Raw genomic sequence first — 112,929 nt, forward strand, 5'->3', positions numbered from 1 at the left:
GCGCCGAATTTCACGCTGTAGGCGCTGGTCTGGTTCAGGGGCACGGTGATCACATCGCGCCAGACCGCGCTGTCGAGCTCGCGATAGCCGACCACGATGCCGAACTGGCGCGTGGCGTCATCGAGCTTGCGCTCCTGCATCTGCTTGTCACCGGGCTTGACCAGCAGCTCGTCCTGGGCCACCAGGTCGGTGGACAGGGTGGCCTGGGTCTGTTCGACCAGGGAGAAGTAGTCGGCACGGTTGAAGGCGGTGGCGCTCTTGAGTTCGAAGACCCGCACGCGCACCGGTGCGCCCTGCCCGCCCGGGCCCGGGTTGACGTCGCTGGAGGCTTCGATGTGCAGCTGCACCACGGTGGGCGGCGGTGGTGGCGGTGGCTCGGAAGCACATGCGCCCAGAAGCGCTACTACGGCTACCAGTAGAATCCTTGGCATTTCGATTCGTCCTCAATGACTGCTGTTGTTCCGCGGGGCCGGTTGCCGGGCACCCAGGGGGGTTGCCGGGTCAGTGCCCGCGAAGTCTGGCGCTGTGCTCCTCGTAGGCGCGGCTGAACTCGCGCCCGAAAAGGTCCTGGAAGTCGTCTTCGGCCTCCCGCGAGATGCTCGCGTAGAGGTCGGTGAACAGCTCCCAGTACTGCGACTGGCGGGAGCCCGGCAGCAAGGCCGAGAGCCCCGAGGGCTTGCTCAGCCGCGCTTCCAGCACCGAAGGCTCGAAGCGTTTGAGAATGTGCTTGATGGCCGCCTGCACGCCGGCCATCACCGCCAGCTGGTGGGCCTTGAGGTCGTCGAAGCTTTCGCCCACGGCCTGGTCCGGCGGCATGAAGGCGGCGTTGCCGTGGCGCAAGAGAAGCAGCAGCGCCTCGTCGACGTTGGGGGCGAACTTCAGCGGGTTGTTCTCCACCGGCCGGATCATGGTCTGCGCCATGCGGAACTCGCCCTTGAGGCTGGAGCGGGCGCGCAGCACGTCCACCAGCCCCTCCACCATCAGGCGGTAGCTACGGCCGATGGACTCCATCTGCGCCACCGCCTCGGCACGATCGATGCGCAGCTGGCCAAGGCCTGCGCCCCGCAGGAAGGCATCGAGCAGCGCACCGTCTTCACCGGCCGGGGCCGGGGCCGTCGCGGCAGCCGGCGTCGAGACCGCTGCGGCATGGGTGGCCTGCGCGGTGGGCGTCAGCGCTGGCGGCGCGGGAATCGGATTCGGCGCGACCGCGGCCACAGGAGGCGGGGTCGGCACGATGGCCGGTTGGGCGAGCGGCTGGGGAATGGCGACGGGCGCGGGGATGGAGGTCGCGGCGGCGTCATGGCCGATGGGCGGATTGCTGAAGAAATCCGCCGGCAGTTCGACCGCCACCGGCGCGGGCTCCAGCGGCGCGGCGGCAGTGGGCATCGGCACCGGAACGGCCGGCGCGTGCTGTGGCGCGGGGCTGCTCAGGCCGAGGTCGGCGAAGGGGTCCCAGTCAGCGGGGATGGCCGGTGCGACCCAGGCGGGTTCGGCGAATGCGGCCGGCGCAACCGCCGGAATGGCAGCGGGCGGCGGCGTCGGCTCGAAGCTGGGGATCGGCGTGGGCGGCCGGAAGTCGTGGCGCTCGGCGGGCACGTGATCCGGGATGGACGGCGCAGCGGCCGGCGGCGGATTGAGGAAGTCGAACAGGTCGGGCTTGGTGTCCAGGGGCGAACCGCCGCCCTGGATGTGGGCCATGGGGACCGGCGGTGGCGCCAGCGGCTCGGGAATGGAAGCGGCGCCCGACTGGCGGCTCATCAGCGCGTCGAAGCTGCTGAACGGGTCGCCGCCGGTGCTGATCGGCGCGGCACCTACCGGCTGCATGCTCATGCCCTGCACCTGGACGAGAATCTCGTACTCGCCGAGCTTGAGGATCTCGCCATCCATCAGCGGTTCGCTATTGCCACGACGAAGGCGCACGCCCGACTGCGCGAGCATCACGCCGTTGGTGCTGGTGTCGGTCAGGTAATAGGTGCCGTCGCGGAACTGGATGGTGCAGTGCTGGCTGGAGACGAGGCGCTCGGGATCGGGGAGGACCCAATCGTTTTCGGCACTGCGGCCAATCCTCAGCTCACCACGATCCAGCTCCACCTCGGGACGTTGTCCGGGGGTCAGCTTGTGATAACTGGTGATGGTCAAACGCAGTGGCATTGCGACTCCTTGCACTTCTCACTGTGGACGCGAGCACCGAGTCCCTTCGATGCCGTGCAACTTCGATCCGGTCCCTGTTCTGCACGTGGCCCTTTGCCATACAAATGATCCTATAGACGAACGGAAAACTTGCGTGGCTTTAGCCGAAATATCTTAGATCGAAAAAAGACAAAAATGACAGCCGAAAGAGGCTAGCGTGGACTGGTGCACATCTGTCGTTTGTGCTCTGGGATTGTCTTGACAAGGGTGAAATACGACCCCAAGAATGGAAAAGAGTTGCAGCGGATGAAGCCATGAAATTGGCGTCATCGGAACGTTGATCCAAAGGACTGTGATCAGGCCGTACGTTCACTCTGAATACAGCTTGCCTTCCCTCTGAGGCCTGACAAGGAGAACACCCACCGTGGTGGATGTGTCGCGTTTGCTATCCCCTGTTTCCGCTGAATCGCCCTGTGGTGATGACCTCGAATACGACGCTGCGTATCTCGAGCTCGAGCGTATTGCCCAAGGCCAGCCCGAGCGCCAGATGGGCGACTCCGTACTACCTGCCGAACCCCCTGTGTGGCGCGATGTCCGCGAGCTCTCCAGCGAGCTGCTGCAGCGCAGCAAGGACCTGCGCATCGCCAACTATTTCCTGCAGAGCAACCTGGCCCTCGAAGGGATTCCGGGACTCGCCCAGGGCCTGATCCTGGTGCGCGAGCTGCTGACCCAGTTCTGGGACGGCCTCTACCCGCAGCTCGATGCCGACGATGACAACGACCCCACCTTCCGCATCAACGCCCTCACCGGGCTGGCGGCGGAACCGGTGATACAACTGCTGCGCGAAAGCAGCCTGACCAGCTCGCGGGCCTTCGGCTCGGTGAGCGTGCGTGCCGCCCTCAACGCCCTCGACCTGCAGCGCTTCCCCAGCGAGACGCTGACGGCCGAGCAGCTGCAAGGTGCCTTCCGCGACAGCGATGACGCGCTTCTCGCAAGTACCCGCAACGCCCTGACCGATGCCCAGGCCGCCCTGGCCACCATCGAGTCGACCCTTTCCGATCGCGTGGGCTCGGCCCAGAGCGCCGACCTCGGCGCGCTCAAGCAGTTGCTGCGCCACGCCCTGCAGATCCACAAGGACCAGGCTCCCGGCGATGCCGCCGGCGCCGACGAGCCCGCTGCAGGTGACGACACCGCCACGGACGCCGACGCCCCGGGCTCCGCGCCGGCCGCCCGCGCCACGCCGCGCATTTCGGGCGAGGTGGCCAACCGCGACGACGTGCTCAAGACCCTGGATCGCATCCTCGAGTACTACGCGCGCCAGGAGCCATCGAGCCCGGTGCCGATCCTGCTCAAGCGTGCCAAGACCCTGGTGACGGCCGATTTCGCGGCGATCGTGCGCAACCTGATCCCGGATGGAATGTCCCAGTTCGAGAATTTGCGGGGCCCCGAGTCCGAATAAGTGCACGGCACATTCGAAGCGGGTTCACGCATCCGTTACCGGCTAGCGGCCGATGACGCCAACACAGCCGCACAGGCAGCGAAGGAGGAGCACCATGGGTAGCACCAGCAGTCAGAAATTCATCGCACGCAACCGCGCGCCCCGCGTCCAGATCGAGTACGACGTGGAACTCTACGGCGCCGAGAAGAAGGTGCAGTTGCCCTTCGTCATGGGCGTCATGGCCGACCTCGCCGGCAAGCCGGCCGAGCCCCAGGCCGCCGTGGCCGACCGCAAGTTCCTGGAGATCGACGTCGACAACTTCGACTCGCGCCTCAAGGCCATGAAGCCGCGCGTCGCGTTCAACGTGCCCAACGCCCTGACCGGCGACGGCAACCTGTCCCTGGACATCACCTTCGAGAGCATGGACGACTTCAGCCCCGCCGCCGTGGCGCGCAAGGTCGACTCGCTGAACCAGCTGCTCGAAGCCCGCACCCAGCTCGCCAACCTGCTGACCTACATGGACGGCAAGACCGGCGCCGAAGAGCTGATCATGAAAGCGATCAAGGACCCGGCCCTGCTGCAGGCGCTGGCCAGCGCGCCGAAGCCGCAAGACAACGAGCCGCAAGCTTAAGAGGACACCCAGATGGCCGAGTTGATGACCGACGCCGCGCCCCAGGCCGGCGAAGCGACCGAGCAGACCAGCGAGTTCGCCTCCCTGCTGCTGCAGGAGTTCAAACCCAAGACCGATCGCGCCCGTGAAGCGGTGGAAACCGCCGTGCGCACCCTCGCCGAGCATGCGCTGCAGCAGACCAGCCTGATCTCCAACGATGCGATCAAGTCGATCGAATCGATCATCGCTGCGATCGACGCCAAGCTCACCGAGCAGGTCAACCTGATCATGCACCACCCGGACTTCCAGCAACTGGAAAGCGCCTGGCGTGGCCTGCACTACCTCGTAAACAACACCGAGACCGACGAGCAACTGAAGATCCGCGTGCTGAACATCTCCAAGGGCGAGCTGCACAAGACCCTGAAGAAGTTCAAGGGCACCGCCTGGGACCAGAGCCCGATCTTCAAGAAGCTCTACGAAGAGGAATACGGCCAGTTCGGTGGCGAGCCCTACGGCTGCCTGGTGGGCGACTACTACTTCGACCAGTCGCCGCCGGACGTGGAGCTCCTGGGCGAGATCGCCAAGGTCTCCGCCGCCATGCACGCGCCCTTCATCTCCGCCGCCTCCCCCACCGTGATGGGCATGGGTTCCTGGCAGGAGCTGTCCAACCCGCGTGACCTGACCAAGATCTTCACCACCCCGGAATACGCCGGCTGGCGTTCGCTGCGCGAGTCCGACGACGCGCGCTACATCGGCCTGACCATGCCGCGCTTCCTGGCCCGCCAGCCCTACGGCGCCAAGACCGACCCGGTGGAAGAGTTCGCCTTCGAGGAAGACACCGCCGGCGCCGACAGCAGCAAGTACACCTGGGCGAACTCGGCCTACGCCATGGCGGTCAACATCAACCGCTCGTTCAAGCTCTACGGCTGGTGCTCGCGCATCCGCGGCGTGGAGTCCGGCGGCGAGGTGCCGAACCTGCCGGCGCACACCTTCCCCACCGACGACGGTGGCGTGGACATGAAGTGCCCGACCGAGATCGCCATCTCCGACCGCCGCGAGGCCGAGCTTGCGAAGAACGGCTTCATGCCGCTGCTGCACAAGAAGAACACCGACCTGGCGGCCTTCATCGGCGCCCAGTCGCTGCAGAAGCCGGCCGAGTACGACGACCCGGACGCCACGGCCAACGCCAACCTGGCCGCGCGCCTGCCGTACCTGTTCGCCACCTGCCGCTTCGCGCATTACCTCAAGTGCATCGTTCGCGACAAGATCGGCTCGTTCAAGGAGAAGGACGACATGCAGCGCTGGCTGCAGGACTGGATCCTCAACTACGTCGACGGCGACCCCGCTCACTCCACCGAGACCACCAAGGCGCAGCACCCGCTGGCAGCCGCCGAAGTGGTGGTCGAGGAGATCGAGGGCAACCCGGGCTATTACAGCTCGAAGTTCTACCTGCGCCCGCACTACCAGCTCGAAGGGCTGACCGTGTCGCTGCGCCTGGTATCCAAGCTGCCTTCGGCCAAGGGGGCCTGAGGCGCGTCACTTTAAGCGCCTGCCAGGTGGCGGGCGCGTCTGACAAGGTGGCGAAAGCCACGAAGGAGGAAACATGGCTGTAGATATGTTCATCAAGATCGGCGACGTCGAAGGTGAGTCCGCCGACAAGACCCACGGCAAGGAAATCGACGTGCTGGCCTGGAGCTGGGGCATGTCCCAGTCCGGCAACATGCACCAGGGCGGTGGCGGCGGCGCCGGCAAGGTGAGCGTGCAGGACCTGTCGCTGACCAAGTACATCGACAAGTCGTCCCCGAACCTGATGATGGCCTGCTCCAGCGGCAAGCACTACCCGGAAGCCAAGCTGACCATCCGCAAGGCTGGCGGTGAGTCGCCGGTCGAGTACCTGATCATCACCATGAAAGAAGTGCTGATCTCCTCCGTGAGCACCGGTGGCAGCGGTGGCGAGGATCGCCTGACCGAGAACGTCAGCCTGAACTTCGCCCAGGTCCAGGTCGACTACCAGCCGCAGAAAGCCGACGGCGCCAAAGACGGCGGCCCGGTCAAGTACGGCTGGAACATCCGCGAGAACGTCAAGATCTGATGCTCTCCCATCCGGGCCTGCGCAAGCGGGCCCGGATGCGTTCCACCCCCACCCTCCTGCGGACCGACCATGGCCAGACCCACCCCCGATAAACACGCAGCGGCCGTCACCCCGTCGGTTGCCCGTGACGCTGCCCAGTGGAGCCCCGGGCGGGCCCCAGCGGAGAGCGCCACACCGAGCCCCTCCCTCCCCTCCCTTCGCGCAGCCCGGCTGCAGGCAGGACGACCATGACCGCCGAAGAACTACTGCGCGCAGGACGCGCCGACGAAGCCCTGAAATCCTTGCAGGACCAGGTGCGTGCCCAACCTTCCAACGCCGAGCTGCGGGTCTTCCTGTTCCAGCTGCTGGCGGTGCTCGGCCAGTGGAGCCGCGCGCAGAACCAGTTGAAGGTCGCCGGCGAGCTGGATGCCAGCACCCTGGCGATGGTGCAGACCTACCGCACCGCCCTGGAGTGCGAGGCCCTACGCGCCGAGGTGTTCGCGGGCCGCCTGACGCCCGTGGTGCTGGGCGAGCCCGCCGAGTGGGTGGCGCCGCTGATCCAGGCGCTCAAGCATGATGCCGACGGCCAGCACGAGGCCGCGCAGGCCCTGCGCGATGCCGCCTTCGAAGCCGCGCCCGCCGTGGCCGGCACCCTCAACGAGCAGCCCTTCGAATGGTTCGCCGACGCCGACCCACGGCTGGGCCCGGTGCTCGAGCTCATCGTCAATGGCCGCTACGTGTGGCTGCCGATGCACAACATCCAGAGCCTGGTCACCGAGGCACCCACCGACCTGCGCGACCTGGTCTGGCTGCCGGTGGAAGTCACCCTGGTCAACGGCGGTGCCACCGTGGGCCTGATCCCCAGCCGCTACCCGGGCAGCCAGGACGACGCCGACGGCGCCATCCGCCTGGGCCGCAAGACCGATTTCCTGGAAGACGGCCGCCCCCTCGGCCAGCGCCTGTTCGTCACCGACCAGGGCGACACCGCGCTGTTCGAGTTGCGCAGCCTCGCCTTCGGGCATCCGGAGGCCTGAGCATGGCCGAGCTGACGCTGCAGGAACGTCTGCAACCCTCCCTCCTGGACCGGTTGACCGACGAGGACCCGAGCAACGCCAAGGAGAGCGTCGACAAGCGCGTGCTCTCCCTGTCCCAGCTCAAGGCGTCCGTCCTGCGCGACCTGGCCTGGCTGTTCAACACCATCGCGCCGCTCGACAGCGAGACCTCCGGCGAGATCCAGGCCGGCAACTCGGTGGTCAACTACGGCCTGCCGCCGCTGGCCGGGCACACCGCCTCCAGCGTCGACGTGCAGGCCATCGAGGCCCTGCTCACCGAGACCATCGCCGACTACGAGCCGCGCATCATCCGATCCACCTTGCGCGTCCGCGCCCAGCTGGCAGCCGACCAGATGAACCACAACGCCCTGTCCTTCGAGATCGAAGGCGACCTCTGGGCCGAGCCCGTGCCCCTGCGCATGCTCCTCACCACCGACCTGGACCTGGAGACCGGACACGTGCAGATCGTCCCCGCCGACCACCTGCGGAAGCGCAACAAATGAACCCGCGGATGCTCGAGTACTACAACCAGGAGTTGCAGCACATTCGCGAGAGCGCGGCGGAATTCGCCGGCGAATACCCCAAGATCGCCAGCCGCCTGACCCTCTCCGGCATCGACTGCGCCGACCCCTACGTCGAGCGCCTGCTGGAAGGCTTCGCCTACCTCACTGCGCGGGTGCAGCTGAAACTCGACGCCGAGTACCCGACCTTCACCCACAACCTGCTGGAGATCGCCTACCCGCAGTACCTGGCGCCGACGCCGTCGATGACCGTGGTGCAGCTTCAGTCCGACCCCAACGAGGGCTCGCTGGCCAGTGGCTTCACCGTGGAGCGCAACGCCTCCCTGCGCGGATTGCTGGGCACCGACGAGCAGACCGCCTGCGAGTACCGCACCTCCCAGCCGGTGACGCTGTGGCCGCTGGAAGTGACCAAGGTCGAATACTTCGGCAACCCCGCTTCGGTGCTCGGTCGCCTCGCCGCCTCCGAACCCACGGCCAAGGCCGCGCTGCGCCTGCGCCTGCGCACCGGCGCCGGACTGCCCTTCAGCGCCCTGCCCCTGGAGAGCCTTTCGTTCTACCTGCACGGCGCCGACGAGCAACCCTTCCGCCTCTACGAACAGTTGCTGGGCAACGCCTGCGCCGTGTTCGTCCAAGCCCCTGGTGGCGACTGGGTCGAGCGCCTGCCGCCGGAGAGCCTGCGCCCGCGCGGCTTCGATGACGAGGACGCGGTCCTGCCGGTGGTGCCCCGCGCCTTCCAGGGCTACCGCCTGCTGCAGGAATACTTCGCCCTGCCCAACCGCTTCCTCTTCATCGACATCGCCAACCTGCGCCGCCCCGTGCAGCGCTGCGCCGGGCAGGAACTCGACGTCATCGTGCTGTTCAACCGCCTCGATCAGAGCCTGGAAGGCAGCATCGGCAACGATCAGTTCAAGCTGTTCTGCACACCGGCGGTGAACCTGTTTCCGCGACGCGCCGACCGCATCCACCTGAGCGACCGCGTGCACGAGCACCAGGTGATCGTCGACCGCACCCGCCCGCTGGACTTCGAAGTGCATTCGCTCACCGAGGTCAGCGGCCACGGCGCCGGCCCCGAGCAGCCGTTCCAGCCCTTCTATGCCGTGCGCGACCCCTCGCGCTACGGCCGCGAGCAGGCCTGGTACACGGTGCGCCGCGAGCCCCGCGTGCTCTCCAGCAAGCAGCGCCGCAAGGGCCCGCGTTCCACCTACATCGGCAGCGAGACCTTCGTGTCCCTGGTGGATGCCAACCAGGCGCCCTACCGCCATGACCTTCGCCAGCTGGGCATCGGCGCGCTGTGCACCAACCGCGACCTGCCGCTGTTCATGCCGGTGGGCAACGGCCGCAGCGACTTCACGCTGGAAGACAGTGCCCCGGTGCTGTCCGTGCGCTGCCTGGCCGGCCCGAGCCGCCCACGCGCCAGCCGCGCCCACGACGCCAGCGCCTGGCGGCTGATCAGCCAGCTGTCGCTCAACTACCTGTCGCTGAGCCAGGAAGGCCAGGGTGCCGCCGCGCTGCGCGAACTGCTGCGCCTGTACGGCGACCCCACCGACCCGGCGCTGCAGATGCAGATCGAAGGCCTGCGCCAGGTCACCAGCAAACCCTGCACGCGGCGCCTGCCGATGCCCGGCCCCATCGTCTTCGGTCGTGGCCTGGAAATCGGCCTGGAGTTCGACGAGAACGCCTTCCGCGGCACCGGTGTGTTTCTCCTGGGCGCGGTGCTGGAGCGCTTCCTGACACGCTATGTGTCGATCAACAGCTTCACCGAGACGGTGATGCGGACCACTGAACGGGGCGAGGTGATGCGATGGCGGGCGAAGCCCGGACGCCGTCCGAATCTGTGAGCACCCTCGCGGCCATGGAGACCGCGCCCTGGAACTACGACTTCTTCCAGGCGCTGCGCCGCATCGAGTGCGAATTCCCCGAGCGCCCGCGCCTGGGGCATTCCGTGCGCCTGGCCGATGACCCGCTGCGCCTGGGGCAGAAGCCCGACTGCGGTTTCGCCCCCTCGACCCTGGCCAGCGTCGAGCACAACCCCGACGGCACCCCGCGCATCGAGCAGTACTTCTTCGGCCTCACCGGCCCCAACGGCCCGCTGCCGCTGCACCTGACCGAATACGCCCGCGAGCGCCAGCGCAACAACGCCGACGCCACCTTCAAGCGCTTCCTCGACGTCTTCAACCATCGCCTGCTGACCCTGTTCTACCGCGCCTGGGCCGAAGCGCGCCCGACCGTGAGCCAGGACCGCCCCGCCGACGACTACTGGTCGCCGCGCCTGGGCGCCCTCTCCGGCCGTGGCATGCAGAGCCTGATGGGCCAGGGCCCGATCGACGACGCCGCGCGCTACTACTTCACCGGCCACCTGGCCGCGCAGACCCGCTACCCGGATGGCCTGCGCAGCATCCTCGCGGAGTTCTTCGGCGTCCCCGTGGCCATCGAGGAATACGTCGGCCAATGGCTGGAGCTGCCCGAGTTCAGCCGCCTCGGCGCCCAGGCCAGCACCCTGGGCACGGACCTGTGCCTGGGCACCCACGTGTGGGATCGCCAGCACAAGTTCCGCATCCGCATCGGCCCGCTGGACCTTTCGCAGTACCAGCGTTTCCTGCCCGGCGGCGAGCTGTTCCACGAGCTGGCCGCGTGGGTCGCCGAGTACCTGGGCGAGGAGCTGGACTGGGACAGCAACCTGGTGCTCAAGCGCGAGGAAGTCCCCTCCATGACCCTGGGCGGCAACGACCGCCTGGGCCTCAACACCTGGCTGGGCAAGCCCGCCGAGGACGCCGACGACCTGCTGCTGGCGGTGAGCCACCTGAACCACGGTACGGAGGCGCGCGCCTGAGCGCACGCCACCGCTACCCACAGATAGAAAACAACACGAAGCGCATGGAGCGCTTCAGACAGGACCAACCACACGGCCATCACTGCAAGCGTGCCGTCAGGAAAAGGAGAGCAAGATGAGCGAAATCAGTCGTGCCAAGCTGTTCGGGAAGCTGAACAGCCTCGCCTACAAGGCGATCGAAGCGGCCACGGTGTTCTGCAAGCTGCGTGGCAACCCCTACGTCGAGCTGGTGCACTGGTTCCACCAGATCCTGCAACTGCAGGACTCCGACCTGCACCAGATCATCCGCCAGTTCAACATCGAGCCGGCTCGCCTGGCCAAGGACATCACCGAGGCGCTGGATCGCCTGCCCCGTGGCTCGACCTCGATCACCGACCTGTCCTCCCATGTCGAGGAATCGGTGGAGCGCGGCTGGGTCTACGGCAGCCTGATGTTCGGCGAAAGCCAGGTGCGCACCGCCTACCTGGTGGTCGGCATCCTCAAGACACCGAGCCTGCGCCACGCGCTGAGCGCCATCTCCCGCGAGTTCGACAAGATCAAGGTGGAAACCCTGATCGAGCGCTTCGACGAGATCGTCGGCAACTCCCCGGAGAACGCCCTGACCGCCACCGACGGCTTCAACGCCGGTGCCGCCCCGGGCGATGCCAGCGGCGCCATGGCCCCGGCGGCCATGGGCAAGCAGGAAGCCCTCAAGCGCTTCACCGTCGACCTCACCGAGCAGGCCCGCAGCGGCAAGCTGGACCCGATCGTCGGCCGTGACGACGAGATCCGCCAGCTGGTGGACATCCTCATGCGTCGCCGCCAGAACAACCCGATCCTCACCGGCGAGGCCGGCGTGGGCAAGACCGCGGTGGTGGAAGGCTTCGCCCTGCGCATCGTCGCCGGCGACGTGCCGCCCTCGCTGAAAGACGTCGAGCTGCGCGCCCTGGACGTGGGCCTGCTGCAGGCCGGCGCCAGCATGAAGGGCGAGTTCGAGCAACGCCTGCGCCAGGTGATCGAAGACGTACAGAGCTCGCCCAAGCCGATCATCCTGTTCATCGACGAAGCCCACACCCTGGTCGGTGCCGGTGGCGCCGCCGGCACGGGCGATGCCGCCAACCTGCTCAAGCCGGCCCTGGCGCGCGGCACCCTGCGCACCGTCGCGGCCACCACCTGGGCCGAGTACAAGAAGCACATCGAGAAGGACCCCGCCCTCACCCGCCGCTTCCAGGTGGTGCAGGTGGACGAGCCCTCCGAGCACCGCGCCATCCTGATGATGCGCGGCGTCGCCTCGACCATGGAGAAACACCACCAGGTGCAGATCCTCGACGAAGCGCTGGAGGCGGCGGTGAAGCTGTCCCACCGCTACATCCCCGCGCGCCAGTTGCCGGACAAGTCGGTGAGCCTGCTGGACACCGCCTGCGCCCGCGTCGCCATCAGCCTGCACGCCGTGCCGGCCGAGGTGGACGACAGCCGCCGCCGCATCGAGGCATTGGAGACCGAACTGGCCATCATCGGCCGCGAGCACGCCATCGGCGTCGCCATCGGCAGCCGTCGCACCGACGTCGACAGCGCGCTGGCCGAGGAGCGCGCCCGCCTGGCCGAGCTGGAGTCCCGCTGGAACGAAGAGAAAGCCCTGGTCGACGAGCTGCTGGCCACCCGTGCCAGCCTGCGCGCCGCCGCCGAGCCGGTGGACGGCACCAGCCGCGAGGCCGGCGCCGACGCCCCGGGCCTGAGCGAGGACGAACTGAACGGCCTGCGCACCAGGCTGGCCGACCTGCAGCAGCGCCTCACCGCGCTGCAGGGCGAGACGCCGCTGATCCTGCCGACCGTGGACTACCAGGCCGTGGCCTCGGTGGTCGCCGACTGGACCGGCATCCCCGTGGGCCGCATGGCGCGCAACGAGATCGAGACCGTGCTCAACCTGGGCACCCACCTGAAGAAGCGCATCATCGGCCAGGACCATGCCCTGGAAATGATCGCCAAGCGCATCCAGACCTCCCGCGCGGGGCTCGACAACCCGAGCAAGCCGATCGGCGTGTTCATGCTCGCGGGCACCTCGGGCGTCGGCAAGACCGAAACCGCGCTGGCCCTGGCCGAGGCCATGTACGGCGGTGAGCAGAACGTCATCACCATCAACATGAGCGAGTTCCAGGAAGCGCACACCGTCTCCACCCTCAAGGGTGCCCCGCCCGGCTACATCGGCTACGGCGAGGGCGGCGTACTGACCGAGGCGGTACGGCGCAAGCCCTACAGCGTGGTGCTGCTGGACGAGGTGGAGAAGGCCCACCCGGACGTGCACGAGATCTTCTTCCAGGTGTTCGACAAGGGCGTGATGGAAGACGGCGAAGGCCGGGTGATCGACTTCAAGAACACCCTGATCCTGCTCACCACCAACGCCGGCACCGACCTGATCGCCAGCCTGTGCAACGACCCCGAGCTGATGCCCGAACCCGAGGGCATCGCCAAGTCGCTGCGCGAGCCGCTGCTGAAGATCTTCCCGCCGGCGTTGCTCGGCCGCCTGGTGACCATCCCCTATTACCCGCTGACCGACGAGATGCTGAAAAGCATCACCCGTCTGCAGCTGGGCCGCATCAAGAAGCGCGTTGAGGCCTCGCACAAGGTGCCCTTCGACTTCGACGACAAGGTGGTGGACCTGGTGGTCTCGCGCTGCACCGAGACCGAGAGCGGTGGCCGCCAGATCGACGCCATCCTCACCAACAGCATGCTGCCGGACCTCTCCCGCGAGTTCCTCGGCCGCATGCTGGAAGGCCGCAAGGTCGAGAAGGTGACGGTGGGCGCCGAGAACGGCGAGTTCACCTACAGCTTCGATTGAAGCGATGCGGCGCGTCCCACGACGGGGCGCGCCGCCTGAATGTGGAAGGTTCCGGCGCGTCGGAACCCGGCAGTGACGCGTACAGCGCTAAGGACGTGTGGGATGGCGATTTCGCAACGGGCACGCATGGCCAAGGTCAGCAGCCCGCTGGGCGGCGATGCATTGCTGCTGGACAGGCTGGATGGCCATGAGGAGCTGGGACGGCTCTTCGACTACGAGCTGAACCTGATATCGGAAGATCACTCGATCCAGCTCGATGCCCTGCTGGGCAAGCCCATGGGCGTTTCGCTGGAGCTGCCCGACGGCAGCCAGCGCTACTTCCATGGCATCGCCAGCCGCTGCAGCCAGACTGCCGGCAGCGGCCAGTTCGCCGGCTACCACGTGAGCCTCAAGCCCTGGCTCTGGTTGCTGTCGCGCACCTCCGACTGCCGCATATTCCAGAACAAGACGGTGCCCGACATCATCAAGCAGGTGTTCCGCGACCTCGGCTTCTCCGACTTCGAGGACGCCCTCACCCGCACGTACACCGAGTGGGAATACTGCGTCCAGTACCGCGAGACCAGCTTCGAGTTCGTCAGCCGCCTGATGGAACAGGAAGGCATCTATTACTACTTCCGCCACGAGCAATCGCGCCATGTGCTGGTGCTCTCCGATGCCTATGGCGCCCACTCGCCGGTGGCGGGCTACGGCACGGTTCCCTTCTACCCGCTCGCGGACCAGATGCGCGAGCGCGACCACATCTACGACTGGTACCTGGCCCGCGAGGTGCAGCCCGGCTCCCTGGCGCTCAACGACTACGACTTCCAGCGCCCCAGCGCCCACCTCCAGGTGCGCTCCACCGTCAGCCGCGCCCACAGCAACGCCGAGCTCCCGTTGTACGACTACCCCGGCGAATACACCCAGAGCCAGGATGGCGAGCAGTACGCACGCAACCGCATCGAGGCGATCCAGACCCAGTACGAGCGCGTGCACCTGCGCACCAACGCGCGCGGCCTGGGCTCGGGGCACCTGTTCAAGATGAGTGGCTACCCGCGCGCCGACCAGAACCGCGAGTACCTGATCGTCGGCGCCCGCTACCAGGTCAGCCAGGAGAGCTACGAGAGCGGCTCCGCCGGCGGCCCGTTGCAGTTCGAAAGCGCGCTGGACTGCATCGAGGCGCGCCAGCCCTTCCGCCCGATGCCGACCACCATCAAGCCCATCGTCCAGGGCCCGCAGACGGCCATGGTCGTCGGCCCCAAGGGCGAGGAGATCTGGACCGACCAGTACGGCCGGGTGAAGGTGCACTTCTACTGGGACCGGCATGACCAGTCCAACGAGAACAGCTCCTGCTGGATCCGCGTATCACAGGCCTGGGCCGGCAAGAACTGGGGCTCGGTGCAGATCCCGCGCATCGGCCAGGAAGTGATCGTCAGCTTCCTCGAGGGCGACCCCGACCGCCCGATCATCACCGGCCGCGTGTACAACGCCGAGCAGACCGTGCCCTACGAACTGCCCGCCAACGCCACCCAGAGCGGCACCAAGAGCCGTTCCAGCAAGGGCGGCACGCCGGCGAACTTCAACGAGATCCGCATGGAGGACAAGAAGGGCGCCGAGCAGCTGTACATCCATGCCGAACGCAACCAGGACATCGCCGTCGAGCACGACGAATCCCACTGGGTCGGCCACAACCGCACCAAGAGCGTGGACAACGACGAGCTGGCACGCATCGGCCAGGACCGCACCCGCGCGGTGAAGCGCAACGACACCCTGATGGTGGGCGGCGCCAAGGCCGACAGCGTGAGCACCCAGTACCTGATCGAGGCCGGCGCGCAGATCCGCCTGGTGTGCGGCAAGAGCGTGCTGGAGTTCAACGCCAGCGGCGAGATCAACATTTCCGGCACCGCGTTCAACCTCTACGCCAGCGGCAACGGCGCCATCGACACCGGCGGTCGCCTCGACCTCAACTCCGGCGTCGCCAGCGAGGTTCCGAGCAAGGGCAAGGGCATCAAGGGCACCATCGACGCCATGGTCAAGGCACTGTTCCCGCCGCCCAAGGCCTGACCGCCCTGCCAGGCTGAAAAGGGCGCTTCTGGCTGCCCCACCCGCCTTGGCTCATAGGGTTTCGGGGTGCGCGTGACGTTCTCGGTGCGCGCAGCACACCCTACGGGCGGAGTTCGGTTCACGGGGTGGGCCGCGATATCCCAAGGCCGCCCCTGCAGGATCGAACTCACTTGCGATGCGGTGCCGCTGGCCGCTCAACGATGCCCTCGCCGCGTAGGGTGGACCCCGCTCCATCGGTCCACCTTGCGTGCTCGCCGGCCACTCCGCTGGTGGATGGAAAAAGCGCCATCCACCCTACCAAGGTGCCACGGCACGGCGCCTGGGTTGGCGATGGTGCAGGGGCGAATTCATTCGCCCAAGGGCAACGGCGGTGCCCTCAGGCATTGGCCGGCACGAAGTCCGGGCCACCGAGCTTGTCGCGCACGGTGACGGCGGTGCGCAGCAGCGGGGTCCACATGCCGTCGGGGCTGTTCCAGGCGGCGCCGGCCCAGCGGGTATCGGCTTGCAGGGCGGCCTTGCTGGCTTCCAGCTGGCGTTGCAGGGCCACCGCCACCCCGCTCATGTCCACCTCGAACAGATCGCCATAGGGGCCTTCCGGCTGGGCGCGTTTCTTCGCCAGGCAGAAGCGGTAGTACCAGACCCAGTCATGGGCCAGGTAGATGGCGCGGTTGCGGTCCGGGTAGGTGGCGAGGATCTTGAGCAACGCCGCGACGAAGCGCTGGGGGAAGGCCGGGTCGCGGGTCTCGCGCCAATAGGGCACCACCCGTTGGTCGAAGGCGGCGACCACGTTCTGCGGCTCGTCGTTGTCGCTGCGCGCTTCGAGGAAATAGAACGGCTCGCCCACCAGGAAGCGGTCCAGTTCGTCGTTGGCCAGGGCGAGACGAAGCGAACCCTGAACCATCTAGATCGCGGTACCGCGAAGCTTGCCCGGCTTGACTATCAGGAGGTCGTCCATTTCGCGGTTCTTGCACCGGCGGGCGAATTCGATTGCAGCTTCGACATCGTTCTCGAGCAGGTCGAAGGTCGCCTTGTTGACCTCGTAATACTCTTCGTAGTCGACCAGACCATTGCTCACGGGGATGGACAGGAACAGGCGCCCCGACTCTTCTTCGATACCCAGGGAAAACCGGTACTCCCGGCTGACGAACAAATCGGTGAATTTCATCGTTACCTCTATAGATCCAAGGGTATCCAGTTGAACTCGCTGGGGCTGATGCTGCCAGCGTCGATTACGGCTTCGGTGTTGCCATTGGGCAGCTTGCCGCCCGGTATCCAGAATTCGTTGGCCCCCGCCTCGTTGCCCGACGGTATGCGCAGGTTGAGCTTGCCCGGCTCCGGAATGTCGACCCGGACCAGGCTGTTGCTTTCGAGGAAGTCCTTCGGCAGGCCCAGGGCCTCTTCCATGGCGCGCTTGTTGCCCTTGGTGGAGGCCAGCAATTGGTCGGCTTCGTGCTTGGGCATTATGAACGAGGTGCCATCGCGCTGGGCGATCCCGTATTTGTCGAGGTTCGCCTTGGTCATGAAGCGCGAGGCGCCCTTGTCGAACTGCCCCAGGTGCTGGGACACGTATTCCGGCGTCAGGTAATCCGTGGCGGGAGGGCGCGAATTCTTGGGAATGGCGAGGATGTCCGCCTCGCTGAAACCCGGCTTGAACTTGGGTACTTCGGCTGCCGGGCGGCCCAGGCGCGCCATCTTCGGCCCCAGGCCGAGCATCGCCATGCCGGCCACGCCCTGCAGCAGGTCGCGGTAGCCGGGGCCCAGGCGGTCGCCCAGGTCACCCAGCAGCTCCATGCCGCCGAAGATGGCGCCGCCGACGAGCACAGTAGTGGCCAGCGCGGCCAGGCCGGCCATGGCCGCGACCACAAGGCCGACGCCCAGTGCGGCCAGGCCCAGGGCCTCGAGCCCCGTGTGCATCCAGCCCTCGATGTCCAGCACGAAGGCGACCCGCTCGGTGGGGCCGCCGATGAAGGTGTTCTCGCTGCCGCTCTTGATATGCGCGCCACAGACCATCTTGCTGGTGATGCGCGCCGCCGGCTTGCCGTTGATGTAGACGGTGGCACTGCCCTCGGCGATGGTCACCTCGAAGGGCCAGATGGGGTGGTTGCACGGCAGGCCGCTGCAGGAGGACGAGGCATCCTCCCCCGCACGCATGGAGGCACGGAGGTTGATGAAGACGTTCGGGCTGCCCCGTATCAACGCCCCCGTCGTCGGCTCCGGCAGGTTGAAAATGGTGTTCAGGCCCTTGAGGATCTGGAACATCGAGAGGCCGCCGCCGGCGATGGAACCGGCCATCACCGCCAGGGCCACGCCGCCGGTGGCCGCCGTGGCGGCGATCACCGCCGCGCCGATCAGCGCCCCCGCCACCGCGCCGGCCACCATGGCCGCCACGCCGAATCCGTGGGCTATCTCGTCGCCTAGGCGTGCCGCTGCCTGTGCATCCATGAGGTACGTCTACGTCCTTGCTGCGGGGCGCCTCGCGGCGCTCGGATCAGGCTGCCGGGGGCAGCGGTTTGAAGGTCTGCATCGCCTGTTTCCAGGCCGGCTCGTGGTAAGGCAGGTCCTGGGGCGTGGTGGTCAGGGTGGCGATCAGCACCAGGGCGCGGTGTTCGATGAACACCTGGCGCAGCATCAGCTGGCGCCCTTCGCGCTGCCAGGTGTAGTCCAGCAGCACCGCGGGCGAGCCCTGGATGTTGATGTCCCACTGCTTGATCAGGGCGAAGCCCGGCAACTGCTGGCGGGCGTTGGCTACCTGCTGGGCGATGTAGTCGGCGAAGGGCGCATCGCCCTTGCTGGGGTCGCGACTGATGACGAAGCTGGCTTCCTTGGCGGGCCCGGTGGCGGGCAGCTTGAAGATGTTGATGCTCTGGTCCTGCCAGGAGTCCGGAATATCCAGATCCGCCTCGTGGAGTCGGTAGAGAGTCACTGCTGAAGGCCTTCCCTAGTCTGTATCGCGCATGAGCGGGTCGTCGAATACCTCGCCGCGCCCCGGGGGTGCGTGTTCGACAACCGGTGAGGCGAAAAATTTTCGGGGAACGCGAAACAAACATCAAGGAGCAAGGCCGCTGGATATGCCCCAGGTCTCGATTTATGTGCGTGTCGTTCAGTGGGTCCCCGCGTTCGCGGGGATGACGAGGCGCGGCAAGCGCCCCGCCGTACCGTCACCCTGCGTCCGCGATGGGAAGCGATAGGTGCTGGAGGTCTTTTCGCGAATGAATTCGCTCCTACAACTCGTCCCGGAATCGCGAGATCAGCCCTGAGCCTCCAGCACCTGCAACGCCCGGTGGTACTTGGCCACCCGTGCCAGGTCCTTGTCGTCCAGCTGCGGCAGGCGCGAGACGTCGAGGTTGTCGCGGATGTCGGCGAGCTTGACCCGGCGGGCCAGCGGGTTGGGGCGGATGCGCTCGATGAAGGCCTCGTAGCCTTCGCCCTCGCGCTTGCTCAGGCAGTCGATGGCGGCCAGCACCGGTTCGGGGATGCCGAGGGCGCGCAGGTCATCGAGGGTTACGCCTCCGTCTTCCACCACGTCGTGGAGCACCGCGACCATCTGCGACTCGGCGTCGTCGAAGCGCAGCATCAGGCGCAGGGGGTGGAGGATATAGACCTTGCCGGCCTTGTCCCGCTGGCCGGCGTGCACACGGCAGGCCAGCGCGATGGCACGTTCGAGGGTGTCGTTCATGGGGGCTCCAGGGCTCGGGCAGGCGGCGAGCATAGCACCGGCCTCATCCACCCGGCCGTTGCGAATGTGAACCCCGTCCAGAAGTGGCGACGCCGGCGCTCGCTCGCTCATCCGCTCTCTGGACAGCGGAGCCGCTCTGCACTACAACAATCGCCGGCGAGAATCCTGCCGCCCGATCGGCAAGGTTGTTTCCCGTCACCCCGAATGGATTCGCGGATATCGGAAAAAGCGCCCGGGACGAGCGTCGTCTGCTAATACTTCGACCCAGGTTTCCCCGGAAATCCCGGCCTGCCCGCCCCGCGTCGATCCCCTGGCGCCGGCCCGTTGGCGGTTCGCTCCGATCCCAGTGGTACACGAGGCAAGGACAGCATGGCAATCACACAACAGGCCCGCATGGCCAAGGTCAGCAGCCCGCTCGGGCCCAACGTCCTGGTCCTTGACCGGCTCGATGGCCATGAGGAACTGGGGCGGCTCTTCGACTACGAGCTGAGCCTGGTTTCGGAAAACTACGCCATCAAGCTCGACGCCCTGCTGGGCAAGCCCATGGGCGTTTCCCTGGAGCTGCCCGACGGCAGCCAGCGCTACTTCCACGGCATCGCCTGCCGCTGCAGCCAGACCGCCGGCACCGGCCAGTTCGCCGGCTACCAGATCAGCCTGCGCCCCTGGTTCTGGCTGCTGTCACGCACCTCCGACTGCCGCATATTCCAGAACAAGACGGTGCCGGACATCATCAAGCAGGTGTTCCGCGACCTCGGCTTCTCCGACTTCGAGGATTCGCTGTCACGCTCCTACCGCGAGTGGGAGTACTGCGTGCAGTACCGCGAGACGAGCTTCGAATTCGTCAGCCGCCTGATGGAACAGGAAGGCATCTACTACTACTTCCGCCACGAAAAGGAGCGCCACGTGCTGGTGCTCTCCGATGCGTATGGCGCGCACAAGTCGGTGGCCGACTACGCCTCCGTGCCCTACTACCCGCTCGAAGACCAGATGCGTGAGCGCGACCACATCTATGACTGGCACCTGGCCCGCGAGGTGCAGCCCGGCTCCCTGGCGCTCAACGACTACGACTTCCAGCGCCCCAGCGCGCGCCTGGAGGTGCGCTCCACCGTCTCCCGCCCCCACAGCAACGCCGAGCACCCGCTGTACGACTACCCGGGCGAGTACGTGCAGAGCAAGGACGGCGAGCAGTACGCACGCAACCGCATCGAGGCGATCCAGACCCAGTACGAGCGCGTGCACCTGCGCACCAACGCGCGCGGCCTGGGCTCGGGGCACCTGTTCAAGATGACCGGCTACCCGCGCGACGACCAGAACCGCGAATACCTGATCGTCGGCGCCCGCTATTCCATCAGCCAGGAAAGCTACGAGAGCGGCGCCACCGGCGGCGTGCTGCAGTACGAAAGCGCCCTGGACTGCATCGAGGCCTCCCAGGCCTTCCGCCCGATGCCGACCACCATCAAGCCCATCGTCCAGGGCCCGCAGACCGCCATGGTCGTCGGCCCCAAGGGCGAGGAGATCTGGACCGACCAGTACGGCCGGGTGAAGGTGCACTTCTATTGGGACCGCCACGACCAGTCCAACGAGAACAGCTCGTGCTGGATGCGTGTGTCCCAGGCCTGGGCCGGCAAGAACTGGGGCCATATCCAGATCCCGCGCATCGGCCAGGAAGTCATCGTCAGCTTCCTCGAGGGCGACCCCGACCGCCCGATCATCACCGGCCGCGTCTACAACGCGGAGCAGACCGTGCCCTACGAGCTGCCCGCCAACGCCACCCAGAGCGGCACCAAGAGCCGCTCCAGCAAGGGCGGCACGCCGGCGAACTTCAACGAGATCCGCATGGAGGACAAGAAGGGCGAGGAACAGCTCTTCATCCACGCGGAGAAGAACCAGGACATCGAGGTCGAGAACGACGAGACCCACTGGGTCGGCCACGACCGCACCAAGACCATCGACCACGACGAGACGGTGCACGTGAAGCACGACCGCACCGAGACCGTGGACAACAACGAGACCATCACCATCGGCGTCGACCGCACCGAGAAGGTCGGCAACAACGAGAAGATCACCATCGGCGTCAACCGCACCGAGGACGTCGGCAGCAACGAGACCATCACCATCGGCGCCAACCGCACCGAGAAGGTCGGCAGCAACGAGAACATCACCATCGGCAGCAACCGCACCGAGAGCGTGGGCAGCAACGAGAACATCACCATCGGCAGCAACCGCACCGAAAGCGTGGGCAGCAACGAGAACATCACCATCGGCGCCGACCGCACCGAGAGCGTGGGGGCCAACGAGCAGGTGGACATCGGCAGCAACCAGACCACCAGCATCGGCAAGAACGAGTCGCGCAGCATCGGCCAGAACCGCAGCACCGACGTCGGCCAGAACGACAGCGTCGACATCGGCAAGAGCTTCTCGCTCAACGCCGGCGACTCCATCAGCCTGGTCACCGGCTCCGCCAGCATCACCATGAAGAAGGACGGCACCATCGTCATCCGTGGCAAGAACATCACCATCGACGGCTCCGGCGCGATCAACATCAAGGCCAGCAGCAACGTCGTGGTCAAGGGTCAGAAGATCCTGCAGAACTGAGCCCGCGCTCGGTCAGGGAGTACAGAGCATGACAGTCCAGATCCACACCCCCGCCGCCACCCGCCTCGACGGCGTGGTGATCGGCATCCTCCTCGACGTGCCCGAGGCCTCCAGCCCGGTGGTGGCCTTCCCCGGCTGCCCGTCGGAGACCGGCATCGCCGCGACCACCACCACGGTGCTCGCCCGCGAGGACATCGGCACCCAGGTGGCGCTGATGTTCGTCGGCGGCGACCCCGCCCTGCCCCTGGTGATCGGCCGCATCCAGCGCCTGCCGGAGACCCGCAGGGAGCCGGCGGTGGCGCACATCGACGGCGAGCGCCTGGAGTTCTCGGCCGAGCGCGAGATCGTCCTGCGCTGCGGCAAGGCCAGCATCACCCTGACCCGCGAAGGCAAGGTGCTGATCAAGGGCGCCTACCTGTCCAGCCGCTCCTCCGGGGTCCACCGCATAAAGGGCGGTTCGGTGCAGATCAACTGACAGAGCCGCATACATGGAATTGCTCAACGCCACCCGCCTGACGGCCGCCTACACCCAGGGCCTGGCCCCCGACGGGCGCGAGTCCCTGGTGGTGGTCGCCAAGGGCACCTTCGACCTGCCGCTCGATGGCAGCGAGGCGCGCCTGGCCGAGGTCCAGCGCCCGCTGCTGATGGCCGACGAATACGTCGGCGAACCCGGCCTCTCGGCACCGCGCCAGGAAATGGACTTCGCCCCGGTCAAGCCCTTCTGCGACGTGCTGGTGATGGGCAAGGCCCACGCTCCCAACGGCCGCCCCGCCACCCAGATCACCGCCGGCATCCGCGTCGGCCGGGTCAGCAAGGCCTTCAGCGTGCTCGGCCCGCGCCAGTGGCAGCCGGGCATGCTCGGCGCCAGCCCCGGCGTCCCGCAGCCCTTCCTCGAGCAGGACATCGGCTACGCCCACGCCTTCGGTGGCCGCCACGCCATGGCCGACCGCCCGGACTTCGCCGAGACCTACCTGCCCAACCCGGCCGGCATCGGCTGGTACCCCAGGAGCGCCGGCACCGCCGGGATCGTCGGCATGCCCATGCCCAGCACCGAAGCCCTGGGCCAGCCCATCGACAGCCCGCACGGCGACTTCACCCCCATGGCCCTCGGCCCCATCGGCCGACACTGGCCGCCGCGCATCGGCTACGCCGGCACCTATGACGAGGCCTGGCTGGCCGACCACTTCCCCTTCCTGCCGCCGGACTTCGACACCCGCTACTACCAGGCCGCCCCGCCGGACCAGCAGACCGAGCACCTGCAAGGCGGCGAGGACGTGCTGCTGCTCAACCTGACCCGGCAGGAGCGCGCCGGCTTCAAGGTGCCGAGGATGCAGGTGCCGGTGACCTTCTTCCTGAAGAAGGGTGGCCACGAGACGGTGCAGGCGGTGATCGACACGCTGGTAGTGGACACCGACGCCGGCAAGGTCGAGATCACCTGGCGCGCGAGCCGGGCATTGAGGCGGAACATGTTCGAGGTGGAGCAGTTGCTGGTCGGTTCACGTTCCCGTGCATGGTGGCGGGCGCGGGAGCTTGGAAAGACCTACTACCCGTCCCTGGCCATGCTGCGACACAAGGAAGTCAACCCGTGATGCAGGCACTCAGTATCAAGGGCGTCGGGATGGTCACGGCCGTCGGTCATGACGCCCTGTCCACCTGTGCAGCGATACGCTGCGCCATCGACAACTTCCAGGACACCCGCTTCCTCGACAAGGGCGGCGAGTGGCTGGTCGGCTCCAGCGTGCAGCTCGAAGAGGCCTGGCGCGGCCAGACCAAGCTGGTGAAGATGGCGGCCAGGGCCGTGGCCGAAGCGATCGCCTCCACGCCTGGCCTGGATCCCGCCAAGACCCCGTTGCTGCTCTGCATTGCAGAAGAAGACCGGCCCGCCCGACTCGCCGATCTCGGCCCGCGCCTGATTCGCGGCATCCAGGAAGAGCTGGGGGTGGAATTCCATGCCGATTCGAGCTTCATCGCCCGCGGCCGTGTCGGTGCGGCGGTGGGGCTGCTCAATGCGCGCAAGCTGATCCATGAACTCGGCCACCGCCATGTGCTCATCGCGGGCGTCGACTCGTTTCTCAACGCCCCGGTCATGGAGGCCTATGAACGACGTGATCGCCTGCTCACCAGCCTCAACTCCAACGGCTTCATCCCGGGCGAAGGCGCCGCTGCGGTGAGCCTCTGCGCCCCGGTCGCCGAAGACCAGCCCCAACTGGTCTGCACGGGCCTGGGGTTCGGCATGGAGCCGGCCACCGTCGAATCGCTCGACATCCCCCTGCGCGCGGATGGCCTCACCCAGGCCTTGCGCGCCGCACTGCAGGAATCAGGTTCCAGCATGGAGTCCTACGACTACCGCCTCACCGATCTATCGGGGGAGCAGTACTACTTCAAGGAAGCCTCCCTCGCGCTCAGCCGCAACCTTCGGGTACGCAAGGAGTTCTTCGACCTCTGGCATCCCGCCGACTGCATCGGCGAATGCGGCGCGGCGATAGGCCCGGCGATGCTGGCGCTGGCGCACTCCGCCAGTCGCAAGGGCTACGGCCCCGGCAACAACATCCTCTGCCACCTGGGCAACGATGCCGGCCAGCGCGCGGTCGCCCTGCTCAGCTATCAACGCGTGAGGGCCGCCTGATGGCCAACCAGGTCTACGCGAACAACATGGAGGTCTCGTGCAAGGCGGCCGACGGCAAGTCCGTGGCCTGCTTCCCCGACGTCTGCTTCACGCCTCCGCAGGCGCCTCCCACCCCCACCGGCGTGCCCATCCCCTACCCCAACACCGGGATGGCCAAGGACACCACCAACGGCACCCGGACGATCAAGATCTCCGGCCAGGAAGTGATGCTCAAGAACAAGAGCTACTTCAAGACCAGCTACGGCGACGAGGCGGGTTGCGCCCCCAAGAAAGGCGTGGTCACCAGCAAGATCAAGGGCAAGGTCTACTTCACCGCCTGGTCGATGAACGTGAAGTTCGAAAGCCTCAACGTCGTGAGGATGATGGACCTGACTACCCACAACCATGCCTCCTTCCCCGGCAACACGCCCACCTGGCCCTACATCGACGAGGTGGCCACGGGCGCGCCGGGCAAGGGGTGCGAGGACGAGCGCAAGAACGTCAAGGACAAGTGCTCCGGGGACCACGACAAGGACTGCAAGGACGACGCCTGCCAGAACGCCAAGAAGTGCATGCTGGTGCCCTACACCGCACGGTCGACGGAAAACCAGACCGGCTGCTGCGAAGGCGAGACCCCGCACCACCTCGTGGAAGTCCACTGCTTCACCGAGGCCGGCGGAAGGAAGGAAAAGACCCGCCTGAGCGGCTTCAGCGCATACGACGATACACGGGCGCCCTGCGTGTGCGTCACGGGGTCACGCTATACCGATACCCACGGCAACATGCACGCCATCCAGAACACGGCCGAGAAAGGCTACATGGTGCCGGAGAGCGCCGGCGGGGCCAGGTCGCAGATGGGCGGCAAGGACAACGCCTGGAACTACGGCGCCGCGAAGAAGACCGGGATCTTCGCCCACCAGAAGACCTTCCCCACCTCCGGCAAGGACGGCAAGCCCTGCAGCGAAGCCTGCCTGGAGGCCCAGCTCGACAACTACCACAAGCAGGTCGGCGTGAAGAACAACGATACGCCGCTGCGCGCGGACCGTTCGCCGCTCAAGGACGAGCAGAAGGAATGGGGCGCCAAGCAGCTCGAATCGATGGATGACGATTGAAGAGTGATGTGAACAGCATGAACAACGGAAACGTAACCTTTGCCAAATGCTCGATAGTCCGGCGCGACCTGGTGTTCATCAGCGCCCAGGTCACCGAGCTGAACGAACGCAACGTCGATCACACCAAGGTGCTCCGCTGGAAGGACGGTGCCTTCGTGCACTTCATGATCGACTGGGCCACCACCGCGATCAGCGCGACGACGCCCCCCTGACCCTGCTTTCGATGGGGCTCGATGGCGACATCCACGTCTTCCAGGGCTCCAACAGGACCACCGAGCGCATCGTGGGCCCCGGCGATTTCGGCCCACTGCGCGACATGCGCCTGATCGCCGGCGCGCACTATGCCGCGGGCATGCAGCGCCAGGTGTATCGACGCAACGACGACGGCAGCTGGCAATCCATCGCCGACGCCATCCTCAACCGCGAGGGCATCAAGGGTTTCAACGCCATCGACGGCTTCGCGGCCACCGAGCTGTACACAGTGGGCATGGACGGCGAGATCTGGCTATTCGACGGCCAGCGCTGGCAGGCCCTGGAAAGCCCGACCTCCGTGGCACTGCAAGGCGTGCACTGCAGCGACGATGGAACGGCTTATATCGTCGGCCAGGCGGGCGTCGTGCTTTTCGGTCGAGGGGACCAATGGGACTTCATCGACCTCGGTGACTTCAGCGAAGACCTGTGGGGGGTGCAGACCTTCGACGGGACCCTGTTCGTCGCGTCCTCCAAGGGCGTCTACCGGATCGTCGACGGCGAGCTGAAGAAAGCCGATATCGGCTCGGTCGGCACGGGCTCGGCGTCCTACCTCACCAAGGGGGACGGCGTGCTCTGGTCCGTTGGCAACCGGCACCTCGCCTATACCGCCGACGGCGAGAACTGGACGGTCGTGGATTATGACGATGCCAGCTACTGATACTCACATCGCCTTTTTCCCGGTACTCCCGAGCGCGGTGCGCGCATGAACCAGCCCGTCTTGCGCGTCCTCGAGCAGCACGCCGAAGAGGCCGGCTTCCTCGCCGGCCTGCGCGACTATGCCGTGCGCGCGCCACACTACGACCTCAAGCACCTGCAGACCCTGGATGGCCGCATCGAGGCGCACCTGGACGGGCTGCTGATCGCCGGGCTCAAGGGCCTGGACCTGTTGCTCAAGGAGCTGCATCCGCTGGCCACCGGCGAGGTCTTCGCCGCCACCGCGCTGGCCTTCCTGGCCGGCAACGGCCCGGCGCTGTCCACCCTCGCCGAGCACCTGCGCAAGGCGCCCGACGGCGAGCGGGCCTTCACCGCCGCCCTCGGCTGGCTGGAGTGGGAAAAGGTCGAGCCCTGGATCGAACGCCTGCTCTCATCCCAGGAACCGCTGTTCCGCCGCCTGGGCCTGGCCGCCTGCGGCATGCACCGCCGCGACCCGGGCCCCGCGCTAATCGCCGGGCTCTCCCATGCCGACCCGGGCGTGCTGGCCCGTGCCGCGCGCACCGCCGGCGAGCTGCGCCGGCGCGACCTGATGCAGACCATCCGCGCCCACCGCCTGCATGCCGACGAGGCGGTGCGCTTCTGGGCCAACTGGGCGACGGTGCAGATGGGTGACGAAGAGGCCCTGGGCCCGTTGCGCCTGCTGGCCGAACAGCAGGGCGTGTTCCGCCTGCGGGCACTCGATACCCTGCTCTGCTGGCAACCTCGCGAAGCCAGCATCGCCTGGCTGCGCGGGCTGATGCAGAGCCCCGAGCACCGGCGCCTGGTGATCCAGGCCACCGGCCTGTTCGGCGACCCGGTGACGGTGCCCTGGCTGATCCAGCAGATGCGCGAGCTGCCCTATGCCCGCGTGGCCGGCGAAGCCTTCACCCTGATCACCGGGGCGGACCTGGCCGAGCTGGACCTGGAGCTGAAGGTGCACCCCGACTACGACGCCGGGCCCACGGATGACCCCGAGGACCCGAACGTGGAGATGGACCCGGACACCGACCTCGCCTGGCCGGACCCGGCGCGGGTGGAAGGCTGGTGGCAAGCCAACCAGGAGCGCTTCACCAGGGGCAGCGGCTACCTGCTGGGCCAACCCCTGAGCGAAGCACGCTGCCTAGAAGTGCTGCGTACCGGCTACCAGCGCCAGCGCATCGCCGCCGCCTGCGCCCTGGCCCGCTACATCCCGACCCGACCGCTGTTCCCCACCAGCGCCCCGGCCTTGCGCCAGCGCCAGCTGCTGGGCGCCTGACCCCACACGGGGTCAGGCCTTCAGGAAGCGCAGGATCGATTCGACGATCATTTCCTTGTGACGCGCCTTCACATCGGCCTCGTTGAGGTCGATGGCGAAGATCGCGCCCAGGGTGTGGCGGTTGGAAACGCGGTAGAAGCAGAACGACGACATCAGCAGGTGCACGTCCATGGCCTGCACACCGGCCCGGAAGGCACCCGCCTCGACGCCACGCCGGAGGATGTCGTCGAGGCTGGTGAGGATGGTGACGTTCAGCGAACCGATGGCATCGGACTCGCGGATGTACTGCCCGTGCTGGATGTTCTCGATGCTGACGATGCGCACGAAGTCGACGTTGCGGTCGTGGTGGTCGAAGGTGAACTCGACCAGGCGGCGGATCGCCTCGCGCGGTTCCAGCTCCGCCAGGTGCAACTGCGCCTCGGTGTGGCGGATGTCGCCGTAGAGCTTCTCCAGCACCCGCAGGTAGAGCTGCTCCTTGCTCTCGAAGTAGTAGTAGATCATCCGCTTGGACGTCTGGGTGCGCTCGGCGATGGCATCGACGCGGGCACCGGAGAGGCCCTGCTGGACGAATTCGACGACGGCCGCCTGGAGGATGTTCTCGCGGGTCTTCTCCGGGTTGTTCTTGCGGCTCTTGCGGGGTGTCTCGACGGGCAGATCAGCGGTGATGGTCATACGGGACTCAAGCCAATGCATACCGGCCGGATTATGGGCCGGTCGCCTTCCCGAAGGAAGCGCGGCCGGCCCATCGGCAGGAGCCGCCTGCGGGCCCCGGCCGGAACGCCATGGCCGGGCTATCAGGCCGATCTCAACGCCCCATCACCGGCTCAGAGCTTCGCCTGGCGCACGGCACCGCTGCGCGCCTTGGCCATGGCCGCCAGGCGCACCGCGACGTTGGCCGCGCCGTAGCCGACATAGCCGCCCTTGCGCTGCAGCAGCTCGAAGAAGAAGCGCCCCTCGAACGGCTCGGTGTAGACGTGGAACAGCTCGCCCCCCTGGGCGTCGCGGTCGTAGAGCACGTTGTAGTAGGCCAGCTCGCTGAGGAACTCGTCGTCGAAGTCGAAGCGCGCGGCCAGGTCGTCGTAATAGTTCAGGGGGATGTCCAGCAGCGGCACGCCGGCGTCCTTGGCCCGGGCGATCTCGGCGAACAAGTCGTCGCAGGCGAAGGCGATGTGGTGCACGCCCGAGCCCCGGTAGCTGGACAGCGCGTGGGAGATGGCGGTGTTGCGGTTCTCCGAGATGTTCAAGGGCAGGCGCACGGTGCCGCAGCGGCTGCGCAGCGCACGGCTCTTCACCAGGCCGTAGGGGTCGGGCAGCACCACCTCGTCGTCGGCCTCGAAATCCAGCAGGCCCTTGTAGAACAGCACCCAGCTGTCGAGCCCGTCGGCCGGCAGCGCCATGGCCATGTGGTCGATGCGGGTGAGGCTGCCGCCGGGCCGTGCGGTGGCGTCCAGGCGGAAATCGCTGTCGTAGATGGTCTGGCCCGGGACGGAGGGCTCCACCAGGTAGATCAGGCTGCCGTCGGGGGCGCGCACGGCGGGGATCTCCCGCTCGTTGGGGCCGACCAGGCCGCGATAGGGCTGGCCACGGTAGGCCCGCGCCCGCTCCAGGGCCGAGGCGCTGTCCGCCACGCGCAAGGCCGTGGCGCAGAGCGACGGGCCGTGGGCCTCGAAGAAGCCGTGGGCGAAGGAATAGGGTTCGGCGTTGAGCACGATGTTGATATCGCCCTGGCGCAGCAGGCTGACGTCCTTGGACCGGTGCTGGCCGGCACGGGCGAAGCCCAGGCGCTCCAGCCAGTTGGCCAGCCGTGCGCCCTGCTCGCCGTCGACGGCGAACTCGAGGAACTCCACACCGTCGTAGCGGCCGGCCGGCGGCGGGGCGAACAGCAGGTCGAGGTCGGCCGGCGGCGTCGGGTCCTGGCGCAGCAGGTCGCGGGTCTTCTCCTCCAGGTACAGCAGAGAGCGCAGGCCGTCGGCGGCGTTGGCCCGGGGCGGCGCGGCGCGGAAGCCGTCGTTGAAGATCTCCAGGGACAGCGGGCCGCGATAGCCGCTGCGCAGGATGGGCGCGAGGAAGCCCGGCAGGTCGAACTCGCCCTGCCCCGGGAAGCAGCGGAAGTGGCGGCTCCACTCCAGCACGTCCATGGCCAGGATCGGCGCGTCGGCCATCTGCACGAAGAAGATCTTCTCGCCGGGTATCTCGGCGATGGCACGGGGATCGCCCTTGAGCGACAGGGTATGGAAGCTGTCGAGGATCACCCCGACGGCCGGGTGGTCGGCCTGGCGCACCAGGTTCCAGACCTGCTGCCAGGTATTGACGTGGCGGCCCCAGGCCAGGGCCTCGTAGCCGATGCGCAGGCCACGTGCGCCGGCGTGCTCGCCAAGCAGGCGCAGGTCATCCACCAGGATGCGTTCCTCGCCCAGGGAGTCGGTGGCGACGTTGCTGCACACCAGCACCAGATCGGTGCCCAGTTCCTGCATCAGGTCGAACTTGCGCTCGGCGCGGTCGAGGTTCCTCTGCAGCCGGTCACGGCGGCAGCCCTCGAAATCGCGGAACGGCTGGAACAGGGTGATGGCCAGCCCCAGGTCGGCGCACAGCTGGCGCACCTCACGGGGGCTGCCGGCGTAGTAGAGAAGATCGTTCTCGAAGATCTCCACGCCGTCGAAACCGGCGGCGGCGATGGCTTCGAGCTTTTCCGGCAGGGTTCCGCTCAACGAGACGGTGGCAATCGAACGCTGCATGCTTGAGCTCCTGGCAAGGGCGCCGGTTCTGCGTCCGGCGGCATGGATGGCCGACACGCCTCCCGATGCGAGGCCGGGATTTTGCGTGGAGGCCGTAGCGCAATCGATTATTCGTAGCTAAAGTCCGCCCAGCAATTGAAATGTACGAACTGGTTAGTTTTGTGTTCGATTACCGAACAGAAGGCCGGTTATCGAATTGACGGTATTTCGCTCGCTGCGCAACCATCTTCACCGCATTGCAACCCGCCGCCGGTGCAGCCTGCTGAAAACGCCACGGCAAAACGCAATCGAAACCCAGCGTCACCACATAACAATTTCAAGAATCGGGTAAATCCTCATGCTCACTCCAAGCCGCCTCACCGCACTCCTCCCCCCGCCAGCCCCGGCGCGACTCGAACCCCGGGCGCGAACAGCCTAGCCATCCCCGGCAGCACTCCCCGAACCAGACCGGTCAACCCGGCACGTGCCCCCGAGGGCACCGCCAGTCCGGCCAAGCCTGCGTGCACGTCAGTCGACCCGGCACAATACCGGTCGAGCCCGCTTGCCCGACGTACAGACAAGAACAACGGAGACAACGATGGCTACTCCCTCAAGCTCCCAAGCCAAGAAAGCAACTGCCAGCGGGTGGATAGGCTCCGCCCTCGAGTACTACGACTTCTTCATCTACGCCCAGGCGGCGGCGCTGATCTTCCCGCAGATCTTCTTCCCCTCCACCGACCCGAAGATCGCCATCGTCGCCTCGCTGGCCACCTACGGCGTCGGCTACCTGGCGCGCCCGGTCGGCGCCTTCGTGCTCGGCCACTGGGGCGATACCCGGGGCCGCAAGAACGTGCTGCTGCTGTGCATGTTCCTCATGGGCATCTCGACCATGGCCGTGGGCCTGCTGCCGACCTACCACGACATCGGCATCCTCGCGCCGGTGCTGCTGGTGATCCTGCGCCTGGTCCAGGGCTTCGCCGTGGCCGGGGAGATCTCCGGGGCCAGCTCGATGATCATGGAACATGCCCCCTTCGGCCGGCGCGGCTACTACGCCAGCTTCACCCTGCAGGGCGTGCAGGCGGGCCAGGTGATGGCCGCCGCGGTGTTCCTGCCGCTGGCCTACTTCATGCCCAGCGACGCCTTCAACGAATGGGGCTGGCGGATTCCCTTCCTGCTCAGCGCCCTGGTGCTGGTGGCCGGCTACATCATCCGCCGTGAAGTCCACGAGACCCCGGCCTTCGTCAACGAGGAGTCGCAGCAGAAGGTCGCCAGGTCGCCGGTCGCCGAAGCCTTCCGCCACAGCTGGAAGAACATGATCCTGGTCACCTTCATGGCGCTGATGAACGTGGTCCCGGTGGTCGCCACCATCTTCGGCGCGGCCTACGCGGTGCAGCCCGCCTACGGCATCGGCTTCGACAAGAGCGTCTACCTGTGGATACCGGTGGTGGGCAACATCGTCGCCGTGCTGGTCATCCCCTTCGTCGGCAACCTCTCCGACCGCATCGGCCGCCGCCCGACCATGATCGCCGGCGCGCTGGGCTCGGGCCTGCTGGCCTTCGCCTACCTCTACGCCATCAGCATCCACAACGTGCCGCTGGCCTTCGGCATGTCGATCCTCATGTGGGGCATGGTCTACCAGGGCTACAACGCGGTGTTCCCGAGCTTCTACCCGGAGCTGTTCCAGACCCGCTACCGCGTCTCCGCCATGGCCATCTCGCAGAACATCGGCACCATGCTCACCGCCATGCTGCCGGCGCTGTTCGCCGCCGTCGCCCCGCCCGGCTCGGACAACGTGCCGGTGATCGTCGGCAGCCTCGCCTTCGCCATCACCTGCCTCTGCGCCCTCGCCGCCTACCTGGCGCCCGAGACCTACCGCCTGCAGATGGAGGACCTCGGCAAGCCGAACGCCAAGCCGATGGACAAGACCCAGTACGACAGCAGCCGCCAGGACAGCCTGCGCGTCGCCAGCCACTGATCCGCCGGGGCTCTCGCGAGCCCCACCCACCCCCGGACCGCACCCGCCCTTTCGCGCCCCTCGGCGCGGAACGGGCATCCCATGCCTGACAACAACAAGCAAAGAGGCACGCCACCATGCAACAGCTTCACACCGACCGCCTTTCCCGCGCCCGCCTGCCGCTCGCCGTCGCCCTGGCCATCGCGGCCGGCGCCGTATCCGCCGCCGAAGCCGGCTTGGTCGAGGACGCCACCGCCACCCTGACGGCGCGCAACTTCTACATGAATCGCAACTTCGTCGGCTCCAGCACCCAGGACCAGGCGGAGGAATGGACCCAGAGCTTCATCCTCGACGCCCGCTCCGGCTTCACCCAGGGGACGGTGGGCCTGGGCGTCGACGTGCTCGGCCTGTATGCCCTCAAGCTCGACGGCGGCAAGGGCACCCGTGGCACCCAGCTGCTGCCGGTGCATGACGACGGGCGCCCCGCCGACGACTTCGGCCGCCTCGGCGTGGCCGGCAAGATGCGCCTGTCGAAGACCGAACTGAAGGTCGGCGAATGGATGCCGGTGCTGCCCATCCTGCGTTCCGACGACGGCCGCTCCCTGCCGCAGACCTTCGAGGGCGCCCAGTTGACCTCCAGGGAACTCGACGGCCTGACCCTCTACGCCGGCCGCTTCCATGGCAACAGCCCGCGCAACGACGCCAGCATGGAAGACATGTCGCTCAACGGTCGCGCGGCCTTCACTTCGGACCGCTTCGATTTCGCCGGCGGCGAATACACCTTCAACGAAGGCCGCACCCTGGTCGGCGCCTGGCATGCGCAACTGGAAGACATCTACCGGCAGAACTACCTGCAACTGACCCACAGCCAGCCCCTGGGCGACTGGACCCTGGGCGCCAATATCGGCTGGTTCGACGGCAAGGAAGACGGCAGCGCCCTGGCCGGCGACCTGGACAACCGCACCTGGTCGGGCCTGTTCTCGGCGAAGATCGGCGGCAACACCTTCTACCTGGGCCTGCAGAAGGTCAGCGGCGACGATGCCTGGATGCGCGTCAACGGCACCAGCGGCGGCACCCTGGCCAACGACAGCTACAACTCCAGCTACGAGAACGCCAGGGAGAAATCCTGGCAGTTGCGCCACGACTACAACTTCGTCGCCCTCGGCATCCCCGGCCTGACCCTGATGAACCGCTACATCCACGGCTCGAACGTGCACACCGGCAGCGTCACCGACGGCAAGGAATGGGGCCGCGAAAGCGAACTCGCCTACGTGGTGCAGTCCGGCACCTTCAAGAGCCTGGCGGTGAAGTGGCGCAACTCCAGCCAGCGCCGCGACTGGGGCAACACCAACAGCTTCGACGAGAACCGGCTGATCGTCAGCTACCCCTTCTCGTTGCTCTGAAGCCCCGCTTCATCCTCGTTGCTGCAAATCCCTCGCCCGTCCTCGTGACGGGCTTTTTTATGGGGTGGGTAGAACCCGCGAAACCCGGCGCAGGAATCGTCGGGCCGCCCGGACCGCCCATCTCGTGGGAGCGAATTCATTCGCGATGGAGTGCCCGGCCATCCACAGCCACGTGCCGGCGGAAGGTCTTTCGCGGCTGAAGCCGCTCCCACAGGGGGCTGCGCCACCGTGCCCGATCAAAAACACCACCGGTGCGTAGGGTGGATGGCGCTTTTTCATCCACCGGGCGGTGCCGCCGGGGAGCACGGTGCCGGGGCAGCCCTGAGGCCTGCCTGGCGAATGAATTCGCCCCTACAGGTGCCACGGGGCAAGATAGGCCGCACACACAAAAAACGCCGCCCGGGTGCGTGGCCCGGGCGGCGTTTGCATGGCTCGCGGGTCAGCCTTGCAACGACTCCACGCCCAGCTCATCCCACACCGATTCGGCCAGGTGGAAGGTGGCGTTGGCGGCAGGGATGCCGCAGTAGATGGCGCTCTGCATGATCACTTCCTTGATCTCGTCGCGAGTCACGCCGTTGTTCTTCGCGGCGCGCAGGTGCAGGCGCAGCTCGCCCTCGCGGTTCATGCCGATGAGCATGGCGATGGTCACCAGGCTGCGGGTGTGGCGCGGCAGGCCCGGACGCGTCCAGATATCGCCCCAGGCATGGCGGGTGATCATCTCCTGGAACTCTTCGTTGAAGGGCGTCAGGTTCTGCAGGCTGCGGTCGACATGGGCATCGCCCAGCACCGCGCGGCGCACCTGCATGCCGGCTTCGTAGCGTTCTTTCTCGTCCATCGGTGGTTCCTCGCTAGCCCTTGGCGTTCAGGAAATCCAGCACCCGGTGGGTGAAGGCTTCGCCGGCCTGGACGTTGGACAGGTGCGCAGCCTGGAACTCGACCAGTTCCGCACCGACGACATGCGCCTGCAGGAAGCGGCCATGCTCGGGCGTGGTCACCGCATCGCCGCTGCCGCAGACGATCAGGGTCGGCGCGCGGATGGCGCCCAGTCGCTCGCGGAAATCGGCGTCGCGCACCGCCGCGCAGTTGGCCGCGTAACCCTGGGGCGAGGTCTGCGCCAGCATGGCGACGATGGGCTCGACCTTGCCCGGCTGCGCCTCGGCGAAGTCCGCGGTGAACCAGCGGGCGATGGAAGCGTCACGCAGGGCCGCCATGGCCGCCGGGCCGTCGCGCAGCACCGTCTCGATACGCGGGTTCCATACATCCGGGGTACCGATCTTGGCGGCGGTGTTGCACAGCACCAGGCGCTGGATGCGCTGCGGCGCCTCGATCGCCAGCCACTGGCCGATCAGCCCGCCCATGGACAGGCCGCAGAACGAGGCCTGGGCAATATCCAGCGCATCCAGCAGGGCCAGTACGTCGCGGCCGTTCTGCTCGATGCTGTAGGGGCCTTCGGTGACCAGGGACGCGCCATGGCCACGGGTGTCGTAGCGCAGCACGCGGAAGTGCCGGCTGAAGGCCGGGACCTGTGCGTCCCACATGTGCAGGTCGGTGCCCAGCGAGTTGCTGAGCACCAGCACCGGCGCGTCGGCCGGGCCTTCGAGCAGGTAGTTCAGGTCGCCATCGGCGAGTCGTACGGCAGGCATGCAAAGGCTCCTAGCACAAAAGGTTCTGATGCTCGGCCACGGCGCGATCGACCCAGCGACGCGCCTGCCCGAGGTAATGGGCCGGGTCGAGCAGGCGGTCCAGCTCGTCGGCGGAAAGGTGCGCGGCGACCTCGGGATCGGCGCCGAGCGTGGCCCGCAGGTGGGCGCCCTCCTTCACCGCCTGGCGGCAGCACTGCTCCACCCGGTGGTGGGCGGCGTCACGGCCGATGCGCTGGGCCAGGGCGATGCTCACCGCTTCGGCCAGCACCAGCCCCTGGGTCAGGTCGAGGTTGTGGCGCATGCGCGCGGCATCCACCTCCAGGCCCGGCACCACCAGCAGCGCCTGCCGCAGGGCACCGGATACCAGGCAGCAGAGCTCCGGCAGGGTCTCCCATTCGGCGTGCCACAGGCCGAGGCTGCGCTCGTGTTCCTGGGGCATGGCGGCCAGCAGGGTCGCCACCAGCCCCGGGGCCCGGGTGGCGGCGCCGATCAGCACGGCGGCGCTCACCGGGTTGCGCTTGTGCGGCATGGTCGAGGAACCGCCCTTGCCCGGCGCGGCGGGCTCGAAGACTTCGCCGGCTTCGGTCTGCATCAGCAGGCTGAGGTCGCGCCCCAGCTTGCCCAGGCTGCCGGCGATCAGCCCCAGCAGCCCGGCGAACTCCACCAGGCGGTCACGCTGGGTGTGCCAGGGCTGGTCGGGCAGGTTCAGCGACAGCTCGGCGGCCAGCGCTTCGGCCACCGGCCAGGCGTGTTCGCCAAGGGCGGCGAGGCTGCCGGAAGCACCACCGAACTGCAGGCACAGCAGGCGCGGCTTGAGTTCCGCCAGGCGCTGGCGATGGCGGGTAACGGCGCCCAGCAGGCCGGCGAGCTTCATTCCAAGGGTCACCGGGGTGGCCTGCTGCAGCCAGGTGCGGCCGGCCAGCGGGGTGCCAGCGTGGCGCTCGGCCTGCTCGGCGAGGGCGTTGCCCAGGTTTTTGAGGTCGGCCTCGATGAGGCCGACGGCGGCACGCAGTTGCAGCACCAGGCCGCTGTCCATGGCGTCCTGGCTGGTGGCGCCCAGGTGCACATGGCGCTCGGCCTCGGGGCTGCTCGCCGCGATGCGCTTGCCCAGGGCCTTGACCAGCGGGATCGCCGAATTGCCGGCGCTGCCGATGGCCACGGCCAGGGCGGAAAAATCGTAGAGCTCGGCCTTGCAGGCCGCCTCGATGACTGCCACCGCCTCGGCAGGGATCACCCCGACACGGGCCTCGGCGCGGGCCAGGGCGGCCTCGAAATCCAGCATGCCCTGCACCCGGCCCTGGTCGCAGAAGATCGCGCGCATGGCCGGCGCGGTGAAGTAGGCATCGAAGAGTTGGTTGCTCGGGCTGTTCAAGCCAGTGCTCCGGAAATCAGGAAGGTGAATCGTTTTATAGCAGCCGGCCGGTCACGACCAGCCTTCGCGCACCGTGCCGCCACCAACAGGCCGTAGGATGGGTAGAGCGAAGCGAAACCCATCACGTGCCTCGCAGCACCACGGAACGTCCCTACGGCTGCGCCGCGCGCAGCAGGCGTAGCGAGCGCAGGCAGGTCGGGGGCGGCCAGCGCGCAGCAACCGGAATGTACGGCTGTACATGAGGATTGCGAGCACTGCCCAACCCCGAGATGCCAAGCGCAGTAGCCTGTCACACCCGTTCGATGGCCAGGGCGAGCCCTTGCCCTACCCCCACGCACATGGTGGCCAGGCCGCGCTTGCCGCCGGATTTCTCCAGCTGGTGCAACGCGGTCTGCACCAGGCGCGCGCCGCTGGCGCCCAGGGGGTGGCCGAGGGCGATGGCGCCGCCGTTGGGGTTGACCCGGGCGTCATCGTCGGCGAGGCCGAGATCACGGGTGACCGCCAGGCCCTGTGCGGCGAAGGCTTCGTTGAGTTCGATCACGTCGAACTGGTCGATGCCCAGGTTCAGGCGCTCCAGCAGCTTGCGCACCGCCGGCACCGGGCCGATGCCCATGACCCGCGGCGCCACGCCGGCGCTGGCCATGCCCAGCACTTTCGCGCGCGGGGTCAGGCCGTGTTTCTTCACCGCCTCGGCGGAAGCCAGGATCAGCGCGACCGCGCCGTCGTTGACACCCGAGGCGTTGCCGGCGGTGACGGTCTTGCCTTCGCCGTTGACCGGTTTCAGCCTGGCGAGGGCCTCGAGGGTGGTCTCCGGGCGCAGGTGCTCGTCGGCATCGACCACGGTGTCGCCCTTCTTGCCCTTGATCACCACCGGGACGATCTCCTCCGCGAAGAAGCCCTCGGCCTGGGCACGACCGGCACGCTGCTGGCTGCGCAAGGCGAAGGCGTCCTGGTCCTCACGGCTCACCCGGTAGTCGTCGGCAACGTTGTCGGCGGTCTGGGGCATGGCATCGACACCGTACTGGGCCTTCATCAGCGGGTTGATGAAGCGCCAGCCGATGGTGGTGTCCTCGATCTTCTGGTTGCGGCCAAAGGCGCTGTCCGCCTTGCCCATCACATAGGGCGCGCGGGACATGGACTCGACGCCGCCGGCCAGGGCCAGCTCCATCTCGCCGGCGGCGATGGCGCGGAAGGCGGTGCCCACCGCGTCCATCCCCGAGGCGCAGAGGCGGTTGAGGGTGACGCCGGGAACGCTTTCCGGCAGCCCGGCCAGCAGCAGCGCCATGCGCGCGACGTTGCGGTTGTCCTCGCCGGCCTGGTTGGCGCAGCCGAGGAACACCTCATCGACTTCGCTCCAGCGCACCTGTGGGTTGCGCTCGATCAGGGCCTTGAGCGGGATGGCCGCCAGGTCGTCGGCACGTACCGGCGCCAGCCCACCGCCGAAGCGACCGATGGGCGTGCGCACGGCATCGCAGATGAATACGTCGCGGCTCATTCCTCACCTCCCTGCTGGCCGTGGGCGGCGGCGGTGCGGGCCTCCAGGGCACGCAGCGCGGCCAGCTCCTCGTCGTTCGGGGCGAGGGTCTCGCTGACGCTGTCGGCGAAGCGGATCGGCCAGCCGGTGGCCTCGACCACCTGCTCGCGGGTCACCCCGGGGTGCAGCGAGGTGACGATGAATTCGTGGGTGCCGGCTTCCGGCTCCATGATGCACAGGTCGGTGATGATGCCCACCGGGCCCTTGCCGGGCAGGCCCAGGCGCTGGCGCGAGTCGCCGCCTTCGCCATGGCCGACCGAGGTGACGAAGGCCAGCTTGTCGACGAAGGTGCGGTGGGACTGCTTGAGGATGATCAGCACTTCCTTGGCGGAACCGGCGATCTCCGGCGCGCCGCCGGCACCCGGCAGGCGCACCTTCGGGTTGTGGTAGTCACCGATCACCGTGGTGTTGATGTTGCCGAAGCGGTCGACCTGGGCGGCGCCGAGGAAGCCGACGTCGATGCGCCCGCCCTGCAGCCAGTAGCGGAAGATCTCGCCGGTGGGCACCACGGTGTCGGCGGTCTCGGCCAGCTCGCCGTCGCCGATGGACAGCGGCAGCACCGTGGGCTTGGCACCGATGGGGCCGGATTCGTAGATCAACACCACGTCCGGGGACGAGGTCAGGCGCGCCAGGTTGGCGGCCTTGGAGGGCAGGCCGATGCCGACGAAGCACACCGCGCCGTTCTTCAGGCGGCGGGCGGCGGCGACGGTCATCATTTCATTGGTGCTGTAGCCGGGGGTGGAATGGGCGCTCATTGCTTGGCCTCCGCAATTTTCTGCTGGAACTGGGCGAAGTCCTCGGTGCCACGGATGTAGTCGTCGATCCAGGCGCTGAAGGCCTCGCGGTCGCGGGCGATCGGATCCCAGGCCTGGTAGAAGCGGTTGTCGCGCTCGTAGTAGCCGTGGGCATAGGACGGGTGCGCGCCGCCGGGCACGTGGCAGACGGCGGTCAGCGCCCAGGTGGGCAGCACGCAGGCGTTCATCGGCGCATCCAGGTCGTCGACGATCTCTTCCACCGTGACGATGCAGCGCTTGGCGGCCAGGGCGGCTTCCTTCTGCACGCCGAGGATGCCCCAGAGCAGCACGTTGCCCTTGCGGTCGGCCTTCTGCGCATGGATCACGGTCACGTCCGGGCGCACCGAAGGCACCGCGGCCAGCACTTCACCGGTGAAGGGGCAGGTCACGCTCCTGATCAGCGGGTTGACCTTGGGCAGGTCGGAGCCGGCGTAGGCGCGCAGCACCGCGAACGGCAGGCCCGAAGCACCGGCCACATAGGAGTTGGCCAGGTCGGCGTGGCTGTGTTCCTCGATCTCCAGCGCATGGGGCCAGCCCTTCTCCACCGCGTCACGCAGGCGGTGCAGGGAACCGACACCCGGGTTGCCGCCCCAGGAGAACACCAGTTTCTTCGCACAGCCGGCGCCGATCAGCAGGTCGTAGACCAGGTCGGGCGTCATGCGCACCAGGGTCAGGTCGCGCTTGTTCTGGCGGATCAGCTCATGGGAAGCGGCGGTGGGAATCAGGTGGGTGAAGCCTTCGAGGGCGACGGTGTCGCCGTCGTTGACGAAGCGCTCGACCGCTTCGCGCAGGGAGATGATTTCAGCCATGTCGATCTCGTTCTGTTATCCAGGGCGGAAGGTTCGCCGGGTGATGGAAAGCTACCGCTGGCCCGACCGGCGAACAATCCGATAATCGACTATCCGTTCGATAATCGAACAACTATGTACCTTGCTAAGCATTTCCCCCGATCCCGGCGGCCAGGCGGCGGCTCGGGCTTCAGCCCTGGTCACCCCCGCCCACCGGCAGGGTCACACCGGTGATGTAGGAGGCCTCGTCGGAGGCCAGGAAGAGGATCGCGCCCACCTGCTCGTCGAGGGTCCCGTAACGCTTCATCAGGGTGCTGCCGAGGGTCTGGTCGACGATCTGCTGGTACCAGACCTTCTCCTGGGCGCTCTGCTCCGACGTGTTGCGCGGGATGCGCCGGGGTGGGGCCTCGGTGCCGCCCGGGGCGGTGGCGTTGACGCGGATACCGCGCTCGGCGTTCTCGAACGCGAGGCAGGCGGTCAGTGCGTTGACGCCGCCCTTGGCCGCGCCGTAGGGCACGCGGTTGAGGCTGCGGGTGGCGATGGAGGAAACATTGACGATGGCCCCCGCGCCCCGCTCCAGCATGTAGGGCAGCGCGGCGTGGCAGCACCACAGGGTGGGGAACAGCGAGCGGCGCACTTCCGCCTCGATCTCGTGCGCCTGGTAGTGCTCGTAGGGCTTGGCCCAGATGGTGCCCCCGACGTTGTTGACCAGCACGTCGAGGCGGCCGAAGCGTGCCACCGCCGCCTCCATCACCCGGCTGCATTCGGTGTAACGCTCAAGGTCAGCGGTCAGCGTCAGCACCCGGCCCTCCCCCAGCTGCTCGCGCAGTTCGAAGACCAGCTCGGAGCGGTCCACCGCCACCAGGCTCGCACCCTCCTCCACCAGGCGCTCGGCGACGCGGCGGCCGATGCCCTGCGCCGCGCCGGTGACCAGCGCGACCCTGTCCTGGAATCTCTTGTTCATGGCAATACACCTCGAAGTGGGCAATGGCGATTCGTAGGTTGGGCCGAGCTGCGCGAGGCCCGACGATCCAGGCGTTGGGCTTCGCTGCGTTCTGCGCCAAGCTGCGTCTGCAGTTCCGTCAGGCAGCACTGGCGGCGAACTTCTCGTAGTAGAAGTTCGCCGGCTGCACGCCCTGCTCGCGAATGAACCGGCTCACCGCCTCGACCATCGGCGGCGGGCCGCAGAGGTAGATGTCCACGTCGCCCTCGTTGAGGTGCCCGGGCGCGATGTGCTCGGTGACGTAGCCCTTCTGCGGGTAGCTGCTGTCGGGGCTGGCCACGCAGGCGCTGAAGGTGAAGTTGGGGATGCGCGCGGCGAAGGCTTCCAGCTTGTCCAGTTCCACCAGGTCGAAGTCGTGGGTCACGCCGTAGATCAGGTGCAGGGGATGCTCGCTGCCCTGCTCGGCGATCTTCTCCAGCATCGCGGTGAAGGGGGCGAGCCCGGTGCCACCGGCCAGCAGCAGCAAGGGCCGGCGGATGTCGCGCAGGTAGAAGCTGCCCAGGGGGCCGGCCAGGGTCAGCTGGTCGCCGGCCTTGGCCAGGCCCGTGAGGAAGCTGCTCATCAGGCCGCCCGGCACGTTGCGGATCAGGAAGCTGACCTCGCCGCCCTTCTGCAGCGAGCTGAAGGAATAGGCGCGGGACTGCTCGCTGCCCGGCACCTTGAGGTTGACGTACTGCCCCGGCAGGAAGGCCAGCCTGGCCAGTGACTCGCCCTTGATGGACAGGGCGATGGTGCTGTCGGAGAGCTGGCGCACCTCGCTGATGGCCGCCTCGAAGCTGGCCTGCTGGGTCTTGCAGAGGTCGGAGGACGCCGGCACCCGCACGACGCAGTCGCTTGCCGCGCGCATCTGGCAGGTGAGCACATACCCCCGGGCGGCTTCCTCCTCGCTGAGGGCGTCCTCGATGTAGTCCTGGCCCAGGTCGTAGCGGCCGGCCTCGGCAAGGCACTTGCAGGTGCCGCAGGCGCCGTCACGGCAGTCCAGGGGGATGTTGATGCCCTGGCGATAGGCCGCGTCGGCCACGGTTTCGCCGGGGCTGGCGTCGATGAAGCGGGTTACGCCGTCTTCGAAGGTAAGCGCGATCTGGTGAGTCATGTCCGTCTCCGCGAAGCACGGTCCCGGTGGTCGTCCCGCACAGGCACGACCGCCCCGGAGCGCGCCATCAAATGTGGTAGATGTCGATGAGCTGGCGGACGTAGTCGTTCTTCAGAACGACCTTCTTCGCCTTGATCACCGGCTGCTCGGCGCGCACGTCCAACGTGTAGAAGCTGGTGCCGAAATAGCTGTCCACGGTCTTGTAGCGGAAGCTCAGGGTGTGCCAGTTGAAGCGCACCTGGCAGAGGCCATCGGCGACCTCGAGGATCTCGAGGTTGCTGATGTTGTGGGAGGTGCGGGTGTCCGGCATGGTCGCGCTGGAACGCTCGGTCTTGATGCGGAACACGCGGTCCTCCAGGCCGCCACGGTTGCCATACCAGATCAGCGAGATTTCGCTTTGCGGGTCCGTGGTCAGCTCGTCGTCATCGTCCCAGGACGGCATCCAGAAACTGGCATCGGCGGCATAGAGTTCCAGCCAGTTGTCCCAGTCCTTGTCGTCGAGGTAGCGGGCTTCACGGTAGAGGAAGTCGCGCACGGTTTCGTAGGAAGCGTTCATTGCACGGCCTCCACGGGGATCAGCCGCTGCTCGGCCTCGGCGGCCTGGCGCAGGGCCTGCTGCCAGTACAGGTGCTGCAGGACGAACAGGCCTTCGTCTTCGGTGCGCACACCGGAGAGCCGCGGGTGCAGGTCGATCTCGCGGGCGGCTTGGTCGGCACCTTCCACCCAATGGGCGGCGCCCCGGGACATGTCGTTCCAGCCACGGCCGCCGCCGTAGCCCAGCTGGCAGGAGCGGAACTCCTCGAGGTCGTCCGGAGTGGCCATGCCGCTGACGTTGAAGAAGTCCTCGTACTGGCGGATGCGCCTGGCGCGGGCCTCGGCGCTCTCGCCCCTGGGGGCGATGCAGTAGATGGTGATTTCGGTCTGGTTGACGGAGATCGGCCGGGCGATGCGGATCTGCGAGCTGAACTGGTCCATCAGGTAGACGTTGGGGTACAGGCAGAGGTTGCGCGAGTTGTGGATCATCCAGTCGGCGCGGGCCTGGCCGAAGTCGCGGGCCAGCTCGTCGCGGCGCTCGTAGAGCGGGCGGTCCTCGGGGTTGGCCCAGCGGGTCCAGAGCAGCAGGTGGCCATTCTCGAAGGAGTAGAAGCCGCCGCCGTTCTTCGCCCAGTTGCCGGCGCTCATGGTCCTGATCTCCTCGCCGGCCTCGCGCTGCTTGCGCTGGTTCTGGGTGGCGGCGTAGTTCCAGTGCACGGAGCTCACGTGGTAGCCATCGGCACCGTTCTCGGCGGTCAGCTTCCAGTTGCCTTCGTAGATGTAGCTGCTGGAGCCGCGCAGCACCTCCAGGCCCTCGGGGGATTGGTCGACGATCATGTCGATGATCTTCGCCGACTCGCCCAGGTGCTCGGCCAGCGGCACCACGTCCGGGTTGAGGCTGCCGAAGAGGAAGCCGCGGTAGGACTCGAAGCGGGCGACAGGTGTCAGGTCATGGGAGCCTTCGCAGTTGAAGCTCGCCGGGTAGCCCGCCTCGGCGGGGTCCTTGACCTTGAGCAGCTTGCCGCTGTTGTTGAAGGTCCAGCCGTGGAAGGGGCAGGTGTAGCTGGAGCGGTTGCCGCGCTTGTGCCGGCAGAGCTGGGCACCGCGATGGCTGCAGGCGTTGAGGAACGCGTTGAGCCGACCCTCCTTGTTGCGCGCGATGAAGATCGGCTGGCGCCCCATGGTCAGGGTCAGGTAGTCGTTGACGTTGGGGAGCTGGCTCTCATGGGCCAGGTAGATCCAGTTGCCCTCGAAGATGTGTTTCATCTCCAGTTCGAACAGGCGGGGGTCGGTGAACATCTCGCGCTTGCAGCGGTAGATGCCCTTCTCCTTGTCTTCCTCGAGCAGCGAGTGCAGGTAATCGAATCCCAGGGACATGGCCAGGGCCTCCATTGTTATTGTTCAGGCAGGCTCAGGTTAGGGATGCGGGAGCGGCGGCAATATCCGCTGTGTGCAGATCGCTATCCGTTTTGTGCAGAGGGGTTACGGGGTGTTGCACATACCGCGCGCGACGCCCGCTCCAGGGCACGGACGCGCTTTTTGCAGGGGTGGATTCATTCGCCAGGCAGGCCGCAGGACTGCCCTACCCCGGAGCCACATGAAACACCGTCAGGGTGGAGGTAAACAGCGACCTCCACCCTACGCTCGCGGACGGAGGGGGTGCCCCGAGTCGGGGGTTCGGGCTACAAGCCGCGCCGCCTCATGGTGTCCGACGGCAATTCGCCGAACTTCGCCTTGTAGCTCTCGGAAAAGCGCCCCAGGTGCAGGAAGCCATAGTCCAGCGCCAGCTCGGTGATGCTGCGCGCGCAGCAGTCCGGGTCGCCGAGGCAGGCATGGATGCGCTCGAGTTTCTTCTGGCGGATGTAGTTCCTGGGCGTGGTACCGGCGTGGCGCTCGAACAGGGCGTAGAGCGAGCGCAGGCTCATCTGCGCCTGGGCGGCCAGTTCCTCGCTGGAGATGTCCTGCTTGAGGTTGCGCTCGATGTGTTCGGCGATGCGTTCGAAGGACGCGGCCTGGGTGCCGAGCTGCTCGCGGCTGACGTTGGTGCGCATCAGCGTGAGCATCTTGCTGGCGACTATCTGCGTGTAGTGTTCCTGCACCCGCAGCAAGGGGTCGCTGCTTTCCGCCTCCCGGCAGACCATGGCCAGCAGGTTGATGAAGCCATCCAGCTCCAGCAGCCGGTAGCGGTTCTGCAGGAACCGCACGCCGTCGCCAGGATGCAGCCAGCGCTGCTCGTCGCATACGGCGTCGATGAGCGCGACCGGGATCTTGAGGATGAATTTCTCGCAGTCGTCGGAATAGGTCAGGTCGACCGGATCGTCCGGGTTGATCAGCAGCAGATCGCCCGGAGCGAGGTAATGCTCCTGGCGATGCCCCCGCCACAGGCAGTTGCCGCGCAGCAGCACCTGCAGGTGGTAGATGGTTTCCAGCGCCGGTGAGGTGACCCGCACGCTGCCGCCATAGCTGATGCGGCACAGGTCCAGGCTGGCGAACTTGCGGTGATTGAGGCTGGCCTCGGGCCGCCCCAGGGTGGGCAGGCGGATATCGTGGGAGCCGACATGCTGGTTGACGTAACCCGACACCGCATAAGGGTCGGCACGCTCAAACACCATGCTGCGCTCGCTCAGCAGGCAATTTTCCATGTCCAACGCACTCTTGTTGTTATTACGGAGCCACGGTGACCGGCAAGGTATCCCCGCGCTCGCGAACCAAGCAATTCGCCGGAGGAATATCTGTTCGATTATCGGACACCCGCGCTGAGCCACGAGGTGCCCGGGCTGCAGAGCTCCAGGGCGGCTGGACAACCGGAGGCGGACCGCAACGACCCGCCTCCTCGTCACGCAGGCTCAGGTCGCATCCGCATGGCTCACCAGCCCCTTGATCACCACCGCCGCGGTGGCGATCGCGGCGGGGACCACCAGCGCGGTCAGTACCTGTTCGAAGTTCCAGCCCAGGCCCAGCAGCGTGGCGCCGATCCAGGCACCGAGGATGGCGCCGAAGCGGCCGATGCCGAGCATCCAGGACACGCCCGTGGCGCGGCCCTGGGTGGGGTAGAAGCGTGCGGCCAGGGACGGCATCGCCGATTGCGCGCCGTTGATGCACATGCCGGCGAGCAGCACCAGGGTCGCCAGCAGGGTGACCTGCCCCAGGCTCTGGCCGACGAAATAGGCGAAGACGCCCGCCAGCAGGTAGAAGATGCCGATGACCTTGTGCGGGTTGAATTTGTCCATCGCCCAGCCCACGCCGACGGCGCTGAGCACGCCGCCGAACTGGAACAGCGCGCCGATGAAGGCGGCCTGCTCCATGCTCGCGCCGCTGTCGCGCATCAGGGTCGGCAGCCAGCTGGTGAGCAGGTAGACGATCACCAGGCCCATGAAATAGGTCAGCCACAGCAGCAGGGTGCCAGCGCTGTAGGTGCCGGCGAAGACCACCTTGAGCACGTTGCGGCTTTGCACCGTCTTCTGCTCCGGCACGCTGAAGTCGGTGGCCACGGCGACTTCAGCCGGGGCGATGGGCGCAAGCACCTGGCGCACCTTGTCGGCACCACGATTGCGCACCACCAGGTAGCGGGCGGATTCCGGCAGCCAGAGCATCAGCACCACGGCCAGCAGCAGCGGCAGCACGCCGCCGAGCAGCAGCAGGCTGTGCCAGCCGAAGGCCGGGATCATCTTCGCGGAGACGAAGCCACCGGAGGCCATGCCCAGGTTGAAGCCGCAGAACATGCTGGTCACCAGCAGCGACTTGAGGCGCTCCGGGGTGTACTCGGAAAGCAGCGTGGTGGCGTTGGGCATCGCCGCGCCCAGGCCGAGGCCGGTGAGCAGGCGCAGCACCAGCAACTGGTCGATGTCGCTGCTGAAGGCCGACAGCAGGCTGAACAGGCCGAAGAGGAACACCGCCACCACCAGCACGATCTTGCGGCCGAAGCGGTCGGCCAGCGGGCCGGAACCGAGGGCACCGAAAACCATGCCGATCAGCGCGGCGCTCATCACCGGGCCGAGGCTGGCGCGGTCGATGCCCCAGTCCTGGGTCAGTGCCGGGGCGATGAAGCCCATGGCGGCGGTGTCGAGGCCGTCGAGGAAGACGATGAGGAAGCACAGCAGCACGATCCGCCATTGGTAGCGGGAAAGCGGCTGGGCGTTGATGAAGGATTGGACGTCGAGGGTACCGGCGGCCGGTAGCGATGCAGGGCGGGTCATGTCGGAAGTTCCTGTGAAGGCCTCTTCGCGCGGCACGGGCCGATGATCTCGGCCACCGTGGGGTATCGCACGGATGAGACAGGAATGAGCGTGCCCGGCAAGCGGAACCCTGCGGCGTGCAACGGCTGGGCGCGGGAGCGCCGCGGTTGGCTGCTGGCCATGGCTGACTCTCATTGTTTTTATGGGACCGCAGCGTCTCGTGCGGCCCGGCAAACACTACGGAGAGGCCTGGGGCAGTTCAATTCGATAATCGACTCTGCGTGCGCTTATCGAACGCTTTGCAAGCGGTAGGCGGATGCCGGCCCCACGCGGGGCCGGCGCCTACTGGAACAGCCGTGCGCTGAGTTCCTTGCTCGCTTCCAGCAGCACCGGCAGGAAGCGCGTCTCCAGTTCCTGCCGGGTGACGCGCCCGGCGTGGGTGCCGACGTTGAGGGCGGCGAGCACCTGGCCGGCGGAATCCTTCAGCGGCACCGCCACCGAGCGCAGGCCGACCTCCAGCTCCTGGTCGATGATCACCCAGCCCTGGGTGCGGATCTGCGCGATGCTCGCGCGCAACCCTTGCGCCGTGTGCACGGTGCGGCTGGTCTTGATCTGCAGGTCGGCGTGCTCGATGTACTCCTCCAGCGCCGCGTCATCCAGCGCGGCGAGGAGGATGCGGCCCATGGAGGTGCAGTAGGCCGGCAGCCGGCTGCCGACGCTGAGGTCCACCGAGATCAGCCGCTGCGGCGTGGCCGAGCGCGCGATGTAGAGGATCTCGTCGCCCTCCAGGGTGGCCATGGAACAGGCCTCGTGCAGCTGCTCGCTGAGGCGGTCGAGGATCGGCTGCGCGGTGACCGCCAGCGGCGTCGAGGACAGGTAGGCGTGGCCGAGGGTGAGCACCTTGGGCAGCAGCGAATAGGTGCGCCCGTCGGTGGTCACGTAGCCGAGGCTCATCAGCGTGTGCAGGCAGCGGCGCACGGCGGCGCGGGGAATCTCGGTGCGGTGGCTGATCTGGGCGATGGTCAGGTGGCGCTTGCGCTCCTGGAAGGCGTGGATCACCGCCAGGCCACGGGCCAGGGAGGTCATGAAGTTGGGGTCGCCGGTGAAGGCTTCGATGCGCTTGGCCGGCGAGGCGATGATGGGCGGCGCCAGGGGCGGCAGGGGGACTCGTTGTTCGTCGCTCATTGTTGTTGTCCTTGGCTATCGCACCGGGCTGATGGGCGATTATCGAAGCGGTGGGCGGTTATCGCAATTGGCGGCCGTCCGGTGGGTCCCCGCGTTCGCGGGGATGGACGGTGCTCCCGGCGGATTCTCTAGTGGGCGGTATCGAGCTTCACGCTGCGCAGCTGCTTCATGCGGCTCAGGGTGCGGGCGAAATCCACGGCATTGCCGCCCTCGGCCAGTTGCTCCAGCGCCACGGCGGAGAACAGCCGCAGGTGCAGCCCCCGGTCGTAGGCGATGTCGATGAAATTCAGGAAGCGCTGGCTGACGTCCTGCGGGTGATCGCCCAGGCGGTCCAGGCCACTCACCGCCATGTGCGGGAAGTGCTCGATCAGCCACAGGTAGTCACTGGCCGAGCGCGGCGTGGCGAACAGCTCGTGGAAGTCCAGCCAGGCACGGTCGCCTTCCAGTGCATGCACCCGCAGCGGGTGGTGATTCACCTCCAGCACCGGGTGCAGCGCCGCGCCCTCCCCCAGCCCCAGCGTGCGACGGATCAGCGCGCCGCCATCGTCCGGTTCGGGCCAGCAGTAATCACCCCAGGCCTCCAGCTCGGTGCTGTGCTGGCGGTAGTCCTGGCCGGCGTCGAGGGAGAACACGTCGAAGCGCTTCTCGATCAGCTGGATGGCCGGGCGGAAGCGTTCGCGGTACAGCGGGTTCGGGCACAGCCTGTCGGGGCTGTAGTTGGAGGTGCAGACCAGACCCACGCCCTCCTCCACCAGCACCTTGAGCAGGCGCCCGAGCAGCATGGCGTCGCCGATGTCGTGCACGTGGAACTCGTCGAAGCACAGCAAGTGCGTCTGCTGGGCGATCTCCCGGGCGACACGGGCCAATGGGTCGGTCTGGCCGCTGAAGGCGAGCATGCGCACCTGCAACTCCTGCAGGAAGGCGTGGAAGTGCACGCGGCGCTTGGCCTGCACCGGCGCGGCGGCGAAGAAGGCATCCATCACGAAGCTCTTGCCCCGGCCGACGCCGCCCCACAGGTAGACACCCGCCACCGGCCGGCGGAACCAGCCCCGGCGCGCGGCCAGGTGCTTGCCCAGCCAGCCGCCGAGGTGCTCGATGGCCGCTTGCTGCGCGCTGTCGGCGCGGTAGCCCCGCGCCTCCAGCACAGCGTTGAAGTGCCGCCGGATACGGTCGAGGACCGTTTCGGCGGGCTGATCGGACTGCAGCGTTCTAGAAGTCAAAGAAGACCGTTTCCCCTTCCCCCTGGATGCGGATATCAAAGCGGTAAGCGAGCGTGCCGTCCACCTCGCAGCGCTGGGCGACGAGGGTTTCCCGGCGCTGCGGCTGCTCGATCAGGGCGAGCACCGGGCAGCGGGCGTTGGCCTCGGCCTCGTCGTCGAAGTACAGGCGCGTCTGCAGGTGGATGTTGATGCCCCGGGCGAACAGCGAGACGTTGATGTGCGGCGCCATGGGCACCCCGGCGGCGTTGTGCACCACACCGGGCTTGATGGTCTTCAGCGTCCATTCGCCGGCGTCGAAGGTGGTGGCGGTACGGCCGAAGCCGTTGAACGGCTTCTCCGGGTCGAAGGCGCAGTCATAGCGACCCTCGTGGTCGGCCTGCCAGAACTCCAGGAAGGAATCGCGCACCAGGTGGCCGTTGCCGTCGTAGACATGGCCGATGAGCAGGATGTGCTCGCCGGGCGCATCGGCCCTGGCCATCTCGTTCCAGATTTCCGGGTCGCGGACCGGGTTGCCGGCAGCGGCGAGCGCCAGGCCGATGTGCACATAGGGGCCGGCGGTTTGCGACGGGGTTTCCGGCAGCAATTGAATGGGCATGCGCGCAGCTCCTCAGCGGTTCTCGAAGTGGGTGCGGCGCTGGCCGCGCAGGACGATGTCGAAGCGGTAGGCCAGGCAATCCATGGGATTGGCCGCGCTCATGTCGAGCCTGGCGATCAGGCTCTGCACCGCCTCGGGGTTGGCGATGGATTTGACGATGGGGCACATCGGGATCAGCGGATCGCCTTCGAAGTACAGCTGGGTGATGAGCCGCGTGGCGATAGACGGCCCGCTGATGGAGAAATGGATGTGCGCCGGACGCCAGTCGTTGGGGCCGTTGCGCCAGGGATAGGGGCCGGGCTTGATGGTGCGGAAGCTGTAGTAGCCCTCGCTGTCGGTCAGCGCACGGCCAACGCCGCCGAAGTTCGGGTCCAGCGGCGCCAGGTAGCGGTCGTTCTTGTGGCGATAGCGGCCGCCGGCGTTGGCCTGCCACATCTCCACCAGGGTGTGCGGGATCGGCTTGCCGTATTGGTCGCAGACGCGCCCGGCGACGATGATGCGCTCGCCGATGGGCAGGCCGCCGTGGTCGAAGTTGAGCAGCAGGTCGTTGTCGAAGCGCCCCAGCTTCAGGTGCGAGAAGTCCGGGCCGCTGGTCTCGGAGACCGATTGCGGGATGCTCACCAGCGCCTGGCGCGGGGAACGCGGGATGGAGGTCTTGTAGTCGGGCGTCAGGGCTTTGGGGTGCCAGTTGCGATCACGAATGACGAAGCGGCTCTGTTGCGCATCGGGCATGTCGATCTCCTCGTTATTGGATTTGTGGAGGCTGCGGGGCAGCAGGCTGTGGCGAAGTGTCACGCCTCGCGGGAGCCCGGAAAACTGAAATAACGCGCCCAATCCATAACCAATGGGTTAAGGATACTGCCCTTCCCGATAGGCCTGGCCCAGCTCGCGCAGCACCTCGACGCACCAGTGCGCCGCCAAAGGCAGCGGCAGCGCCGCATTGCTGCAGATGCCCACCGAGCCGCCCGGCTCGCGGATGCCCAGCTGCAGCTCCACCAGCTCGCCGCGGTGCAGATCCAGTCGCACGGCGTCGGTGGGCGCGATCCAGATCGCCTCGCTGGTCTGCACGTAGCGACGGCTCAGGGCCACGGAGAGGGTCTCCAGGCGCTGGCGCGGCTGGCTGATGCCGCATTGCACGAAGAAGGCGTCGGCGTACTTGCGGATGGTGGTGCCCGCCAGCGGCAGCACCAGGGGGTGGTCCTGCAACCGCTCGCGTTGCAGCAGTCCTTCCAGCAGCGGGTGGCCGGGGCGCACCACCAGGGTCATCGACTCGCTGTACAGGTGCTCGAACAGCAGGCCCTGGATCTGCGGGCTGTCGGTCATGCGCCCCACCACCAGGTCCAGCTCGCCCAGGTGCAGTTGCGACAGCAGGAAGGCGCTGGGGCCGGTCACCACGCTGGCCACCAGGGTCGGGTGGCGCGCGTGCAGGCGGCGCACCACCTCGGGTACCAGCAGGCTCTCCACCGTGGACAGCACGCCAAGGCGCAGGCTGGCGGATTCGTGCTCGCCACTGCGCAGGCTGTCCACGCCATCGCGCAGCGCCTGCACGCAGGGGCCCGCGTAGCGCATGAAGGCCACGCCGGCCTCGCTGAGGGTGACGCCGCTCTTGCTGCGCGCGAAGAGGCTGGTGCCGAGCAGTTCCTCCAGCTCCTTGAGGGTCTTGGAGATGGCCGGCTGGCTCACCGCCAGCCTGTCCGCCGCTCGCGCCAGGGTGCCCTGGCGCGCCACTTCGAGGAAGCACACCAGGTGGCGGAACTTGATGCGGGTATCGATATTCACGGCAGCTGCCCGATGAGGGAAATGGCCGAAGCCTAGCCTCGAATGCCGATCAGGCCAACAGGTTTGGTTATGACCCGGCGACATGGCCTCGAGTGGATCCCCGCGTTCGCGGGGATGACGGAGTGGCACACACCATCCCCACACACCGTCACCCCCGCGCACGCGGGGGGCCACTGAACAGCCTCCCGCTCCCTCTCGTGGGAGCGAATTCATTCGCGATTCGGAGCCCCAGGCAACGCCGTGCTCGCCGGTTGAGTGGATCCCCGCGTTCGCGAGGATGACGAGGTGGTTGAAGGGTTCGCGCTAACCCGTCCCCCCCTGGGAGCGAATTCATTCGCGATACGGCGACCCAGGCAACGCCGTGCCCGCCGGCTTGAGTGGATCCCCGCGTTCGCGAGGATGACGAGGTGGCTGAAGGGTTCGCGCTGCCCCGTCCCCCCGTGGGAGCGAATTCATTAGCGATGCGGAGCCCCAGGCAACGCCGTGCCCGCCGGCTTGAGTGGATCCCCGCGTTCGCGAGGATGACGAGGTGGCACAAACCACCCCTCTATACCGTCACCCCCGCGCACGCGGGGGCCCACTGAAAGCCGCCCATAAAAAAACAGGCCCGAAGGCCTGTGAATTAGGAGGGTGTCGCACTTGCTCAGTGGGCGATGCACACCGATTTCAGCTCGGTGTAGGCCTCGATGACGGTGCGGCCGAACTCGCGGCCCATGCCCGATTGCTTGACGCCGCCGAACGGCATGTTGGGGTCCAGCAGCACATGGGCGTTGACCCACACGGTGCCGGCCTCGATACGCGGGACCAGGTTCATCGCCTTGGTCAGGTCGTTGGTCCAGAGGCTGGCGGCCAGGCCGTACTCGCTGTCGTTGGCCATCGCGATGGCGCTGTCCTCGTCGTCGAAGGGGATCACCGACAGCACCGGGCCGAACACTTCCTCGCGGGCCACGGTCATGCCGTGCTCGACGTCCGCCAGCACCGTGGGGCGCACGTAGAAGCCCTCGCCCTCGACCGGCGTGCCTCCGGTGACGACGCGGGCGCCCTCGCTGCGGGCCAGTTCGATGTGGCGCAGCACGCCCTGCTGCTGCTTGCGCGAGACCAGCGGGTTGATCGCCGCATCGCAGTCCATGCCCGCACCGATGGTCAGGCCGGAAACGGCGCCGGCCAGCTTCTCGACGAACTCGTCGTAGCGCGAACGCTGCACGTAGAAGCGCGAGGCCGCGGCGCAGACCTGGCCCTGGTTGAGCAGGCCGCCGAGCAGCGCGCCACCGATGGCTTTGTCGATGTCCGCGTCGGCGAGGATGATCATCGGGTTCTTGCCGCCCAGTTCCAGGGCGAAACGGGTCATGTTGCGCACCGCCACCGCGCCGACGCTCTTGCCCACGGCGGTGGAACCGGTGAAGGACACCTTGTTGATCAGCGGGTGCGAGGCCAGGGCGTTGCCCACGGTGGCACCACCGCCAGTGACCAGGTTGAACACGCCCGGCGGGATGCCCGCCTCCAGCGCCAGCTCGGCCAGGCGCAGCGCGGTCAGCGGCGTCTCGGTGGCCGGCTTGATCACCACCGTGCAGCCGCAGGCCAGCGCCGGCATCAGCTTCCAGGTGGTGATCATCAGCGGGAAGTTCCAGGGCACGATGCCGGCCACCACGCCCACCGGCTCGCGGCGGGCAAAGGCGGTGAAGCGCGCGCCTTCGGGCAGCGGGATGGAGACGTCCAGGGTCTGGCCCTCGATCTTGGTCGCCCAGCCGGCCATGTAGCGCATGAACTCCACCGTGGCGCCGACGTCGAGCATCCGCGCCATGTTGATGGACTTGCCCTGGCTCAGGGTCTCCAGCTGCGCCAGCTCCTCACCGTGCTCCTCGACCAGCGCGGTGAAGCGCAGCAGGATGCGTTCGCGATCGGCCGGGCGCAGGCCCGACCAGACGCCGGCCTTGAAGGCGTTGTGGGCCGACTGCACGGCGCGGTCCAGCAGCGCGTCATCGGCTTCCGCCACCTCGGCGATGGCCTCGCCCGTGGCCGGGTTCAGCACGGGGGTGGATGCGCCTTCGGGCACCACCCACCGGCCATCGATGAAGCAGCCGTGGCGGCGTTTCAGGAAGGCCGCGACCTGCGGCAGTACTTCGACCTTGTTCATGTGCTTGTCCTCGTTCGTGGAAGGGTTCGGGCGGCTCAGCGCTGCTGCGCGAGGAAGCAGGCGATGGCCTGGCGCTGGTCGGCGTCGGCCATGCCCGCGTAGGGCATGTAGGTGCCGGGCACCTCGGCCTGGGGCTGGGCGATGAAGGCCTGCAGGCCGTCCTGTTCCCAGGCCCGGCCGCGGGCCTTCATCGCCTGCGAGTAGGCGAAGCCGGGCTGGCTGCCGGCGTTGCGGCCGATCACCCCGGCCAGGTTCGGGCCCATGCCCGGGGCCGCGTCCTTGCGCGCGGCATGGCACACCGAGCACTCGGCGGCGAAGGCACTGGCGCCCTGCTCCACCTTGGCCTGGCCGCAATCGGCGAGGGCCGGCAGGACCGGCAGCAGGAACAGCAGCGGGAGTACGGCGAGGATCGAAGGTTTCTTGTTGTTGTGCGGCATGCAGCGGACCTTGATGGCGAATGCCGCCCCGGGGCTCGCCCGTGAGGGGCGTAGCCTGCTGGGCGACGGTCAGCCGATTCTTACCGCTCGGAGCACGGCAGGTTTTTCCCTGCATGCCAGATGTGTTGGCGACTCTGCCAGGGCCGCGCGCCCGGGAAAGCGCGGCGCCGTGGCGGGAAGGAACGCGCCCCGGAATGGCTCCGGGGCGGCGGGGGTCAGGGCTTGGCGTCGACGACGCCAGTGGTGTTGCCCAGCAGGCTCTTGGTGGCCACCTGGATGAAGGCTTCGAGGCGCCGGCTCATGGCCTGCACCGCTTGCGGGTCCTCGACGCGGGTCGCGCCCTGGCCGCTGTTGAGGCGGTACTCGTAGAGCAGCGGATCGGCGCCGCGCGGCTGCACCAGGATGCGCCCGTCGGCCACCATGGCCACCGTCTGGTCGCTGCCGGAGGGCTTGATCACGCCGAAGCCCTTGTCTTCCGGCGCCAGGCTCAGCAGGTCGCGGCCCCAGCACTGGTGGCGGGTCTCGCCGCCGAGGCGGCCCATGATGGTGGGCACCACGTCGACCTGGGTGCCGACGACGTCGGTGCGCGCACCGAATTTCTCCTGGATGCCGGGGGCGATCAGCAGCAACGGCACGTTGAAGCGGTACAGGTCGATATCGGTGAGCTGCTCGGGCGTGCCGAAGCCGTGGTCGCCGACGATCACGAACAGCGTGTCCTTGTAGTACGGCGACTGCTTGGCCTTCTCGAAGAACTGCCCCAGGGCCCAGTCGGAATAGCGCATGGCGGTGAGGTGCTGGTCCAGCGAGCCGAAGCCCGTGACCGGCTCCACCGGCAGCTGCGCCGGCAGGGCGTAGGGCGTGTGGTTGGAGAGGGTCTGCAGCAGCGCATAGAAAGGCTTGCTGCCGTAGTTGCCCTTCAGCTCCTGGGCGGCGCGGTCGAACATGTCCTGGTCGGAGACGCCCCAGGTCGGGTCGGAAACCACCGGGTTGACGAAGTCATTGCGCCCCACGAAGTTGCGCATGCCCTGGTTGCCGAAGAAGCCCAGCTGGTTGTCCCAGCCGAAATCGCCGTTGTAGACGTACAGGTCGTCGTACTGGCGGGCGCTGAGCAGTTGCGGCAGGCCGGAGAACTTGTGGGTGCCCTCCTGCTGCTCCATCAGGTACTCGAAGCCCGGCAGATTGGGGAAGCACGCCATGGTGGCGAACATGCCCTGGTGGGTGTGGGTGCCATTGGAGAAGAAGCGAGTGAACAGCAGCCCCTCCTTGCTCAGCCGATCGAAGTTGGGGGTGATGTCGCCCTTGCCGCCAAGCGCACCGACGTAGTGCCCGGCCAGGCTCTCCATGAGAATCACCACCACGTTGCGCACCGGCAGGCTGCCCTCGGCACTGGGAGTCAGCAGGCGGCGCACGGCGGCGCTGCCTTCGTCCACCAGTTGGTCCTGCGGGGTCAGCAGCATGTCACGGACCACGTCCTGGGCCTCGCCTTCGGGCAGGCTGGCCTTCCACTGGTTGTCACGGGTCTCGGAGAAGCGCGCCTGGGCGGCGTTCATCAACATCAGCGTGCCGTTGAGGCCGAGCTGGTTGGCGAAGGCGGAGTCGGTGGTATTGGCATCCCCCCAGCGCAGCGGCGGCCCCTGGCGCAAGGTCCCCCGGGCGGCGACCACGGCGAGTACCAGGACCAGGGCGAAGACCCCGGCGCGCAGGTACCAGGGGGCGATGGCGGCACGGTCGCCTCCGCCTGCAGCGGGCTCGCTGCGAGGACGGCTGCGCCGGTCGAGCCATTGGAACAGCTTGAACAGCAGCCAGGTGGCGACGGCCCAGGCCAGCAGGTAGCGCACCACCGGGAAGCCGTACCAGAGCATGCTCAGAACGGTCTTCGGGTCCTGGCTCATGTACTGGAACACCAGGCTGTTCAGGCGTTGGTGGAACTCGCGGTAGAAATCCAGCTCCAGCAGGCCGAAGAACAGGGTGATGCTGGCGAAACCGGTGAGCCACACGCGGTGCAGGCGCCGTGCGGCCATGGCTGCGGCGAAGGGGATCGACAGCAGCAGCGGCGCCAGCGCGTAGATGGTCAGGCGCAGGTCGAAGCGCAAGCCATTGAAGAACGCCTCGACGAAGGTGGCGGCGGGCGTGGCGCCGATCAGTTCGCGGTTGTAGACCAGCAGCGCGCCGCGCAAGAGGGTGTACATCGCCAGGAAAACCAGGCCGCAGGACAGGGTGAAGGCCAGGTGACTACCCAGGGTCGGGCGGTAGGCACCTGACGGGCTGCGGGTTCTGCTCATGTCTCGGAGTCCATCCAATGGGAAGAGGAAATGCGAACTGCCGGGCGTCCGAAGCGGGATGCCGGGGAGCCGCGATGATAGTGCTTAGGTAAGCCAAATGGGAAAGGTTCAGCGGTAACCGTTTTTTCCATCAGCCGTCCTTGCGCAGGACGTAGGTGCGGACCATCGCCCAGCCGGGCAGGAAGTCCTGGTGCGAGAGCACCTGCAGGCCGAGCTGGCGGAATTCGTCCTCCAGCACGTCGCGGCGCAGGGGCGGCACGGCGTCGCCTCCCTCCCCCGGTGCCGCCGCCAGTGCCAGGCCTCCAGGTTGCCGTCCACCGGCAGCGAGAGAATCAGCGTGTCGCGGGTCACCCGGCGCAGCTCGCGCAGGGCCATCAGCCGCTGCTCGGGGCTCAGGCGGCTCAGCGATTGCAGGCAGAGGATGCTGTCCACCGCGTTTTCCGGCAGCTGGATGGCCAGCACCGAGGTCTGGAAGCCACGCACCCTCTCCACCAGCGGACCGCTGCGGGTGGCGAGCGCGCGGTCGAGCACTTCCCGCGAAGGGTCCGCCGCCAGGATGAAGCGGTTCGGGTGCTCGGCCAGCAGCGCCCAGGAACGCCCCAGGCCGCACGGCAGGTCGAGCACCAGGTTGGGCTCGCCGGCGGCCTTGAGGGCGCGTCGGGCGATCTGCCGCTGGCGCCAGCGCCCGAACCAGGGGGATAGAGGCATCAGGACGCCGACCTCCGGCACGGTGCGAAGAGGTCCAGGTCACGCTGGTACTCGCCGGTCTCGATCTGCAACAGCCCGAGCAGGGAGTGGAACAGGTTGTCCTGGCTCACCGGCTCGTCGCGGCGGGTCGCGAGGCAGGCGTTGTCCAGGCCGAAATCCTTCTGGTAGCCCTCGGAGAACCAGGTCAGCAGGCCGACGTGCTTCTGCTCGTCCGGCGCCATCGCATAGGGCGTGCCGTGCAGGTAGAGGTTGTACTCGCCAAGGGACTCGCCGTGGTCGGAGAGGTAGATCATCGCCGTGTCGACGCGGTCCTGATTCTTGCGCAGCAGGTCGATCAGGCTGGACAGCACGTAGTCGGTGTAGACCAGGGTGTTGTCGTAGGCGTTGACGATGCTCTCCCGCGAGCAATCGCTCAGGGTGGCGCTGCGGCACACCGGGGTGAAGCGCTCGAAGGCCGCGGGGTAGCGCTTGTAGTAGGCCGGGCCATGGCTGCCCATCTGGTGCAGCACCAGCACGCTGTCGTCCTTGAGGTTGTCGATGTAGCCCTGCAGGCCCTGCAGGAGGATGGCGTCCTGGCATTCGCCGCCGGCGCAGAGGACCGGGTCCCTGGCGTTGCCAACGTCTTCGAAGGCCACGCGGTCACAGGTGCCCTTGCAGCCGGACTGGTTGTCGCGCCAGCGCACGGCGAGGCCGGCGTGCTTGAGCACATCCAGCAGGCCTTCCTGGGATGCGGCGCGGTCATGGCTGTAACCGCCCCGGGTGAGGTTGGAGAACATGCAGGGCACCGACACGGCGGTCTCGGTGCCGCAGGAGCGCATCTGGGTGAAGGCGGTCAGGCCCGCCTGCCGGGCCAGAAGCGGGGTGGTGTCGCGGCCGTAGCCGAGCACGCCGAGGTTGGCGGCACGGGCGCTCTCCCCCACCACCAGCACCGTCAGCGACTTGCGTGCGTGGCCTTGCCAGGCCGCGGCGCGATGGGCGTCGGTGCCGATGGCGCGGATCGGTTCGGCCGGCTGGGCGAACTGGCCCCGCAGGTAGCTGAACGAGGCGCCCAGGTAGTTGCTCGGCACCACCATCAGGCGCAGCTCGTGGTGGTTGCGAAACAGCGACGCCAGGGCCTGGTAGTTGCTCATCGCGATCGCGCCGAGGGCCACCAGGCACGCCGCCATCACCAGCAGCTTGCTCAACAGCTCGCGCAGCAGCGGGCGATGGCCGATCTGCAGGCGCCACAGCAGCCAGGCCGGCAGCACGCCGAATGCCAGCAGGAAGCCGGCGAACCTCGGGGTCAGCAGGTCGCCCACCTCGCTGGCGTTGGTCTCGGCGACGTTGCGCAGCATCTCGATGTCCACCACCACGCCGTACTGGGTCATGAAATACAGCACCCCGGCACTGCCCAGCAGCACCAGCGTCAGCAATGGCTTGAACACCCAGCGGAAGGAAAACAGCGTCAACACCAGGTTGAAGATCAGCACCACCAGCAGGCCGAAGACCACACGCAGCCAGGGGTCGGGAACGATCTCTGCGACGTGCCGCCAAAGCGGCAGGTTGTAGAACAGCAGCAGCACGACGCTGACCAGCAGGGTCAGGGCTTCGGGACGCAACCGGAGGTTTTTCAGCATGGACGACGCTCGGCGGCCCTGCAGGAGTTGCAGGAGACGGCTCGCAGCCTAGGCAGCGGTCGGTCAAGAATTCGTGAAAAAAACCTCTCGGAAACGTCGACGCCAGGCACATCGCTCCCCCAGGGGCTGACGGCCGGCCCGCCACGGCGATTGCCAGCTTTCCGGGCGCGAATATAGAATGAGATCAATTCTTATCTACATCCAGGCGCGGGCCGCCCGGACGGACGCAGTAGCCCATGCCGGCAGCCGAACAGACCCTCCACCGCCAGATCCACACCCTCTACAGCGACCATCACGGCTGGCTCCACGCCTGGCTCAGCCGGCGCCTTGGCAACGCCTGGGATGCCGCCGACCTGGCCCATGACACCTTCCTGCGCCTGCTCGGCCGCCAGGCGGGCCGGGACTTCGGCAGCGAACCACGTGCCCTGCTCACCCACATCGCCAAGGGCCTGGTGATCGACCGCTGGCGCCGCCAGGACATCGAGCAGGCCTACCTGGAAAGCATCGCCCACCTGCCCGAGCCCGAGGTGCCCTCCCCGGAGACCCGGTTGCTGATCCTGGAAAGCCTGTGCCGCATCGAGGCGCTGCTGGCCGGTATGCCCGCGAAGACCCGCCAGGCCTTCCTCCTGTCCCAGCTCGAAGGCCTGGGCTATGCCGAGATCGCCACGCGACTGGGCGTGTCGCTGGCCAGCGTCAAGCGCTACATGCGCGATGCCTTCCTCGCCTGCCTGAGCGTGGCCTGATGAACCGCATCGACCCGCAGATCCTCGGCGAGGCCGCCGACTGGCTGGTGCAGCTGCATTCCGGCAGCGCCACCGAGGACGATCACCGCGCCATCCAGCAATGGCGCAACCGCAGCCCCCAGCACGCGCTGGCCTGGGCCCGTGCCGAGAGCATCCTCGGCGACTTCCGCAACCTGCCCGGCAACCTGGCGCTGCAGACCCTGGACCGCGCCGCGCGCAAGGGGCTCGGCCGCCGCCGGGCCATTGCCCGCCTGGGCCTGCTGCTGCTCGCCGCCCCCGTCGCCTGGACGGCCTGGCGCCAGCTGCCCTGGCAGGACTGGAGCGCCGACCTGCGCACCGCCACCGGCGAACAGAAGGACCTGCACCTGCCCGATGGCAGCCGCCTGCTGCTCAACACCGCCAGCGCCATCGATGTGGCCTTCGACAGGACCAGCCGCCGCCTGCGCCTGTTCAGCGGCGAAGTGCTGATCACCACCGCCAGGGACCCCTCGCCCAGCCCCCGCCCCTTCCTGGTGGAAACGCCGCAGGGCATCGCCCAGGCGCTGGGCACCCGCTTCGCCCTGCGCCTGGATGGCGTGCGCTGCCGCGTGGCGGTGATAGCAGGCGCGGTGCGGGTCAGCAACGCCGGGCGTGGCGACTCGCAGGTGATCGAGGCCGGCCGGCAATCGGCCTTCGAGCGCGACCGCCTGCTGCCCAGCGCGCCCCTCGACCCGGCGGCCAGCGCCTGGGAAACCGGCATGCTGCTGGCCCAGGACATGCGCCTGGCCGAGCTGGTGGGTGAACTGGGGCGCTACCGCCCCGGCGTGCTGCGCTGCCACCCGGGTATCGCCGACCTGCGGGTCTCCGGCGCCTTCCCGCTGCGCGACACCGACGCCAGCCTGCGCCTGCTGCAGGACACCCTGCCCATCACCCTCACCCGCCTGACCCGCTACTGGGTGACCCTGGAGCCGGCAGCCAGCGCCTGACCCCAAGGCGCCCCCACAGTGGGCCGCGGCTTCACGGATCGCTCCCCTTGGAAACGGGGCCGCACGCCCCCCCGGGACAGTATTTTCGCGCTCCCCTGACACCTTTTTCGATCTCGTCCGGTGTGTTGGATGAACCCCTTCTCATCCAAGCGTCGACAGGAAAGCAGCATGACTTCGTGGTCGCCCCAGCAGCGTCGCCCCGCCACCCCACCGGCTACGGCCCGTCTTCCGTTGCACGCGCTGAGCCTGGCCATCGGCCTCGCTCTTTGCGCGGCACCGTTCGCCCAGCCGGCCCAGGCCGAGGCACTCGCGCAGCAGGCCGCCACGCGCCAGTACGCCATCGGCCCCGGGCCGCTGGGCCATGTGCTCGCCCAGTTCGCCGCCCAGGCCGGCGTGCCGCTGTCCTTCCAGCAGGGCCTGCTGGATGGCCGGACAAGCCCCGGCCTGCAAGGCAGCTACGGCGTACAGGACGGCTTCGCGGCGCTGCTCGCCGGCAGCGGCCACCAGCTCGCCAGCAGCGGTGGCGGCTACACCCTGTTACCGGTCGCCAATGATGGAAGCCTGGAGCTGGGGGCGACCACCATCAGCGACAGCGCGCTGCGCGGCGACGGCCTGCCGGAAAGCTACGCCGGCGGCCAGGTGGCACGGGGCGCGCGCATCGGCATGCTGGGCAACCAGGACATGCAGGACGTGCCCTTCAGCTTTTCCAGCTACACCCGCGAACTGATCGAGAGCCGCCAGTCGCAGAACATCGGCGACGTGCTGCGCAGCGACCCGGCGGTGCGCCAGTCCTACGGCTTCGGCAACTTCTCCCAGGTGTTCGTGATCCGCGGCTTCGCCCTGTTCAGCGACGACATCGCCTTCAATGGCCTTTATGGCGTACTGCCCCGGCAGATCATCGCCACCGAGGCGGTGGAGCGTGTGGAGGTGTTCAAGGGCTCCAGCGCCTTCCTCAATGGCGTATCGCCGGGCGGCAGCGGCATCGGCGGCAACATCAACGTCGTGCCCAAGCGCGCCGAGGACGAGCCGACCCGCAGCCTGACCCTGGATTACGCCAGCGACGACCGCGTCGGCGGCCACGTCGACCTCGGCCAGCGGTTCGGCGAGGACAACCGCTTCGGCGTGCGGGTCAACATGGCCAAGCGCGACGGCGAGACGGCGGTGGACGACGAGCACCAGCACTTCGGCCTGTTCAGCGTCGGCCTCGACTACCGGGGCGAGCGCCTGCGCCTGTCCGGCGATTTCGGCTACCAGAAGCAGCGCATCAACGACGGCCGCTCGGTGGTCTACCTGACCACCGGCCCCAGTCTGTCCAAGACCCCAAAAGTGCCGGATGCCAACCACAGCTACTCGCAGCCCTGGGCCTGGTCGCAGCTGGAAGACACCTACGGCATGCTCAACGCCGAGTACGACTTCGACGACAGCTGGAGCGGCTACCTGTCCGTCGGCAGCAAGTACACCCGGGAGAACGGCGTGTATTCCTCCCTCTATGTCAGCGCGGCGGACGGCACCGGGCGCGTCGGCCGGCTCTATGCCCCGCGTGACGAGGAAAGCGACAGCCTGAGCAGTGGGCTGCGGGGCCACTTCGAGACCGGCGCGGTGACTCATCAATTCAACGCCGGGCTGACGGGCAACTGGCGGGAATACCGCAGCGCCAACCAGTCCACCAGCGCCGGCAATCGCCTGCCGGGCAACCTCTACGATCCCTTCCCCAGCCCCGAACCGACGCCGACGCGCAACGGCGACCTTCACCACCCGGGCAAGACCGGCTCCAGCAAGGCGCGCAGCGTGGCGGTTTCCGACACCCTCGGCTTCTTCGACGAGCGCGCCCTGCTGACCCTGGGCGTTCGCCGCCAGTCCATCGCCACCGATGGCTGGTCCACCGCGGGCGTTCGCACGTCCGACTACGACGCCTCGATCACCACGCCCGTGTACGGCCTGGTGCTCAAGGCCACCGACTCGATCTCCCTCTATGCCAACCGCATCGAAGGCCTGGCCCCCGGCCCGATCGCCCCCAGCACCGCGAGCAACTCGGGGCAGATGTTCGCGCCCTACCGCACCCGCCAGATCGAGGCCGGCATCAAGTTCGACCAGGGCACCTTCGGCGCCCAGCTCGGCGTGTACCGCATCGAACAGCCCCAGGGCGTGACCAGTGGTGGCGTCTACAGCGTGGATGCCGAGCAGCGCAACAAAGGCATCGAGTTCAGCGTGTTCGGCGAGCCGACCCAGGGCCTGCGGCTGCTGGCCGGCGGCACCTTGATGGACACCGAGCTCACGGGGACGGCCAACGGCGCCAACGACGGCAACCGCGCCGTCGGCGTGCCGGAATTCCAGTACAACCTCAGCGCCGACTGGGACGTGCCCGGGGTGAGCGGGCTGGCGGTCAATGCCCTGCTGCAACGCACCGGCGGCCAGTACTACGACTCGGGCAACACCCTGAGCATCCCCGCCTGGACCCGCATCGACCTGGGGGCGCGCTACGCCTTCACGCTGGATGAGCACGACATCACCCTGCGCGCCGGGCTGGAGAACCTGGCCAACGAGGACTACTGGGAATCCGCCTACGGCGGCTACCTGACCCAGGGCGCACCGCGCACCCTCAAGGTCTCGGCGACCCTCGACTTCTAGGTGGAGGCGACAGGCGGCTGAACCGGGCCACCCGCGCCTTGTCAGAAAGTCTGCACGATCACTGACAAGGAGTTCCCGACGTGGCCCTCATCGACTGCCCCGAATGCAAGCGTTCCATCTCCGACCAGGCCCCGAGCTGCCCGCAATGCGGCTATCCGATCAAGGGCGGCGCCAACCCGCGCCTGCTTTCGGAGAATAACATCGGCCAGGTGGCCGGCGTGGCGGGTGTCTGGCTCGCCGCCCCCTGGGTGGCCCGTACCCTGGTCGCCGTGGTGCTGGTCATCGCCGGCACGCTCGCCTTCATCTACCGCTGACCGGAAGCGGCGGCACCTTGCAGGGTGTGCCGCGTGCACCGAGAGCGTGATGCGCACTCAGCGGCCAACCTGAACCACTTGTGCGGCTTCATAGGCCAGCTCCGTAGGGTGGGCCGGGCGGCGCTCCGCTTCAGCCCACCCTTCTTGCCTGGGATCGCCGCTCCACATTTCTTCGCTCGGTTCTGGATGCACGTGGCCTTCCGCCGCATGGGTTTCGCTTCGCTCTACCCATCCTACGAACTCGCTCGGGGACCGTCCCGGGCTGAAGCCCGGGCTACAGGCCGGTGGCAATCCCGGCGGCGTCCAGCATCCGCCGGTAATACCCGGCAAGCTGCCCGCTGGCATCCCACGCATCCGCGCGGCACTCCTCCAGGGCGATGTGGCTGCCGGCACGGCAGCGTGTGCCCAGGCCACACTCGCGATAGAAGGTGTTGACCACCTCCACCATGGCTTCACGCTGGTTGCCCATGAGGATCGCGCCGTGGGCCAGCACCACGTGGCGACCATCGCTTTGCCGCCGACGCCAGCGCTGGGCGGTGCCCACCAGCTTGCGGCCCTGCAGGTTGACGTTGAAGCGGCCATCGCAGAAGGCACCCTCCACCTCGCCCAGCCCCGGCTCCAGGCCCAGGTCGGCCAGCCAGTCGCACAAGGGCTGGCACAGCCGCAGGTAGGCGGTCTCGATGCGCGTCAGCTCGTTCTCCTCACGCGGCACCGCATAGGCCAGGGCGACGTTGAGAACCGCCGATGATTGCGGCACCGGCTCGCCCCCGGTGTCACGCAGGGCGATGGGCCAACCCTGTTCGAGGCAGGCGCGCTGGGCCGTCTCGAAGGCCGGCAGGCGGCTCATGCGCCGGGGCATGACCAGCGCCGCGTGCAGCGGTCGCCAGAGCAGCAGGCCGCTGTCGTGCTGCCCATCGTAGATCCTGTCCAGCAGTTGCCGCTCCGCGTCCAGCCCTGCGCCCACCGTATGTCGCTGCATAACCGCCATCGCCTCGAATGCCTGGAGGGAGCCGATGCTACGCCGGCCCCGGGCCCTTGCCCAGGCGAAGGCAGGCGCCTTTGATTCAAATAAATTGCACCGAACGAGCAATATTATTCATTGGCGACATGGCTGATGCCGCCCGTAGCATGCGCACCGTCTCGCCGCCCGGCCACGCCGGCTGCGGCAACGATTGCACCACCCTTGCTCCTGTTCCATGTCCAGGGATGGCGACCTTCCCGCGCACGCAGTGGGACTCCTCCGGGCCCCAAAGGGCCCTTTTTTATCACCCCGAACGGCTCAGGCAACGAAGAGATCACCATGCACGACACCCCGGACGCCCTCTGGCGGCGCTGGCGCAAGCGCCTGGCTCCCGCACCGCGCACCGCGAACCCCGGGGAGTGGCTGCGCGCGGCGCTGGGCGCCTGCATGGGCCTGGCGCTGTGCTGCATCGCCTGTGGCCATGTCTTCGGCAACGAGGTCGCCCTGCGCCTCGCCGGCCCCCTCGGCGCCAGCTCGCTGCTGGTGTTCGCCGTCGCCTCCAGCCCACTGGCGCAACCCTGGTCGGTGGTGATGGGCAACCTGGTGGCAGCCCTGGTGGGCACGGCCGCCGGGCTGTGGATCGACCACTCCGTGCTGGCCGCGACCCTGGGCCTGGCCGTGACCGTGCTGGCCATGTACGGCCTGCGCTGCCTGCACCCACCGGGCACGGCGCTGGCCGTGTCGGTGGCCCTGGGTGGCCCCGCGTTCGAAGCCCAGGGCTTCACCGTCGCCTGGCCGGTGCTGCTCGGTTCCACCTTGCTGGTGGCCGTGGCCCTGGCCTATAACCGCCTCACCCGCAGCGCCCTGAGCACCGCAACGAGCCAGGCCCGCGTCGGCCAGCACCTGACCGCCGACCCACTGCCCAGCGAGCGCGGCGTGTTTTCCGATGAAGACCTGGACCAGGCGCTGGAGGAGTTCGGCGAGTTCGTCGACATCACCCGCGACGACCTGGAGCGCCTGCTGCGCCAGACCGAGCGCAACACCCTGCGCCGCAGCGTGGGCCAGGTCACGGCGGAGCAGATCATGTCCCGCGACCTGCTCACCGCCACCGCGCAAACCACCCGCGAGCAGGCCTGGAAACTGTTCGAGAAGCACCACATCAAGGCGCTGCCGGTGCTCGACGAGCAGAAGCAGCTGGTGGGCATCGTCACCCCCGGCGACCTGTTCCGCCACGCCCGGGACGAGACGCCCGGCTCGCTGTTCGGCCGCCTGCGCCACCGCCCCGCCCCACGCCTGGGTGAACTCATGACCCGCTCGGTGCGCTGCGTGAAGCGCGATACCGATATCGGCGTGCTGGTGTCGATGCTCTCCGACCAGGGCCTGCACTGCCTGCCGGTGCTGGGTGACGACGAGAACCTGGTGGGCCTGGTGACCCAGAGCGATCTGATTGGCGGCCTCTACCGCCATTGGCTCAAGGACCTCACCGCCCAGGCTCCGGCAGCCGCGCTGAAGGTGGCGAGCTGAGGCTCACGCGGCCTCGCAGGGACGCTCCCCGCCACCTCGTCATCCTCGCGAACGCGGGGATCCACTGGAACCAGCCCTGCGCAGCCCTCAGAGCGTCGCTTCCCAGCGCTGTGACCAGTCGATGTCCTCGCTCACCACCTCGCGCAGCACGGCGATGGCCTGCTGCAGCAACGGTGAATCCTTGTCGCGGGAATAGACCAGGTAGGTCGGGTAGGTGAATTCGGGGGCGCGTTCCACGCGTTCGAGCTGGCCGCCGTCCAGGTAGCTCTGCACCACGCGGGTACGGAAATATCCCGAACCGCCGTGCTGGAGGATGAACTGCAGCGCCAGCGGCCCCAGGTTCACCGTCACTGCGGCGCGGGCCCTGTCCGGCAGCGCCGCGTCGTGCTGCTGGCGGAAGGTCGGGCCCCAGTCCACCTGCACGTAGGGTTCGGGGTTGGTGGTGGAGCGGATCAGGATCAACTTCTCCTCGAGCAATTGCTCCACCTGCATGCCCGGCCAGTACTCGGGCTGGTAGACCAGCGCGGCATCCAGCAGGCCCAGCTCCAGTTGTTTCTGCAATTGCTGGCCGGGCGCGACCTCGACGCGGACCGCGTGGGAGGGAATGCGCTCGCGCAGGCGGCTCATCCAGCCCAGCAGCAAGGGGTTGCTCAGGCTCTGTTCCCCGCCGATGGCGAGCAGGTCGCGGTAGCCCCTGGGCAGCGGCAGGTCGCGCCGTGCGGCCTCCCACGTCTGCACCAGTTGCGTGGCATGGCCGACGAACACCTCGCCTTCGGCCGTGAGCCGCGCACCGGCACGGTTGCGCACGAAGAGCTTGCAGCCCAGCTGGTTCTCCAGGTTCTGCACCCGCGCGGTGATCGCCGTCTGGGTCACGTGCAGGCGCTCTGCAGCGGCGACGAAGCTGCCGCTGCGGACGATTTCGAGGAAGGTGCGCGCCAGGTCGATGTCCACGGTGCCGACTCGTTCGTGAAAGCCGGCATGTTAGCAAGGGCCACTCACCGACGCGCACCTCAGAAACATGCCCCTATGACATGCAGGCCAATTCCTCGGAACAAACTTGCAGACCAGGCGACTATTCCTACGACCCGCATCGCTGCCGGACTCCATTCCGCCTAGAAAGCCCTCGTTATCATTGCGCTCGCTCCGCTGAAGTGCGATCCAGCTCTCATTTTCGAGGCTGCACCGCCTTTCAGCTCTGGTTCCGACTCTTGAGGTCAACCTTTAAACAGGCGCGTGGAGCCAGGCGCCAACTAGGAGAGCTACATGAAGAAGTTTCTCACCGCCAGCACGGCACTGATCGGCTTTGGCCTGAGCAGCCTGGCGCTTGCAGTCGACGGCACCATCACCATCAAGGGAGAGGTTTCCAGCAAGACTTGCAACATCCAGACGCCAACGCTCAACCAGACCGTGCAACTGCCAGTCGTTTCGCAGAGTTCCCTCGCCTCCGGTCAGATCGCTGGCTTCACGCCTTTCGCGATTGCGCTCTCCAGTTGCACCGCTGGCTCCAAAGTGAAGGCGAACTTCGAGATAGGCCCGAACGTCGATCCGGCCAACGGCACACTGAAAAACGAGCTCAGCGGTGCTGATGCTTCCAACGTCGCGGTGCAACTCTTCAACAAGGACCAGCAGGCGATAGACCTGTCCACTGGCAGCAACAACCTGGAGGAGGTCAGCGGTGCCGGCGGGAACGCCGTGCTCGGCTTCTTCGCAGCCTATCTGGCTCCTACCGATGCAAGCGTCAAGCCGGGCCAGGTCAGCACCAGCGTCACCTACACCATGAGCTACGAGTAACACCCTCGACTCGCCCGGGACTCCCGGGCGAGTCATTCATGCAACACCCCACCGCGCTATTCCTCCGCCCCCCCTCCTTGCGACCGAGCGGCGAAAGAGCCGTCACACCTCCTCTGGCACTTCGAAACGCACCGCCTTGGCGCCGTAGCGCCAGATCGCCTCGCCCAGCAGGCGCGCACTGCAGGAGTCGCCCTCCAGCGCGGCCTGTGCCGCATCGGCAGAGACCCAGCGGCTGCGCTGGATCAACCAGCGGCCATCGGTGCTGGTCTCCAGGCTGGTGGAAAGCAGCCCCACCTGGGACTCGAGGCAGGCCGCCAAGCGCACGCCAAGGTCTTCCACCAATGCTGGCAGGCAGGCCGGATCGGCCGAGAAATGAATGGATGAAACGACGCCCTGCAACTGCTCGTTGGTCATGCCGAGACTCCTTATACCGTTGTGCAATGCTGGCGGCGAGGGTAAAACCTCAACTTAACTTTAGGTCAAGAGAGCACGAGCATGCCAAAGGTGACAGCGAGCAACATCGGCAAGGCGCTGACGGTGGGCCAGGTGGCCGAACGCAGCGGGGTGGCCGTGTCCACCCTGCACTTCTACGAAACCAAGGGGCTGATCACCAGTACTCGCAACGCCGGCAACCAGCGCCGCTATCCGCGCGAGGTGCTGCGCCGGGTGGCGGTGATCAAGGTGGCCCAACGCCTGGGCATCCCGCTGGCGTCCATCCACGCCGCGCTGATGACGCTGCCGGAAGGCCGCACCCCCACCGCCGCCGACTGGCACGCGCTTTCGGCACGCTGGCAGAGTGAGCTGGACGAACGCATCCGCCGCCTCACCCGACTGCGCGACCAGCTCGACGGCTGCATCGGTTGCGGCTGCCTGACCATGGAGGTCTGCCCCCTGCGCAACCCGGGTGACGAGCTCTCGGATCTCGGCAGCGGCCCGCTGCTGCTGGAGACCGATGACGCATCCGAGTGACCGATTATCGAACGGAATAACCGACACCCGTTTGCCCGCCCGACACCCTCCGATTGATTAAAGTAACCAGTTAGTACATTTTTCCATTCCAGCCCCGCCCGCGTTCCCGGCAGGGGCTCATGACAATGGAGAAATGCCCCTGATGTCCCCCACCCTGCTGGTCCTCAACGGCCCCAACCTGAACCTGCTCGGCACTCGCGAGCCGGCGACCTATGGCCTCGAAACCCTCGCCGATATCGATCGGCTGTGCCGGGAAACCGGTGCCGCGCTGGGCCTGGAAGCCGAGTGCCGCCAGACCAACCATGAAGGCCAGCTGATCGACTGGATCCACCAGGCACGTAGCCGTTGTGCCGGCATCCTGATCAACCCCGGCGCCTGGACCCACACCTCCGTGGCCATCCGCGACGCCCTGGTCGCCAGCGAGCTGCCGGTGATCGAAGTGCACCTCTCCAACGTCCACAAGCGCGAAGCATTCCGCCAGCACTCCTTCGTCTCCGGCATCGCCGTCGGGGTGATCTGCGGCCTGGGCAGCGACGGCTACCGGGCCGGCGTGCAGCATTTCGGCAAGCTGTTGAAGGGGTGACGCCATGACCGCACACGCAAGCGTACTCGCCGGCCTGATCGGCTCCGGCATCCAGGCCTCGCGCACCCCCGCCCTGCACGAGCGCGAAGGCGACGCCCAGGGCCTGCGCTACCTCTACCGACTGATCGACCTCGACCCGCTCCAGCTCGACGTCAGCGCCCTGCCCCAGTTGCTGGAGGCCGCCGAGCGCACCGGCTTCACCGGGCTCAACATCACCTTTCCCTGCAAGCAGGCGATCATTCCGCTGCTCGACGAACTGTCCCCCGAGGCCGAGGGCATCGGGGCGGTGAACACCGTGGTGCTGCGCGACGGCCGTCGTGTCGGCCACAACACCGACTGCCTGGGCTTCGCCGAAGGCTTCCGCCGTGGGCTGGGCGATGTCGAACGCCGCCGGGTGGTGCAGATGGGTGCCGGGGGTGCCGGGGCTGCGGTGGCCCATGCCCTGCTCGCCGAGGGCGTCGGCCAGCTGCTGATCTTCGACGTCGACGCCGAGCGCGCCCACGCCCTGGCGAGCAGCCTGGAGCGCCGCTTCGGCGCTGGCCGTGCCCACGCTGGTGACGACCTGCCCGACGCACTCGCGGATGCCGACGGCCTGGTCAACACCACGCCCATGGGCATGGCCAAGCTGCCCGGCACGCCGGTGCCCGCCGCACTGCTGCGCCCCGCGCTGTGGGTCGCCGAAATCGTCTACTTCCCGCTGGAGACCCAATTGCTCAAGGACGCCCGGGCCCTCGGCTGCCGCACGCTGGATGGCGGCACCATGGCGGTGTTCCAGGCGGTGAAGGCCTTCGAACTGTTCAGCGGCGCCAAGGCCGATGCCCAGCGCATGCTCGAGCACTTCCGCAGTCTCGACGCCTGATCAGGGCTCGAGGTCGAACAGCGCCTGGCCGCTTTCCATGTCGAAGGGCGCGGAAAAGTGGTCATGGACGATGCGCCACTGCCCGCCGATGCGCTGGTAGCCGCAGGTGACGCGCATCCAGCTGCGCTGTTCGACCCCTTCGGCGTTGGTGCCGCCACACAGGCAGAGAAAGTGGGCGAAGCCGACATCACCGCTGGCGCGGATCGTCACGTGCTGCGGGTCGAAGATCGACGAGCCCTGGCACACCTCCATGCAGTAGGCCCAATGCGCGCCATAGGCCTCACGGCCGACGAACTGCAAGCGCAGGATGGCGTCGTAGGCCACCACCTCCTGGGCGTAGAAGCCGACGATGCGCGCGACGTCCTTGCTGCGTACCGCCTCGGCCCAGTCGGCCAGTAGGGCATGAAGTTGCTCGACGGCCTGTTCGTTGCTGCTCATGGTGCCTCTCCTCCGTTCGTAGCCCGGGCCTCAGCCCCGGTTCCCGTGCCTGCCACGGGTGAATCCGTCATGACGCCAACTCCGCCAGGCGCCGTTCGATGAAACGCCGCTCGGTGTCCTGGCGGGTCAGCCCCAGCGCCACCTGGTAGGCGGCCCGTGCCTCGGCGCGGCGCCCCAGGCGGCGGTAGAGATCGGCGCGGGCCGAATGCGCCAGCTGGTAATCACGCAGCTCGCCGCGTTCGAGAATGGCCTCGATCAGTGCCAGCCCGGCTTCCGGCCCCTGGTGCATGGCCACCGCCACCGCGCGGTTGAGTTCGATGACGGGCGAGCCGATTCCCCGTTGCAGCACGCCATAGAGCGCGACGATCTGCGCCCAGTCGGTCGCCTCGGCCGTGGCGGCGCTGGCGTGCACGGCGGAAATGGCCGCCTGCAGCGTGTACATGCCGATGCGGCGCGAGGCCAGCGCGCGCTCCACCAGGGCGCAACCCTCAAGAATCTGCTCGCGGTTCCATAGCGAGCGGTCCTGGTCCTCCAGCAGCACCAGCTCGCCATCGGCGCCGGTGCGTGCCTGGCGTCGCGAGTCGTGCAGCAGCATCAGCGCCAGCAGGCCCATGACTTCCGAATCCGGCAGCAGCTCCAGCAGCAGGCGGCCCAGGCGGATGGCTTCGGCCGACAGGTCGGCGCGGATCAGGGAGTCGCCGGAGGTGGCCGAATAACCTTCGTTGAACACCAGGTAGATGACCCGCAGCACGTTATCCAGCCGCTCCGGCAGCTCGCCCATGGACGGCACCTGGTAAGGAATGCGTGCATCGCGGATCTTCGCCTTGGCGCGGACGATGCGCTGGGCGATGGTCGAGGGCGTGGCGAGAAAGGCGCGAGCGATTTCCTCGGTCTTCAGGTCGCAAACCTCGCGAAGGGTCAGCGGCACCTGCGCGTCCGCCGGCAGCGCCGGGTGGCAGCAAGTGAAGATCAGGCGCAGGCGGTCGTCTTCCACATCCTCGATCTCCTCGGGCTCATCGCGCTCCAGTTCGATGATCAACTGCGCCTGGCGCGCATCGAAACGGGCACGCCGGCGCAGCGCGTCGATGGCCTTGAAACGCCCCGCCGACACCAGCCAGGCCCGCGGGTTGGCCGGCACGCCGTCGACGGGCCACTGCTCCACGGCGGCGATGAAGGCGTCGTGCAACGCCTCCTCGGCCAGCTCGAAATCACCCAGCAGGCGGATCAGCGTCGCCAGCACCCGCCGCGACTCCTCGCGGTAGACCGCCTCCACCTTCTGGCGGGCCTGCAGCGCCTCCATCAATCGCCCCCGGCCTTGGCGGAGCAGCAGTCATGCCGTGGCCCCATACCTTCGTAACGGTCGTGGTGGCGCACCCAATCCATGATTTCGTCCTCGTCACGGCCCTTGGGCAGCAGGTCGAGGAAGTTGTAGGTGCCCACCAGCATGTCCAGCCCGCGCGCATAGGTGGAATAGGTGTGGAACACCTCCCCCGACGGCAGGCGGAAGAACACGCTGAGGCCGGGCATTTCCTCCCCCGGGTCGCGGCTGGTGTCGTAGTTGTAGCGGGCGGTGCCGGCGGCGATCGCCTCGGGCGTGGCGCTGACGCCGAAGTCGGCGTTGAAATCGCAGCCGTGGGAAGACACCCACTTGAACTGCCAGCCCATGCGCCGCTTGAAGTCCTGGAACGCCTGCCAGGGCGCGCGCGAGACCGCCACCAGGCTGACGTCGTGATGCGCCAGGTGCAGGTTGGCGCCGTCGAAATGGTCGGCGAGGAAGGAGCAGCCATCGCAGCCCTCCTCCCACCCCGGGCCGAACATGAAGTGATAGACCACCAGGGTGCTGCGACCGGCGAACAGCTGATCGAGCGTCTCCGCCCCCATGGGGCCTTCGAAGCGGTAGGCGTCGCTCACCCGCTCCCAGGGCAGCGCGCGGCGCGCGGCGCTGAGCTCGTCACGCAGGCGGGTGAAGGCCTTCTCCTTGCGCAGCAGTTCCTTGCGGGCCGCCAGCCACTGCTCGTGGTCGACGACGGGATGCGATTCGATCTTCATCGGGGTTCCTCCTCGTTCAGAGCCTGGGCAATTCCTTGATCGGGCGGATCTCGATGCAGCCCAGGCGGGCCGGCGGGATCTTCGCGGCGATCTGGATGGCCTCGTTGAGGTCCTTGGCATCGATCAGGTAGAAACCGCCCAGTTGCTCGCGGGTCTCGGCGAAGGGGCCGTCGGTGATCGACAGCTTGTCGCCCTGCAGGCGCAACGTGGTGGCGGTCTGGGTGGATTGCAGCGCCTCGGCGGCGATGTACTGGCCGCTGCGTTGCAGGCGCTGCTCGTAGTCCATGCAGTGGCCGACGATGGATTCGAACTGCTCGGCGGGCATGGAATCGAGCACGGTCTCGTCGAAATAGATCAGGCACAGGTACTTCATCGTTCGCTCCTTGTTGATGGGCTTGCATCCCTAGTCGAGCGGGGGACGGCCGGATCGACAGGCCGGAAGAAAAAAGTCGTCCAAGCATAGACAGGGATAGTCCACCCTCCCTCGCCCGCGCCTTCGACCGTTTGGTGCTAAGCCGCGCGCACCCTATAACGCCCCGCCAGCGCGCCTCCCCTGGGGCAGGCTATGCGAAGGGTTCGCGACGACGCGATTCGGCCCGCTGCAGCGTGGCGCTCGGCGTCTCCCCGAAGAGCTTGCGGTACTCCACCGAGAACCGCCCGAGGTGGCCGAACCCCCAGCCCATGGCGATCACCGAGATGTTGCGGGCGGAGCGGTCCTCCAGGATCTCCCGGCGCACCGCACCGAGACGGTGCTTCTTCAGGTAGGCCATGGGCGAGACACCGTAGTACTTGCGGAAGGCCTCGAACAGCTTGAAGCGCGACACCCCGGCGGCGCTCTCCACATCCTCCAGGCGCAGCGCCTCGCGGGCGTGGCTGTGGATGTAATCGCGCGCCCGCACCAGGTAGTGCGGCACCTTGAGCCCCAGCACCTGGCGCAGCTCCTCGGAGTAGTTGCTCGGCTGGGCCAGGATCAGCCCCTTGAGCAATGCGCTCTCCAGGTCACGGCTGAACAACGGCTGGCCGTAGAGCCCGCCGTGCTCCATCTCGTCGAGGATGTGCCGGGCCATGCGCCACCAGGAGGCGGCGGCGCCCTCCACCGCATCCATCAGCGGCTCGAAACGCAACGGCTCCTCCACCGGCCGCTGCAACATGCCCTCCAGCACCTCGCGCATCGCGGCTCGGGTGATCACCACCTGCAGCTTGCGGCAGTCGCCGGTGATGCTCAGCTCCTGGCTGCGGTTGGGCGCGACGATCACCGCCTGGTCGCGGTCCGAGCGCAACGCCGCCCCGTCGCAGCGCAACTCCTGCTCACCGCACAGGGGCAGGCTCAGGCTGTAGCTGTTGAAACCCTCGATATCGGCCACGGCCACCGTCACGTCGGTGCCGTATTCGATGATGCCGAGGGTGGTGGACATCGACCGCAGCACGTTGCCGCTGTGGTGGAAGCGGATCCGGTTGGGGCGGCTGGCATCGAGCTGGTGCGGTCCGCAGATGCCCGCCATCCAGGAGCGGGCACCGGCCAGGTCGAAACGATCGGCACGGATATCACGGAAATGCGATTCGGGCGGGTTCATCACGGGCACTCTCAAGGCTGTTGTTCCGCGCGCTCTGCCGGCGCGTCGTCGTCCGAGGACGCAAGCACCATGCCACGCATGCCCGGCAAATCCCACCCGCCCACTATCCGGACAGCATTCGCCCACTTTGCGGACAACCACCGGCACGCGCAGCTGCCCGCCAACCCCCATGCGCCCCCGAGGCCGCCTCACGCTGGGTAGTGGCTACCCAACCGGTGTTACGCCACCCGGAATTAACGGATCGCCTTCCTCGACAAAGCGGATAGACCGGCCGACGCGGCGCTCCGTTAAATGTGCCGACCGACTCGCCCGATGTGAAAGGTACAGGTGCATGAACAACGACAAGAGCATCACGCAGTGGAAAGACTTCATCAGCGGCTGCCTGGACTTCCGTCCGGCCGAGGGCGTGTTCCGCATCGCCCGGGAAATGTTCACCGAGCCGCAGCTGTTCGACCTGGAGATGGAACTCATCTTCGAGAAGAACTGGATCTACGCCTGCCACGAGAGCGAGATCGCCAACCCCAACGACTTCATCACCCTGCGCGCCGGCCGCCAGCCGATGATCGTCACCCGTGACGCCAGCGGCCAGCTGCATGCGCTGATCAACGCCTGCCAGCACCGGGGCGCCACCCTCACCCGCGTCGGCCGGGGCAACCAGTCCACCTTCACCTGCCCCTTCCATGCCTGGTGCTACAAGAACGACGGCCGCCTGGTGAAGGTGAAGGCGCCGGGCGAATACCCCGAGGGCTTCGACAAGGCCACGCGCGGCCTGAAGAAGGCGCGCATCGCCAGCTACAAGGGTTTCGTCTTCATCAGCCTGGATGTCGGGGGCAGCGATTCCCTGGAGGACTTCCTCGGCGACGCCCGGGTGTTCCTCGACATGATGGTCGCGCAGTCCCCCACCGGGGAGCTGGAGGTGCTGCCGGGCCGCTCCACCTACAGCTACGACGGCAACTGGAAGCTGCAGAACGAGAACGGCCTGGACGGCTATCACGTCAGCACCGTGCACTACAACTACGTGGCCACGGTGCAGCACCGCCAGCAGGTCAACGCCGACCGCGGCGAGGGGGGCGGCACCCTCGACTACAGCAAGCTGGGCGCGGGCGACGCCGCCACCGACGACGGCTGGTTCTCCTTCGAGAACGGCCACAGCGTGCTGTTCAGCGACATGCCCAACCCCACGGTGCGCCCCGGCTACGCCACGGTGATGCCGCGCCTGGTGGCGGAATACGGCCAGGCCCGCGCGGAGTGGATGATGCACCGCCTGCGCAACCTCAACCTCTACCCCAGCCTGTTCTTCATGGACCAGATCAGCTCGCAGCTGCGCATCGTGCGCCCGGTGGCCTGGAACCGAACCGAGGTCATCAGCCAGTGCATCGGCGTGAAGGGCGAGTCCGACGCCGACCGCGAAAGCCGCATCCGACAGTTCGAGGACTTCTTCAACGTCTCGGGCATGGGCACGCCGGACGACCTGGTGGAATTCCGCGAGGCCCAGCGCGGCTTCGAGGCCCGCCTGGAACGCTGGAGCGACATCTCCCGGGGCCATGACCGCTGGGTCAGCGGTGCCACGCCGCACAGCGAGACCCTCGGCATCGCCCCGGTGCTCACCGGCACCGAATTCACCCATGAAGGCCTCTACGTCAACCAGCACGGCAACTGGCAGCGCTTCCTGCTCCAGGGGCTGGAACGCAAGGCCCTGGCACTCAAGGAGGTGCAGGCATGAGCCCGCAGCTGCAGTACCGCATCGAGCAGTTCCTCTATCGCAAGTGCGAACTGTGCGACGCTCAGGACTGGGACGCCTACCTCGACCTGTTCAGCGAGGACAGCGAATTCCACCTGCCGCAGTGGGACAGCGAGCACAGCTACACCACCGATCCCCGCCGGGGCATGTCGCTGATCTACTACGCCAGCCGCGCGGGGCTGGAAGACCGGGTGTTTCGCATCCGCACCGGCAAGGCAGCCTCCACCATCCCCATGCCGCGCACCCTGCACGGCATCGGCAACCTGCGCATCGCCGAGCGCGCGGACGGGCAGCTGGAGGTCAGGGCCAACTGGCACACGCTGTTCCACCGCCTGGGCCAGAGCGAGCAGTTCTTCGGCCACGCCACCTACCACCTGCGGGCCGAGGGCGACAGCTGGAAGATCACCCGCAAGCACGTGGTGCTGCTCAACGACACCATCAACTCGGTGCTGGATTTCTATCACCTCTGAGCCAACGGAAACCGCAGCATGAACCACAAGGTCGCCATCAGCTTTGCCGACGGCACAACCCATTTCTTTCCCATCAAGGCCGGCGAACTGCTCCTCGACGCCGCCCTGCGCAACGGCATCAACATCCCGCTGGACTGCCGCGAAGGCGTTTGCGGCACCTGCATGGGCCGCTGCGAATCCGGCCAATACAGCCTCGACTACGTCGACGAAGAAGCGCTCTCGCCCAGCGACCTGCAGCAGCGCAAGGTGCTCGCCTGCCAGACCCGCGTGCGTTCCGATGCCGCCTTCTACTTCGATGTCGACTCCACGCTGTGCAGCGCCAGCGGAACCCGCGCGGTGCAGGCCAGGGTCAGCGAGGTGGAGCTGCTCTCCGCCAGCACCGCCCTGCTCCACCTGGAGGCGGGCGGCGACAACCCGCTGGATTTCCTTCCCGGCCAGTACGCCCGGCTGCAGGTGCCGGGCACCGAGGCGCATCGCGCCTATTCGTTCGCCAACCGGCCGAATGCGCAGAACCGCCTGCTGTTCCTCATCCGCCTGCTGCCCGGCGGGGTGATGAGCGACTACCTGAGGGAACGCTGCAAGGCCGGCGATGAAATCCGCCTCGAGGCACCGCTGGGCGCCTTCTACCTGCGCCAGGTCGAACGGCCCCTGGTGATGGTGGCCGGCGGCACCGGGCTCTCCGCCTTCCTCGGCATGCTCGACGAGCTCGCCGAACGCGGCTGCGACCAGCCGGTTCAGCTCTATCACGGCGTGCGCCAGCCGGCCGACCTCTGCGAACTGGAACGCCTCAGGGGCTACGCCGAACGCATCCCGGGCTTCACCTTCATCCCGGTGGTCAGCGACGCCGCGCCGGGCTGGGACGGCAGGCGCGGCTACGTCAGCGAGCACCTGGACCCGGCACAGCTGCGCGCAGCCCCCTTCGACATGTACCTGTGCGGCCCGCCGCCCATGATCGAGTCGATGAAGACCTGGCTCCAGGAAAACGCCCTCGATGGCAACCCGCTGTACCTGGAGAAATTCACCGAAAGCGGCACCTGATTGATCCCCCTATCGGCGGCAGAGGCGTCGAAAAGAAAGCCCCGCATCAGCGGGGCCTCCTTACTACCAGCGGCGCGGGCCGCCACCGTGCCAGTGGCGCGGCGGGCCGTAATAGGGGCCGGGACCGTAGTAGACGGGCTGGGCGACCACCGGCGGGTAGTACACGGGCTGCGCAGGGTAGTAGTACACCGCAGGCGGCGGAGGTGGCGGCGCGTAGACCACCGGTGGTGGCGCCACGTACACGGGCGCGGGCTGTACATACACCGGGGCCGGGCGGGACGCGACGATGGCACCGCCGACGACGGCCCCGACCACCGCCCCGATCACGGCGGGGCCGGCATCATGCCCGTGGGCCGAAGCCTGGCCGGCCAGGGCGGCGGCTCCCAGCAACAGGGCAACCTGGGGCAAACGACGAAACATGACTCCTCCTGCGCCCGGCTAGGGAATGGACCGGGACGCAAGATCAGACAACGGCGCGAAACCGCGGATCACCGCCGTTGGGTAAAGGTTGTGTAAGGACGACGGACGGCCGGGTCAACGGCCCGCTGCGAGGGCCTGCGCCCACGCCATGTCAGGGCTGGCCGAACCGTCGCGCAGCAGCCCGAGCGCCTGCTCCAGATGCGCTCCGCGGATCGCCCCGCCGGAAGCGACGAAGGCCAGGGCGTCCTCGCGGGTACGTCCCAGCTTCAACTGCTTCTCGTCGCTGCTGAGATCGGTGGTGGCGATGACGCTGATCATCGGCGCGACCATCGTCATGGAGAACGCGGCCTCGAAGGCGTTCGGCGGCTCCTTGCCGGTGGGCGGAGGCTCGGCCGCGCAAGCGGTCGAGACCAGCAGTACCGGCAGCAGCGTCCTGGGCGACATGGCGTTCCTCCCCGGCCCCTCCATCGGGGCGATGGCCGAGCCTGCGCCGGCGGAACCCGTCCCGTAAAGAGCCCGCGCGCGGTTCAGGCCGAGCGCCAGGCCCGGGACAACGCGCCGTCGCGTCCGGTCAGCGGATCGGCCACCGGCGTCGGCACCTGGGCGATGCGCCGCACCGAAGCCAGGTAGCGATCGGTGCCCGCCCGCTGGATGTCATAGGCCTCCTGCCCACGCGGATAGGCCCCCACCACCAGGAAGTCCTCGCTGGCCTCCAGGCAGCAGTGCCCGGTGCCTGCCGGCAACACCAGCACGTCCCCGGCGCGCACCCTGATCTCCCGGCCGTTTTCGCCACCGAGCATCAGCCGGGCGCTGCCGGTGGCGACACCCAGGGCCTCGTGGGCACTGGCGTGGTAGTGGTGGTAGTCGAACACCCCGTCGCGCCATAGAGGTGCCCAGCGGTGGGCGGCGAAGCGCTTCTCGAAGGCTTCGGCACGGTCCACCTGCCCCGGCAGCGCGGCGCGGTAGAGCAGTACGGGAAAGCGGCTGTTGGGCGTACGTCCATCGCCCTCGAAGAACAGCAGCTCGGGCTCGGCGTGTCCCACCCGGGCGGCAACGTGGGCGCGACGTGCAGGCTCGGTGGCGAAGCGGGTCAGGCTGGCTGGCATCTCTCGGTCCTCCGACTCGGTGCTATCCGAACGTTGGAAACACCGTCGGCGCCAGTGGTTCCCCCGAACCGACCGGGCGGTCAGGTTCAACGGGGCGTCACGCCGGTCGCGAGCGAGCGGTGCCGAGCTGCGAATCGCCCCGATGAGGCACGCGGAATCGTGGGCTGCAGCACGCTTTATCCACCTTCGGATCGCACCAAATCGCGCCGCTGCGATCCTATTGCCGAAGCGGGTCGCGGCTTGCCGCGACTGCCGCGCGAAACGTCAATAAACTTCGCCCCCCGAGTTCTGTTTACCCGCGCGCCTTGCTAGTGTTTGGCGCGTTTTTTGTGGTCGATTACCGAACCGCTCTTCAACGAGTCCTCTTCGACAGGGAGATAACAATGTCCACCGCCGTTCTAGCCGATCTGCTCAAGCAAAACGAAAAGACCATCCTCGAAGACTGGATGGCCGCCCAGCGCGGTGCCGGTATCCGTAGCGACCTGATCGACGACCGCACCGTGCAGGAGAACTCCCGCGAGCTGCTCCGCGCCCTGGTGGCGGGCATCACCGAAGGCGGCGATGACGTCAATGCGCCAGCCTGGAAGAGTGCCCGCGCCCTGCTCGAGCGCCTGTCCGTGGCCCAGAGCCGCCAGGGCTTCACCCCGATCGAGACGGCCACCTTCGTGCTGTCCCTCAAGGAGCCGCTGTTCCAGCTGATCCAGGGCGGCAGCGACAACGCCGTCGAGCTGGTCTGGTCGGCCAGCCGCCTGGTCGACAAGCTCGGCCTCTACAGCATGCAGGCCTACGTGGCCGGCCGCGAGACGGTGATCCGCGAGCAGCAGGAAAGCATGCTGGAACTGTCCACCCCGGTGGTGCAGCTGTGGAAGGGCGTGCTGGCCATCCCGCTGATCGGCTCGCTGGACAGCAACCGCACCCAGATCGTGATGGAGGCGCTGCTGCAGAAGATCGTCGAGACCGAATCCGACATCGCCATCATCGACATCACCGGCGTCCCGACCGTGGACACCATGGTCGCCCAGCACCTGCTCAAGACCATCACCGCCGCCAAGCTGATGGGCGCCAAGTGCATCATCAGCGGCATCCGCCCGCAGATCGCCGCCACCATCGTCCACCTGGGCGTGGAGCTGGGCGACGTGCTGACCAAGGCATCCCTGGCCGACGCCTTCCAGCTCGCGCTCAAGGAACTGAACGTCCGCCTGGTCAACAGCGCACGCTGAGGAGATCGCACAGATGGTGGACAGAATCCCGATCCTGAAGATGGGCAAGTACCTGCTGCTGACCATCCAGGTGGACATGCACGACCAGCTCGCCCTGGACCTCCAGGAAGACCTCACCGAGCAGATCGTGCGACACAAGGCCAAGGGCGTGCTGATCGACATCTCCTCCCTGGAGATCGTCGACTCCTTCATCGGCCGCATGCTCTCCCATATCGCCAACGTCTCCCGCATCCTCGACGCCAAGGTCATAGTCGTCGGCATGCAGCCTGCCGTGGCCATTACCCTGGTGGAACTGGGGCTCTCGCTGGAGGGCATCGCGACCGCCCTCAACGTCGAGAAAGGCATGCGCTGGCTGGAAAGCACAGTCGCCGACGATGACCTGACCCTGGAGCACGAGCGTGACGAAGACAGAGACGCTTCCGCTGAAGCAGGAGACTGACATCGTCGTCATTCGCCAGCGCGTGCGCAAAGCGGCCGAGGAAGCCAGGCTCGGCCTGGTCTCGCAGACCAAGGTGGTGACGGCGGCCAGCGAGATCGCCCGTAACGCCCTGATCTACGGCGGCGGCGGTGAATGCGTCATCGAGAGCTGCCTGCGCGACGGCCGCGCGGCGGTACGCCTGTGCATCAGCGACCAGGGGCCCGGCATCGCCGACCTTGAGCGCGCCATGGTGGACGGCTACACCTCGGGCGGCGGCCTCGGGCTGGGCCTCAGCGGCGCACGCCGCCTGGTGGACCAGTTCGCCATCGACAGCCAGCCAGGCCAGGGCACCCGGGTGGAGCTGTGGAAATGGAAGTGAACGTCGAACACTGCAACCTGGTGCTGCCCGTCACCGAAACCGCCCATGTGGACGCGGCCAGGCGCAGCATCGTCCGTCATGCCAGCCAGCGCAGCGCGGACGAGAACCTGCTCGGCCGCCTCACCGTGGTGGTGCAGGAGATGGCCCGCAACCTGGTGATCCACGCCGGGGGCGGCGAGCTTCTGCTCAGCTGCGACGAGCAGCGCCTGGATGTCATCGCGGTGGACCGTGGGCCGGGCATGGGCAACGTCGCCCAGTGCCTGAGCGACAACTATTCCACCACCGGCACCATGGGCGCCGGGCTCGGCGCCATCCAGCGCATGTCCGACGGCTTCGACCTGTTCTCCCAGCCCGGTCAGGGCAGCGTGGTACAGGCGCGCTTCCACCTCGCCCCGCCACCGCCCGGCAACGGCCTGGTGGCGGGCGCCGTGTGCACGCCCTACCCCGGCGAGCACATCGGCGGGGACGCCTGGGCGATCCGCGGCAACCGCGTGCTGGTGTGCGACGGCCTCGGCCATGGCCACGCCGCGAACGTGGCCAGCCAGAAGGCCCGCCAGGTCTTCCTCGAACACAACCCGCAACTGCCCCTGCAGGCGCTGATGGAACAGCTGCACCGCGCCCTGATGTCGACCCGTGGCGGCGCGGCGGCCATCGCCGAGGTACAGCCGGAGCAGCGCCAGGTGCAGTTCTGCGGCATCGGCAACGTCGCCGGCACCCTGCTGACCGACAAGGGCCGCAGCATGGTGTCGAGCAATGGAACGGTCGGATACCGCATCGGTCGTATCCATACATTCAGTTATCCCTGGGACGATAGTTCAATCATGATCCTGGCCTCGGACGGCATCAGCACCAAGATCGATTTCAACGCCTATCCAGGCCTGCGCGCCCGCCACCCTGGCGTGATCGCCGCGCTCATCCACCGTGACCACCGGCGGCTCAACGATGATGCAACCGTGGTGGTGGTCAAGCGTGAGCACTAAGCGCCGCATCACCAGCATCAGCATCCTCGAGGAAGTCGACGTGGTCAGCTGCCGCCAGGGCGCCAAGCAGATCGCCGCCTGGCTCGGTCTCTCGCCCCTGGAGCAGATCCGCCTGGCCACCTCGGTCTCGGAGCTCGCCCGCAATGTCTACCAGTACGCCGGCAGCGGCGTCTTCCACTTCGACCTGCGCTGCGACGCGCGCGGCCTGGTCACCGGCATCTGCTTCGATGCCGTGGACCAGGGCGGCGGCATCGCCGAGATCACGCACATACTCGATGGCAGCTACATCTCGCCCACCGGCATGGGTGTCGGCCTGCGTGGCGCGCAGCGGCTGATGGACGAGTTCGAGATCGACACCGGTTCCCGGGGCACGCGCATCAGCGCCTGCAAGGCGGTCCACCCGCCGCGCCCGCTGCCCAGCGAGCAGTCGATCCAGCAGATCCGCCGCCAGCTGCAGAGCGAAGGGGCCGCCGACCCCTACGTGGAACTGCAGGTGCGTGGTTCCGAACTGCTGCTCACCAGCGCCGAGTTGCAGAGCAAGCAGCAGGAGCTCGAAGCCACCAACCAGGAACTGGAGAACACCAACAAGGGCGTGGTGGCGCTCTACTCGGAGCTGGAGAAGGCGTCCTCAGAGCTGAAGGACGCCAGCGAGGCGCGCAGCCGCTTCTTCTCCAACATGACCCACGAGTTCCGCACCCCGATCAACATCATCGAGAACATCTCCAAGCTGCTGCTCAGCGGCGTCGACGGGGCGCTCAACGCCGAGCAGAACAAGCAGGTGCGCTTCATCGCCGATGCGGCGGCCGACCTGTCCGGGCTGGTCAACGAACTGCTGGACCTCGCGGAAGCCGAGTCCGGGCGCATGGAAGTGCTTCCCGAACGCTTCGAGCTCAGCGAGTTCATCGAGCAGTTGCGCCAGTTCACCGGGGCCCTGGCCATGCGCTACCCGCACCTGGGCTGGCAGATTCACCAACCGGCCTTCGACCTGCCCCTGGAGACGGACCGCAACCGCCTGTTCCAGATCATGCGCAACCTGATCACCAACGCCTTCAAGTACACCCGCGAAGGCAGCGTCAGCGTGCGCTGCTTCCAGCCGGACGAGCACAACCTGGAGTTCGTCGTGGAGGACACCGGCGTCGGCATCTCCGTGGAGAACCAGGCACGCATCTTCGAGGAATTCGCCCGCGTCCGCGCACCCGGCCTGCAGGTCCACGGCAACGGCCTGGGCCTGCCGCTGGCCTTGCGCCTGGCCAACCTGCTCAAGGGCGATATCAGCCTCAACAGCGAACCCGGGCGCGGCAGCCGCTTCCACGTCCAGGTGGCGCGCGAGTACAACCAGCGGCAACCGGCGCTGATCAGCCTCGCCGGCACCACCATCCTGGTGATCGACGACAACCCGGCAGATCGCTACCTGATCAGCCACCTGCTGCAACCCTTCGAGCCCGTGATCATCGAGGCGGATTGCGCCAGCGCCAGCATCGACAAGCTGCATGCGGTACGCCCCGACATCATCATCCTCGACCTCGACCTGCCGGACATATCAGGCGAGGACCTTCTGGAAAGCATGGACTGGAGCATGCATTCCCGGGTGCTGGTCAACACCGCCAAGCAGATGAACGACGGCGAACGCACCCGCCTCGGCAGCCAGTGCCAGGCGATCCTCAACAAGTCCCAGCCCAACCATGCCGAAACCCTGCTGCACCAGGTGCAGCGCCTGGCGGGGAGGTACCACGATGCGAAATAGACGGATCCTGATCATCGACGACATGGATGCCAACCGCTACGTCTTGCGCAAGATCCTCGCCAGCGAGCCCGGCTACGAGGTGCTGGAGGCGGCCAACGGCAGCGATGGCCTGGCGAGCCTGGAAAGCGGCGTGGACCTGGTGATCCTCGACATCAACCTGCCGGACATGAGCGGCTTCGAGCTGATCCAGAAGGCCGAGCAGCGCCTTGGCCACGACAAGCTGCCGGCGATCATCAACATCTCCGCCACCTTCATGAGCGGCAAGGACAAGGCGATGGGGCTGAACACCGGCGCCCGCGCCTACCTCACCCACCCGATCAACCCCGACGAGATGTTGGCGACCATCTCCAGCCTGATGAGATCGGACAGCAAGCTCGAAGACGTCGAGAAGCAGCGCGAGGTGGCCGAGGCGCGCAGCGAGAACCTGCGCGCCGAGAAGATCATGCTCGAACGCTTCATGCGCTCGTTCAGCCACGACCTGCGCTCGCCCCTGGCCGCCGCCGTCATGGTCGCGGGGCTGATGCAGAAGAACCCGGCACGACGCACCGAGGAGATGATCACCCTGCTGGAGGAAAACCTGCGCCGCATCGACAAGATGGTCGCCAACATCCTCGACATCTCCCACGTCAGCATGGGCGGCGGCATCCGCCTGGTCGGCGAGCAGATGCCCCTGGCCCCCCTGCTGGAGGAAGCCGTGGCCAACCTGCGCCTGCAGGTGGAGAACCCGCTCACGCTCGACGCCGAGGGCGCGGGCCAGCTGGTGTTCTGGGACAAGCTGGCCTTCCTGCGCATCTTCGACAACCTGGTGCTCAATGCCGCCAAGCACGGCGAGGCGGGCACCACCATTGAGGTGTCGCAGCGCGTGGAGAACGACAGGGTGCTGCTCTGCGTCAGCAACCGTGGCGCCTTCCCCGAAGAGGTGCTGACCAACCTCGCCACGCCCTACTTCATCTCCACCCGGAGCGACACCAAGAGCTGGGGCCTGGGCCTGCCCATCGTCAAGGCGCTCTGCGAGAGCTACGGCGGCAGCGTGGCGTTCGCCAACCAGCAGGGGCGCGCCGAAGTCCACCTGAGCCTGCCGGCCGCCCTGGTGGTCACGCCCTGACGGGCACGGCCCGCGCAAGGCGGGCGTGCCGGCTTTCACACAGGTGATGGGGACCGCTCCTACTTCCCATCATTCTTGAGCCCTTACAAAACCGCTCGCTAGAGTCCAGACGGCATGCCCCGCCGGGGCAGCTCAACCGCCGCGAGGACCTTGCCATGCCTGATGCCCGCCATTTCCCCCGACCGCACTTCGACGTGCTCATGCGCGATTCCCGCGCGCCAGAGCTGCCCGACAGCCCCCTTCGGCGCCTGGACCAGGCGCGCAGCCAGGAGACCCCACCCATGGAAGATTCGTTGAAGTTCCCCACGCTCGAGGACTTTCCCGAGGAGATCCTCGACATCCGCCCCGACTCCCCGGCGCAGGCCTGCCAGGCCCTGGGCGACTATCGCCTGGTGCAGGCCACCCACCTGGCCCAGCGCATCCGCGAGACGCTCGACGAGCATGACCCCGACACCGCCGGCGAACGCGCGCAGTACCAGGAGCAGCTGCTGTCCGGCCTCGAAGCGCTGCTGCTGGATGCCTACCTGATGTTCGGCCGCGCCCGGGAGGGCGACGAGCCGCCGCGCAAGACGCCGCTCGGCAGCGCCGAGACCCGCGCCACCTACCGCTGACCTCCGGGAGGCCGCGACGGCCTCCCACCCTCCCCTACAGGCTCCGTGCGATGACCAGGCGCTGCACGTCGCTGGTGCCTTCGTAGATCTGGCACACGCGCACGTCGCGGTAGATGCGCTCCACCGGGAAGTCCTTCAGGTAGCCGTAGCCGCCCAGCGTCTGGATCGCCGCCGAGCAGACCTTCTCCGCCATCTCCGAGGCGAACAGCTTGGCCATGGAGGCCTCGGTCAGGCAGGGCAGCCCCGCCTCCCGCAGGGCGGCGGCGTGATGCACCATCTGCCGCGCCACGGCGATCTGCGTCGCCATGTCGGCCAGGCGGAAGGCCACCGCCTGGTGCTCGATGATCGGCTTGCCGAAGGTCCTGCGCTCGTGGGCGTAGTCCCGCGCCGCCTCGAAGGCCGCGCGGGCCATGCCCACCGACTGCGCGGCGATGCCGATGCGCCCGCCCTCGAGGTTCGACAGGGCGATGCGATAGCCCTCGCCCTCCGCGCCCAGGCGCAGCGAGGCGGGGATGCGCACCCCGTCGAGCTGGATCTGGCAGGTGTCGGACGCATGCTGGCCGAGCTTCTCCTCCACCCGCAGCACCTGGTAGCCCGGGGTGTCGGTGGGGACGATGAACGCGCTGATGCCCTTCTTGCCGGCGGCCGGATCGGTCACCGCGAAGACGATCACCATCCCCGCGTGGCTGCCCGAGGTGATGAACTGCTTGGCGCCGTCCAGCACGTAGTGGTCGCCGTCGCGGCGCGCGCGGGTGCGCAGGTCGCTGGCATCCGAGCCGGCCTGGGGCTCGGTGAGGGCGAAGGCGCCGATCATCGAGCCTTCCGCCAGCGGGCGCAGGAAACGGCGCTTCTGCTCTTCGTCGCCGAACTTGAGGATCGGCATGCAGCCCACCGAGTTGTGCACGCTCATGATGGTGGAACAGGCGCCATCGCCGGCGGCGATCTCTTCCAGGGCCATGGCGTAGGCCAGGTGCCCGGTGGCCGCGCCGCCCCACTCCTCCGGCACCAGCATGCCGAGGAAGCCCAGCTGGGCCATCTCGCGCAGGGCTTCGCCGGGGAAACGGTGCTCACGGTCCCAGTCGGCGGCGAAGGGTTTCAGCCGTTCCTGGGCGAACTGGCGGGCGACGTCGCGTATCTGCAGGTCTTGTTCGGACGGGATCATCGTTCTCTCCTTCAGTCCATGCGCTCGATGGCCACGGCCGTGGCTTCGCCGCCGCCGATGCACACCGACGCGATGCCGCGCTTGTAGCCGTACTGGCCGAGGGCGCAGAGCAGGGTCACCAGCACCCGCGCACCGGACGCACCGATGGGGTGGCCGAGGGCGCAGGCACCGCCGTGGACGTTGAGCCGCTCGTGGGCGATGCCCAGGTCGCGCATGGCCACCATCGGCACCACGGCGAAGGCCTCGTTGATCTCGAACAGGTCCACCTGCTCCAGGGTCCAGCCGGTGCGTGCCAGCAGGCGCTGGATGGAGCCCACCGGCGCGGTGGTGAACAGCCCGGGGGCCTGGGCGAAGGACGCATGCCCGACGATGCGCGCCAGGGGCGTGAGGCCGCGCTTCTGGGCCTCTGACAGGCGCATCAGCAGCAAGGCCGCGGCGCCATCGGAAATGGAGCTGGAATTGGCGGCGGTGACGCTGCCCCCCTCGCGGAACGCCGGCTTCAGGGTGGGGATCTTGTCCAGCCGCGCCTTCGGCGGCTGCTCGTCGCCCGCGACCTCGCGCACCTCGCGGCCCGACCGGGCCTGCACCGCCACCGTCTCGGCGGCGAAGCGGCCTTCGGCCAGGGCCTTCTGCGCACGGGTCAGGGATTCGATGGCGAAGGCGTCCTGCTGCTCGCGGGTGAAGCCGTAGGCCTGGGCGCAATCCTCGGCGAAGGTGCCCATCAGGCGGCCCTTGTCGTAGGCATCCTCCAGGCCGTCGAGGAACATGTGATCGAGCACCTTGCCGTGGCCCATGCGGTAGCCGGAACGCGCGCGCTCCAGCAGGTAGGGCGCGTTGGACATGCTCTCCATGCCGCCCGCGACCACCACGTCGGCGCTGCCGGCGGCCAGCAGGTCGTGGCCGAGCATCGCCGCCTTCATGCCCGAGCCGCACATCTTGTTCACCGTCGAGCACACCACGCCCTGGGGCAATCCGGCGCCGAGGGCCGCCTGGCGCGCCGGCGCCTGGCCCTGGCCGGCCTGCAGCACGCAGCCCATCAGCACCTCGTCCACAGCGTCGGCGGCCAGGCCGGCGCGCGCCAGGGTGGCGGCGATGGCGGTGGCGCCCAGCTCGGCGGCGCTCATCTCGCGCAGGTCACCGAGGAAGCCGCCCATGGGTGTGCGTGCGGCACCGACGATGACGATGGGGTCGATCTTCGCGTTCATGCGGTTCTCCTTATTTCGCGGCCATGCGCAGCGCGCCATCCAGGCGGATGACCTCGCCGTTGAGCATGGTGTTGCCGATGATGTGCGCCACCAGCGCGGCGTATTCGTCCGGGCGCCCGAGGCGCGGCGGGAACGGCACGTCGGCGGCCAGGGAATCGCGCACCTCCTGGGGCATGCCGGCCATCATCGGCGTCTCGAAGATGCCGGGGGCGATGCACATCACGCGGATGCCCGAGCGCGCCAGGTCCCGCGCCAGCGGCAGGGTCATGGCGGCGACGCCGCCCTTGGAAGCGGAATAGGCGGCCTGGCCCATCTGCCCGTCGAAGGCGGCCACCGAGGCGGTGTTGATCAGCACGCCCCGCTCGCCCTCCTCGCCCGGCTCGTTGCCGGCCATGGCCTCGGCCACCAGGCGCAGCATGTTGAAGCTGCCGATCAGGTTGACCTCCACCACCCGGCGGAAGCTGTCCAGGCCGTGCACGCCCTTGCGCCCCAGCACCTTCTCGGCGGGAGCGATGCCGGCGCAGTTGATGAGCCCGTGCACCGCGCCGAAGGCCTCGACGGCGGCAGCGACGGCGGCCCGCGCCTCGTCCTCGCGCGTGATGTCGGCACGCTGGAAGCGGGCGTTGTCACCCAGCTCGGCCGCGCGGGCGGCGCCGGCCTCGGCATTGATGTCCACCAGCAGCACCCGGGCGCCCTGTGCCAGCAACGCGCGGGCGGTGGCCAGGCCGAGGCCGGAGCCACCGCCGGTGATCAGGAAGGTCTTGTTTTCTATACGCACGTCGGTAGCTCCTGGGTCATGGGTGGGCGGCACGCGCCTGGGCGCTGGCGACTTCCTGGTTGCGCAGGAGGAAGCGCTGGATCTTGCCGCTGGGTGTCTTGGGCAGTTCCGCGACGAACTCGATCTCGCGTGGGTAGGCGTGGGCGGACAGCCGCTTGCGGACGTGTTGTTGCAGCGCCTCGGCCAGGGAGGCGTCCCCGACGTGGCCGGGCTTGAGCACGACGAAGGCCTTGACCAGTTCGGTGCGCTCCGGGCACGGCTTGCCGATCACTGCCGCCTCGACCACCGCCGGGTGTTCGATCAATGCGCTCTCCACATCGAAGGGGCCGACCCGGTAGCCGGAGGTGGTGATCACGTCATCCGAGCGACCGACGAAGGCGATGCTGCCGTCGGCATTCAGCTCCACGGTGTCGCCGCTCAGGTAATAGTCGCCGACGAAGGCCCGGGTGGCGGTGCCCAGGTAGCCGGGGAACCAGAACAGCGGCGAGCGGGCGCGGTCGATGGCGAGGATGCCCGGCTGCCCCGCCGGCAGTTCGCGCCGGGCCTCGTCGAGCACCACCACGCGATGCCCGGGCACGGCGAAACCGGCGGCGCCGATGCGCACCGGGTGCGCCAGCTCGTGGTGATTGCACAGCACCATGCCCATTTCGGTCTGGCCGTAGTGGTCGTGGATGGTGGCGCCCAGGCCGTCGGCGAACCAGCGGATCACCTCGGGCGTCAACGGCTCGCCGGCACTGCTCACCGCGCGCAGCCGGCCCTTGAGCTCCGGTTCCACCTGCTCCTTCGCCGCCAGCAGCAGGCGGAAGGCGGTAGGCGAGCCGGCCAGGTTGGTGATGCCGAGCTCGCGGATGATCCGGCAGGTGCTCTCGACGCTGAAGCCACCCTCGAAGAAGGTGGTGGCGTGGCCCATGGCCAGCGGCCCGGTCACGGCGTAGTAGAGGCCATAGGCCCAGCCCGGGTCGGCCAGGTTCCAGAAGCGGTCGTCCTCGCGCAGGCCCACCGCGTCGCGCATGTAGCCGACGAAGGCGAGGATGGCCCGCAGCGGCACCTGCAGGGCCTTGGGCAGCCCGGTGGTGCCGGAGGTGCACATCAGCAGGAAGGGGTCGTCGGCACGGCGCATGACCGGCTCGAAGTCACTGTCCTGGCGTTCGAGGGCCCTCCAGAAGGCGCAACCGGCGGCGCCAGTGGCACCGACGCTGAGGATCGCCGGCACCTGCGCCACCTCGTCCAGCTTGGCGCGGTTGGCGGTGTCCACCACCACCAGGCGCGACTGGCCGCACTGCAGGCGGTGCTCGATGGCCTTGGGCCCGAAGGCGGTGAACAGCGGCTGGTAGACGGCCCCGGCGCGCCAGGTGCCGAGGATGGCGACCAGCAGCTCCGGGGTACGCGGCAGCAGGCCGGAGACGCAGTCCCCCGGGCCGATGCCCAGTTCGCGCAGATGGTGGGCGAACCGGGCACTGGCTTCCTTCAGGCGGGTGAAGGTCCAGTCCTCGCGGCGGCCGTCGCGGCCTTCCCAGACCAGCGCGACGCGCTCCGCGTCGGCGTGGCGGTCACAGCATTCGATACAGGCGTTGAGGGCCTCCGGCGTGCCCGCCAGGGTGGCGGCGAACGCCTCGGCCAGGTCGAACCGGCGTGCAGCTTCGTGGTAGTCGCGCATGGACGGTGACTCCGCATTGTTCTTGTAGTGGGCGGAATCTTCGGACCGGCCTGGCCCGCCGGCAATGTCGAATGGCGCCAACCTCGGCGAGCATTTTTGACAACGGCCACTGGCCAGCTCAGGTCGTCGGCGGGCCCGGGTGCATCAGCTCGCGGTATTGCCCCGGCGTGGTGCCGGTCCATTTGCGGAACGCCTTGTAGAAGGCGCTGGCATCGGCGAAGCCCAGCTCGAAGGCCAGTTCGGCGAAGTTGCCCTCGCCGCTGTCCAGCCTGGCGATGGCCAGGTCGCGGCGCACCTGGTCCTTGAGCGCCTGGTAGGACTGGTCCTCCAGCGCCAGCTTGCGGCGCAGGGTCGAGGGCGCCATGAAGAAGTGGCTGGACAGTGCCTCCAGGTCCGGCCAGCGCTCGGGGCGCAGGCTGCGCAGGTAGGCGCGGATGCGGGCCGCCAGGCTCTGCGGGTCGCGGTAGCGCACCAGGATGTTGGCCGGCGCGCCACCGAGGAAGCGCTTGAGCTCGCGCTCGCTGCGGCGCACCGGCAACTCCAGGCAATCGGCGTTGAACAGCAGGCGCGTGCGCGGCCGGGCGAAGCGCAGGTTGTCGCTGAACATCACCCGGTAGTCCTCGATGTACTCGGGCGCCGGGCAACGCAGGTCGATGGCGAGGATGGGGATGCGCCGCCCGGCCAGCCAGCAGGCCAGGCCGTGGACGATCATCCACAGGGTGAAATAGGCGAAGGCGCGCTGGGCCTCGCCCGGCGCCTCCTCCAGCACGATCTCCGCCATCCCGCCCTGGCGCACCAGGCGCGGCGAAAGGCCGTCGAACACCAGGTCGAGGAAGCCGAGCACGCCCTCCAGCGCCGCCCCCACGCTGGGCTCCTTCAACGCCGCGCGGGCCATGAAGGCGAAGCTGCCGGACTTCATGCGCCTCGGGTTCATGCCGAAGAACTCATCGTCCATGCATTCGGCCAGGCGCAGCCAGAGGCGCGCGTACTGCTGCGAGGAAACCCGTCCATAAGGCCGCTCCAGCGCCTCGGCGGCGATCCCGGCATGCCCCAGCAAGGGCGCCGGGTCGAGCCCGCGGGCACGCAGCTCCAGCAGGGCCTCGCGGACCAGCTGGACGGAAATGGTGCCTTTCTCGACGACGGTGCCTGCCATGGTTCCCGGGTGCGTGCGATGGGGAGGCCGATTGTAGGGGAATGGCGAAGTGGGCACGACCGCCCCTTTCTCAGGTCCCGCCCGCAAACGCGGGGGCCCGCTAGAGATGCTCCAGCACATTCAGCACCCGCCCCGCCGGGTCGCGCACGAAGAAGCGCCGCACGCCCCAGGGCTCGTCGGTCAGCGGGTGGACGATCTCCGCCGCCAACGCCAGGGCGCGCCGGTGGGCCTCCTCCACGTCGTCCACCTCGACGGACAGGTCCGGCATCGGCGTACCCGAACCGCCTTCGCTGGCCAGGCTCAATTGCGGGCGCATGCGCACCCCCTCCTGGGACGCCAGGGTGAGAATCCAGCCGTGGTCCATCACCAGGTCGAGGCCCAGCAGGCGGCGATAGAAGTCCGCCAGCGCGGCGGGATCGGGGGTGGCGAAGTTGGCCACCAGGCGTAGCACGTTCATGGCAGTGGGCTCCTTGTCCGGGACCGCAGCAGGATAGCCGCCCGTCGCGCGGCAGCCAGGATTTTCGCGCCCCGCGCCAACCGGACACAGGGCCGCGCCGTGACAGCGGCGGCCCGCAACCCCTATCCTTGCGCCCTCTGCCGCTCCGTCGGATCTTTCGTAAGCCAGCCCAAGGAAATTCCCATGCCCCATGAAGGCAGCTCGTTGCAGGTCGCCGTGGTCTTCCTGCTCGCCGCCGTCCTTGCCGTGCCGCTCGCCAAGCGCCTGCAACTGGGGGCCGTGCTCGGCTACCTGCTGGCCGGCGTGCTGATCGGCCCCTCCGTGCTGCGCCTGGTCAGCGACCCGCAGAGCGTCAGCCATCTGTCCGAGCTGGGCGTGGTGCTGCTGCTGTTCATCATCGGCCTGGAGCTCTCGCCCCGGCGCCTCTGGGTCATGCGTCGCTCGGTGTTCGGCGTCGGCCTGGCCCAGGTGCTGCTCACCGGCGCGCTGATCGCCGGCATCGCCTACCTGGTCTTCGCCCGCACCTGGCAGAGCGCCGTGGTGCTCGGACTGGGCCTGGCGCTGTCCTCCACCGCCTTCGGCCTGCAGATCCTCGCCGAACGCAAGGAGCTGACCAGCCCCCACGGTCGCCTGGCCTTCGCCATCCTGCTGTTCCAGGACATCGCGGCCATCCCGCTGATCGCCCTGATCCCGCTGCTCAGCGGTGCCACCGCCGCCCGCGAGGACGGCGGCCAGCTGGCCCACCTCGCCGAGGTGGTTGGCAGCATCGGCCTGGTGGTCATCGGCGGGCGCTACCTGCTGCGCCCGGTGTTCCGCGTGGTGGCGCGCACCGGCCTGCAGGAGGTGTCCACCGCCACCGCGCTGCTGGTGGTGATCGGCACCGCCTGGCTGATGGAGCTGGCCGGCGTGTCCATGGCCCTCGGTGCCTTCCTCGCCGGCCTGCTGCTGGCGGACTCGGAATACCGCCACGAACTGGAAGCCCAGATCGAGCCGTTCAAGGGCCTGCTGCTGGGGCTGTTCTTCATCAGTGTGGGCATGAGTGCCGACCTCAGCCTGCTGCTGGGCCAGCCGCTGCTGGTGCTGGGCCTCACGGCACTGCTGATCGCCGTCAAGTTCCCGGTGCTCTACCTGCTCGGCCGCAGCGCCGGCGGGCTCACCCGGCAGAGCGCGCTGCGCCTGGGCGTGGTCCTGGCCGCCGGGGGCGAGTTCGCCTTCGTGGTGTTCAAGATGGCCCGCGACCAGGGCCTGTTCGAGGCGCGCCTGCACGGTTTCCTGGTGCTGGCCATCACCCTGTCCATGGCGCTGACGCCGCTGCTGATCCTGGCCATCAACCGCCTGGTCAAGGCCAGGCCGGCATCGGTCCACGTACCGCCGGAGTACGAGCAGATCGACAGCGACTCGCCCCGGGTGGTGATCGCCGGCACCGGCCGCATGGGCCAGATTGTCGCCCGTGTGCTGCGCGCCCAGCGCGTGCCGTTCCTGGCCCTGGACACCTCGGTGGAGACCATCGAGCTGTCCCGCAGCCTGGGCCGCATGCCGATCTTCTATGGCGATCCGCTGCGCCCGGAGATCCTCCGCGCGGCCAAGGTCGACAAGGCCGAGTTCTTCATCGTCGCCACCGACGACCCGGTGACCAACCTGAAGACCACCGAGCTGGTGCGCCGCCTCTACCCGCACCTGAAGATCATCTCCCGCGCCCGTGACCGCCAGCACGTGCATCAGTTGCTCGACCTCGGCGCCCAGCCGGTGCGCGAGACCTTCCATTCCAGCCTGGAAATGAGTCGCCAGGTGCTGCTCGGCATGGGCCTGGACGAGGAGCAGGCCAATGCGCGCATCCGCCGCTTCCAGCGCCACGACGAGGAAGTGCTGGCCGCCCAGCACAAGGTGCATGGCGATGCCGCCGCGATGATGCAGACCGCCCGCGAGGCACGCGCCGAACTGGAGACCCTGTTCGACACCGACCGCATCGAGGAACAGGGCGTCAAGTGACCGTCCGGCCGCTCATTCTTCCGGCTGGGCGGCCTTCCAGGCGCTGATCTGCTCCAGGCTGGCGGTCACCCCGCCGCACACCACCACCATCACCCGTTCGAAGTCTCGCAGCGCCTCGTCCCCCGCATAGGCCAGGGCCAGCGCCGCGCCACAGGCCGGCTCGACGAGAAGGCGCTGCTCATCGAGGAAGCGCTCGCAGGCCTGCAGCGCCGCGCGGTCGCTGACCACCCGCGCCCGCACCGGGTGGCTGCGCCCCAGTTCGAAGGCCCGCTCGCACACCTGCTTCGCCCCCAGGGAGGTGGCCACGCTGTCGATGCGCTCCAGCTCGATACGCCGGCCGGCCTCCAGTGACCGGGCGAACGACGCCGCACCGGCGGTTTCGGCAGTGATCACCGGCACCGCGCCCCAGCCGTTGCGCTGCAAGCCTTCCACCACGCCGCTGAACAGCCCGCCGCCGCCCACCGAAAGCAGCACCGCGTCGGGCTGCAAGCCGCTGGCGGCAACCTCGTCCACCAGGGTCGCGTGGCCCTGCCACAGAAGCGCGTCGTCGAAGGGATGGATGAAGGCATCCGCCTCGCCCAGCATCGATTGCGCCAGGGCATTGGCCTCGTGCCAGGCCTTGCCGTGGACGATCACCTCGGCGCCCTCCTGGCGGATCAGCGCCCTGGCCCGCTCGGTGGTGGTTTCCGGCACCACCACCGTCACCGGGATCGACAGGCAGCGGCCGGCGAAGGCCACGGCGATGCCCGCGTTGCCGCCGGAGGACGAGATGAAGCGCCGCGTGCCCCGGCGTGCATGGAGCTCGCAGGCGGCGCCGATGCCGCGCAGCTTGAACGAGCCCGCCGGCTGCAAGGCCTCCAGCTTCAGCCACACTTCGGTGCCGGCGGCCAGGCTCAGGGAGCGGGAATGGATCAGCGGGGTCTGGATGTGCAGGGGCATGGAGGGCTCGCGCGGCGCAGGTGGGGGCGTCAGTCTCGCCCGGCGGGCACCAGGGCGTCTTGTACGTTCTTGCAGCGCGACGACGTCTCAAATTCCTTGAGCAACCCACCCAGGCGACGGTCTACCCCTTGTCCCCCTCAGGAAGTCCCCATGGAGAAGACGCCCGACCGCACCCACCTCGCCGGCCTGGAAATGGCCAGAGCCCTGATCGGCTCGGGTGCCCCACACGACCTGGCACAGCGGCTCGACGAGGCCATCGCCCGGGCCCGCGAAAGCACCCCGGGCACTGGCGACGGCATCTTCGAGCTGGAACGCATCGCGCGACAACTGGAGGCCGGTGGCGCCATCGACCCACCGCCGATGTTCTCCGGCCGCCTGGACGCCCCGCTGCGCCAGGGCACGTCCATCGCGCTGATGCTGATCCACCGACGGCTGGCCAAGCTGCGCGAACCGGCGATCGAGGACTGACGGCCGGCAATGTACGCAGCCGTCCGTCCGCTGGTACCTGCCCGGGGCTGGCGCACCGCACCTCCCATCTATCCTTAGGGCGTTGCTACAGGGAGTGATCATCGACAGGAGGTTGCCATGCGTTGTCCCTCGCAGCTGCCGAACGAAGCCGAGCGCTTGCGTGCACTCGTCGACTACGGCCTCGACGACGAACGCGTCGTCTCCAGCCTCGACCCTGTGGTGCGTATCGCTGCCAGGATGTTCGACATGCCGCTGGCTGCGGTGAACATGATAGGAAGCGACCACGTGTTCTTCGCCGCCAGCACCGGTGTCGGCAAGGTGGACATGCGCCGCGACATGTCCTTCTGCGCCCACGCCATCACCCAGGACCAGGTAATGGTGGTGCCGGACGCCACCCGCGACGAGCGCTTCCACGACAACCCGCTGGTACTGGGCCCCACCCACCTGCGCTTCTACGCCGGTGTGCCCTTGCTCACCGCCGATGGCCTGCCGCTGGGAGCGCTGTGCATCATCGACGACCAGCCCCACCTGGATTTCTCGGAAGACGACCGCGAGCGCCTGCGAGAGCTCGCGCGCATGGCCACCGACCGCCTGGAACTGCACCGCATCGAGAAGAGTGCTCGGCGAAAGCGCCCGGCCTTCGAGACCTACGCCGGGCAGTCGGACACCCCGGTGCTCTGGTTCGACCACCGTGGCCAGATCCTCGCCTGGAACCCCGCCGCCGCCAGCTTGCTGGGCTACGCCCCGGAGGAAGGGGTCGGGCTGCCGGTGGAGGCGCTGCTGGCGGTGGCCGAGCGCCCGCCCTTCCTGGCGCTGATCCGCCGCGCTGTGACCGCCGGCTATTTGGCCGACCCGAACACGCCGACCACCCTCAAGGGCCTGCACAAGGACGGCAGTGAGTTCGACCTGGGCATGTCGCTGTCCTCCTGGAGCGAGAAAGGGTATCCGCGCTTCGAGGCGGTGCTCACCGACGACAGCCAGCGCCAGCAGGAAGAAGCCGAGCTGCGCCGCCTGGCCACTTTCGACGCCCTCACCGGGCTGGCCAACCGCGGCTGCTTCTACCGCCGCGCCGAAGAAGCCCTGCTGGCGCCCGAGCCGGTGACGGTGCTGATGATCGACCTGGACGGGTTCAAGGACGTCAACGACACCCTGGGCCACCTGATCGGTGACGGCATCCTGCGGGAGGTCGGAACCCGCCTGGCCCCCCTAGCGGGCCCTGACGACCTGGTGGCACGCATCGGCGGCGACGAGTTCGCCCTGCTGCTCACCGGCGTCACCGAGCCCGAGTCCGCGCTGCGGGTGGCCCAAGAGGCCATCGGCGCCATCGCCCGTCCGATCCATATCGACGGCCACGAGGTACGGGTGGCCGCCAGTTGCGGCCTGGCGCTGGCGCCGCTGCACGCCCTCGAGGCCCTCGAACTGGTGGGCGACGCCGACCTGGCGCTGTTCAAGGCCAAGGGCAACGGCCGCAGCCAGGTGGCCGCCTTCACCCCCGAACTGCGCATGGAGGCCGTGAGTCGTCACCTGCACGCCATGGAGTTGCACAAGGCGGTGGAGAATGGCGAGTTCGTGCTCTTCTACCAGCCCCAGGTGCGCCTCAGCGATGGCTCACTGCGGGGCGCCGAGGCGCTGATCCGCTGGCAGCACCCCGAGCGCGGATTGCTGGCGCCCGACGCCTTCCTCTCCGCCCTGGAAGGCAGCCCCCTGGCCGCCAGGGTGGGCAACTGGATTCTGAACGAGGCCTGCGCGCAATTGGCCTTCTGGCGCAACAACGGCGCCGAAGACATGCGCATGGGCGTGAACCTGTTCAGCGCCCAGTTCCACGTCGGCGACCTGGTGACCGAGGCGCTGGAGGCCCTGGCCCGCTATGGCCTGCCTCCCGAAGCGCTGGAACTGGAGGTCACCGAGAACATCGTGCTGGACAACGACGACATCGTGCTGGAGACCCTGCAGCGCCTGCGCACCCATGGCGTCGGCATCGCCTTCGACGACTTCGGCACGGGCTACGCCTCGCTGATCCTGCTCAAGACCTACCCCCTGAGCCGGATCAAGATCGACCGTTCCTTCGTCCAGGGCATGCTGGAATCACGCCGCGACGCCTCGGTGGTCCGCGCCATCCTCGACATGGCCCGCAGCTTCGACCTGGAGACCATCGCCGAAGGCATCGAGACCGATGCCCAGCGTGACCGGCTCAAGCTGGAGCGCTGCGGCGAGGGCCAGGGCTACCTGTTCTCCCGCCCCCTGTCCGCCCAGGCCTTCACCGAGGCGTACCACATCCGCCCGACGGTGCGCACCGGCAGTTGAATCCGGCAGCGAACCGCGGAAACGACAAAGGGCGCCTCAGGGCGCCCTTTCGCAACGGTGTAAACCGGCCGGGATCAATGCCACCAGCGCGGCAGGCCTTTGCGTTGTTCTTCGCTGCTGTGGCCACGGTCGACCTGGGTTTCGGCGGCGGAGGCACGGTCGCTCGCGGCGTCCTTGAAGGCGCGCTCGATCGAGCCGTGATGGTCGGCGGCGCTGACGCTGAAAGCGCTGCCGGCAACGACGGCGGCAAGCAGGGTGGCGGTGAAGTAGCGGCTCATGATGGGTTCTCCTAAGGGGATGGGGTGAGTGATTCGACGGGGCCAGTTTCGCGTCGCCGTCGCGTCCTGGGAAACGCAATCGGTCACTAGTGGATATCAGCGAAATCGATTCCCCGGAGCACCGCCCCCTGTGGGAGCGAACTCATTCGCGATGGAGCATCCGGCCATGCGCAACCAGGTGCCGGCTGCGGCCTCTTCGCGGCTGAAGCCGCTCCCACGAGAGGTGCCTGCAATCCTGTGGCCGCAAGGCAGGCTGATGGGTGAATGAATTGGCTCTGTCTGCATTAGCTGCCGTGAACTTAATGCGAAGCCTCAAGCATGGCATTCATGACTCCCCGTCACGCCCACCGCGTGGGTTTCGCTTCGCTCTACGCCACCCTACGGAAGCCGTTGCGCCCCGAGCGTGATGCGCACCTCGATGAAGATTCTGGCGAAGACGTTGGAGCAGCGGCCAAACGCCCCTTTCAGGAGGCCGAGCGCAATCGTCGTTTCAGGGGTTGAGCGACATGGATGTCGCGAGAGCCGCGATGGGCCAGGGATGGCCCTTCGCGGCGTGCCCCTGGACGACGCTTGCGGCGAACGCACTTCAGTGCGGCCCGAAGGGCGAGCGCAGCGAGTAACGATGATGGAGCGAGGGAACCCGACGCAGTCGGGCCGTATGCAGGGGCGAGCGCTTTTGGTTACTTTTCTGTGGTTCGGCATCCCGACGCTTGAGAAAAGTGACTCGCCCGGGGGGCGAAACAGAAACCATCAGCAAAACTCGGCAATCGGCTTGGCCAAAGCTTCTATCAACACCTGACGCCGGCAGATCCAAGAGAATTCGCCCCTACACCCCGTCACCCCACCTGGGCTTCGCCCCGTGCGCCCTGGCGGGCATGCAGGCCGAAGGCGACCAGTGCCAGCAGAGGCAGCGCGGCGCCGACCAGGGCGATGGCCTGCCAGCCACCCTGCTCGAACAACAGGCTGGCGATGGAGGAGCCGATGGCGCCGCCGATGAAGATGCTGGTCATGTACAGCGCGTTCAGGCGGCCACGGCTGGCGGCATCGAGGGCATAGACCTCGCGCTGGCCGAGGACCATGTTCATCTGCACCGCGAAGTCCAGCAGCACGCCGGTCAGCGCCAGCCCCACCACGCCCCAGGGCAGGCCGAACAGCGCGGGCAGGAAGCTGAGGATGGCCAGCAGCATGGCGAGACGCGACATGCCACGGGTATGGCCCGCATCCGCCAGGCGCCCGGCGATGGGCGCGGCGATGGCACCGATGGCGCCGACCAGGGCGAACAGCGCGATCTGCGACTGGGACAACCCGTGGTTGCGCGACAGCTCCAGTGGCACCGCGGTCCAGAACAGGCTGAAGGTACCGAACATCAGCGCCTGGTAGAGCGAACGCTGGCGCAGCACCGGCTCGCGACGGAACAGGTGCCAGAGCGAGGCCAGCAGCTGCCCATAGCTGGCGCGGTGATCGGGCCGCCGGCTGGGCAGCGCCACGGCCACGACCACGGCGATCACCAGCATCAGCCCGGCGGCGCCGAAGAACACCGCACGCCAGCCGAAATGGTCGGCCACCACGCTCGACAACGGCCTCGCCAGGAGGATGCCCAGCAGCAGCCCGCCCATGATCCCGCCGACCACCCGGCCCCGCGACTCCTCCGGTGCCAGGTGCGCGGCCAGGGGGATCAGCATCTGCACCGATACCGAGCTGAAGCCGATCAGCGCCGACACCAGCAGCAGCGGGCCGGGCGCCTGGGTCAGCGCCATGCCCACGAGGCTGGCGAAGGTCACGCCGATGGTGGCGATCATCAGCCGGCGGTTCTCCAGCAGGTCCGCCAGGGGCACCAGGAAGAACAGGCCGAGGGCGTAGCCGACCTGGGTCAGGGAGACGATCAGGCTGGCGCCGTGGGTGGAGATGCCGACGTCGGGCGCGATCAGCTCGATGATCGGCTGGGCATAGTAGATGTTCGCGACGATGGCGCCGCAGCAGATGGCGAAGAGCAGCACCAGGCCACGGCTGATCGCCTGGGGCGCGGAATGGCTGGAAGGGGTCATAGGAGGGTCCTCGGGGTGGAACGGTTCGTGGCGCCTATCCTGGGCAAGAGCGCCGCCCGGGGGAATCCGTTCGCTGCGCAAAGCGGCTTTGCCTTTTGCGCAATGCCAGGCGCCTCAGAGCAGGCCGCCGACGAACGCGATGAAGGCCGCGACCCGCCGCGAGGCACGGTGGCTCGGCAGGTAGAGCGCGGTGATGAGCGAGCGGGTGTCGTCCGCGTTGATCCGCTGCCCCGGGAACAGCGACAGCAGGCGACCCGCGGCGATGTCGTCGTCCACCAGCCAGTCCGGCAGCAGGGCCACGGCCGAGCCGGCCAGCGCCACCTCGCGCAGCACCTCGATGTTGTTGCTGCGCATCCGCCCACGCACCGGCACGCGGACCTCGCCCTCGGGCCCCTGGAAGGTCCAGACCTGGCGCGCGGCGCCATAGTTGAAGCGCAGGCAGTCGTGCTCGGCCAGCTCCAGCGGCTGCGCCGGGGTGCCCCGTTCCGCGAGGTAGGCCGGGCTTGCCACCACATGGCGGCGGAACTCGCCGAGGGTCCTGGCCACCACGCCGTCCATGGGCGCAGCCGCCCCGAGGCGGATCGACAGGTCGACCCGCTCGCCGAGCAGGTCGACGATTTCGTCGGTGAGGGTGATGTCCAGCTCCAGGCGCGGGTGACGCGCCAGGAGCGTACCGATATGCGGCGAGATCATGCGCCGGCCGAAGGCGGTGGGCACCGAGACCCGCAACGGCCCGCTGGGCTCGTCACCGCCGTCCGTCACCGAGGCGTCGGCCTCGGCCAGGTATTCCAGCACCTGGCGCGCGCTCTGGTAGTAGGCGGCGCCGGCCTCGGTGACCGTGACCTGGCGGGTCGAGCGGTTCAGCAGCACCGTGCCCAGTTCCTGCTCCAGGGCATCGACCATGCGTGTCACCGAGGAGGTGGCCAGCCCGAGGCCCCGCGCGGCCGCCGAGAAGCCCTTGGCGTCCACGGCGGCGACGAACATCTTCAGGGCCAGCAGCTTGTCCATGTGGGCTCCGGGGCATTGGCAGAACCGGCGGGGCCGGGCTCGGGATCGACGGATGATACGCGGGGAAGGCCCGCGAAGCATCCGGCCGCATGCGGCTGGCACCCCGCCGCTGCGCTTCTGGACTGCTACTCCCGCCCTGTCATTCCAAGGAGAGAACGGTGAGTTGAGCGCTCGCCGCGACTCAACGCGGACTGACGCGATACACGCAGCGGGAGGCATTGGCCAGCAGGTGCTGTTCGCGGACCACCCGGGCCTCGTCGCCGATGATTTCCTGGAACAGTTGCAGCTCGGATCGGCAGAAGCCCTGGCAGGCCTGCGCCGCCACGCAGATCGGGCAGTGGTCCTCGATCAGCAGCCAGTCGTCGCCATCGCGCTCGACCCGCGCCATGTAGCCCTCGCTCGAGCGCACCTCGGCCAGTTGCTCCAGGCGTTGCATCAGGTCGCGGCCGGTATAGGCCTGGCGGTAGGCCGCACGCGACTCGGCCTCGCGCTGGCAGATCAGCCGGTCCAGCCCCTCCTCGCCGAACAGCTGGCGCACCGAAGCGATCAGCTGCACCGTGAGCTGCGCATGGGTATCGGGAAAACGCGCATAGCCGGAATCGGTCAGCACCCAGCTCTGGCGTGGCCGCCCCGCACCGGAAACCGGCTCCTGGCGCCCGGCCAGCAGCCCGGCCGCCACCAACTTCTGCACCTGCTGGCGCGCCGCCTCGGGCGTCATCTCCAGCACCTGGGCCAGGGTGGCGGTGGACAGCGGGCCACGGGTCTTCACCAGCAGCAGGATGCGGTCGGCCGTCGAGGCAGTGGAAGCGGTGGCGGGGTCGTGGGCAGGGGTCAAGGCGAGGTCCGGATATCCAAGCGAATGGTTGCATATTAGAGAGGTGACCGGAGCGCGTCGAGCGGCCACGCAGGGCACGCGCTGGGTAGCTTCTTCCCACGGCGCCGCGCCTGCCCTTCCCACGCCATCCTTTGGCTGGCTGGGGCGGGCGCGCGGTGGCGTCTAGCCTGCCCCTACCGCCCCGCGCCAAGGACAGCCACCGGGCGACCGCACTCCGAAAACAAGGAACGACACGATGAATCCCTACGGAACCGCCCTGAAGATACTGGCCCTGCTCGGCCTGGGCATCTGGTCCCTGGCCTCCTCCGCCTTCACCCCCTGGGGACCCTTCACCGCCACCGGCCCGCTTGCCGTCAAGTACAACCCGGCCCTGCCCGCCGCGACTTGCACCCTCACCGTGCAAGGCTTGGCCAACGGCGGAGTGGCGCAGCTCAATACCGCGACCATCGGCGGCACCAACCCAATCTGCTCGACCATCGCCGTACGTGGCTTGCCCTGGAGCTGGCAACCGACCAGTGCCACGGCCGTTAACGTCTCCGGCATGAGCATCAGGATCGGCACGGTTACCTGCGGTACCGGCGCCACCGTGCTGGCCACGAGCTGGAGCAACACCACCAGCAGCCTGGGGGCAACCAGCCAGCCCTGGGGCGGCTGTACGTTGCAAAGCCTGACGCTGACCACCTCGCCCGCGCTGACCCTTCCCTGAAGCCGGGTGTTGCTCGAAAAAAAGTGCAGCTGTAACGGGTGACGCGCGCGGCGGCCGGGTAGTGTTGCGCGACCGGCCGCACCTGCGGCATCGCCCTGGATCGCAGCCATGCCCGACCTCGACACCTTCGTGATCTTCACCTGCGCGGTAGCGCTGCTGCTGGCATCGCCGGGACCGAACATGGCGTTCGTCATCAGCCATGGCGTTTCCCACGGTTGGCGTGGCGGTGTAGCCGCAGCGCTGGGCATCAGCCTGGCGGATGCGATCCTGACCCTGCTCACCGCCGCCGGCATCACCGGCCTGGTGGCGGCCTGGCCGCCCTCCTTCGACATCATCCGCTTCGCAGGCGCGCTCTATCTCGCCTGGATGGCCTGGAAGACCCTGCGCAGCGACGTCACCGCCGGCGGCTCCCGCGTGGAGTGCGTGCCTTTGAAGACGGTGCTGGTCCGCGCCACCCTCAACAGCCTGCTCAACCCCAAGGCGTTGCTGTTCTTCATCGTCTTCCTGCCGCAGTTCGTGGTGCCGGGGCATGGCGCGATCAGTGCGCAGCTCCTGCTGCTGGGCGCCCTGCTCACCCTGCTGGCCTTCATCTTCCACGTGGGCCTCGGGCTGTTCGGCGGCGCCATGAGCCGCCGCCTCGGCGGGCGCGGGCGCCTCGCCGGCCTGCAGAAATGGGGGTTGGCCAGCCTGTTCGGTGCCCTCGCCCTGCGCCTGGTGGTGATGCAGCGCCCGGCTTGATGCGGGGCGCATCGCGAGCAGGGCTCGCTCCTGCGGGCGTTGCCTGGGGATGGCTCTTCCGTGGGAGCGGATGCATCCGCGAATCGTCGCCCGTTTGCACGGTGCGGGCTTGTAACCGCATGGGTTTCGCTTCGCTCTACCCATCCCACGGGTGTGCATACGGTGGGTCGGGCGGCGTTTCGTGAGCATCGCGCACCCCATCAATGCAAAAAACCCCGCCGGTCCTGCGACCGGCGGGGCATGGGGTGATGTCCTGGCTTATGCGACGACCGGGATCAGCGGGTCGGCTGCCGCCAGCGCTTCGGCACGGTTGGCCGCCGGCGGGTAGATCCACACGCTGTTGATCTGGGTCTTCAGTCGCTTGCCTTCCTCGCGCTCGAGCTTGACCTGGCGATCCCAGCCTTCGGTGTACACGGCGCCCCAGGCACCGAGGTCCAGGCAGGTGACGTACTTGGGCTGGCTGTAGGGAATGGGCTCGACGCCGAGCAGGTCGGCAGCGACGTTGTTGCCGGCCGAGCGCCCCAGGGCGATGGCGTGCTGGCAGGACATCAGGGCGAAGTGGCCCAGGTCGTCGCAGGCGGCGTAGGCGACGTCCCCCGTGGCGTAGACCGCGTCCTGGCCGATCACCTTGAGGCTGCGGTCCACGTGCAGGCGCCCCTGCGCATCGCGCTCGGCGGGGATCTGCTCGGTCAGCGCGCTGGCGCGCACGCCCACGGTCCAGACCACGGTGTCGGCGTCGATGCGGCGGCCATCGGCGAGGGTCACGCCGCCGGCATCCACCGAGGCGACGCTGGCATCCAGGCACCATTGGATGCCCAGCGCTTGCGAGGCCTCGATGATCTGCGCGCGTGGCCCCTCGCCCAGGGCAGCGCCGATGCGGCTGCCACGGTCGACCACGATGACCTGCACCTCGGCGTCGGCGCCCAGGGCCTCGCGCAGGCGGGCCGGCATTTCGGTGGCGGTCTCGATGCCGGTGAAGCCGCCACCGGCGACCACTACCGTATTGCGGGCCCGGGTGGCCGGACGCGAGCCGAGCGCGCGGATGTGCTCTTCCAGGCGCATGGCTTCTTCGATCTGGTCGACGTCGAAGGCATGCTCGACACCGGCCATCTTCGGCCGGACCACGCTGCTGCCGGTGGCCAGGACCAGGCGGTCGTAGGCCAGTTCGGCGGCCGCGCCCCGCTCGTCACGGTAGGCCACGCGCTGGCCCTGCACATCGATGCGATCCACCAGCCCCTTGACGAAGCGCACGCCGACGGTGGCGAACAGCTCGCCCAAAGGCGCCTTCATGCGGTGCACGCCGGCTTCGTAGAAGCGCGGGCGGACGCGCAGCTCGGCCTGGGGCGCGAGGACGGTGACCTCGACATCGGTGCGGCCATGGATGTCCAGCAGGCGGGTGGCGCTGAGTGCGCTCCACAGGCCACCGAAGCCTGCACCGACGATCAGGATGCGCTGTTTCATGCTCGTTTCTCCAACGGGTAGGGTCGTGTTCGGTTCGAATGGGGTCGGGCTCTCGACGGCGCCAATGGCAAGACCGGGTTCAGTTGCACCGCGTGGCGACATCGATCGTCGATATCTACGACTATATTGATCGTAGTTTTTGCCGGCAAGCATTTTTTCTTTGCCCTCACCCACACGCGCTCGCCATGCTGCTGTCTGCACCGCTCAGGGATGCGCCCCGATCCCGCTCTCGCGACCTTGTGCCATGGGCATCGGCGGCGACGGACGGCATTCCCATCCATCGCCGACCAGGGCGCCTCCCTTGAGGCAACTGAATGCAACTCGCACTATAGATGCGACCCGATAAGTCGGAGTTATGAATGTCTCTCTACAGCGCAGGGGTCGAGTACGGCATCCACTGCCTGCTCTTTCTCGTGGACGAGCGCGGCGACAGCCGTGAAGCCAGCGTGCGTGACATGGCCGAGCTCCAGGGCGTGCCCCAGGAGTACCTGGCGAAGGTCTTCACCAAGCTGGCCAAGGCCGGGCTGGTGGCGGCCACCGAAGGCGTGCGCGGCGGGTTCCGCCTGGCCCGTCCTTCGGACGAGATCACGGTGCTGGACATCGTCCGCGCCATCGATGGCAACAAGTCGATCTTCGAATGCCGCGACATCCGTGGGCGTTGCGCGCTGTTCGAAGGGTCGCCGCCGGACTGGGCGCTGGAAGGCACCTGCTCGGTCCACGCGGTGATGCTGACGGCGCAGAAGCGCATGGAAGAAGCGCTGGCCCAGCAGACCATCCTCGACATCGCCCGCCGCGTCGGCCGCAAGGTGCCCGCCGAGTTCGGCGCACAGGTCGCCGAGTGGATGGAGGAACGCCAGCAGAACCGCACGGGCGGTGATTCGATCCCCCTGGTCAATCTCCCCGACTGACCGGGCGAGGCTCAGAACAGGTCGAGCTGGCCGTCGACCAGGCGGCTGAAATCGCCCTGGACGAAGGGCAGGATGGCCTCCGCCACCGGCTGCAGCTGGCGCGTGACGTAATGGTCGTAGTCGATGGCGGCGCGGCGGTTCTCCAGCGGCTCGGGCCCGGCCACGGTGATCAGATAGCTGATCCAGCCACCGTTCTGGTACTGCCGGGGTCGACCCTGGCTGTCGTTGTACTCATCGGCCAGGCGCGCAGCGCGCACATGGGGCGGGACGTTGCGCTCGTAGTCGTCCAGGCGACGGCGCAGGCGCTTGCGGTAGACCAGCAGGTCGTCCAGCTCGCCGGCCAGGGTGCTGCGCACGTAGTCGCGCACATAGTCCTGGTAGGGCTCGCGGTTGAAGATGCGCAGGTACAGTTCCTGCTGGAAACGCTGGGCCAGGGGCGACCAGTCCGTGCGCACCGTCTCCAGGCCCTTGAAGACCATTTCCTCGCTGCCATCGGCACGCACCACCAACCCGGCGTAGCGCTTCTTGCTGCCCTCCTCCGCGCCTCTCACCGTGGGCATCAAGAATCGCTTGTAGTGGGTCTCGTATTGCAGCTCCAGCGCGCTCTCCAGGCCGTACTCGGCCAGCAGGTGCTCGCGCCACCACAGGTTGACCCGCTGCACCAGCGCGCGCCCGATGGCCGCGGCCTCCTCTTCGCCATGGGCGGCGCCCAGCCAGACGAAAGTGGAGTCGGTATCGCCATAGATCACCTGGTGCCCCTGTGCCTCGATCAGCGCGCGGGTGCGGCGCATGATCTCGTGGCCGCGCAGGGTGATGGACGAGGCCAGGCGCGGGTCGAAGAAGCGGCAGCCGCTGGAGCCGAGCACCCCGTAGAAGGCGTTCATGATGATCTTCAGGGCCTGGGACAGCGGCTGGTTGCGCTCGCGCTTGGCCGTCTCCCGCCCCTGCCAGACCCGCTCGACGATCGACGGCAGGCAATGCCGCGTGCGCGAGAAGCGTGCCTCGCGGAACCCCGGCACCGAGTGCTCGTCGTCAGGCTGGCGCAGGCCCTCCACCAACCCCACCGGATCGATGAGGAAGGTGCGGATGATCGAGGGGTACAGGCTCTTGTAGTCCAGGACCAGCACCGACTCGTACAGCCCGGGACGCGAATCCATGACGAAGCCACCCGGGCTGGCCTCGGGCATGCGTTCGCCCTGGTTGGGCGCGACGAAGCCCTGGCGGTGCATCAGCGGCATGTACAGGTGGCAGAAGGCGGCGACCGAACCACCGCTGCGGTCGGCGGGCAGGCCGGTGACCGTGGCACGTTCGAGGAGGAAGGTGAGCAGCTCGGTCTTTTCGAAGATGCGCGTCACCAGCTCGCAGTCCTTGAGGTTGTAGCGCGCCAGGGCGGGCTTGTCCTCGGCGAACATGCGGTTGATCTCGTCCATGCGCTGGTAGGGGGTGTCGATGGCCTTGCCTTCGCCAAGCAGGGTCTGGGCGACGTTCTCCAGGCTGAAGGACGGGAAGCTCCAGGTGGCCGAACGCAGCGCCTCGATGCCATCGATGATCAACCGGCCCGGTGCCTCGGCGAAGTAATGGTTGTTGCGGCTGCCGTGCTCGCGCCAGCCCATGGCCTCGCCGCCACGCCCCAGGCGCAGCGGTACCTTGAGGCGCTTGGCGTGCTCGTTGAGCACGCGCAGGTCGAACTGCACCAGGTTCCAGCCGATGATCGCGTCCGGGTCGTGCTCGACCAGCCACTGGTTGAGGCGTTCGAGCAGTTGCGCGCGGTCGTCGCAGTACTCCAGGGCGAAATCCACCTCGCTGGCGTCGCCGTTGGCCGGGCCGAGCATGTAGACCTGGCGCTGGCCACAGCCTTCCAGGGCGATGGAATAGAGCTCGCCGTGCAGGGTGGTCTCGATGTCCAGGGACACCAGGCGCAGGCGCGGGCGGTAGTCGGGCGCGGGCTTCATCTGCCCGTCCACCAGGGCGCCCTCGGCATCGGGCATGCCGCCGAACAGCACCGGCGCGGTGATGAAGCGCTCCATCAGGTAGCGCTCCGGCGGGCGGATATCGGCTTCGAATACGTCGACGCCGGCCTGGCGCAGGGCCTTGTCCAGGCCGATCAACTGGCGGTGTTGCTGGCAGTACAGGCCGAGCACCGGACGATGGCGGAAGTCGCAGAGCCCCAGCGGCCGCAGCTCGACGCCGCGCTCGTTGCGCAGCAGCGCTTCGGCGCGCTCGCGCTGCTGGGCGGGGATGAAGGCGACGGACGTCTGCGGCGCCAGGCGCAGGTAGCGGGGACCATCGTCGGTGGCCAGCCAGAACGCCACTTCCGTGCCCGCGGGCGTATCGCGCCAGTGCCGGGTCAGGACGAAGCCCTGCTGTAGTTCCACCTTGTGACCTCGGAGAAAGATTCAGGGGCGCGATTCTACGTGGCGCGGCCGGCTCGCGCCTGCCCCATCGGCTAGTCGCGCGAACTCCTGACTTCCTTCAGCTTGCCTTCGATGAAGCGCAGCTCGCGGGTCATGCCGTTGCGCGGGCCGTAGGTCCAGATGTCCACGGTCACCGCATTGAGCTTTGGCACCCCGTTGTTGCGCAGGGCCGGCAGCGTGCGCACGCGGCTGTCGGGCTCGCCGCACTTGCGCAGCACGTCCTCCAGGCTGTCCTCCTGCTGCACCAGGCCCCCGCTGCAACGCAGGGTCAGGGCCTGGGCCGGGGCGACCCAGGCGGCTGCGAGCACGAGGGTCAGCAGGGCATGGGGAATGATGCGGTTCATGGAGTTCCTCCTTCGCGGTCAGCGCTTGATCGCCTGCTACCTATAGACCAAAGGGTGGCGCCGGGTGCTTCGCATGCACCGGCTCAGGGTGTCTCCGGCAGCGGCATGCCCTTGGGCCAGAGCATCCAGATGCGCCCTTCCTGCTTCATGTTGCCGGCCAGTTCACCCGCCTCCTGGCCGGTGCCCCAGAACAGGTCCGCGCGCACTTCGCCGACGATGGCGCCACCGGTGTCCTGGGCGGCGACCGGGCGCACCACGGGCGAGCCGTCGTCGGGACGTGTGGTGGAGAGCCAGAGCAGGCTGCCCAGCGGGATCACCTTGCGGTCGATGGCCACGCTGTAGCCGGCGGTGAGCGGCACGTTGAGTGAACCGCGCGGGCCTTCGTTACTGTCCGGGCGGGCGCTGAAGAATACGTAGCTGGGGTTGCTGGCCAGCAGCTCGTCGACCCGCCCGGGATTGGCGACGGCCCATTCGCGGATGCGGCCCATGCTCACCTCCTCCTTCTGCAGCAGCCCCTGCTCCACCAGCCAGCGGCCGACGGGGCGATAGGGGTAGCCGTTCTGGTCGGCGTAGCCGATGCGCAACTGGCGGCCGTCGTCGAGCTGGATGCGCCCGGAACCCTGGATCTGCAGGAACTGCAGGTCCATCGGGTCATTGAGCCAGGCCAGCACCGGCGCCTTCACGCCCTGGCCACGGATGGTGGCGGCATCGTCGTAAGGCTTGAGCACGCGGCCTTCGAGGCGGCCTCGCAGGCGCTTGCCCTTGAGTTCGGGGTAGATCTCGTCCAGGGCGACGACGATGAGGTCGTCCGGCACGCCGTAGACCGGCACCTGCCCCTGCTCGGTGCGCCGCAGGTGGCCGGGGTAGACGGGTTCGTAGTAGCCGGTGATCAGGCCGTGCTCGCCCTTCCCCGCCGAGCGCAGGCTGTAGGGCTGGAGGTTGGCACCGATGAAGGCGCGGACGGCGCCGGCCTCCATCGGCACCGGCGCAGCGGCGGCACAGGTGGCGGACCAGACCGGGTCCTTGGCCAGGCGCGTGCAGGCCGAACGCCAGGCGGCGAAGCCATTGAGCAGTTCCTCGTCGGCCGTGGCGGGCACCTGGCTCCAGTCGACGGCGAGGTAGGTGGTGGCCTTGGCCGGCGGCGTCGGCTTCTCGGGTTCGCCCTGGTCGCAGCCGGCCAGTAGCGCAGCGAGGGGAAGGAGGCAGCAGAGGGTTCGGCGCCAATGGCGCAAAGCTGGGGTCACGCGGGGAATCCTGGGCGGTTGGGACGAAGCGCGTAGCTTGGTGAAGGTGCCAGCCCAGGTCAAACGCAACGGCCCGGGCAGCGGCAACAAAGCGTTATCAGAGATTGCAGGAAGGCCCCGGGGTTCCCTGCGCTCTTCTTCCGACGCCCATTCGTGAGGCGGGACGTAGGGGCGTGTCACATGAACAAGAGCCTCGCGATGCCCCAAACGAAGAACCCGGCCACTGGGGCCGGGTCCGGTTCATCCAGGATGCGCGTCAGTGCACCGCGTCGGCCTGGCTGCGCGTCGGCCTTGGCGCGTGGCTTCCATGATCGTCGTCATCGGCCAGCGGCACCTCGTTGCCGGCGGCGTCGTACAGCTTGCCGTTCTGGAAGTAGTCACCGTCGTTCAGCGCGGCGATGTCGGTGTAGCGCAGGCTGCGCTCGTGGCCGGCGGAGATCACCGAAGGCTGGTCGGGGTTGCCGGCGGTGAACTGGTTGAACACTAGGTTCAGCAGGATGGCCATGATCGCCGCCGAGCTGATGCCGGAGTGGAAGATGGTCTCGAACCAGGCTGGGAAGTGCTCGTAGAAGCTCGGCGCGGCGATCGGGATCATGCCGAAGCCGAGGGCGGTGGAGACGATGATCAGGTTCATGTTGTTGCGGTAGTCGACCTTGGCCAGGGTGCGGATGCCACTGGCGGCGACGGTGCCGAAGAGCACGATGCCGGCACCGCCGAGCACGGAGGTCGGCACGGCGGCGATCACCCGCCCCATGACCGGCAGCAGGCCCAGGGTGACCAGGATCAGGCCGCCGGTGGCGACCACATAGCGGCTCTTCACGCCGGTGACGGCGACCAGGCCGACGTTCTGGGCGAAGGCGCTCTGGGTGAAGGAGCCGAACAGGGGCGCCAGGACGCTGGACAGCATGTCGGCGCGCAGGCCATTGCCGAGGCGCTTGGAGTCCACCTTGGTGCCGATGATCTCGCCGACGGCGAGGATGTCGGCCGAGGTTTCCACCAGGGTCACCAGGATCACGATGCACATCGAGAGGATCGCGGCGAAATGGAAGGTCGGCATGCCGAAGTGCAGCAGCGAGGGCATCGCCACGATCGGGCCTTCAGCGACCTTGGAGAAATCGGTCAGGCCCAGTGCCATGGCGATTAGCGTGCCGATCACCATGGCCAGCAGAATCGACAGGCGCGAGATGGTGGAGCTGCCGATCTTGCTCAGCAGCAGCACGATCGCCAGGGTCATGCCGGCCAGGCCGATGTTGGTCATGCTGCCGAACTCGGGCGACTGGCTGTTGCCGCCCATGGCCCAGCGCGCGGCGACGGGCATCAGCGTCAGGCCGATGGTGGTGATCACCACCCCCGTGACCAGTGGCGGGAAGAACTTGGTGACACGGGAGAAGATGGGTGTGATCAGCAGGCCGATCAGCGACGCGGCCATCACCGCCCCGAGGACGGACTGGATGCCGCCCTCGCCGTTGTTGCTGCCGAGGATGGCGATCATGGTGGCGACGCCGGCGAAGGAAACGCCCTGGACGAGGGGCAGCTGGCAGCCGAAGAACGGCAGGCCGAGGGTCTGGAGCAGGGTCGCGAGGCCGCCGGCGAACAACGAGGCGGCGATCAGCAGGCCGATCTCGGAGGGGCTGAGCCCTGCCGCCTGGCCGAGGATCAGGGGAACGGCAACGATACCGCCGTACATGGTGAGAACGTGCTGCAATCCATAGGCGAGGTTGGCGCCGATGCCAAGGTTCTCGTCTTCCGGACGTGGTGCGACGGACGTAGCTTGGGAGAGCTTGTTCATGGGGAGGTGCACTCACTTCTTGTCGTTGTTGTGGGCGCAATGTAAACAAAAGTGTCCCCATATGGCTAGCACGTTGTATACAAAAAATGCGCATATGAAAAAGACAATTCCTGACCGATTGGTCATAACCCCGTATCCACGCGGGCTGAGGCCTGCACGGGGAAATTGGCCGAACGGGCGAATACCCTTTTCAACGACGTGACCCGGCTCACGCCGACGGCATTTACAGCGGCGGGATTTGGCCTACGCTGAGCCGTGACCCGATGGTCAGCTTGCATCCACTTCAAGGAGGAAACGGATATGACGCTGGGTATGGCCGATATCGGCAAGCTCTTCACCCTCTACATGCCCGCCTACATGTGCGAGGCGACCCGCCTGGACAGCGGTACCCTCTCCCTGCAGTTCACCGGGCGCGTCGACCTGGACGTGATCACCCTCCACGGCATGACCCTGGCCGAACTCTCCTCGCCCCTGGCGATCCGGAAGCTGAGCAAGGTGCTCAACGAGGAATTCGCCATCGCCATCGCCAACCGGCGCAGCTTCCGCCCACGCACCTGCGGTGCCTGAATCGCAGCAGTCCTGGGCCGACGACCGCCCTCGGCAGCTCCCATGCGTACCGCATTGCACGGAGCCGGAACCTGGAGGGCCACTCGCCGCTCCAACCCCTTGGTCGCAGGCGAGCCTGCCTGCATCCCCGTGTGCGGGCACGACCCGAAGCGACGAAAAATACCGGTTCGGACTGGCGCAGGCCCCGGTTCTCGCGGCACTATCGCTGCTGGATTGAGAGCCGGGTTCGCCAACAAGGAAGGCTGCAATGCATTACTTCGACATCCAGTACAAGCTCAGGGGCGTGCCGAGAAGCCTTCGCGTGCGCCACACCGAGAAGGAAATGGGGCTGGAGCTGGCCCTGGCGCACATCATCGCCGAGCACCGTGGGCAGCTCGAGGTGGACCGCAACCTGGGCGGCTCGTCCTTCGAGAACAAGGTGCTCGCCTCCCAGGAAATCGGCGTATCAGGGGTCACCACGCACCTGGTCGAGAACTGACCCGAGGCCCTCAGGCCGCGATCAGCGGCCAGCGATCCTGGATGAACTCGCAGCCCTGCGGCGGCTGCCCGATCACCACATAGACCCGGCGCTCCCGCTCCGCTTCCAGCAACACCCCCTGCAGGCACTGGCTGGCCACGAGGTCGAACCAGTGCGGCTGCTGGGCCCTGTCCCTTTCCATGTAGCGCTGCACGGCGATCCTCACCGCCTGGGGCCGATAGCGCTCCCAGGCCTCCAGCGTCATGCAGTTCTCCCGCGCCCAGCCGCTGGCGGGCAAGGCTCCGGGCTGCCGTGGCCGGCGCCCCCAGGCAATCCATTCGATGGAACCGTCGGGCTGCACCACGGGCAGCTCCGCCCTGGGGCTCTGGAAATAGATCCGCCTTGCCCTGCCGTTCCCGGTGAAGCGACCCGCCACTTCGACGCCTCCGCACATGACACCCCCTGAAGGTGGATACCGACAGGAGATTGACCGCGAAAAGGCCCATCCGCTGCATGCTGCCACGCGCCCTTCGTCGCCGTGTTGCAAGAACGCTCAAGCCCGGGGGTTGCAGCAGATGGCTAGCATTGCCTGACTCGCTGGTTCTGCTAGTTTTGCGCTCTTGATATCAAGGGGTCATCGGCGTGCCGGTGCAGGACGGAATGGGGCGGGGCCGCAGGCGCTTATGGAATGGTTGATCAGCTACAGCTTCAAGGGTGAAGCCCGCCACATGAAGA

At 67.8% G+C, this 112,929-nt stretch carries 107 protein-coding genes (2 of these 107 running past the window's edge); 48 read left to right on the top strand and 59 right to left on the bottom strand.

What is annotated here, in order from left to right; all coding sequences use genetic code 11:
- Positions 1-431: the 5' portion of a type VI secretion system lipoprotein TssJ gene (gene tssJ / locus PHLH3_RS16290; protein ID WP_213624930.1), read on the bottom strand. 52 nt of this gene lie to the left of the window's left edge; the window shows 431 of its 483 coding nt (coding positions 1-431); its start codon is at positions 429-431; its stop codon lies beyond the left edge, outside the window.
- 70 nt (positions 432-501) lie between these two features.
- Positions 502-2,151, bottom strand: a complete 1,650-nt coding sequence (tagH, locus tag PHLH3_RS16295; RefSeq protein WP_213624931.1) for a type VI secretion system-associated FHA domain protein TagH — start codon at positions 2,149-2,151, stop codon at positions 502-504.
- 403 nt (positions 2,152-2,554) lie between these two features.
- Here tagH and tssA point away from each other — a divergent pair, with 403 nt between their 5' ends.
- From tssA to PHLH3_RS16345, 10 genes are all read left to right on the top strand, one after another.
- Complete coding sequence (gene tssA / locus PHLH3_RS16300) at positions 2,555-3,589, top strand: type VI secretion system protein TssA (protein WP_213624932.1); 1,035 nt, start codon at positions 2,555-2,557, stop codon at positions 3,587-3,589.
- Between the two features lie 94 nt (positions 3,590-3,683).
- Complete coding sequence (gene tssB / locus PHLH3_RS16305; protein ID WP_111264316.1) at positions 3,684-4,199, top strand: type VI secretion system contractile sheath small subunit; 516 nt, start codon at positions 3,684-3,686, stop codon at positions 4,197-4,199.
- A 12-nt stretch (positions 4,200-4,211) separates the two neighbouring features.
- A complete protein-coding gene (gene tssC, locus PHLH3_RS16310; protein ID WP_111264317.1) occupies positions 4,212-5,708 on the top strand; it encodes a type VI secretion system contractile sheath large subunit in 1,497 nt (498 codons plus the stop codon).
- A gap of 73 nt (positions 5,709-5,781) precedes the next feature.
- Complete coding sequence (locus PHLH3_RS16315; protein WP_111264318.1) at positions 5,782-6,270, top strand: type VI secretion system tube protein Hcp; 489 nt, start codon at positions 5,782-5,784, stop codon at positions 6,268-6,270.
- A 227-nt stretch (positions 6,271-6,497) separates the two neighbouring features.
- Entirely contained in the window at positions 6,498-7,283 is a 786-nt protein-coding gene (locus tag PHLH3_RS16320) for a type VI secretion system accessory protein TagJ (protein ID WP_213624933.1), read from the top strand.
- Between the two features lie 2 nt (positions 7,284-7,285).
- Positions 7,286-7,804: a type VI secretion system baseplate subunit TssE gene (gene tssE / locus PHLH3_RS16325; RefSeq protein ID WP_213624934.1), complete on the top strand. Its 519-nt coding sequence runs from the start codon at positions 7,286-7,288 to the stop codon at positions 7,802-7,804.
- A complete protein-coding gene (gene tssF / locus PHLH3_RS16330) occupies positions 7,801-9,660 on the top strand; it encodes a type VI secretion system baseplate subunit TssF (RefSeq protein WP_213624935.1) in 1,860 nt (619 codons plus the stop codon). Before tssE ends, tssF begins: the two co-directional genes overlap by 4 nt.
- Positions 9,624-10,652: a type VI secretion system baseplate subunit TssG gene (tssG, locus tag PHLH3_RS16335; protein ID WP_213624936.1), complete on the top strand. Its 1,029-nt coding sequence runs from the start codon at positions 9,624-9,626 to the stop codon at positions 10,650-10,652. Before tssF ends, tssG begins: the two co-directional genes overlap by 37 nt.
- Before the next feature lie 115 nt (positions 10,653-10,767).
- The gene (tssH, locus tag PHLH3_RS16340; RefSeq protein WP_213624937.1) at positions 10,768-13,467 is read left to right on the top strand and encodes a type VI secretion system ATPase TssH; all 2,700 of its coding nucleotides are present in this window, start codon (positions 10,768-10,770) and stop codon (positions 13,465-13,467) included.
- A 102-nt stretch (positions 13,468-13,569) separates the two neighbouring features.
- Positions 13,570-15,507: a type VI secretion system tip protein VgrG gene (locus PHLH3_RS16345; RefSeq protein ID WP_213624938.1), complete on the top strand. Its 1,938-nt coding sequence runs from the start codon at positions 13,570-13,572 to the stop codon at positions 15,505-15,507.
- Positions 15,508-15,883: 376 nt separating this feature from the next.
- On the opposite strand, the gene PHLH3_RS16350 is transcribed toward PHLH3_RS16345, so the two are convergent.
- The 5 genes from PHLH3_RS16350 to PHLH3_RS16370 form a co-directional block, all read right to left on the bottom strand.
- Positions 15,884-16,408 carry a hypothetical protein gene (locus tag PHLH3_RS16350; RefSeq protein WP_213624939.1) on the bottom strand — a complete coding sequence of 175 codons (525 nt, stop codon included), beginning with the start codon at positions 16,406-16,408 and terminating at the stop codon, positions 15,884-15,886.
- Positions 16,409-16,672 carry a hypothetical protein gene (locus tag PHLH3_RS16355; protein ID WP_111264326.1) on the bottom strand — a complete coding sequence of 88 codons (264 nt, stop codon included), beginning with the start codon at positions 16,670-16,672 and terminating at the stop codon, positions 16,409-16,411. It lies immediately after the preceding gene.
- Positions 16,673-16,680: 8 nt separating this feature from the next.
- Positions 16,681-17,949: a PAAR domain-containing protein gene (locus PHLH3_RS16360; protein WP_213624940.1), complete on the bottom strand. Its 1,269-nt coding sequence runs from the start codon at positions 17,947-17,949 to the stop codon at positions 16,681-16,683.
- Positions 17,950-17,995: 46 nt separating this feature from the next.
- Entirely contained in the window at positions 17,996-18,430 is a 435-nt protein-coding gene (locus PHLH3_RS16365) for a DcrB-related protein (protein ID WP_213624941.1), read from the bottom strand.
- A 324-nt stretch (positions 18,431-18,754) separates the two neighbouring features.
- Complete coding sequence (locus PHLH3_RS16370; protein ID WP_213624942.1) at positions 18,755-19,183, bottom strand: GTP pyrophosphokinase; 429 nt, start codon at positions 19,181-19,183, stop codon at positions 18,755-18,757.
- 369 nt (positions 19,184-19,552) lie between these two features.
- Here PHLH3_RS16370 and tssI point away from each other — a divergent pair, with 369 nt between their 5' ends.
- From tssI to PHLH3_RS16410, 8 genes are read left to right on the top strand one after another with little or no spacing between them, the layout of a single operon-like run.
- Entirely contained in the window at positions 19,553-21,778 is a 2,226-nt protein-coding gene (gene tssI / locus PHLH3_RS16375) for a type VI secretion system tip protein VgrG (RefSeq protein WP_175384257.1), read from the top strand.
- 28 nt (positions 21,779-21,806) lie between these two features.
- Positions 21,807-22,253, top strand: a complete 447-nt coding sequence (locus PHLH3_RS16380) for a DUF6484 domain-containing protein (RefSeq protein ID WP_173178647.1) — start codon at positions 21,807-21,809, stop codon at positions 22,251-22,253.
- A 13-nt stretch (positions 22,254-22,266) separates the two neighbouring features.
- The gene (locus PHLH3_RS16385; protein ID WP_213624943.1) at positions 22,267-23,367 is read left to right on the top strand and encodes a DUF2169 domain-containing protein; all 1,101 of its coding nucleotides are present in this window, start codon (positions 22,267-22,269) and stop codon (positions 23,365-23,367) included.
- A complete protein-coding gene (locus tag PHLH3_RS16390) occupies positions 23,367-24,404 on the top strand; it encodes a hypothetical protein (RefSeq protein WP_213624944.1) in 1,038 nt (345 codons plus the stop codon). The genes PHLH3_RS16385 and PHLH3_RS16390 overlap by 1 nt, the downstream gene beginning before the upstream one ends.
- Positions 24,404-25,495 (top strand): PAAR-like domain-containing protein, encoded by a 1,092-nt coding sequence (locus PHLH3_RS16395; protein ID WP_213624945.1) that lies wholly within the window; start codon positions 24,404-24,406, stop codon positions 25,493-25,495. Before PHLH3_RS16390 ends, PHLH3_RS16395 begins: the two co-directional genes overlap by 1 nt.
- A gap of 17 nt (positions 25,496-25,512) precedes the next feature.
- A complete protein-coding gene (locus PHLH3_RS16400) occupies positions 25,513-25,707 on the top strand; it encodes a hypothetical protein (RefSeq protein WP_213624946.1) in 195 nt (64 codons plus the stop codon).
- 11 nt (positions 25,708-25,718) lie between these two features.
- Positions 25,719-26,405, top strand: coding sequence for a hypothetical protein (locus PHLH3_RS16405; RefSeq protein WP_213624947.1), 687 nt, complete (start codon positions 25,719-25,721; stop codon positions 26,403-26,405).
- A 45-nt stretch (positions 26,406-26,450) separates the two neighbouring features.
- Positions 26,451-27,695, top strand: a complete 1,245-nt coding sequence (locus PHLH3_RS16410; RefSeq protein ID WP_213624948.1) for a TIGR02270 family protein — start codon at positions 26,451-26,453, stop codon at positions 27,693-27,695.
- 12 nt (positions 27,696-27,707) lie between these two features.
- Here PHLH3_RS16410 and PHLH3_RS16415 read toward each other — a convergent pair whose 3' ends face one another.
- Together PHLH3_RS16415 and quiC are read right to left on the bottom strand one after the other, a co-directional pair.
- Positions 27,708-28,367, bottom strand: a complete 660-nt coding sequence (locus PHLH3_RS16415; RefSeq protein WP_173178653.1) for a TetR family transcriptional regulator — start codon at positions 28,365-28,367, stop codon at positions 27,708-27,710.
- Between the two features lie 152 nt (positions 28,368-28,519).
- The gene (gene quiC, locus PHLH3_RS16420) at positions 28,520-30,430 is read right to left on the bottom strand and encodes a 3-dehydroshikimate dehydratase QuiC (RefSeq protein WP_213624949.1); all 1,911 of its coding nucleotides are present in this window, start codon (positions 30,428-30,430) and stop codon (positions 28,520-28,522) included.
- 577 nt (positions 30,431-31,007) lie between these two features.
- Here quiC and PHLH3_RS16425 point away from each other — a divergent pair.
- Positions 31,008-32,384 carry an MFS transporter gene (locus PHLH3_RS16425; RefSeq protein WP_213624950.1) on the top strand — a complete coding sequence of 459 codons (1,377 nt, stop codon included), beginning with the start codon at positions 31,008-31,010 and terminating at the stop codon, positions 32,382-32,384.
- 116 nt (positions 32,385-32,500) lie between these two features.
- Complete coding sequence (locus PHLH3_RS16430; RefSeq protein WP_213624951.1) at positions 32,501-33,766, top strand: OprD family porin; 1,266 nt, start codon at positions 32,501-32,503, stop codon at positions 33,764-33,766.
- Positions 33,767-34,205: 439 nt separating this feature from the next.
- On the opposite strand, the gene pcaC is transcribed toward PHLH3_RS16430, so the two are convergent.
- The 22 genes from pcaC to PHLH3_RS16540 form a co-directional block, all read right to left on the bottom strand.
- Positions 34,206-34,601 (bottom strand): 4-carboxymuconolactone decarboxylase, encoded by a 396-nt coding sequence (gene pcaC, locus PHLH3_RS16435; protein WP_213624952.1) that lies wholly within the window; start codon positions 34,599-34,601, stop codon positions 34,206-34,208.
- Between the two features lie 13 nt (positions 34,602-34,614).
- Positions 34,615-35,409, bottom strand: a complete 795-nt coding sequence (gene pcaD / locus PHLH3_RS16440) for a 3-oxoadipate enol-lactonase (protein WP_213624953.1) — start codon at positions 35,407-35,409, stop codon at positions 34,615-34,617.
- Between the two features lie 10 nt (positions 35,410-35,419).
- On the bottom strand, positions 35,420-36,781 hold the full coding sequence (locus PHLH3_RS16445; RefSeq protein ID WP_213624954.1) for a 3-carboxy-cis,cis-muconate cycloisomerase: 1,362 nt from the start codon (positions 36,779-36,781) through the stop codon (positions 35,420-35,422).
- 289 nt (positions 36,782-37,070) lie between these two features.
- Entirely contained in the window at positions 37,071-38,276 is a 1,206-nt protein-coding gene (pcaF, locus tag PHLH3_RS16450) for a 3-oxoadipyl-CoA thiolase (protein ID WP_213624955.1), read from the bottom strand.
- Positions 38,273-39,070, bottom strand: a complete 798-nt coding sequence (locus tag PHLH3_RS16455) for a CoA-transferase subunit beta (RefSeq protein ID WP_173178660.1) — start codon at positions 39,068-39,070, stop codon at positions 38,273-38,275. Before PHLH3_RS16455 ends, pcaF begins: the two co-directional genes overlap by 4 nt.
- Complete coding sequence (locus tag PHLH3_RS16460; RefSeq protein ID WP_213624956.1) at positions 39,067-39,918, bottom strand: CoA transferase subunit A; 852 nt, start codon at positions 39,916-39,918, stop codon at positions 39,067-39,069. The genes PHLH3_RS16455 and PHLH3_RS16460 overlap by 4 nt, the downstream gene beginning before the upstream one ends.
- Positions 39,919-40,087: 169 nt before the next feature.
- Entirely contained in the window at positions 40,088-40,861 is a 774-nt protein-coding gene (locus PHLH3_RS16465) for a 1,6-dihydroxycyclohexa-2,4-diene-1-carboxylate dehydrogenase (RefSeq protein ID WP_213624957.1), read from the bottom strand.
- 118 nt (positions 40,862-40,979) lie between these two features.
- Positions 40,980-41,993 (bottom strand): benzoate 1,2-dioxygenase electron transfer component BenC, encoded by a 1,014-nt coding sequence (benC, locus tag PHLH3_RS16470; protein ID WP_213624958.1) that lies wholly within the window; start codon positions 41,991-41,993, stop codon positions 40,980-40,982.
- A gap of 67 nt (positions 41,994-42,060) precedes the next feature.
- Complete coding sequence (benB, locus tag PHLH3_RS16475; protein ID WP_213624959.1) at positions 42,061-42,549, bottom strand: benzoate 1,2-dioxygenase small subunit; 489 nt, start codon at positions 42,547-42,549, stop codon at positions 42,061-42,063.
- The gene (gene benA, locus PHLH3_RS16480; protein WP_213624960.1) at positions 42,546-43,904 is read right to left on the bottom strand and encodes a benzoate 1,2-dioxygenase large subunit; all 1,359 of its coding nucleotides are present in this window, start codon (positions 43,902-43,904) and stop codon (positions 42,546-42,548) included. The genes benB and benA overlap by 4 nt, the downstream gene beginning before the upstream one ends.
- Before the next feature lie 305 nt (positions 43,905-44,209).
- A complete protein-coding gene (locus PHLH3_RS16485; protein ID WP_213624961.1) occupies positions 44,210-45,169 on the bottom strand; it encodes an AraC family transcriptional regulator in 960 nt (319 codons plus the stop codon).
- A gap of 204 nt (positions 45,170-45,373) precedes the next feature.
- Complete coding sequence (locus PHLH3_RS16490; protein WP_213624962.1) at positions 45,374-46,723, bottom strand: MFS transporter; 1,350 nt, start codon at positions 46,721-46,723, stop codon at positions 45,374-45,376.
- A gap of 321 nt (positions 46,724-47,044) precedes the next feature.
- A complete protein-coding gene (locus PHLH3_RS16495; protein ID WP_111263928.1) occupies positions 47,045-47,887 on the bottom strand; it encodes an IclR family transcriptional regulator C-terminal domain-containing protein in 843 nt (280 codons plus the stop codon).
- Between the two features lie 128 nt (positions 47,888-48,015).
- Positions 48,016-49,107: a cell division protein ZapE gene (gene zapE / locus PHLH3_RS16500; RefSeq protein WP_213624963.1), complete on the bottom strand. Its 1,092-nt coding sequence runs from the start codon at positions 49,105-49,107 to the stop codon at positions 48,016-48,018.
- Positions 49,097-49,702 carry a protocatechuate 3,4-dioxygenase subunit alpha gene (pcaG, locus tag PHLH3_RS16505; protein WP_213624964.1) on the bottom strand — a complete coding sequence of 202 codons (606 nt, stop codon included), beginning with the start codon at positions 49,700-49,702 and terminating at the stop codon, positions 49,097-49,099. Before pcaG ends, zapE begins: the two co-directional genes overlap by 11 nt.
- A 12-nt stretch (positions 49,703-49,714) precedes the next feature.
- Positions 49,715-50,434 carry a protocatechuate 3,4-dioxygenase subunit beta gene (gene pcaH / locus PHLH3_RS16510; protein ID WP_111263930.1) on the bottom strand — a complete coding sequence of 240 codons (720 nt, stop codon included), beginning with the start codon at positions 50,432-50,434 and terminating at the stop codon, positions 49,715-49,717.
- A gap of 117 nt (positions 50,435-50,551) precedes the next feature.
- Positions 50,552-51,481 (bottom strand): pca operon transcription factor PcaQ, encoded by a 930-nt coding sequence (gene pcaQ / locus PHLH3_RS16515; protein ID WP_213624965.1) that lies wholly within the window; start codon positions 51,479-51,481, stop codon positions 50,552-50,554.
- Positions 51,482-52,124: 643 nt separating this feature from the next.
- Positions 52,125-53,615: an aldehyde dehydrogenase family protein gene (locus PHLH3_RS16520; RefSeq protein ID WP_213624966.1), complete on the bottom strand. Its 1,491-nt coding sequence runs from the start codon at positions 53,613-53,615 to the stop codon at positions 52,125-52,127.
- Between the two features lie 35 nt (positions 53,616-53,650).
- Positions 53,651-54,052, bottom strand: coding sequence for a c-type cytochrome (locus PHLH3_RS16525; RefSeq protein WP_213624967.1), 402 nt, complete (start codon positions 54,050-54,052; stop codon positions 53,651-53,653).
- Positions 54,053-54,267: 215 nt separating this feature from the next.
- The gene (locus PHLH3_RS16530; protein ID WP_213624969.1) at positions 54,268-56,334 is read right to left on the bottom strand and encodes an LTA synthase family protein; all 2,067 of its coding nucleotides are present in this window, start codon (positions 56,332-56,334) and stop codon (positions 54,268-54,270) included.
- A 108-nt stretch (positions 56,335-56,442) separates the two neighbouring features.
- Complete coding sequence (locus tag PHLH3_RS16535) at positions 56,443-57,042, bottom strand: class I SAM-dependent methyltransferase (RefSeq protein WP_213624970.1); 600 nt, start codon at positions 57,040-57,042, stop codon at positions 56,443-56,445.
- A complete protein-coding gene (locus tag PHLH3_RS16540) occupies positions 57,042-58,658 on the bottom strand; it encodes a phosphoethanolamine--lipid A transferase (RefSeq protein WP_213624971.1) in 1,617 nt (538 codons plus the stop codon). The genes PHLH3_RS16535 and PHLH3_RS16540 overlap by 1 nt, the downstream gene beginning before the upstream one ends.
- A 236-nt stretch (positions 58,659-58,894) precedes the next feature.
- Here PHLH3_RS16540 and PHLH3_RS16545 point away from each other — a divergent pair, with 236 nt between their 5' ends.
- From PHLH3_RS16545 to PHLH3_RS16560, 4 genes are all read left to right on the top strand, one after another.
- Positions 58,895-59,401: a sigma-70 family RNA polymerase sigma factor gene (locus PHLH3_RS16545; RefSeq protein ID WP_173178680.1), complete on the top strand. Its 507-nt coding sequence runs from the start codon at positions 58,895-58,897 to the stop codon at positions 59,399-59,401.
- Positions 59,401-60,366, top strand: coding sequence for a FecR family protein (locus tag PHLH3_RS16550; protein ID WP_213624972.1), 966 nt, complete (start codon positions 59,401-59,403; stop codon positions 60,364-60,366). Before PHLH3_RS16545 ends, PHLH3_RS16550 begins: the two co-directional genes overlap by 1 nt.
- A 168-nt stretch (positions 60,367-60,534) precedes the next feature.
- A complete protein-coding gene (locus PHLH3_RS16555; RefSeq protein WP_213624973.1) occupies positions 60,535-62,994 on the top strand; it encodes a TonB-dependent receptor in 2,460 nt (819 codons plus the stop codon).
- A gap of 80 nt (positions 62,995-63,074) precedes the next feature.
- On the top strand, positions 63,075-63,308 hold the full coding sequence (locus PHLH3_RS16560; RefSeq protein WP_213624974.1) for a zinc ribbon domain-containing protein: 234 nt from the start codon (positions 63,075-63,077) through the stop codon (positions 63,306-63,308).
- A gap of 274 nt (positions 63,309-63,582) precedes the next feature.
- Here the strand turns inward: PHLH3_RS16560 and PHLH3_RS16565 are convergent, their stop codons facing one another.
- Positions 63,583-64,296 carry a lipoate--protein ligase family protein gene (locus tag PHLH3_RS16565; protein ID WP_213624975.1) on the bottom strand — a complete coding sequence of 238 codons (714 nt, stop codon included), beginning with the start codon at positions 64,294-64,296 and terminating at the stop codon, positions 63,583-63,585.
- A gap of 312 nt (positions 64,297-64,608) precedes the next feature.
- Here PHLH3_RS16565 and PHLH3_RS16570 point away from each other — a divergent pair, with 312 nt between their 5' ends.
- On the top strand, positions 64,609-65,793 hold the full coding sequence (locus PHLH3_RS16570; protein ID WP_213624976.1) for an HPP family protein: 1,185 nt from the start codon (positions 64,609-64,611) through the stop codon (positions 65,791-65,793).
- Between the two features lie 87 nt (positions 65,794-65,880).
- On the opposite strand, the gene PHLH3_RS16575 is transcribed toward PHLH3_RS16570, so the two are convergent.
- Positions 65,881-66,744, bottom strand: a complete 864-nt coding sequence (locus PHLH3_RS16575; protein ID WP_213624977.1) for a LysR family transcriptional regulator — start codon at positions 66,742-66,744, stop codon at positions 65,881-65,883.
- A gap of 312 nt (positions 66,745-67,056) precedes the next feature.
- Between PHLH3_RS16575 and PHLH3_RS16580 the strand changes: the two genes are divergently transcribed.
- On the top strand, positions 67,057-67,584 hold the full coding sequence (locus PHLH3_RS16580; RefSeq protein WP_213624978.1) for a fimbrial protein: 528 nt from the start codon (positions 67,057-67,059) through the stop codon (positions 67,582-67,584).
- A 102-nt stretch (positions 67,585-67,686) separates the two neighbouring features.
- Here PHLH3_RS16580 and PHLH3_RS16585 read toward each other — a convergent pair whose 3' ends face one another.
- On the bottom strand, positions 67,687-67,998 hold the full coding sequence (locus PHLH3_RS16585) for a hypothetical protein (RefSeq protein ID WP_213624979.1): 312 nt from the start codon (positions 67,996-67,998) through the stop codon (positions 67,687-67,689).
- Between the two features lie 81 nt (positions 67,999-68,079).
- Here PHLH3_RS16585 and soxR point away from each other — a divergent pair, with 81 nt between their 5' ends.
- The 3 genes from soxR to PHLH3_RS16600 all read left to right on the top strand — a co-directional run bounded on the left by soxR (position 68,080) and on the right by PHLH3_RS16600 (position 69,995).
- Positions 68,080-68,553, top strand: coding sequence for a redox-sensitive transcriptional activator SoxR (gene soxR / locus PHLH3_RS16590; protein ID WP_213624980.1), 474 nt, complete (start codon positions 68,080-68,082; stop codon positions 68,551-68,553).
- A 142-nt stretch (positions 68,554-68,695) separates the two neighbouring features.
- Positions 68,696-69,136, top strand: a complete 441-nt coding sequence (gene aroQ, locus PHLH3_RS16595) for a type II 3-dehydroquinate dehydratase (RefSeq protein WP_213624981.1) — start codon at positions 68,696-68,698, stop codon at positions 69,134-69,136.
- A gap of 4 nt (positions 69,137-69,140) precedes the next feature.
- Complete coding sequence (locus PHLH3_RS16600) at positions 69,141-69,995, top strand: shikimate dehydrogenase (protein WP_213624982.1); 855 nt, start codon at positions 69,141-69,143, stop codon at positions 69,993-69,995.
- Here PHLH3_RS16600 and PHLH3_RS16605 read toward each other — a convergent pair whose 3' ends face one another.
- The 5 genes from PHLH3_RS16605 to PHLH3_RS16625 form a co-directional block, all read right to left on the bottom strand.
- Positions 69,996-70,433, bottom strand: a complete 438-nt coding sequence (locus PHLH3_RS16605; RefSeq protein ID WP_173178694.1) for a nuclear transport factor 2 family protein — start codon at positions 70,431-70,433, stop codon at positions 69,996-69,998. It lies immediately after the preceding gene.
- A 67-nt stretch (positions 70,434-70,500) separates the two neighbouring features.
- Positions 70,501-71,733 (bottom strand): RNA polymerase sigma factor, encoded by a 1,233-nt coding sequence (locus PHLH3_RS16610; RefSeq protein WP_213624983.1) that lies wholly within the window; start codon positions 71,731-71,733, stop codon positions 70,501-70,503.
- Positions 71,733-72,482, bottom strand: a complete 750-nt coding sequence (locus PHLH3_RS16615) for a thioredoxin family protein (protein WP_213624984.1) — start codon at positions 72,480-72,482, stop codon at positions 71,733-71,735. Before PHLH3_RS16615 ends, PHLH3_RS16610 begins: the two co-directional genes overlap by 1 nt.
- Before the next feature lie 16 nt (positions 72,483-72,498).
- The gene (locus PHLH3_RS16620; protein ID WP_213624985.1) at positions 72,499-72,855 is read right to left on the bottom strand and encodes a YciI family protein; all 357 of its coding nucleotides are present in this window, start codon (positions 72,853-72,855) and stop codon (positions 72,499-72,501) included.
- A gap of 190 nt (positions 72,856-73,045) precedes the next feature.
- Entirely contained in the window at positions 73,046-74,056 is a 1,011-nt protein-coding gene (locus PHLH3_RS16625) for an AraC family transcriptional regulator (protein WP_213624986.1), read from the bottom strand.
- Between the two features lie 331 nt (positions 74,057-74,387).
- Here PHLH3_RS16625 and antA point away from each other — a divergent pair, with 331 nt between their 5' ends.
- Genes antA through antC form a run of 3 tightly spaced genes read left to right on the top strand, consistent with a single transcriptional unit; the run spans position 74,388 to position 77,305 of the window.
- Positions 74,388-75,779: an anthranilate 1,2-dioxygenase large subunit gene (antA, locus tag PHLH3_RS16630; RefSeq protein WP_213624987.1), complete on the top strand. Its 1,392-nt coding sequence runs from the start codon at positions 74,388-74,390 to the stop codon at positions 75,777-75,779.
- Positions 75,776-76,267, top strand: a complete 492-nt coding sequence (gene antB, locus PHLH3_RS16635; RefSeq protein WP_173178700.1) for an anthranilate 1,2-dioxygenase small subunit — start codon at positions 75,776-75,778, stop codon at positions 76,265-76,267. Before antA ends, antB begins: the two co-directional genes overlap by 4 nt.
- 18 nt (positions 76,268-76,285) lie before the next feature.
- A complete protein-coding gene (gene antC / locus PHLH3_RS16640; RefSeq protein WP_213624988.1) occupies positions 76,286-77,305 on the top strand; it encodes an anthranilate 1,2-dioxygenase electron transfer component AntC in 1,020 nt (339 codons plus the stop codon).
- Between the two features lie 63 nt (positions 77,306-77,368).
- Here antC and PHLH3_RS16645 read toward each other — a convergent pair whose 3' ends face one another.
- The 3 genes from PHLH3_RS16645 to PHLH3_RS16655 all read right to left on the bottom strand — a co-directional run bounded on the left by PHLH3_RS16645 (position 77,369) and on the right by PHLH3_RS16655 (position 78,831).
- Complete coding sequence (locus PHLH3_RS16645; RefSeq protein ID WP_213624989.1) at positions 77,369-77,725, bottom strand: hypothetical protein; 357 nt, start codon at positions 77,723-77,725, stop codon at positions 77,369-77,371.
- Positions 77,726-77,839: 114 nt separating this feature from the next.
- The gene (locus PHLH3_RS16650) at positions 77,840-78,169 is read right to left on the bottom strand and encodes a DUF2388 domain-containing protein (protein WP_213624990.1); all 330 of its coding nucleotides are present in this window, start codon (positions 78,167-78,169) and stop codon (positions 77,840-77,842) included.
- 83 nt (positions 78,170-78,252) lie between these two features.
- Positions 78,253-78,831 carry a cupin domain-containing protein gene (locus PHLH3_RS16655; RefSeq protein ID WP_213624991.1) on the bottom strand — a complete coding sequence of 193 codons (579 nt, stop codon included), beginning with the start codon at positions 78,829-78,831 and terminating at the stop codon, positions 78,253-78,255.
- A 383-nt stretch (positions 78,832-79,214) separates the two neighbouring features.
- Between PHLH3_RS16655 and PHLH3_RS16660 the strand changes: the two genes are divergently transcribed.
- The 7 genes from PHLH3_RS16660 to PHLH3_RS16690 all read left to right on the top strand — a co-directional run bounded on the left by PHLH3_RS16660 (position 79,215) and on the right by PHLH3_RS16690 (position 85,288).
- Positions 79,215-80,051: an STAS domain-containing protein gene (locus tag PHLH3_RS16660; protein WP_213624992.1), complete on the top strand. Its 837-nt coding sequence runs from the start codon at positions 79,215-79,217 to the stop codon at positions 80,049-80,051.
- 16 nt (positions 80,052-80,067) lie between these two features.
- Entirely contained in the window at positions 80,068-80,490 is a 423-nt protein-coding gene (locus tag PHLH3_RS16665; protein WP_228723622.1) for an STAS domain-containing protein, read from the top strand.
- On the top strand, positions 80,450-80,848 hold the full coding sequence (locus PHLH3_RS16670) for an anti-sigma regulatory factor (RefSeq protein ID WP_111262925.1): 399 nt from the start codon (positions 80,450-80,452) through the stop codon (positions 80,846-80,848). The genes PHLH3_RS16665 and PHLH3_RS16670 overlap by 41 nt, the downstream gene beginning before the upstream one ends.
- On the top strand, positions 80,839-81,828 hold the full coding sequence (locus tag PHLH3_RS16675) for an ATP-binding protein (RefSeq protein ID WP_244862892.1): 990 nt from the start codon (positions 80,839-80,841) through the stop codon (positions 81,826-81,828). Before PHLH3_RS16670 ends, PHLH3_RS16675 begins: the two co-directional genes overlap by 10 nt.
- The gene (locus PHLH3_RS16680; RefSeq protein ID WP_244862893.1) at positions 81,818-83,572 is read left to right on the top strand and encodes an ATP-binding protein; all 1,755 of its coding nucleotides are present in this window, start codon (positions 81,818-81,820) and stop codon (positions 83,570-83,572) included. The genes PHLH3_RS16675 and PHLH3_RS16680 overlap by 11 nt, the downstream gene beginning before the upstream one ends.
- A complete protein-coding gene (locus tag PHLH3_RS16685) occupies positions 83,562-84,677 on the top strand; it encodes a response regulator (RefSeq protein ID WP_213624993.1) in 1,116 nt (371 codons plus the stop codon). Before PHLH3_RS16680 ends, PHLH3_RS16685 begins: the two co-directional genes overlap by 11 nt.
- A gap of 155 nt (positions 84,678-84,832) precedes the next feature.
- Positions 84,833-85,288, top strand: coding sequence for a hypothetical protein (locus tag PHLH3_RS16690; protein ID WP_213624994.1), 456 nt, complete (start codon positions 84,833-84,835; stop codon positions 85,286-85,288).
- Between the two features lie 34 nt (positions 85,289-85,322).
- Here PHLH3_RS16690 and PHLH3_RS16695 read toward each other — a convergent pair whose 3' ends face one another.
- From PHLH3_RS16695 to PHLH3_RS16720, 6 genes are all read right to left on the bottom strand, one after another.
- Positions 85,323-86,450 (bottom strand): acyl-CoA dehydrogenase family protein, encoded by a 1,128-nt coding sequence (locus tag PHLH3_RS16695; protein WP_213624995.1) that lies wholly within the window; start codon positions 86,448-86,450, stop codon positions 85,323-85,325.
- 11 nt (positions 86,451-86,461) lie between these two features.
- On the bottom strand, positions 86,462-87,655 hold the full coding sequence (locus tag PHLH3_RS16700) for an acetyl-CoA C-acyltransferase (protein WP_213624996.1): 1,194 nt from the start codon (positions 87,653-87,655) through the stop codon (positions 86,462-86,464).
- Positions 87,656-87,665: 10 nt separating this feature from the next.
- Positions 87,666-88,433, bottom strand: a complete 768-nt coding sequence (locus PHLH3_RS16705; RefSeq protein ID WP_213624997.1) for a 3-hydroxyacyl-CoA dehydrogenase — start codon at positions 88,431-88,433, stop codon at positions 87,666-87,668.
- A 16-nt stretch (positions 88,434-88,449) separates the two neighbouring features.
- Positions 88,450-90,090 (bottom strand): AMP-binding protein, encoded by a 1,641-nt coding sequence (locus PHLH3_RS16710; RefSeq protein WP_213624998.1) that lies wholly within the window; start codon positions 90,088-90,090, stop codon positions 88,450-88,452.
- 118 nt (positions 90,091-90,208) lie between these two features.
- A complete protein-coding gene (locus PHLH3_RS16715; protein ID WP_213624999.1) occupies positions 90,209-91,243 on the bottom strand; it encodes an AraC family transcriptional regulator in 1,035 nt (344 codons plus the stop codon).
- Positions 91,244-91,343: 100 nt separating this feature from the next.
- The gene (locus PHLH3_RS16720) at positions 91,344-91,700 is read right to left on the bottom strand and encodes a VOC family protein (RefSeq protein WP_213625000.1); all 357 of its coding nucleotides are present in this window, start codon (positions 91,698-91,700) and stop codon (positions 91,344-91,346) included.
- Positions 91,701-91,883: 183 nt separating this feature from the next.
- Here PHLH3_RS16720 and PHLH3_RS16725 point away from each other — a divergent pair, with 183 nt between their 5' ends.
- The gene (locus PHLH3_RS16725; protein ID WP_213625001.1) at positions 91,884-93,689 is read left to right on the top strand and encodes a monovalent cation:proton antiporter-2 (CPA2) family protein; all 1,806 of its coding nucleotides are present in this window, start codon (positions 91,884-91,886) and stop codon (positions 93,687-93,689) included.
- A 12-nt stretch (positions 93,690-93,701) separates the two neighbouring features.
- Here PHLH3_RS16725 and PHLH3_RS16730 read toward each other — a convergent pair whose 3' ends face one another.
- A complete protein-coding gene (locus PHLH3_RS16730; protein WP_213625002.1) occupies positions 93,702-94,628 on the bottom strand; it encodes a pyridoxal-phosphate dependent enzyme in 927 nt (308 codons plus the stop codon).
- 150 nt (positions 94,629-94,778) lie between these two features.
- On the opposite strand from PHLH3_RS16730, the gene PHLH3_RS16735 reads away from it, so the two are divergent.
- Together PHLH3_RS16735 and PHLH3_RS16740 are read left to right on the top strand one after the other, a co-directional pair.
- Positions 94,779-95,096 carry a hypothetical protein gene (locus PHLH3_RS16735; protein ID WP_213625003.1) on the top strand — a complete coding sequence of 106 codons (318 nt, stop codon included), beginning with the start codon at positions 94,779-94,781 and terminating at the stop codon, positions 95,094-95,096.
- Between the two features lie 117 nt (positions 95,097-95,213).
- Positions 95,214-97,400, top strand: coding sequence for an EAL domain-containing protein (locus PHLH3_RS16740; protein WP_213625004.1), 2,187 nt, complete (start codon positions 95,214-95,216; stop codon positions 97,398-97,400).
- Between the two features lie 74 nt (positions 97,401-97,474).
- Here the strand turns inward: PHLH3_RS16740 and PHLH3_RS16745 are convergent, their stop codons facing one another.
- The 4 genes from PHLH3_RS16745 to PHLH3_RS16760 form a co-directional block, all read right to left on the bottom strand.
- Complete coding sequence (locus tag PHLH3_RS16745; protein ID WP_213625005.1) at positions 97,475-97,678, bottom strand: hypothetical protein; 204 nt, start codon at positions 97,676-97,678, stop codon at positions 97,475-97,477.
- A gap of 836 nt (positions 97,679-98,514) precedes the next feature.
- The gene (locus PHLH3_RS16750; RefSeq protein ID WP_213625006.1) at positions 98,515-99,723 is read right to left on the bottom strand and encodes an MFS transporter; all 1,209 of its coding nucleotides are present in this window, start codon (positions 99,721-99,723) and stop codon (positions 98,515-98,517) included.
- Positions 99,724-99,837: 114 nt separating this feature from the next.
- Complete coding sequence (locus tag PHLH3_RS16755; protein WP_213625007.1) at positions 99,838-100,731, bottom strand: LysR family transcriptional regulator; 894 nt, start codon at positions 100,729-100,731, stop codon at positions 99,838-99,840.
- Positions 100,732-100,912: 181 nt separating this feature from the next.
- Positions 100,913-101,566 carry a transcriptional regulator gene (locus tag PHLH3_RS16760; RefSeq protein WP_213625009.1) on the bottom strand — a complete coding sequence of 218 codons (654 nt, stop codon included), beginning with the start codon at positions 101,564-101,566 and terminating at the stop codon, positions 100,913-100,915.
- 235 nt (positions 101,567-101,801) lie between these two features.
- Between PHLH3_RS16760 and PHLH3_RS16765 the strand changes: the two genes are divergently transcribed.
- Both PHLH3_RS16765 and PHLH3_RS16770 read left to right on the top strand, forming a co-directional pair.
- On the top strand, positions 101,802-102,272 hold the full coding sequence (locus PHLH3_RS16765) for a hypothetical protein (RefSeq protein WP_213625010.1): 471 nt from the start codon (positions 101,802-101,804) through the stop codon (positions 102,270-102,272).
- 108 nt (positions 102,273-102,380) lie between these two features.
- Positions 102,381-103,010: a LysE family translocator gene (locus tag PHLH3_RS16770; RefSeq protein ID WP_213625012.1), complete on the top strand. Its 630-nt coding sequence runs from the start codon at positions 102,381-102,383 to the stop codon at positions 103,008-103,010.
- Between the two features lie 258 nt (positions 103,011-103,268).
- Here PHLH3_RS16770 and PHLH3_RS16775 read toward each other — a convergent pair whose 3' ends face one another.
- A complete protein-coding gene (locus PHLH3_RS16775) occupies positions 103,269-104,471 on the bottom strand; it encodes an NAD(P)/FAD-dependent oxidoreductase (protein WP_213625013.1) in 1,203 nt (400 codons plus the stop codon).
- A gap of 359 nt (positions 104,472-104,830) precedes the next feature.
- Between PHLH3_RS16775 and PHLH3_RS16780 the strand changes: the two genes are divergently transcribed.
- The gene (locus PHLH3_RS16780; RefSeq protein ID WP_213625014.1) at positions 104,831-105,379 is read left to right on the top strand and encodes an Rrf2 family transcriptional regulator; all 549 of its coding nucleotides are present in this window, start codon (positions 104,831-104,833) and stop codon (positions 105,377-105,379) included.
- 11 nt (positions 105,380-105,390) lie between these two features.
- On the opposite strand, the gene PHLH3_RS16785 is transcribed toward PHLH3_RS16780, so the two are convergent.
- From PHLH3_RS16785 to PHLH3_RS16800, 4 genes are all read right to left on the bottom strand, one after another.
- Positions 105,391-107,754: a DNA polymerase II gene (locus PHLH3_RS16785; RefSeq protein WP_213625015.1), complete on the bottom strand. Its 2,364-nt coding sequence runs from the start codon at positions 107,752-107,754 to the stop codon at positions 105,391-105,393.
- Between the two features lie 71 nt (positions 107,755-107,825).
- Complete coding sequence (locus PHLH3_RS16790; protein ID WP_213625016.1) at positions 107,826-108,137, bottom strand: DUF2845 domain-containing protein; 312 nt, start codon at positions 108,135-108,137, stop codon at positions 107,826-107,828.
- Positions 108,138-108,220: 83 nt separating this feature from the next.
- Positions 108,221-109,381, bottom strand: coding sequence for a murein transglycosylase A (locus tag PHLH3_RS16795; protein ID WP_213625017.1), 1,161 nt, complete (start codon positions 109,379-109,381; stop codon positions 108,221-108,223).
- Positions 109,382-109,637: 256 nt separating this feature from the next.
- Positions 109,638-111,170: a nucleobase:cation symporter-2 family protein gene (locus PHLH3_RS16800; RefSeq protein ID WP_213625018.1), complete on the bottom strand. Its 1,533-nt coding sequence runs from the start codon at positions 111,168-111,170 to the stop codon at positions 109,638-109,640.
- A 300-nt stretch (positions 111,171-111,470) separates the two neighbouring features.
- On the opposite strand from PHLH3_RS16800, the gene PHLH3_RS16805 reads away from it, so the two are divergent.
- Positions 111,471-111,737 carry a hypothetical protein gene (locus tag PHLH3_RS16805; protein ID WP_213625019.1) on the top strand — a complete coding sequence of 89 codons (267 nt, stop codon included), beginning with the start codon at positions 111,471-111,473 and terminating at the stop codon, positions 111,735-111,737.
- 247 nt (positions 111,738-111,984) lie between these two features.
- A complete protein-coding gene (locus PHLH3_RS16810) occupies positions 111,985-112,215 on the top strand; it encodes a hypothetical protein (RefSeq protein WP_111262897.1) in 231 nt (76 codons plus the stop codon).
- Positions 112,216-112,225: 10 nt separating this feature from the next.
- Here PHLH3_RS16810 and PHLH3_RS16815 read toward each other — a convergent pair whose 3' ends face one another.
- Positions 112,226-112,648 carry a hypothetical protein gene (locus tag PHLH3_RS16815; RefSeq protein WP_213625020.1) on the bottom strand — a complete coding sequence of 141 codons (423 nt, stop codon included), beginning with the start codon at positions 112,646-112,648 and terminating at the stop codon, positions 112,226-112,228.
- Between the two features lie 229 nt (positions 112,649-112,877).
- On the opposite strand from PHLH3_RS16815, the gene PHLH3_RS16820 reads away from it, so the two are divergent.
- Positions 112,878-112,929 carry the 5' portion of a hypothetical protein gene (locus PHLH3_RS16820; RefSeq protein WP_213625021.1) on the top strand. Its footprint extends 221 nt past the window's final position, so only the first 52 of its 273 coding nucleotides appear in the window; its start codon is at positions 112,878-112,880; the stop codon falls past the right edge of the window.

This window comes from Pseudomonas sp. Pc102, from assembly GCF_018408275.1.
GTDB classification, from domain to species: domain Bacteria; phylum Pseudomonadota; class Gammaproteobacteria; order Pseudomonadales; family Pseudomonadaceae; genus Metapseudomonas; species Metapseudomonas tohonis.

Bases quoted from the DNA above. Each gene is read 5' to 3' on its own strand.
- PHLH3_RS16610 (WP_213624983.1), bottom strand. From the start codon at position 71,733: ATGGAGGCGCTGCAGGCCCGCCAGAAGGTGGAGGCGGTCTACCGCGAG.
- PHLH3_RS16750 (WP_213625006.1), bottom strand. From the start codon at position 99,723: ATGACCCCTTCCAGCCATTCCGCGCCCCAGGCGATCAGCCGTGGCCTG.
- pcaD (WP_213624953.1), bottom strand. From the start codon at position 35,409: ATGCCTGCCGTACGACTCGCCGATGGCGACCTGAACTACCTGCTCGAA.
- PHLH3_RS16490 (WP_213624962.1), bottom strand. From the start codon at position 46,723: ATGACCCGCCCTGCATCGCTACCGGCCGCCGGTACCCTCGACGTCCAA.
- PHLH3_RS16770 (WP_213625012.1), top strand. From the start codon at position 102,381: ATGCCCGACCTCGACACCTTCGTGATCTTCACCTGCGCGGTAGCGCTG.
- PHLH3_RS16390 (WP_213624944.1), top strand. From the start codon at position 23,367: ATGCAGGCACTCAGTATCAAGGGCGTCGGGATGGTCACGGCCGTCGGT.
- benA (WP_213624960.1), bottom strand. From the start codon at position 43,904: ATGTCCCTGGGATTCGATTACCTGCACTCGCTGCTCGAGGAAGACAAG.
- PHLH3_RS16380 (WP_173178647.1), top strand. From the start codon at position 21,807: ATGACAGTCCAGATCCACACCCCCGCCGCCACCCGCCTCGACGGCGTG.
- PHLH3_RS16690 (WP_213624994.1), top strand. From the start codon at position 84,833: ATGCCTGATGCCCGCCATTTCCCCCGACCGCACTTCGACGTGCTCATG.
- PHLH3_RS16425 (WP_213624950.1), top strand. From the start codon at position 31,008: ATGGCTACTCCCTCAAGCTCCCAAGCCAAGAAAGCAACTGCCAGCGGG.
- PHLH3_RS16355 (WP_111264326.1), bottom strand. From the start codon at position 16,672: ATGAAATTCACCGATTTGTTCGTCAGCCGGGAGTACCGGTTTTCCCTG.
- tssI (WP_175384257.1), top strand. From the start codon at position 19,553: ATGGCAATCACACAACAGGCCCGCATGGCCAAGGTCAGCAGCCCGCTC.
- PHLH3_RS16625 (WP_213624986.1), bottom strand. From the start codon at position 74,056: ATGAACCCGCCCGAATCGCATTTCCGTGATATCCGTGCCGATCGTTTC.
- PHLH3_RS16550 (WP_213624972.1), top strand. From the start codon at position 59,401: ATGAACCGCATCGACCCGCAGATCCTCGGCGAGGCCGCCGACTGGCTG.
- antB (WP_173178700.1), top strand. From the start codon at position 75,776: ATGAGCCCGCAGCTGCAGTACCGCATCGAGCAGTTCCTCTATCGCAAG.
- soxR (WP_213624980.1), top strand. From the start codon at position 68,080: ATGCCAAAGGTGACAGCGAGCAACATCGGCAAGGCGCTGACGGTGGGC.
- PHLH3_RS16545 (WP_173178680.1), top strand. From the start codon at position 58,895: ATGCCGGCAGCCGAACAGACCCTCCACCGCCAGATCCACACCCTCTAC.
- PHLH3_RS16485 (WP_213624961.1), bottom strand. From the start codon at position 45,169: ATGGAAAATTGCCTGCTGAGCGAGCGCAGCATGGTGTTTGAGCGTGCC.
- tssF (WP_213624935.1), top strand. From the start codon at position 7,801: ATGAACCCGCGGATGCTCGAGTACTACAACCAGGAGTTGCAGCACATT.
- PHLH3_RS16540 (WP_213624971.1), bottom strand. From the start codon at position 58,658: ATGCTGAAAAACCTCCGGTTGCGTCCCGAAGCCCTGACCCTGCTGGTC.
- PHLH3_RS16555 (WP_213624973.1), top strand. From the start codon at position 60,535: ATGACTTCGTGGTCGCCCCAGCAGCGTCGCCCCGCCACCCCACCGGCT.
- PHLH3_RS16410 (WP_213624948.1), top strand. From the start codon at position 26,451: ATGAACCAGCCCGTCTTGCGCGTCCTCGAGCAGCACGCCGAAGAGGCC.
- PHLH3_RS16320 (WP_213624933.1), top strand. From the start codon at position 6,498: ATGACCGCCGAAGAACTACTGCGCGCAGGACGCGCCGACGAAGCCCTG.
- PHLH3_RS16815 (WP_213625020.1), bottom strand. From the start codon at position 112,648: ATGTGCGGAGGCGTCGAAGTGGCGGGTCGCTTCACCGGGAACGGCAGG.
- antC (WP_213624988.1), top strand. From the start codon at position 76,286: ATGAACCACAAGGTCGCCATCAGCTTTGCCGACGGCACAACCCATTTC.
- tssB (WP_111264316.1), top strand. From the start codon at position 3,684: ATGGGTAGCACCAGCAGTCAGAAATTCATCGCACGCAACCGCGCGCCC.
- PHLH3_RS16650 (WP_213624990.1), bottom strand. From the start codon at position 78,169: ATGTCGCCCAGGACGCTGCTGCCGGTACTGCTGGTCTCGACCGCTTGC.
- PHLH3_RS16660 (WP_213624992.1), top strand. From the start codon at position 79,215: ATGTCCACCGCCGTTCTAGCCGATCTGCTCAAGCAAAACGAAAAGACC.
- PHLH3_RS16520 (WP_213624966.1), bottom strand. From the start codon at position 53,615: ATGAACAAGGTCGAAGTACTGCCGCAGGTCGCGGCCTTCCTGAAACGC.
- PHLH3_RS16455 (WP_173178660.1), bottom strand. From the start codon at position 39,070: ATGAGCGCCCATTCCACCCCCGGCTACAGCACCAATGAAATGATGACC.
- PHLH3_RS16800 (WP_213625018.1), bottom strand. From the start codon at position 111,170: ATGAACAAGCTCTCCCAAGCTACGTCCGTCGCACCACGTCCGGAAGAC.
- PHLH3_RS16810 (WP_111262897.1), top strand. From the start codon at position 111,985: ATGCATTACTTCGACATCCAGTACAAGCTCAGGGGCGTGCCGAGAAGC.
- pcaH (WP_111263930.1), bottom strand. From the start codon at position 50,434: ATGCCCGATGCGCAACAGAGCCGCTTCGTCATTCGTGATCGCAACTGG.
- PHLH3_RS16345 (WP_213624938.1), top strand. From the start codon at position 13,570: ATGGCGATTTCGCAACGGGCACGCATGGCCAAGGTCAGCAGCCCGCTG.
- PHLH3_RS16700 (WP_213624996.1), bottom strand. From the start codon at position 87,655: ATGAACGCGAAGATCGACCCCATCGTCATCGTCGGTGCCGCACGCACA.
- PHLH3_RS16605 (WP_173178694.1), bottom strand. From the start codon at position 70,433: ATGAGCAGCAACGAACAGGCCGTCGAGCAACTTCATGCCCTACTGGCC.
- pcaF (WP_213624955.1), bottom strand. From the start codon at position 38,276: ATGAGCCGCGACGTATTCATCTGCGATGCCGTGCGCACGCCCATCGGT.
- PHLH3_RS16715 (WP_213624999.1), bottom strand. From the start codon at position 91,243: ATGGCAGGCACCGTCGTCGAGAAAGGCACCATTTCCGTCCAGCTGGTC.
- PHLH3_RS16730 (WP_213625002.1), bottom strand. From the start codon at position 94,628: ATGCCCCTGCACATCCAGACCCCGCTGATCCATTCCCGCTCCCTGAGC.
- PHLH3_RS16570 (WP_213624976.1), top strand. From the start codon at position 64,609: ATGCACGACACCCCGGACGCCCTCTGGCGGCGCTGGCGCAAGCGCCTG.
- PHLH3_RS16600 (WP_213624982.1), top strand. From the start codon at position 69,141: ATGACCGCACACGCAAGCGTACTCGCCGGCCTGATCGGCTCCGGCATC.
- PHLH3_RS16405 (WP_213624947.1), top strand. From the start codon at position 25,719: ATGGGGCTCGATGGCGACATCCACGTCTTCCAGGGCTCCAACAGGACC.
- PHLH3_RS16765 (WP_213625010.1), top strand. From the start codon at position 101,802: ATGAATCCCTACGGAACCGCCCTGAAGATACTGGCCCTGCTCGGCCTG.
- PHLH3_RS16400 (WP_213624946.1), top strand. From the start codon at position 25,513: ATGAACAACGGAAACGTAACCTTTGCCAAATGCTCGATAGTCCGGCGC.
- PHLH3_RS16415 (WP_173178653.1), bottom strand. From the start codon at position 28,367: ATGACCATCACCGCTGATCTGCCCGTCGAGACACCCCGCAAGAGCCGC.
- benB (WP_213624959.1), bottom strand. From the start codon at position 42,549: ATGAACGCTTCCTACGAAACCGTGCGCGACTTCCTCTACCGTGAAGCC.
- tagH (WP_213624931.1), bottom strand. From the start codon at position 2,151: ATGCCACTGCGTTTGACCATCACCAGTTATCACAAGCTGACCCCCGGA.
- PHLH3_RS16755 (WP_213625007.1), bottom strand. From the start codon at position 100,731: ATGGACAAGCTGCTGGCCCTGAAGATGTTCGTCGCCGCCGTGGACGCC.
- PHLH3_RS16620 (WP_213624985.1), bottom strand. From the start codon at position 72,855: ATGAAGTACCTGTGCCTGATCTATTTCGACGAGACCGTGCTCGATTCC.
- benC (WP_213624958.1), bottom strand. From the start codon at position 41,993: ATGACTCACCAGATCGCGCTTACCTTCGAAGACGGCGTAACCCGCTTC.
- PHLH3_RS16615 (WP_213624984.1), bottom strand. From the start codon at position 72,482: ATGAAGATCGAATCGCATCCCGTCGTCGACCACGAGCAGTGGCTGGCG.
- tssG (WP_213624936.1), top strand. From the start codon at position 9,624: ATGGCGGGCGAAGCCCGGACGCCGTCCGAATCTGTGAGCACCCTCGCG.
- PHLH3_RS16360 (WP_213624940.1), bottom strand. From the start codon at position 17,949: ATGGATGCACAGGCAGCGGCACGCCTAGGCGACGAGATAGCCCACGGA.
- PHLH3_RS16525 (WP_213624967.1), bottom strand. From the start codon at position 54,052: ATGCCGCACAACAACAAGAAACCTTCGATCCTCGCCGTACTCCCGCTG.
- tssC (WP_111264317.1), top strand. From the start codon at position 4,212: ATGGCCGAGTTGATGACCGACGCCGCGCCCCAGGCCGGCGAAGCGACC.
- PHLH3_RS16350 (WP_213624939.1), bottom strand. From the start codon at position 16,408: ATGGTTCAGGGTTCGCTTCGTCTCGCCCTGGCCAACGACGAACTGGAC.
- PHLH3_RS16585 (WP_213624979.1), bottom strand. From the start codon at position 67,998: ATGACCAACGAGCAGTTGCAGGGCGTCGTTTCATCCATTCATTTCTCG.
- PHLH3_RS16530 (WP_213624969.1), bottom strand. From the start codon at position 56,334: ATGAGCAGAACCCGCAGCCCGTCAGGTGCCTACCGCCCGACCCTGGGT.
- PHLH3_RS16745 (WP_213625005.1), bottom strand. From the start codon at position 97,678: ATGAGCCGCTACTTCACCGCCACCCTGCTTGCCGCCGTCGTTGCCGGC.
- PHLH3_RS16695 (WP_213624995.1), bottom strand. From the start codon at position 86,450: ATGATCCCGTCCGAACAAGACCTGCAGATACGCGACGTCGCCCGCCAG.
- PHLH3_RS16655 (WP_213624991.1), bottom strand. From the start codon at position 78,831: ATGCCAGCCAGCCTGACCCGCTTCGCCACCGAGCCTGCACGTCGCGCC.
- PHLH3_RS16645 (WP_213624989.1), bottom strand. From the start codon at position 77,725: ATGTTTCGTCGTTTGCCCCAGGTTGCCCTGTTGCTGGGAGCCGCCGCC.
- PHLH3_RS16780 (WP_213625014.1), top strand. From the start codon at position 104,831: ATGTCTCTCTACAGCGCAGGGGTCGAGTACGGCATCCACTGCCTGCTC.
- PHLH3_RS16370 (WP_213624942.1), bottom strand. From the start codon at position 19,183: ATGAACGACACCCTCGAACGTGCCATCGCGCTGGCCTGCCGTGTGCAC.
- PHLH3_RS16565 (WP_213624975.1), bottom strand. From the start codon at position 64,296: ATGGCGGTTATGCAGCGACATACGGTGGGCGCAGGGCTGGACGCGGAG.
- PHLH3_RS16710 (WP_213624998.1), bottom strand. From the start codon at position 90,090: ATGCGCGACTACCACGAAGCTGCACGCCGGTTCGACCTGGCCGAGGCG.
- PHLH3_RS16465 (WP_213624957.1), bottom strand. From the start codon at position 40,861: ATGAACAAGAGATTCCAGGACAGGGTCGCGCTGGTCACCGGCGCGGCG.
- PHLH3_RS16740 (WP_213625004.1), top strand. From the start codon at position 95,214: ATGCGTTGTCCCTCGCAGCTGCCGAACGAAGCCGAGCGCTTGCGTGCA.
- PHLH3_RS16535 (WP_213624970.1), bottom strand. From the start codon at position 57,042: ATGCCTCTATCCCCCTGGTTCGGGCGCTGGCGCCAGCGGCAGATCGCC.
- PHLH3_RS16725 (WP_213625001.1), top strand. From the start codon at position 91,884: ATGCCCCATGAAGGCAGCTCGTTGCAGGTCGCCGTGGTCTTCCTGCTC.
- PHLH3_RS16430 (WP_213624951.1), top strand. From the start codon at position 32,501: ATGCAACAGCTTCACACCGACCGCCTTTCCCGCGCCCGCCTGCCGCTC.
- PHLH3_RS16675 (WP_244862892.1), top strand. From the start codon at position 80,839: ATGGAAGTGAACGTCGAACACTGCAACCTGGTGCTGCCCGTCACCGAA.
- tssH (WP_213624937.1), top strand. From the start codon at position 10,768: ATGAGCGAAATCAGTCGTGCCAAGCTGTTCGGGAAGCTGAACAGCCTC.
- antA (WP_213624987.1), top strand. From the start codon at position 74,388: ATGAACAACGACAAGAGCATCACGCAGTGGAAAGACTTCATCAGCGGC.
- quiC (WP_213624949.1), bottom strand. From the start codon at position 30,430: ATGCAGCGTTCGATTGCCACCGTCTCGTTGAGCGGAACCCTGCCGGAA.
- PHLH3_RS16315 (WP_111264318.1), top strand. From the start codon at position 5,782: ATGGCTGTAGATATGTTCATCAAGATCGGCGACGTCGAAGGTGAGTCC.
- pcaG (WP_213624964.1), bottom strand. From the start codon at position 49,702: ATGCCCATTCAATTGCTGCCGGAAACCCCGTCGCAAACCGCCGGCCCC.
- PHLH3_RS16395 (WP_213624945.1), top strand. From the start codon at position 24,404: ATGGCCAACCAGGTCTACGCGAACAACATGGAGGTCTCGTGCAAGGCG.
- PHLH3_RS16805 (WP_213625019.1), top strand. From the start codon at position 111,471: ATGACGCTGGGTATGGCCGATATCGGCAAGCTCTTCACCCTCTACATG.
- PHLH3_RS16790 (WP_213625016.1), bottom strand. From the start codon at position 108,137: ATGAACCGCATCATTCCCCATGCCCTGCTGACCCTCGTGCTCGCAGCC.
- PHLH3_RS16685 (WP_213624993.1), top strand. From the start codon at position 83,562: ATGCGAAATAGACGGATCCTGATCATCGACGACATGGATGCCAACCGC.
- PHLH3_RS16460 (WP_213624956.1), bottom strand. From the start codon at position 39,918: ATGGCTGAAATCATCTCCCTGCGCGAAGCGGTCGAGCGCTTCGTCAAC.
- tssE (WP_213624934.1), top strand. From the start codon at position 7,286: ATGGCCGAGCTGACGCTGCAGGAACGTCTGCAACCCTCCCTCCTGGAC.
- PHLH3_RS16495 (WP_111263928.1), bottom strand. From the start codon at position 47,887: ATGAGCGACGAACAACGAGTCCCCCTGCCGCCCCTGGCGCCGCCCATC.
- PHLH3_RS16580 (WP_213624978.1), top strand. From the start codon at position 67,057: ATGAAGAAGTTTCTCACCGCCAGCACGGCACTGATCGGCTTTGGCCTG.
- PHLH3_RS16720 (WP_213625000.1), bottom strand. From the start codon at position 91,700: ATGAACGTGCTACGCCTGGTGGCCAACTTCGCCACCCCCGATCCCGCC.
- aroQ (WP_213624981.1), top strand. From the start codon at position 68,696: ATGTCCCCCACCCTGCTGGTCCTCAACGGCCCCAACCTGAACCTGCTC.
- pcaC (WP_213624952.1), bottom strand. From the start codon at position 34,601: ATGGACGAGAAAGAACGCTACGAAGCCGGCATGCAGGTGCGCCGCGCG.
- PHLH3_RS16775 (WP_213625013.1), bottom strand. From the start codon at position 104,471: ATGAAACAGCGCATCCTGATCGTCGGTGCAGGCTTCGGTGGCCTGTGG.
- PHLH3_RS16385 (WP_213624943.1), top strand. From the start codon at position 22,267: ATGGAATTGCTCAACGCCACCCGCCTGACGGCCGCCTACACCCAGGGC.
- PHLH3_RS16735 (WP_213625003.1), top strand. From the start codon at position 94,779: ATGGAGAAGACGCCCGACCGCACCCACCTCGCCGGCCTGGAAATGGCC.